General features: G+C 69.3%; 97 protein-coding genes (2 of these 97 cut by a window edge). 54 read left to right on the top strand and 43 right to left on the bottom strand.

Translation table 11 applies throughout. The annotated features are described in order from the left end of the window. Positions 1–75: the 5' portion of a pyridoxal-phosphate-dependent aminotransferase family protein gene (locus ACSFBM_RS26010; protein ID WP_435486986.1), read on the bottom strand. The gene continues 1,167 nt to the left of window position 1, outside the view; 75 of the gene's 1,242 nt are visible here — the first part of the coding sequence; it begins with the start codon at positions 73–75; its stop codon lies off the left edge, out of view. 120 nt (positions 76–195) lie between these two features. On the opposite strand from ACSFBM_RS26010, the gene ACSFBM_RS26005 reads away from it, so the two are divergent. The 5 genes from ACSFBM_RS26005 (at position 196) to ACSFBM_RS25985 (ending at position 6,054) form a co-directional block, all read left to right on the top strand. Then, entirely contained in the window at positions 196–891 is a 696-nt protein-coding gene (locus tag ACSFBM_RS26005; protein WP_435440272.1) for a GntR family transcriptional regulator, read from the top strand. A gap of 95 nt (positions 892–986) precedes the next feature. Continuing rightward, positions 987–1,142, top strand: coding sequence for a hypothetical protein (locus ACSFBM_RS26000; RefSeq protein WP_435486985.1), 156 nt, complete (start codon positions 987–989; stop codon positions 1,140–1,142). 10 nt (positions 1,143–1,152) lie between these two features. Next, on the top strand, positions 1,153–4,230 hold the full coding sequence (locus ACSFBM_RS25995; protein WP_435486984.1) for an FAD-binding and (Fe-S)-binding domain-containing protein: 3,078 nt from the start codon (positions 1,153–1,155) through the stop codon (positions 4,228–4,230). Positions 4,231–4,288: 58 nt separating this feature from the next. Further along, the gene (locus ACSFBM_RS25990) at positions 4,289–5,521 is read left to right on the top strand and encodes a YbfB/YjiJ family MFS transporter (protein ID WP_435486983.1); all 1,233 of its coding nucleotides are present in this window, start codon (positions 4,289–4,291) and stop codon (positions 5,519–5,521) included. Then, complete coding sequence (locus tag ACSFBM_RS25985) at positions 5,518–6,054, top strand: methylated-DNA--[protein]-cysteine S-methyltransferase (RefSeq protein WP_435486982.1); 537 nt, start codon at positions 5,518–5,520, stop codon at positions 6,052–6,054. The genes ACSFBM_RS25990 and ACSFBM_RS25985 overlap by 4 nt, the downstream gene beginning before the upstream one ends. A 50-nt stretch (positions 6,055–6,104) precedes the next feature. Here ACSFBM_RS25985 and ACSFBM_RS25980 read toward each other — a convergent pair whose 3' ends face one another. Genes ACSFBM_RS25980 through ACSFBM_RS25945 form a run of 8 tightly spaced genes read right to left on the bottom strand, consistent with a single transcriptional unit; the run spans position 6,105 to position 14,207 of the window. Next, a complete protein-coding gene (locus tag ACSFBM_RS25980) occupies positions 6,105–7,151 on the bottom strand; it encodes an ABC transporter permease (RefSeq protein ID WP_435486981.1) in 1,047 nt (348 codons plus the stop codon). Then, positions 7,148–8,653, bottom strand: coding sequence for a sugar ABC transporter ATP-binding protein (locus tag ACSFBM_RS25975; protein WP_435486980.1), 1,506 nt, complete (start codon positions 8,651–8,653; stop codon positions 7,148–7,150). The genes ACSFBM_RS25980 and ACSFBM_RS25975 overlap by 4 nt, the downstream gene beginning before the upstream one ends. A 44-nt stretch (positions 8,654–8,697) precedes the next feature. Beyond that, complete coding sequence (gene torT, locus ACSFBM_RS25970; protein WP_435486979.1) at positions 8,698–9,780, bottom strand: TMAO reductase system periplasmic protein TorT; 1,083 nt, start codon at positions 9,778–9,780, stop codon at positions 8,698–8,700. 55 nt (positions 9,781–9,835) lie between these two features. Next, positions 9,836–10,813, bottom strand: a complete 978-nt coding sequence (locus ACSFBM_RS25965) for a 5-oxoprolinase subunit C family protein (protein ID WP_435486978.1) — start codon at positions 10,811–10,813, stop codon at positions 9,836–9,838. Next, on the bottom strand, positions 10,803–11,714 hold the full coding sequence (locus ACSFBM_RS25960; RefSeq protein ID WP_435486977.1) for a 5-oxoprolinase subunit B family protein: 912 nt from the start codon (positions 11,712–11,714) through the stop codon (positions 10,803–10,805). Before ACSFBM_RS25960 ends, ACSFBM_RS25965 begins: the two co-directional genes overlap by 11 nt. Further along, entirely contained in the window at positions 11,711–13,126 is a 1,416-nt protein-coding gene (locus ACSFBM_RS25955) for an acetyl-CoA carboxylase biotin carboxylase subunit (protein ID WP_435486976.1), read from the bottom strand. Before ACSFBM_RS25955 ends, ACSFBM_RS25960 begins: the two co-directional genes overlap by 4 nt. A gap of 4 nt (positions 13,127–13,130) precedes the next feature. Beyond that, the gene (locus ACSFBM_RS25950) at positions 13,131–13,379 is read right to left on the bottom strand and encodes an acetyl-CoA carboxylase (RefSeq protein ID WP_435486975.1); all 249 of its coding nucleotides are present in this window, start codon (positions 13,377–13,379) and stop codon (positions 13,131–13,133) included. Positions 13,380–13,424: 45 nt separating this feature from the next. Further along, entirely contained in the window at positions 13,425–14,207 is a 783-nt protein-coding gene (locus ACSFBM_RS25945) for a 5-oxoprolinase subunit PxpA (RefSeq protein WP_435486974.1), read from the bottom strand. 241 nt (positions 14,208–14,448) lie between these two features. Here ACSFBM_RS25945 and ACSFBM_RS25940 point away from each other — a divergent pair, with 241 nt between their 5' ends. Further along, positions 14,449–15,375: a LysR family transcriptional regulator gene (locus tag ACSFBM_RS25940; RefSeq protein ID WP_435440260.1), complete on the top strand. Its 927-nt coding sequence runs from the start codon at positions 14,449–14,451 to the stop codon at positions 15,373–15,375. 9 nt (positions 15,376–15,384) lie between these two features. On the opposite strand, the gene ACSFBM_RS25935 is transcribed toward ACSFBM_RS25940, so the two are convergent. Both ACSFBM_RS25935 and ACSFBM_RS25930 read right to left on the bottom strand, forming a co-directional pair. After that, the gene (locus ACSFBM_RS25935) at positions 15,385–16,605 is read right to left on the bottom strand and encodes an MFS transporter (RefSeq protein ID WP_435486973.1); all 1,221 of its coding nucleotides are present in this window, start codon (positions 16,603–16,605) and stop codon (positions 15,385–15,387) included. 91 nt (positions 16,606–16,696) lie between these two features. Next, a complete protein-coding gene (locus ACSFBM_RS25930; protein WP_435486972.1) occupies positions 16,697–17,641 on the bottom strand; it encodes a LysR family transcriptional regulator in 945 nt (314 codons plus the stop codon). A gap of 117 nt (positions 17,642–17,758) precedes the next feature. Here ACSFBM_RS25930 and ACSFBM_RS25925 point away from each other — a divergent pair, with 117 nt between their 5' ends. Then, on the top strand, positions 17,759–18,616 hold the full coding sequence (locus ACSFBM_RS25925; RefSeq protein WP_435486971.1) for an NmrA family NAD(P)-binding protein: 858 nt from the start codon (positions 17,759–17,761) through the stop codon (positions 18,614–18,616). A gap of 16 nt (positions 18,617–18,632) precedes the next feature. Here ACSFBM_RS25925 and ACSFBM_RS25920 read toward each other — a convergent pair whose 3' ends face one another. After that, positions 18,633–19,520 (bottom strand): LysR substrate-binding domain-containing protein, encoded by an 888-nt coding sequence (locus tag ACSFBM_RS25920; protein WP_435486970.1) that lies wholly within the window; start codon positions 19,518–19,520, stop codon positions 18,633–18,635. 78 nt (positions 19,521–19,598) lie between these two features. Here ACSFBM_RS25920 and ACSFBM_RS25915 point away from each other — a divergent pair, with 78 nt between their 5' ends. Continuing rightward, positions 19,599–20,801 carry an MFS transporter gene (locus tag ACSFBM_RS25915; RefSeq protein WP_435486969.1) on the top strand — a complete coding sequence of 401 codons (1,203 nt, stop codon included), beginning with the start codon at positions 19,599–19,601 and terminating at the stop codon, positions 20,799–20,801. Beyond that, on the top strand, positions 20,798–21,427 hold the full coding sequence (locus ACSFBM_RS25910) for a pyridoxamine 5'-phosphate oxidase family protein (RefSeq protein ID WP_435486968.1): 630 nt from the start codon (positions 20,798–20,800) through the stop codon (positions 21,425–21,427). Before ACSFBM_RS25915 ends, ACSFBM_RS25910 begins: the two co-directional genes overlap by 4 nt. A gap of 43 nt (positions 21,428–21,470) precedes the next feature. Here the strand turns inward: ACSFBM_RS25910 and ACSFBM_RS25905 are convergent, their stop codons facing one another. From ACSFBM_RS25905 to ACSFBM_RS25895, 3 genes are all read right to left on the bottom strand, one after another. Then, positions 21,471–21,629, bottom strand: a complete 159-nt coding sequence (locus ACSFBM_RS25905) for an HHHH-motif protein (protein ID WP_435486967.1) — start codon at positions 21,627–21,629, stop codon at positions 21,471–21,473. 163 nt (positions 21,630–21,792) lie between these two features. Beyond that, the gene (locus tag ACSFBM_RS25900; protein WP_435486966.1) at positions 21,793–23,091 is read right to left on the bottom strand and encodes an MFS transporter; all 1,299 of its coding nucleotides are present in this window, start codon (positions 23,089–23,091) and stop codon (positions 21,793–21,795) included. 75 nt (positions 23,092–23,166) lie between these two features. Further along, positions 23,167–25,026, bottom strand: a complete 1,860-nt coding sequence (locus tag ACSFBM_RS25895; protein ID WP_435486965.1) for a M48 family metallopeptidase — start codon at positions 25,024–25,026, stop codon at positions 23,167–23,169. A 221-nt stretch (positions 25,027–25,247) separates the two neighbouring features. On the opposite strand from ACSFBM_RS25895, the gene ACSFBM_RS25890 reads away from it, so the two are divergent. The 11 genes from ACSFBM_RS25890 (at position 25,248) to ACSFBM_RS25840 (ending at position 37,983) form a co-directional block, all read left to right on the top strand. After that, on the top strand, positions 25,248–26,045 hold the full coding sequence (locus tag ACSFBM_RS25890; protein ID WP_435486964.1) for an SDR family NAD(P)-dependent oxidoreductase: 798 nt from the start codon (positions 25,248–25,250) through the stop codon (positions 26,043–26,045). A gap of 22 nt (positions 26,046–26,067) precedes the next feature. Further along, positions 26,068–26,925 carry a CmcJ/NvfI family oxidoreductase gene (locus ACSFBM_RS25885; protein ID WP_435486963.1) on the top strand — a complete coding sequence of 286 codons (858 nt, stop codon included), beginning with the start codon at positions 26,068–26,070 and terminating at the stop codon, positions 26,923–26,925. Positions 26,926–26,935: 10 nt separating this feature from the next. Then, positions 26,936–28,267: an LLM class flavin-dependent oxidoreductase gene (locus ACSFBM_RS25880; RefSeq protein WP_435486962.1), complete on the top strand. Its 1,332-nt coding sequence runs from the start codon at positions 26,936–26,938 to the stop codon at positions 28,265–28,267. Positions 28,268–28,326: 59 nt separating this feature from the next. Next, entirely contained in the window at positions 28,327–29,541 is a 1,215-nt protein-coding gene (locus tag ACSFBM_RS25875; protein ID WP_435486961.1) for a multidrug effflux MFS transporter, read from the top strand. Beyond that, positions 29,541–30,998 (top strand): MFS transporter, encoded by a 1,458-nt coding sequence (locus ACSFBM_RS25870; protein ID WP_435486960.1) that lies wholly within the window; start codon positions 29,541–29,543, stop codon positions 30,996–30,998. The genes ACSFBM_RS25875 and ACSFBM_RS25870 overlap by 1 nt, the downstream gene beginning before the upstream one ends. Positions 30,999–31,018: 20 nt before the next feature. Beyond that, entirely contained in the window at positions 31,019–31,696 is a 678-nt protein-coding gene (locus tag ACSFBM_RS25865) for a paraquat-inducible protein A (protein WP_435486959.1), read from the top strand. Beyond that, on the top strand, positions 31,693–32,442 hold the full coding sequence (locus ACSFBM_RS25860; protein ID WP_435486958.1) for a paraquat-inducible protein A: 750 nt from the start codon (positions 31,693–31,695) through the stop codon (positions 32,440–32,442). Before ACSFBM_RS25865 ends, ACSFBM_RS25860 begins: the two co-directional genes overlap by 4 nt. Next, positions 32,439–34,097 carry a PqiB family protein gene (locus ACSFBM_RS25855; protein ID WP_435486957.1) on the top strand — a complete coding sequence of 553 codons (1,659 nt, stop codon included), beginning with the start codon at positions 32,439–32,441 and terminating at the stop codon, positions 34,095–34,097. The genes ACSFBM_RS25860 and ACSFBM_RS25855 overlap by 4 nt, the downstream gene beginning before the upstream one ends. Continuing rightward, a complete protein-coding gene (locus tag ACSFBM_RS25850) occupies positions 34,094–34,720 on the top strand; it encodes a PqiC family protein (protein WP_435486956.1) in 627 nt (208 codons plus the stop codon). The genes ACSFBM_RS25855 and ACSFBM_RS25850 overlap by 4 nt, the downstream gene beginning before the upstream one ends. Positions 34,721–34,875: 155 nt before the next feature. Next, on the top strand, positions 34,876–36,477 hold the full coding sequence (locus ACSFBM_RS25845) for an MFS transporter (protein WP_435486955.1): 1,602 nt from the start codon (positions 34,876–34,878) through the stop codon (positions 36,475–36,477). A 9-nt stretch (positions 36,478–36,486) separates the two neighbouring features. Then, a complete protein-coding gene (locus tag ACSFBM_RS25840) occupies positions 36,487–37,983 on the top strand; it encodes a flavin-containing monooxygenase (protein WP_435486954.1) in 1,497 nt (498 codons plus the stop codon). Here the strand turns inward: ACSFBM_RS25840 and ACSFBM_RS25835 are convergent. Then, the gene (locus ACSFBM_RS25835) at positions 37,968–38,501 is read right to left on the bottom strand and encodes an HD domain-containing protein (RefSeq protein ID WP_435486953.1); all 534 of its coding nucleotides are present in this window, start codon (positions 38,499–38,501) and stop codon (positions 37,968–37,970) included. The two genes, ACSFBM_RS25840 and ACSFBM_RS25835, sit on opposite strands and share 16 nt — an antisense overlap. A gap of 206 nt (positions 38,502–38,707) precedes the next feature. Between ACSFBM_RS25835 and ACSFBM_RS25830 the strand changes: the two genes are divergently transcribed. Next, positions 38,708–39,184, top strand: coding sequence for a VOC family protein (locus tag ACSFBM_RS25830; RefSeq protein WP_435440240.1), 477 nt, complete (start codon positions 38,708–38,710; stop codon positions 39,182–39,184). Between the two features lie 21 nt (positions 39,185–39,205). On the opposite strand, the gene ACSFBM_RS25825 is transcribed toward ACSFBM_RS25830, so the two are convergent. From ACSFBM_RS25825 to ACSFBM_RS25790, 8 genes are all read right to left on the bottom strand, one after another. Next, positions 39,206–40,630 carry an MATE family efflux transporter gene (locus tag ACSFBM_RS25825; RefSeq protein ID WP_435486952.1) on the bottom strand — a complete coding sequence of 475 codons (1,425 nt, stop codon included), beginning with the start codon at positions 40,628–40,630 and terminating at the stop codon, positions 39,206–39,208. After that, positions 40,627–41,220, bottom strand: coding sequence for a DUF2239 family protein (locus tag ACSFBM_RS25820; protein WP_435486951.1), 594 nt, complete (start codon positions 41,218–41,220; stop codon positions 40,627–40,629). The genes ACSFBM_RS25825 and ACSFBM_RS25820 overlap by 4 nt, the downstream gene beginning before the upstream one ends. Positions 41,221–41,282: 62 nt before the next feature. Then, entirely contained in the window at positions 41,283–41,744 is a 462-nt protein-coding gene (locus ACSFBM_RS25815) for a MarR family winged helix-turn-helix transcriptional regulator (RefSeq protein WP_435486950.1), read from the bottom strand. Further along, on the bottom strand, positions 41,741–42,028 hold the full coding sequence (locus tag ACSFBM_RS25810; RefSeq protein WP_435486949.1) for a GIY-YIG nuclease family protein: 288 nt from the start codon (positions 42,026–42,028) through the stop codon (positions 41,741–41,743). The genes ACSFBM_RS25815 and ACSFBM_RS25810 overlap by 4 nt, the downstream gene beginning before the upstream one ends. A 137-nt stretch (positions 42,029–42,165) precedes the next feature. Next, the gene (locus ACSFBM_RS25805; protein ID WP_435486948.1) at positions 42,166–42,672 is read right to left on the bottom strand and encodes a hypothetical protein; all 507 of its coding nucleotides are present in this window, start codon (positions 42,670–42,672) and stop codon (positions 42,166–42,168) included. Positions 42,673–42,730: 58 nt separating this feature from the next. After that, complete coding sequence (locus ACSFBM_RS25800; protein WP_435440234.1) at positions 42,731–43,069, bottom strand: hypothetical protein; 339 nt, start codon at positions 43,067–43,069, stop codon at positions 42,731–42,733. A 16-nt stretch (positions 43,070–43,085) separates the two neighbouring features. Further along, on the bottom strand, positions 43,086–44,033 hold the full coding sequence (locus ACSFBM_RS25795; RefSeq protein ID WP_435486947.1) for a hypothetical protein: 948 nt from the start codon (positions 44,031–44,033) through the stop codon (positions 43,086–43,088). Positions 44,034–44,110: 77 nt separating this feature from the next. Next, positions 44,111–44,800: a hypothetical protein gene (locus ACSFBM_RS25790; RefSeq protein ID WP_435486946.1), complete on the bottom strand. Its 690-nt coding sequence runs from the start codon at positions 44,798–44,800 to the stop codon at positions 44,111–44,113. Between the two features lie 383 nt (positions 44,801–45,183). On the opposite strand from ACSFBM_RS25790, the gene ACSFBM_RS25785 reads away from it, so the two are divergent. From ACSFBM_RS25785 to ACSFBM_RS25765, 5 genes are all read left to right on the top strand, one after another. Next, positions 45,184–45,978: a LuxR C-terminal-related transcriptional regulator gene (locus ACSFBM_RS25785; RefSeq protein ID WP_435440231.1), complete on the top strand. Its 795-nt coding sequence runs from the start codon at positions 45,184–45,186 to the stop codon at positions 45,976–45,978. Between the two features lie 59 nt (positions 45,979–46,037). Continuing rightward, positions 46,038–46,964 (top strand): sensor histidine kinase, encoded by a 927-nt coding sequence (locus ACSFBM_RS25780; protein WP_435486945.1) that lies wholly within the window; start codon positions 46,038–46,040, stop codon positions 46,962–46,964. Between the two features lie 79 nt (positions 46,965–47,043). Continuing rightward, positions 47,044–49,419: a Tex family protein gene (locus ACSFBM_RS25775; RefSeq protein ID WP_435486944.1), complete on the top strand. Its 2,376-nt coding sequence runs from the start codon at positions 47,044–47,046 to the stop codon at positions 49,417–49,419. An 89-nt stretch (positions 49,420–49,508) separates the two neighbouring features. Beyond that, positions 49,509–49,781 carry a type II toxin-antitoxin system Phd/YefM family antitoxin gene (locus ACSFBM_RS25770; RefSeq protein WP_435486943.1) on the top strand — a complete coding sequence of 91 codons (273 nt, stop codon included), beginning with the start codon at positions 49,509–49,511 and terminating at the stop codon, positions 49,779–49,781. Further along, positions 49,778–50,851: a patatin-like phospholipase domain-containing protein gene (locus tag ACSFBM_RS25765; protein WP_435486942.1), complete on the top strand. Its 1,074-nt coding sequence runs from the start codon at positions 49,778–49,780 to the stop codon at positions 50,849–50,851. Before ACSFBM_RS25770 ends, ACSFBM_RS25765 begins: the two co-directional genes overlap by 4 nt. Here ACSFBM_RS25765 and ACSFBM_RS25760 read toward each other — a convergent pair. From ACSFBM_RS25760 to ACSFBM_RS25740, 5 genes are read right to left on the bottom strand one after another with little or no spacing between them, the layout of a single operon-like run. After that, on the bottom strand, positions 50,815–51,180 hold the full coding sequence (locus tag ACSFBM_RS25760) for a hypothetical protein (RefSeq protein ID WP_435486941.1): 366 nt from the start codon (positions 51,178–51,180) through the stop codon (positions 50,815–50,817). The genes ACSFBM_RS25765 and ACSFBM_RS25760 overlap by 37 nt on opposite strands. Continuing rightward, positions 51,177–51,560, bottom strand: a complete 384-nt coding sequence (locus ACSFBM_RS25755; protein ID WP_435486940.1) for a RidA family protein — start codon at positions 51,558–51,560, stop codon at positions 51,177–51,179. The genes ACSFBM_RS25760 and ACSFBM_RS25755 overlap by 4 nt, the downstream gene beginning before the upstream one ends. Continuing rightward, positions 51,557–53,056 (bottom strand): efflux transporter outer membrane subunit, encoded by a 1,500-nt coding sequence (locus ACSFBM_RS25750; RefSeq protein ID WP_435486939.1) that lies wholly within the window; start codon positions 53,054–53,056, stop codon positions 51,557–51,559. The genes ACSFBM_RS25755 and ACSFBM_RS25750 overlap by 4 nt, the downstream gene beginning before the upstream one ends. A 22-nt stretch (positions 53,057–53,078) precedes the next feature. Next, positions 53,079–56,174 (bottom strand): efflux RND transporter permease subunit, encoded by a 3,096-nt coding sequence (locus tag ACSFBM_RS25745; protein ID WP_435486938.1) that lies wholly within the window; start codon positions 56,172–56,174, stop codon positions 53,079–53,081. After that, complete coding sequence (locus ACSFBM_RS25740) at positions 56,167–57,324, bottom strand: efflux RND transporter periplasmic adaptor subunit (RefSeq protein WP_435486937.1); 1,158 nt, start codon at positions 57,322–57,324, stop codon at positions 56,167–56,169. Before ACSFBM_RS25740 ends, ACSFBM_RS25745 begins: the two co-directional genes overlap by 8 nt. 239 nt (positions 57,325–57,563) lie before the next feature. On the opposite strand from ACSFBM_RS25740, the gene ACSFBM_RS25735 reads away from it, so the two are divergent. The 6 genes from ACSFBM_RS25735 to ACSFBM_RS25710 all read left to right on the top strand — a co-directional run bounded on the left by ACSFBM_RS25735 (position 57,564) and on the right by ACSFBM_RS25710 (position 63,501). Beyond that, entirely contained in the window at positions 57,564–58,277 is a 714-nt protein-coding gene (locus ACSFBM_RS25735; protein WP_435486936.1) for a response regulator transcription factor, read from the top strand. After that, complete coding sequence (locus ACSFBM_RS25730) at positions 58,270–59,691, top strand: sensor histidine kinase (RefSeq protein ID WP_435486935.1); 1,422 nt, start codon at positions 58,270–58,272, stop codon at positions 59,689–59,691. The genes ACSFBM_RS25735 and ACSFBM_RS25730 overlap by 8 nt, the downstream gene beginning before the upstream one ends. 424 nt (positions 59,692–60,115) lie before the next feature. Then, positions 60,116–60,385, top strand: coding sequence for a hypothetical protein (locus ACSFBM_RS25725; RefSeq protein WP_435486934.1), 270 nt, complete (start codon positions 60,116–60,118; stop codon positions 60,383–60,385). A gap of 178 nt (positions 60,386–60,563) precedes the next feature. Further along, complete coding sequence (locus ACSFBM_RS25720; protein WP_435486933.1) at positions 60,564–61,544, top strand: tripartite tricarboxylate transporter substrate binding protein; 981 nt, start codon at positions 60,564–60,566, stop codon at positions 61,542–61,544. Positions 61,545–61,593: 49 nt separating this feature from the next. After that, on the top strand, positions 61,594–61,893 hold the full coding sequence (locus tag ACSFBM_RS25715; protein ID WP_435486932.1) for a YciI family protein: 300 nt from the start codon (positions 61,594–61,596) through the stop codon (positions 61,891–61,893). 87 nt (positions 61,894–61,980) lie between these two features. Then, the gene (locus tag ACSFBM_RS25710; RefSeq protein WP_435486931.1) at positions 61,981–63,501 is read left to right on the top strand and encodes a methyl-accepting chemotaxis protein; all 1,521 of its coding nucleotides are present in this window, start codon (positions 61,981–61,983) and stop codon (positions 63,499–63,501) included. A gap of 33 nt (positions 63,502–63,534) precedes the next feature. On the opposite strand, the gene ACSFBM_RS25705 is transcribed toward ACSFBM_RS25710, so the two are convergent. From ACSFBM_RS25705 to ACSFBM_RS25675, 7 genes are all read right to left on the bottom strand, one after another. Then, positions 63,535–63,921 carry a DUF4150 domain-containing protein gene (locus tag ACSFBM_RS25705; protein ID WP_435440216.1) on the bottom strand — a complete coding sequence of 129 codons (387 nt, stop codon included), beginning with the start codon at positions 63,919–63,921 and terminating at the stop codon, positions 63,535–63,537. Positions 63,922–63,945: 24 nt separating this feature from the next. Continuing rightward, positions 63,946–64,575 (bottom strand): DUF3540 domain-containing protein, encoded by a 630-nt coding sequence (locus tag ACSFBM_RS25700; RefSeq protein WP_435486930.1) that lies wholly within the window; start codon positions 64,573–64,575, stop codon positions 63,946–63,948. 128 nt (positions 64,576–64,703) lie between these two features. Then, a complete protein-coding gene (locus tag ACSFBM_RS25695; protein WP_435486929.1) occupies positions 64,704–65,840 on the bottom strand; it encodes a pentapeptide repeat-containing protein in 1,137 nt (378 codons plus the stop codon). Next, entirely contained in the window at positions 65,837–68,476 is a 2,640-nt protein-coding gene (locus ACSFBM_RS25690) for a DUF2169 family type VI secretion system accessory protein (RefSeq protein WP_435486928.1), read from the bottom strand. The genes ACSFBM_RS25695 and ACSFBM_RS25690 overlap by 4 nt, the downstream gene beginning before the upstream one ends. 6 nt (positions 68,477–68,482) lie before the next feature. Beyond that, positions 68,483–68,920 carry a hypothetical protein gene (locus ACSFBM_RS25685; protein WP_435486927.1) on the bottom strand — a complete coding sequence of 146 codons (438 nt, stop codon included), beginning with the start codon at positions 68,918–68,920 and terminating at the stop codon, positions 68,483–68,485. 8 nt (positions 68,921–68,928) lie between these two features. Continuing rightward, positions 68,929–71,271 carry a type VI secretion system Vgr family protein gene (locus ACSFBM_RS25680; protein WP_435486926.1) on the bottom strand — a complete coding sequence of 781 codons (2,343 nt, stop codon included), beginning with the start codon at positions 71,269–71,271 and terminating at the stop codon, positions 68,929–68,931. 130 nt (positions 71,272–71,401) lie between these two features. After that, the gene (locus ACSFBM_RS25675) at positions 71,402–72,538 is read right to left on the bottom strand and encodes an iron-containing alcohol dehydrogenase (protein ID WP_435486925.1); all 1,137 of its coding nucleotides are present in this window, start codon (positions 72,536–72,538) and stop codon (positions 71,402–71,404) included. A 133-nt stretch (positions 72,539–72,671) separates the two neighbouring features. On the opposite strand from ACSFBM_RS25675, the gene ACSFBM_RS25670 reads away from it, so the two are divergent. Both ACSFBM_RS25670 and ACSFBM_RS25665 read left to right on the top strand, forming a co-directional pair. Then, positions 72,672–73,586: an alpha/beta hydrolase gene (locus tag ACSFBM_RS25670; RefSeq protein ID WP_435487094.1), complete on the top strand. Its 915-nt coding sequence runs from the start codon at positions 72,672–72,674 to the stop codon at positions 73,584–73,586. Between the two features lie 67 nt (positions 73,587–73,653). After that, positions 73,654–74,514 carry a YbgC/FadM family acyl-CoA thioesterase gene (locus tag ACSFBM_RS25665; RefSeq protein WP_435486924.1) on the top strand — a complete coding sequence of 287 codons (861 nt, stop codon included), beginning with the start codon at positions 73,654–73,656 and terminating at the stop codon, positions 74,512–74,514. A 3-nt stretch (positions 74,515–74,517) separates the two neighbouring features. Here the strand turns inward: ACSFBM_RS25665 and ACSFBM_RS25660 are convergent, their stop codons facing one another. Both ACSFBM_RS25660 and ygfZ read right to left on the bottom strand, forming a co-directional pair. Further along, the gene (locus ACSFBM_RS25660; protein WP_435486923.1) at positions 74,518–75,420 is read right to left on the bottom strand and encodes a hypothetical protein; all 903 of its coding nucleotides are present in this window, start codon (positions 75,418–75,420) and stop codon (positions 74,518–74,520) included. A 144-nt stretch (positions 75,421–75,564) separates the two neighbouring features. Then, positions 75,565–76,518, bottom strand: coding sequence for a CAF17-like 4Fe-4S cluster assembly/insertion protein YgfZ (ygfZ, locus tag ACSFBM_RS25655; RefSeq protein ID WP_435486922.1), 954 nt, complete (start codon positions 76,516–76,518; stop codon positions 75,565–75,567). Positions 76,519–76,622: 104 nt separating this feature from the next. Here ygfZ and mltG point away from each other — a divergent pair, with 104 nt between their 5' ends. The 6 genes from mltG to ACSFBM_RS25625 all read left to right on the top strand — a co-directional run bounded on the left by mltG (position 76,623) and on the right by ACSFBM_RS25625 (position 81,263). After that, a complete protein-coding gene (mltG, locus tag ACSFBM_RS25650; RefSeq protein WP_435486921.1) occupies positions 76,623–77,645 on the top strand; it encodes an endolytic transglycosylase MltG in 1,023 nt (340 codons plus the stop codon). Further along, positions 77,642–78,310 carry a dTMP kinase gene (gene tmk / locus ACSFBM_RS25645; protein WP_435486920.1) on the top strand — a complete coding sequence of 223 codons (669 nt, stop codon included), beginning with the start codon at positions 77,642–77,644 and terminating at the stop codon, positions 78,308–78,310. The genes mltG and tmk overlap by 4 nt, the downstream gene beginning before the upstream one ends. Continuing rightward, entirely contained in the window at positions 78,307–79,320 is a 1,014-nt protein-coding gene (locus ACSFBM_RS25640; RefSeq protein ID WP_435486919.1) for a DNA polymerase III subunit delta', read from the top strand. The genes tmk and ACSFBM_RS25640 overlap by 4 nt, the downstream gene beginning before the upstream one ends. Further along, a complete protein-coding gene (locus ACSFBM_RS25635) occupies positions 79,317–79,697 on the top strand; it encodes a PilZ domain-containing protein (RefSeq protein ID WP_435486918.1) in 381 nt (126 codons plus the stop codon). Before ACSFBM_RS25640 ends, ACSFBM_RS25635 begins: the two co-directional genes overlap by 4 nt. Positions 79,698–79,779: 82 nt before the next feature. After that, positions 79,780–80,586: a TatD family hydrolase gene (locus ACSFBM_RS25630; protein WP_435486917.1), complete on the top strand. Its 807-nt coding sequence runs from the start codon at positions 79,780–79,782 to the stop codon at positions 80,584–80,586. Next, a complete protein-coding gene (locus ACSFBM_RS25625) occupies positions 80,583–81,263 on the top strand; it encodes an ankyrin repeat domain-containing protein (RefSeq protein WP_435486916.1) in 681 nt (226 codons plus the stop codon). The genes ACSFBM_RS25630 and ACSFBM_RS25625 overlap by 4 nt, the downstream gene beginning before the upstream one ends. Positions 81,264–81,384: 121 nt before the next feature. Here ACSFBM_RS25625 and ACSFBM_RS25620 read toward each other — a convergent pair whose 3' ends face one another. The 5 genes from ACSFBM_RS25620 to ACSFBM_RS25600 all read right to left on the bottom strand — a co-directional run bounded on the left by ACSFBM_RS25620 (position 81,385) and on the right by ACSFBM_RS25600 (position 87,328). After that, positions 81,385–84,015, bottom strand: coding sequence for an AAA family ATPase (locus tag ACSFBM_RS25620; protein ID WP_435486915.1), 2,631 nt, complete (start codon positions 84,013–84,015; stop codon positions 81,385–81,387). After that, a complete protein-coding gene (locus ACSFBM_RS25615; protein ID WP_435486914.1) occupies positions 84,012–85,136 on the bottom strand; it encodes a metallophosphoesterase family protein in 1,125 nt (374 codons plus the stop codon). The genes ACSFBM_RS25620 and ACSFBM_RS25615 overlap by 4 nt, the downstream gene beginning before the upstream one ends. A gap of 107 nt (positions 85,137–85,243) precedes the next feature. Beyond that, positions 85,244–85,426 (bottom strand): hypothetical protein, encoded by a 183-nt coding sequence (locus tag ACSFBM_RS25610; protein ID WP_435486913.1) that lies wholly within the window; start codon positions 85,424–85,426, stop codon positions 85,244–85,246. A 108-nt stretch (positions 85,427–85,534) separates the two neighbouring features. Next, positions 85,535–86,230 carry a peptidoglycan DD-metalloendopeptidase family protein gene (locus ACSFBM_RS25605; RefSeq protein ID WP_435486912.1) on the bottom strand — a complete coding sequence of 232 codons (696 nt, stop codon included), beginning with the start codon at positions 86,228–86,230 and terminating at the stop codon, positions 85,535–85,537. Between the two features lie 201 nt (positions 86,231–86,431). Continuing rightward, positions 86,432–87,328, bottom strand: coding sequence for a class I SAM-dependent methyltransferase (locus ACSFBM_RS25600; protein WP_435486911.1), 897 nt, complete (start codon positions 87,326–87,328; stop codon positions 86,432–86,434). A 555-nt stretch (positions 87,329–87,883) separates the two neighbouring features. Between ACSFBM_RS25600 and ACSFBM_RS25595 the strand changes: the two genes are divergently transcribed. The 14 genes from ACSFBM_RS25595 to ACSFBM_RS25530 all read left to right on the top strand — a co-directional run. Next, positions 87,884–95,281 (top strand): amino acid adenylation domain-containing protein, encoded by a 7,398-nt coding sequence (locus ACSFBM_RS25595; protein ID WP_435486910.1) that lies wholly within the window; start codon positions 87,884–87,886, stop codon positions 95,279–95,281. Further along, a complete protein-coding gene (locus tag ACSFBM_RS25590) occupies positions 95,278–100,284 on the top strand; it encodes an amino acid adenylation domain-containing protein (protein ID WP_435486909.1) in 5,007 nt (1,668 codons plus the stop codon). The genes ACSFBM_RS25595 and ACSFBM_RS25590 overlap by 4 nt, the downstream gene beginning before the upstream one ends. Before the next feature lie 5 nt (positions 100,285–100,289). Continuing rightward, positions 100,290–101,021 (top strand): 4'-phosphopantetheinyl transferase family protein, encoded by a 732-nt coding sequence (locus ACSFBM_RS25585; RefSeq protein WP_435486908.1) that lies wholly within the window; start codon positions 100,290–100,292, stop codon positions 101,019–101,021. Next, complete coding sequence (locus ACSFBM_RS25580) at positions 101,018–101,839, top strand: serine aminopeptidase domain-containing protein (RefSeq protein WP_435486907.1); 822 nt, start codon at positions 101,018–101,020, stop codon at positions 101,837–101,839. Before ACSFBM_RS25585 ends, ACSFBM_RS25580 begins: the two co-directional genes overlap by 4 nt. Then, positions 101,832–102,776, top strand: a complete 945-nt coding sequence (locus ACSFBM_RS25575) for an alpha/beta hydrolase family protein (RefSeq protein WP_435486906.1) — start codon at positions 101,832–101,834, stop codon at positions 102,774–102,776. The genes ACSFBM_RS25580 and ACSFBM_RS25575 overlap by 8 nt, the downstream gene beginning before the upstream one ends. Before the next feature lie 77 nt (positions 102,777–102,853). Beyond that, complete coding sequence (locus tag ACSFBM_RS25570) at positions 102,854–104,077, top strand: polysaccharide biosynthesis/export family protein (RefSeq protein WP_435486905.1); 1,224 nt, start codon at positions 102,854–102,856, stop codon at positions 104,075–104,077. A 34-nt stretch (positions 104,078–104,111) separates the two neighbouring features. Then, positions 104,112–106,439, top strand: coding sequence for a polysaccharide biosynthesis tyrosine autokinase (locus tag ACSFBM_RS25565; protein ID WP_435486904.1), 2,328 nt, complete (start codon positions 104,112–104,114; stop codon positions 106,437–106,439). Continuing rightward, complete coding sequence (locus ACSFBM_RS25560; protein ID WP_435486903.1) at positions 106,436–107,158, top strand: sugar transferase; 723 nt, start codon at positions 106,436–106,438, stop codon at positions 107,156–107,158. The genes ACSFBM_RS25565 and ACSFBM_RS25560 overlap by 4 nt, the downstream gene beginning before the upstream one ends. Before the next feature lie 68 nt (positions 107,159–107,226). Then, a complete protein-coding gene (locus ACSFBM_RS25555) occupies positions 107,227–108,222 on the top strand; it encodes a GDP-L-fucose synthase family protein (RefSeq protein WP_435486902.1) in 996 nt (331 codons plus the stop codon). Between the two features lie 45 nt (positions 108,223–108,267). After that, positions 108,268–109,593, top strand: coding sequence for a hypothetical protein (locus ACSFBM_RS25550; protein ID WP_435486901.1), 1,326 nt, complete (start codon positions 108,268–108,270; stop codon positions 109,591–109,593). Positions 109,594–109,603: 10 nt separating this feature from the next. Further along, positions 109,604–110,704: a glycosyltransferase gene (locus tag ACSFBM_RS25545; protein ID WP_435486900.1), complete on the top strand. Its 1,101-nt coding sequence runs from the start codon at positions 109,604–109,606 to the stop codon at positions 110,702–110,704. Then, entirely contained in the window at positions 110,701–111,720 is a 1,020-nt protein-coding gene (locus ACSFBM_RS25540) for a hypothetical protein (protein ID WP_435486899.1), read from the top strand. Before ACSFBM_RS25545 ends, ACSFBM_RS25540 begins: the two co-directional genes overlap by 4 nt. Before the next feature lie 54 nt (positions 111,721–111,774). Beyond that, complete coding sequence (locus ACSFBM_RS25535; protein WP_435486898.1) at positions 111,775–112,707, top strand: hypothetical protein; 933 nt, start codon at positions 111,775–111,777, stop codon at positions 112,705–112,707. A 17-nt stretch (positions 112,708–112,724) separates the two neighbouring features. Beyond that, a protein-coding gene (locus tag ACSFBM_RS25530; protein ID WP_435486897.1) for a polysaccharide biosynthesis protein crosses the window boundary here: on the top strand, positions 112,725–113,694 show its 5' portion. The gene runs 308 nt beyond the window's last position; 970 of the gene's 1,278 nt are visible here — the first part of the coding sequence; the start codon lies at positions 112,725–112,727; its stop codon lies off the right edge, out of view.

Below are 113,694 nucleotides of genomic sequence, written 5' to 3'. Positions count from 1 at the left end.
GCGGTCGGGCACCGGGCTCGGGCCTGGAATCTGGAGGAAGTGGCGGCCGGTGGGATGGATGTCGAGTTGCAGCATGGACTGTCCTTTCGCTTTTCAGTTTTGCATTCAAAATTCATTTTTGCTTGGTGGTTTACCCTTAATCCGCGAGGTTGTAGCGCTCATTTTTTGCATTCAAAATGCAATCAAGGAAAAACCATGACTGCCGAAATCATCGAAATCTCCAGGCTCGCGCTGCACGACCAGGTGGCCTCGCGCCTGCGCACCATGCTGGTCGAAGGGCGCATCGCGCCCGGCGCCAAGCTCAACGAGCGCGAGCTGTGCCTGCAGCTGGCCGTGTCGCGCACGCCGCTGCGCGAGGCCATCAAGCTGCTCGCGGCCGAAGGGCTGGTCGACTTGCTGCCCAACCGCGGCGCGGTGGCGGTGAAGCTCACCGAGGCCGACGTGCTCAACACCTTCGAGGTGCTGGCCATGCTCGAGGGCATGTCGGGCGAGCTGGCCGCCAGGCGCATCACCGACGAAGAACTGGCCGAGGTGCGCGCGCTGCACTACGAAATGATGGCCTGCTTCTCGCGGCGCGACCTGTCGGGCTACTACCGGCTGAACGCGCGCATCCACACCGCCATCAACGACGCGGCGGCCAACCCGGTGCTGTCGAACACCTACCGCTCCATCAACGCCCGCGTGCAGTCGCTGCGCTTTCGCACCAACCAGAACGAGGCCAAGTGGAAGCACGCGGTGCAGGAGCACGAACAGATGATCGACGCGCTGGCCGCGCGCGACGCCGCCGCCATGCGCAAGGTGCTGGTGGCGCACGTGCTGCGCAAGCGCGACACCGTGCTGGAGCTGCTGCGCGCCGGCGAGATCTATCCCCAGGCCACCCAGGCGAACTGACACCACCACCATGCGCATCGATCCCGCCAGCCACATGCAGCCAGCCGGAACCGTTCTTCCGCCCAACGCAGAACGAGGCCAAGTGGAAGCACGCGGTGCAGGAGCACGAACAGATGATCGACGCGCTGGCCGCGCGCGACGCCGCCGCCATGCGCAAGGTGCTGGTGGCGCACGTGCTGCGCAAGCGCGACACCGTGCTGGAGCTGCTGCGCGCCGGCGAGATCTATCCCCAGGCCACCCAGGCGAACTGACACCACCACCATGCGCATCGATCCCGCCAGCCACATGCAGCCAGCCGGAACCGTTCTTCCGCCCAACGACACCTGCGAGCTGCTCGCGCGCCGCCTGCGCACCGACACGCAAGGCGAGGTGCTGTTCGACGACGCTTCGCGCGGGCGCTACGCCACCGACGCGTCGATCTACCAGATCACGCCGGTCGGCGCCTTCGTGCCGACCAACGAGCGCGACATTGCCACCGCCATCGACATCGCGCGCGACCTGAAGGTGCCGGTGCTCGCGCGCGGCGGCGGTACCAGCCAGTGCGGGCAGACGACGGGCGCGGCGCTGGTCATCGACAACAGCAAGCACTTTCGCCGCGTGCTCGAGGTGAACGTGGAGGAGGGCACCGCCACGGTGGAGCCCGGCCTGGTGCTCGACCACCTGAACGCGCAGCTCAAGCCGCACGGCCTGTGGTATCCGGTGGACGTGTCGACCAGCGCGCAGGCCACGCTGGGCGGCATGGCGGGCAACAACTCGTGCGGGTCGCGCTCCATCGCCTACGGGAACATGGTGCACAACGTGCTGGGCGCGAGCGCGTGGCTGTCGAACGGCGAACTGGTCGACTTCGGGCCGGTCGGTTCGCTCGGCGTGCGCGCCGCGGGCATCGCGCAGTTCGTGCGCGGCCTGGCGCGCCAGCACCGCGAGCAGATCGCCGAGCACTGGCCCAAGGTGATGCGCCGCGTGGCGGGCTACAACCTGGACATCTTCGACAACCAGAGCGAGCGCCCCTACACCGCCGACGGCAGCGTGAACCTGGCGCACCTGCTCATCGGTGCCGAAGGCACGCTGGCCTACACGCGCAGTCTGAAGCTCAAGCTCGCGCCGCTGCCGCGCGCCAAGGTGCTGGGCATCGTCAACTTCCCGACCTTCCATGCGGCCATGGACGCGGCGCAGCACATCGTCAAGCTGGCGCCCACGGCGGTGGAACTGGTCGACCGCACCATGATCGAGCTGAGCCTGGCCAACCCGGCCTTCAAGCCCACGGTGGAAACCGCGCTCATCGGCAAGCCGGCGGCCATCCTGCTGGTGGAGTTCTCGGGGGCGGACAAGGCCGCATTGCTGCCGCAGCTCAGGCAGCTGGTCGAGCTGATGGGCGACCTCGGCCTGCCGGGCAGCGTGGTCGAGATGCCCGACGATGCGCGCCAGAAGAACCTGTGGGAGGTGCGCAAGGCGGGCCTGAACATCATGATGAGTCTGAAGGGCGACGGCAAGCCCGTGAGCTTCATCGAAGACTGCGCCGTGCCGCTCGAACACCTGGCCGAGTACACCGACGCGCTGACCGAAGTGTTCGCCAGGCACGGCAGCCGCGGCACCTGGTATGCGCATGCCTCGGTCGGCACGCTGCACGTGCGGCCGATTCTCGACATGCGGGTGGACGGCGCCACCAAGATGCGCGCCATCGCCGAAGAGGCCAGCGCGCTGGTGCGCAAGTACAAGGGCGCCTTCAGCGGCGAGCACGGCGACGGCCTGTGCCGCGGCGAATGGATCGAGTGGCAGTTCGGCCCGGCCATCAACGAGGCCTTCCGCGCCATCAAGCACAGGCTCGACCCCATCGGCCTGTTCAACCCCGGCAAGATCATCGACCCGCCGCGCATGGACGACGGCGCGCTGTTCCGCTTTGCGCCGCCCACCGCACCCAAGCCGTACCGCCGCATCGAACTCAAGCCCGTGCTCGACTGGTCGGCCTGGAACGTCAATGCCGACCCGGTGACCGAAGCGACCACCGCGCCGGGCACCGGCGGCGACACCACCGGCGGCCTGGCCAAGGCCGTGGAGATGTGCAACAACAACGGCCACTGCCGCAAGTTCGACGCCGGCACCATGTGCCCCAGCTACCGCGTGACGCGCGACGAGCAGCACCTGACGCGCGGTCGCGCCAACACGCTGCGCCTGGCGCTCTCGGGCCAGCTGGGCCCCGACGCCTTCACCAGCGAGGCCATGCACGACACCATGGACCTGTGCGTCGGCTGCAAGGGCTGCAAGCGCGACTGCCCCACGGGCGTGGACATGGCGAAGATGAAGGTCGAGTTTCTCGACCACTACAAGAAGCGCCACGGCCACACGCTGAAAGACAGGCTGGTGGCGAACCTGCCCGACTACGCCCACAAGGCCAGCCGCATGCCCTGGCTGCTGAACCTGCGCAACAGCGTGCCCGGCGCGGCATGGCTCGGCGAAAAGCTGCTGGGCTTTTCGGCGAAGCGCTCGCTGCCCGCGTGGCGCAGCGACACCTTCTGGCGCGCCACGGCCAACGAGCCCGGCCTGTTCGTCGAGCGCGACGTGGCGCTGGCTGTCGCGCGGCGCGGCGGCAAGGCGGCGGTGCTGTTCGTCGACACCTTCAACGGCACTTTCGAGAGCGAGAACGCCTTCGCCGCCGCGCGCGTGCTGCAGGCCGCGGGCTACGTGCTGCACACGGTGGAAAAGCGTGGCGGGCACCACTGCTGCGGGCGCACCTTCCTGGCCAGCGGCATGGTCGAACAGGCCAAGGAAAAGGCCGAGGCGCTGATCGATGCGCTGCTGCCGCTCGCGCGGGCCGGCGTGCCCATCGTCGGGCTGGAGCCGTCGTGCCTGCTCACGCTGCGCGACGAAACACTGGCGATGGGCTTCGGCGAAAAAGCCGAGATCGTGGCCAGGCATGCGCTGCTGTTCGAGGAATTCATCGCGCGCGAGATCAAGCTCGGCCGCTTCGAGCTGGCGCTGAAGCCCGCGACCCAGCCCATCCTGCTGCACGGCCACTGCCACCAGAAGGCTTTCGGCGCGGTGAGCCCGGTGATGGAGGTGCTCCAGCTCATTCCGGGCGCGAAGCCCGAACTGATCGAGAGTTCGTGCTGCGGCATGGCCGGCAGCTTCGGCTACGAGGCCAGCCATTTCGAGGTGTCGATGCAGATGGCCGAGGCCAGCCTGCTGCCGGCCATCCGCAAGCAGCCCGACGCCATCGTGGTGGCCGACGGCACCAGCTGCAGGCACCAGATCGGCGACGGCGCGCAGCGCGAGGCGGTGCATGTGGCGGTGCTGCTGGAGCGGCATCTGCTGCACAGCGACCCGGTGGCCGACGCGGCTTGAACGGGTTGCCCTGCGCGATGGGGCAGGGTGCCGCAGAATAGGCGCCGCCCCTTTCCCGATGTCGACCACGTTCCCTTCCACCGCCCCCGTGCAGCCCACGCTGCGGCTTGCCTTTGCGCTCTCGATGGGCGCGGCCGTGTCGCTGGGCATCACCCGTTTCGCCTACGGCCTGCTGTTGCCGCCGATGCGCGCCGACCTGGGCTGGAGCTACGCGCTGGCAGGCGGCATGAACACGGCGAACGCGGTCGGCTACCTGATAGGCGCGTTGATCACGCCGGCGCTCATGCGGCGCTTCGGCGTCACGCGGCTGCTGGTGGTGGGCGCGGTGCTGGCCAGCGTCTTCATGGCGGGCAGCGGCTTCGTCACGGCCGCGCCGGCCTTGCTGCTGCAGCGCCTGCTGGCCGGCGTGGCCAGCGCCTGGGTGTTCGTGGCGGGCGGGCTGCTGGCCGCGCGGCTCGGCGAGGCCGACGCAAGAAGCGGATCGTCGCGCGGTGGCCTGCTGCTGGGCATCTACTACGGCGGCACCGGCTTCGGCATCCTGCTGTCGGCGCTGCTCGTGCCGCAGGTGTTGAAGGCCGCGTCCGACGTGCCGCATGGCTGGGCCTGGGCGTGGTGGGCGCTGGCCATGGCCAGCGTGGCGGCGACCTGCCTGCTGGCCTGGGCCGGGCGGGCCATGCCGATCAGCCCGTCGCATCCGGCGCGGGCGGCCGCAACGGGCACCGCACCCCCGGTGGCGCTGCGCCGCTTCGGCTGGGCGCTCGCGGGCTATGCGCTGTTCGGCATGGGCTACATCGGCTACATGACCTTCGTGATCGCGCTGCTGCGCGAGCAGGGCGCCAGCGCCTCGTTCGTCACGTTGTTCTATGCCTTGCTGGGCATCGCCTGCGTGGCCTCGTCGCGGCTGTGGGCCGGATTGCTCGACCGCTACCGCGGCGGGCAGCCCCAGGCGCTGCTGAACGGCCTGCTGGGCGTGGCCACGCTGTTGCCGGTGTTGAGTTCGTCCGCCCCCGTGGCGCTGATTTCGGGCGTGCTGTTCGGCGGTGTGTTCCTGTCGGTGGTGGCCTCGACCACCGCGCTGGTGCGCCACAACCTGCCGTCCGAGCGCTGGGCGCAGGGCATCAGCATGTTCACCATCGTCTTCGCGCTCGGGCAGATCGTCGGGCCGACGGTCACGGGCTGGATCTCCGACGGACCGGGCGGCCTGGCGCGCGGCCTGGTGGCTTCGGCCATCGCGCTGTGGCTCGGTGCGGTGCTGGCATCGCGCCAGCATGCGCTGCAGGAGCCGCAATGAGCGGCTTCGCCTTGTTCGAGACATCCATCGGCATGTGCGCGCTGGCGTGGGGACCGCAGGGCCTGGTCGGCGTGCAACTGCCCGCGGACGATGGCGAGCCGGCCACGCGCTCGCGCATGAAGCAGCGCTTTGCGGATCTGGACGAAGGCCCGCCGAACGAGATGGCGCAACGTGCCATCGCGGCCATCCAGGGCCTGCTGCAGGGCGTGCACGACGACCTGATGCACATCGAGCTCGACATGCGCGGCGTGTCGGCCTTTCACCAGCGCGTCTATGCCATTGCGCGGCGCATTCCGCCGGGGCAGACGCGCACCTACGGCGAGATCGCGCAGGAACTCGGCGACAAGACCCTGTCGCGCGCCGTGGGCCAGGCCATGGGCCACAACCCCTTCGCCCCCGTGGTGCCGTGCCACCGCGTGCTGGCCGCGGGCAACAAGCCCGGTGGCTTTTCAGCGGGCGGCGGCGCCCTGACCAAGCTGCGCATGCTCGCCATCGAGGATGCGCGGCCGAACGGCATGGCCTCGCTGTTCTGACGCCGGCGCTGCCTAGTGCCTGCGCGGGCCTTGTATTGGGTGCGCGGCGTTCACTGGCTGGCGCGCGCGCCCATGCGGTGGCGCAGCTGGTCGGCCACCACGGCCACGATCAGCAGCACGCCCAGCACCACCATCTGCAGGTAGGAGCCGACGCTGGCCAGGTTCATGCCGTTCTGCACCAGTCCGATGAAGATGGCGCCCATCACCACGTTGGGCACGCGGCCGATGCCGCCGCGCAGGCTCACGCCCGCGATCACGCAGGCCGCGATGGACTCCAGCGCCACCGTGCCGCCCAGGTTGGCCTCGCCGGTTTCCACGCGCGCCGTGAGCAGCAGGCCGCTCACGGCCGCAAGGCCGGCGCACAGCAGGTAGGCCATCAGCAGCACGCGGCGGGTGTCGATGCCCGAGAGCGCCGCCGCCTTGGCGTTGCCGCCCACTGCCAGGAGGTGCGTGCCGGTGGGCATGCGCGCCATGAGCACGCCCATGCCGGCCACGCACGCGGCAGTGACCGCTATCGGTATCGGAATGCCCAGCAGCGTGCCGAAGCCGAACAGCTCGCTGAACGCGGCGGGCATGCCTGACACCGGCACGCCGCCCGTGAGATACAGCGCAAAGCCGAAGCCGATCGACTGCACGCCCAGCGTCACGATGAAGGGCGACACACCGATGAACGCCACGCCGATGCCGTTGATGAGGCCCACCGCGAGGCCCGCGAGCAGCCCGCAGGCGCACCCGGCAATCACCACCACCCAGGTCGCGTCGGGCAGGGCGGCACCGAAGGCCTGCATGGCGAGTGCCGAGACCACCGAGGTGATGGCCATCACCGTGCCCACCGAGAGGTCGAAGCCGCCCGTGACCAGTGCCAGCATCTGGCCCATCGACACGAGGATCAGGTACACCGACTGGCGCAGCAGGTTCACCAGGTTCTGCACCGTGAGGAACTGGTCCGACAGCGTGCTGAACACCACGAAGGCGATGAGCAGCATGAAGGGCAGCACGCCCAGCCTCAGGAACAGGTCGCGCAGCAGGCCGAGGGCACGCCCCCCCGGGCCGGAAGGGGTCGGCGCCGCGGCGGCAACGGTGGAAGACGGAGTCATGGCTTTCTTTCGCTGGAACCGAAAAACAGATTGAGCACGGCGCTCTCGCGGATGGCATCGCCCTGCAGCTCGCCGGCAATTTCGCCGCGGCACATCACGTAGACGCGGTGGCTCAGGTGCAGCACCTCGGGCAGGTCGGAGGAGATGACGACCACCGCCGCGCCGCTTTCGCAGAGCGTGCGGATCACCTGGTACAGCGCGCTGCGCGTGCCGATGTCCACGCCCACCGTGGGCTCGTCGAACACATAGAGCGCGGCTTCGCGCGTCATGCCCTTGCCGAACAGCACCTTCTGCTGGTTGCCGCCCGATAGCAGGCCCACCGGGCGATCGAGGTTGCGCGGCGCGAGCGCCACGCGCTCGGCCGCCGTGGCCGACAGCCTGCGGCCCAGCCGCCTGCGCAGCCAGCCGCCGCGACCGCGCAGCGGCCCGTGCACCAGCGGCAGCGTGATGTTGGCGCGCGACGTGAAGCCGAGCACCAGCCCTTCGCCCTTGCGGTCGGGCGGCAGATAGAACAGGCCCTCGTCGAGCAGCTGGCGCACCCTGGCGCCCGTGCGCGGCTGGCCCTTGAACAGCACGCGGCCCTCGCTCACCGCGTCGAGCCCGTAGATCGCGCGAAACAGCTCCGACTTGCCGCAGCCCACCAGGCCCGCGAGCCCGACCACTTCGCCGCGCCGCACCGTGAGGCTCGCGCGGCGCACGCCGTTGGGCGAGCTCAGGCCTTCCACCTGCAGCATCACCTCGCCGGGGTTGCTGGCGATGTGCGGGTAGATCTGCGAAATGGCGCGTCCGCTCATCAGCTCGATCAGCCGGTCGGCGCTGGTTTCGCGGGATTGCACCGTCGTCACCTTGCGGCCGTCGCGCAGCACGGTGATGCGGTCGGCGATCTGTGCAATCTCCTGCATGCGGTGCGAGATGTAGACGATGCCCACGCCGCGCGCCTTCAGCCGCGCGACCAGTTCGAACAGCCGCTGTGTCTCGGTGTCGGTGAGCGAGGCGGTGGGCTCGTCGAGGATCAGCACCGACACCTCGCCGCGCAGGCCCTTGGCGATTTCCACCATCTGCTGCTGCGCGCGCGACAGGCCGGAGACGGGCGCGTCCACGTCGATCTCGAAGCCCAGGTCGGCCAGCATCGTTCGGGCGCGCTCGCGCACGGCGGTGCGGTCGAGCAGGCCCGCCTTGCGCGGCTCTTCGCCCAGGCTCAGGTTCTGCGCCACCGAGAGCGTGGGAACGAGCGAGAACTCCTGGAACACCGCGCTGATGCCGTGGCGCCGCGCGTCGTGCACGTTGGAGAACCGCACCGGCGCGCCGTGCATGCGGATCTCGCCGGAAGTCGGCACGTTGGCGCCGGCCAGCAGCGAGATCAGCGTGGACTTGCCGGCCCCGTTCTCGCCGAACAGCACGTGCACTTCGCCGGCGCGCAGCTCGAAGTCCACCCCGTCGAGCGCCAGCACGCCCGGATAGCGCTTGCCCAGCCCGACGGTCTGCACAAGGAGCGGCTGCATGGGCGGCGGAATGACCGGCGGAATGACCGACGACACGGCGAGGCCTACTTGACCTCGAACACCGGCTTGAAGCCCGGCGGCGGCAGGATGTCGTCGAGCTTCACAGACTTGATGTTGCCGCTGTCGACCACGAAGATCTTCGGGCCCACGTGCTTCACCACGTCCTTGTTCTCGAGCAGGCGCACGGCCTGGTCGACCGCGATGCGGCCCTGCACCACCATCGAGTCGGCCGGGGAGGCCACGATCCGGCCCTTCTGGATGCCGTCATACACGCCCGGCGTCATGTAGAAGGACAGCACCTGAACCTTCTTTTCGAGGTTGCGCGAGCGCAGGATGCCGGTGGCGGCCTCGGCCGTCACCGCGGTGCCGGCCACGTAGGCGAGGTCGGGGTTGGCCTGGAGCACGTCCTCGACCAGCTTGCTCTGCGCCTCCTTGCCGGTGTCGCCGTACTTGGGGTCGAGCACCACCACGGCGCTGCCCTTGACCGCGTCCATGAAGCCCTTGTGCGCGGCCTCGACCCAGCCGGCGCCGGCCGGGCCCGGGAACCAGCCGACCTTGACCGCGGCCGAGCCGGCCGGGTGCTTCCTGGCGAGGTACTCGCCGGTCGAGTGGCCCATCGTGTAGAACGACACGAGCGACTTGGCCGACAGGTCGGGCGAGTTGATGCCGTTCACCAGGTCGATCACCGGCACCTTCTTCGCGGCCGTGGCCTTGATGACGTTGTTGAGCCCGTCGCCTGAAATCGCGCCGATGATCACCGCGTTGGCGCCGCGCGCCACGCAGTCCTCGATCTGCGAGACCTGCTTGGCGAGGTTGGTGTAGCCGCCCGCGTCGACCACCTGCAGCTTCACGCCCTGGCGCCGGGCCTCCTCGATCACGCCGTAGTCCACGCCCAGCCAGTAGGCGTCCTTCATGTGCGGGAACGACACGCAGATGTCCCACTTCTTCGAGGCCTTGGCCAGCGGCGTGTAGTCGATGGGCTTCTTGGCGCCCTCGGCCGAGAAGGCGGGCTCGGTGGCCTCGGCCTTGTAGGGAAACCAGTCGGCGGCCGAGGCACCGGTGTGCCACAGCAGGGCGGCGCCGAGCGAAGCGGCGATCAGGGAAACGCGCAGGGGCGAGCTGTTCATGAAGAACTCCTAGGTGGGCAACAGAGAGAAAAGGAAAAGGGAAAGCGGCGGCGGTTCAGGGCGCGAGCGCGGCCCGCAGGCGGGCGATGCGTTGTCGTCGCTCGGCGCGCGCTTCCAGCGCCTGGGCCATGTCGACCTCGACGAAGCGCGCCTTGTGGTTGGGCTGCATCTGGGCGATGAGGTCCATGTCCGCGCTGATCACGGTGCCGACCATGGCGTAGCCGCCGCCCGACACCGCGTCGCGGTGCAGGATGATCGGCTCGCGTCCGCCCGGCACCTGGATCGAGCCGTAGGGGTAGCCCGCATCGACGATGTTCGATGGATCGGCGCCTGCGCCGAAGGGCGGCTTGCGTTCCAGGAACGCCAGCGGCGTGCCGTTCTTGTAGCGGTAGCCGATGCGGTCGGCCTCGGAGCCGACGGTCCAGGTGTCGGCGAAGAAGCTGCGCACCGACACCTCCTGCAGCCGGTGAAAGTAGATGCCGGGCAGCACGCGCAGGGTCACTTCCTTCGCAAGCACCGGCAGCAGCGCAGCGTCGACCTTGCGCCCCGGCTTGGCCGTGGAAGAGGGTGCGCCGACCGGCAGCCGGTCGCCCGCCAGCAGCTTGCGGCCGTTGAAGCCGCCGAAGGCGCCCAGCCCGTAGGTGGAGCGGCTGCCGAGCACCACCGGCACGTCGATGCCGCCGGCCACCGCGATGCACATGCGGGCGCCGAGCTTCATGAAGTCGAAGCCCAGTGTGTCGCCGGCCTGCACCGCGAACGATGCATTGCGCGGCGCTTCGGTGCCGTTGAGCCTGACCTTGGCCTCGGCCCCGGTCACGGCGACGATGGCCGGCGCGTCGAAGCGCAGCTCGGGCCCGAGCAGCGTGCTCTCGATGACCGCCGCGCCCTCGTCGTTGCCCACCAGCAGGTTGGCCAGCACCAGGCTTTGCTGGTCGAGCGCGCCCGACAGCGGAATGCCCAGGTGGTAGTAGCCGGGTCGGCCCGCGTCCTGCACGCTGGTTGCGAGGCCGGGCTTGAGTACTTCAATGGCCATGGAGCACCTTCAGCAGCTGCCGGTTGTAGCCGTCGGGATCGGCCAGGAATTCGTCGAGCGAGAACGACACGGGTTCGATGCGCAGCGTGTACGTGCCGGCGTCCACCTGCGCCACCAGCCGGTCGTACTCGGCGCGGTCGATGGGCTTCCACTTGACGATGTCGCCGGGGCGGAAGAACACCATCAGCTCCTTCAGGTACGACAGGCGCTGCGCCGGGTCGAAGATGGGCGCGGGCGTGACGCCGAACATCTGGTAGCCGCCCGCGCCGCGCACCGAGTAGATGCAGCTGAAGCAGCCGCCGTGGCCCAGCGTGAGCCGGGGCGTGTCGGTGCGCGGGCTCAGGTACTTGGGCACCTGGATCTGCCGCTCGCGCTCGACCATCTGGAACAGGAAGGGCAGGCCGGCCACGAACCCGACCATCGACACGAACCACGGCGCGCCCGAATGCGCGGCGATGAAGGCGTCGACCGAGGCATGGCCGTTGATGCGCGCGGCGTACTCGATGTCGGTGCTCGACGGGTCCTGGTGCCGCTCGCGAAAGCGCATCAGCGTTTCGTGGGTCCACGGGTCGTTGTAGAGCACCGGTACCTCGACGATGCGGGTCTGCATGTGCAGGTCCGCATCGCCCAGGCCGGCCTCGATGTCCTTCAGCGCGGCGAGCAGCACGTCGGGCACGATCAGGTCGGGGTCGAAGCGCACGAGGTAGGCCGCGTTGGCGGGGCAGATCTCGGTGACGCCCGCGATCTCGCCCGCGTCCACGCGGCGGCGCAGTTCGTTGCAGATGGCCATGCCCTTGAAGAAGGCGGGCAGCGACATTTCCTCGCTGATCTCGACGAACAGGTGCTCGTCGCCGCCGAAGCTGTAGCGGGCTTGCGCGGGCAGTGTGGTGTGGGCGGTCATGCGGGCACCTTCGGGCTTGGCTGGACAACGGGCGGGAGAGGCGCAGCATCGGCCAGCGGGTTCTCCGCAAGCCAGGTCTCCAGAAAGCCGGTGTGGAAGGCGGCCCGGGCGACGTCCGCGTCCTCGCACAGCGCGCGGTGCAGCGCCACCGTCGTGTGGATGCCTTCCACCTTGAGCTCGCCGAGCGCGCGCCGCATGCGGGCGAGCGCGCTGGCGCGGTCGGTGTCGTGCACGATCAGCTTGCCCAGCAGCGAGTCGTAGTAGGCCGGCACGGTGTAGCCGGGATACAGCATGGTGTCGAAGCGCACGCCCGGGCCGCCCGGCACCACCAGCTGCGACACCAGCCCCGGGCTGGGCATGAAGTTCTTCGCGGCGTTCTCGGCGTTGATGCGCACCTCGATGGCCGCGCCGTTCAGGCGAATGTCCTCCTGCTTCAGGCGCAGCGGCTGGCCCAGCGCGATGCGCAGCATTTCCTTCACGAGGTCGACGCCGGTGACCATCTCGGTGATCGGGTGCTCTACCTGGATGCGGGTGTTCATCTCGATGAAGAAGAACTCGCGCGTGTCGTCGTCGTACAGGTACTCGAGCGTGCCCGCGCCGCGGTAAGCCACGGCACGGGCCAGGCGCAGCGCCGATTCGCACAGCGCGGCACGGGTGGCTTCGTCGATGGCGGCCGAAGGCGCTTCTTCCCAGACCTTCTGGCGCCGGCGCTGCAGCGAGCATTCGCGCTCGAAGCAGTGCACCACGCGCTGTCCGTCGCCCAGGATCTGCACCTCGATGTGGCGCGCCCGGCGGATGAAGCGCTCCAGGTACACCTCGCCGTTGCCGAAGGCGGCCTGCGCCTCGGCGGTGGCGGTGGCGAACTGCTGGCGCAGCTCGGCCGCGTCGTGCGCCACGCGAATGCCGCGCCCGCCGCCGCCGGCCGAGGCCTTGATCATGATCGGGTAGCCGATGTCCTTGGCCACCTCGACGGCCGTCTCGGGGTCGCTCACCACGCCCGCGCTGCCCGGCACGGTGGGCACGCCGGCCTTCATGGCGGCGGCGCGCGCGGCGGCCTTGTCGCCCATGGTGCGAATGGCGTGCGGCGTGGGGCCGACGAACACCAGGCCCGCGGCCTCGATGCGTTCGGCGAAGGCGGCGTTCTCCGAGAGAAAGCCATAGCCGGGATGCACCGCGCCGGCGCCGCTGTCGGCGGCGGCCTGCAGGATGGCGTCGACGTTCAGGTAGCTTTTGGTGGCGTGCGCGGGGCCGATGCGCACGGCCTCGTCGGCCATTCGCACGGCCAGGCTCTGCGCGTCGGCGTCGCTGTACACGGCGACCGTTTTCAGGCCGAGCTCTTTCGCGGCGCGGATGATGCGCACCGCGATCTCGCCGCGGTTGGCGATCAGCAGTTTGTCGAATGCGGGGGTCATGGGCTCAGGCGGTCTCGATGACGGCCAGCACCTGGCCGGGGTCGACCGGATCGGCGTTCTCGACCGCGAAACGCACCAGCCGCCCGGCCGCGTCGGCCGTGACCTCGCTGAACTGCTTCATCACCTCGACCAGGCCCAGCACGTCGCCGACGGCCACCGTGTCGCCTTCGGCCTTGAACAGCGGCGCGTCGGGCGCCGATCGGCGGTAGAAGGTGCCCGGCAGCGGGCTCAGGACTTCATGGGTAGCGGACATCGATGCACTCCTGGAACAACAAGAACGGGAACGAAAGCAGAAAACTCACGCGGCGGCGGCCAGCCCGGCCAGCCCTGCCACCTGGATGCCGTGGTCGGCCAGCGCGCGCCGCGTGGCCTGCACCAGCGCCAGCGCGCCGGGCGTGTCGCTGTGGATGCAGACCGAATCGAAGCCGATAGCAACATCCTTGCCTTCGACGGTGCGCACCAGGCCTTCGGTGCAGGCGCGCAGCACCTTGGCGGCCACCGCGTCGGGGTCGAGCGCGCCGACGCGGCGGGTGAATACGATGGCGCCGCTCAGGTCGTAGTCGCGGTCGGCATAGAACTCGCGCACCACCGGCTGGCCCATGTCGCGCGCCACCTGGAAGGTGAGCGAGGCTTCCATGCAGAACAGGCGCAGCGTGGGTTCGATCCGCTGCAGGGCCGTGACCAGTGCGCGCGACAGCGCCTCGTCGCGCGCCGCATGCATGTAGAGCGCGCCGTGCGGCTTGATGTGCTGCAGCCGCAAGCCTTCGAGCCGCGCGAATTCACGGAGGGCGCCCAGCTGGTAGACCATGTCGTTGACCAGCTCGTCGGCCGGCGCGTGGATGTGGCGGCGGCCAAAGCCGACCAGGTCGCGAAAGCCCGGGTGCGCGCCGATGGCCACGCCGTGCTCCCGGGCCAGCGCGACCATCCTGCGCATGATGTTCGGGTCGCCGGCATGGAAGCCGGTGGCAATGTTGGCCGAGCTGATCAGCGGCATGAGCTGCTCGTCGACGCCATCGCCGATGGTCCAGGGACCGAAGCCTTCGCCCATGTCGGAGTTCAGATCGATCAGCGTTTTCTTCACGGAGCGCAGCCTTTGGTTCGTGGGCACCGCCGAAAGGGCGGTGCGGGACGAAACGAAGATTAGTGAGCGGCCTTCGTGCTGGAAAGCATTGTTTTCAGGCGGCCCGGTATCTGAAAAACAGATGCTGCAATGTGGCGGATGGGGCGCTACGCTGGAGGGGCGCGATTTCGCGATATCGGGTTTGCGCCTGGCGCCGGCCGCCGGCAGCACCGCCCGCAATACACCCCGGGAAGCCTTCACCATGTCCCTGACCCTGCGCCAGCTCAAGTACTTCTCGGCCGTGGCCGAGGCCGGGCGCATTTCGCATGCGGCCCTGCAGCTCAACATCTCGCAGTCGGCCGTGACCACGGCCATCCGCGAGCTGGAGGACATGATGGGGCGGCAGCTGTTCGAGCGGCATCCCCACGGCGTGGAACTCACCAAGGCGGGACGGCGCTTTCTGAGCCATGCGTATGCGGTGCTGGCTGCGGCCGACGAGGCGCTGCGCATGCCGCACGAGGGCGCGAGCGTCGAGGGCTCCATCACCGTGGCCGCGAGCTACACGGTGCTGGGCTACTTCCTGCCGCACCACCTGCAGCGCTTCGAGCAGCTGCATCCGCAGGTCACGGTGAAGGTGCACGAGGTGGCGCGCGAGGCCATCGAGGAGGGGCTGATCACCCAGCGCTACGACCTGGGCGTGATGCTGACGTCGAACGTGGTGCTGCGCGAGCTGTCGCTCGAAACCTTCTTCGGCTCGCCGCGCCGGCTGTGGGTGCCGGCCAAGCACCCGTTGCTCGACAAGGCCGAGGTGACGCTGGCCGACGTGGCGGCCGAGCCCTACATCATGCTCACGGTGGACGAGGCCGCGGCCACCGCGCTGAAGTACTGGAGCAAGACGCCGCTGCAGCCCAAGGTGCGGCTGCGCACGAGCTCGGTGGAGGCGGTGCGCAGCACGGTGGCCAACGGGCTGGGCGTGACGGTGCTGTCGGACATGGTGTACCGGCCCTGGTCGCTGGAGGGCAAGCGCATCGAGACGATCAACCTGCGCGACACGGTGCCGACGATGAACATCGGGCTGGGCTGGAAGCAGGGCATCGAGTTCTCGCCGGCCATGACGGCGTTTCGCGAGTACTTCCGCCAGCAGTTCCTGGAGCCCGCGTCGGCGCGGCAGGTGCGCAGCCGCGCCTGAGGGCACCGCTCACGCAGCAGCCACCGGCAGCCGGTGCAGCGCCGCGATGCGCGAGGCGAAGATGATCGCGGCCTGCAGCACGAAGCCCGCCAACGCCAGCAGCAGGCAGGCCGGCTCGCCCCACGCGGCACCGACCGCGCCGCCCAGCGCCGCGCCTGCAGGCCGCGCACCGGTGTTGATCGTCAGGAACACGGCCGACACGCGGCCCAGCATGGTCGCCGGCGCGACGCTCTGGCGCAGCGTGGTCGAGGTGATGGTCCACACCATCGGCCCCGCGCCGAACAGGAAGAACGACAGCGCGGCCAGCGCGGCGCTCGGCACCACGAGCGTGGCGGCCATGGTCGCCGCCGCGAGCACGGCGACCGCGGGCCCGACCTGGATCGCGCGGCCGAACGGCAGCCGTGCCACGACACGCGCGGTCAGCAGCGCGCCGGCGACCATGCCCGCGCCGTACATCGCCAGCGTGAAGCCGACCGCCTGCGCGCCCAGCCCCAGCACCCGCACCGCATAGGGCACGTAGCCGGCCTGCAGCACGAACCACGAGACGTTGAAGACGGCACCGGTCATCAGCATGGGGCGCAGCAGCGCGTGCCGCCAGACGAACTGCGCGCCGTCGCGCAACTCCAGCAGCGGATGCCGCCCCGTGGCGGGGGCGCGCGGCGCTTCGGCCAACCGCCACAGCAGCCCCACGGCCGCGACCGACAGCACGGCCGCCAGCACGAACGCGGCCGGCGCGCCCGCCCAGGCCACCAATGCACCCGCGAGCGCCGGGCCGGCCGTGAACGCCGCGCTGCGCGCCAGTTCCAGCCGCCCATTGGCCGCTGCCAGCGACGCCCGGGGCACCAGCGAAGGCACCAGCGCGGGCGCGGCGACGCTGAAGCCGACGGTGCCGACGGCGCCCAGAAAGCCGAGCACCGCCAGCCAGCCGATGCCCAGCTGCGACGCGAGCAGCAGCGCAAGGAGTACCAGCAGCGACACGGCCCGCAAGGCCTCGGCCGCCAGCATCAGCGTGCGGCGCGACATGCGGTCCGCGAGCAGGCCCATCGGCATGGAGACCAGCAGGAAGGGCAGCGTCTGCACGGCCGCCAGGAACCCGATCTCGCCCGGCCCGGCGCCGAGCGCGAGCACCGCGACCAGGGGCACGGCCGCCAGGCTCAGCTGCTCGGCGGACTGGGCCGCGAGGTTGGACCACGCGAGTTGAAGAAAAGGACGGGGCAGGGCGGTGGACATGCGATGAAGGGGCGCTGGGGAAAAAACCCATCTTCAGGTTCCATCCGCATGCGCGCTGGCCGTTTGCGGACCTGCGAGCATCGCGCGCCCGTCAGCGCGGGGGCCTGGCTTTGCGCGCCGGCGACGCCGCCGGCGGTGGTGCGGTGGCCTCGATCACGAAGTCGATGAAGGCGCGCACCTTCGCGGCCGGCAGGTGGCGCGACGGGTACAGGGCGTAGAGCGGAAAGCGCTCGTCGGGCCAGTCGGGAAACAGGTCGACCAACTCACCGCTGTCGAGCTGCGGCTGGATGCCCACGGCCTTGATCTGCGCCACGCAGATGCCCGCCAGCGTGGTCGCGAGCACGGTGCCGGGGTCGGTCAGCAGCAGCCGCCCGGTGGTCGGCACCTTCAGCAGCTTGCGCCCGCGCTGGAACTCCCATGCATAGGGCTGGCCGGTGGCCGGGTTGCGCACCTGCAGGCAGGCGTGGCCGACCAGGTCCATCGGCTTGGCGGGACGGCCGTGGCGCGCCAGGTAGGCGGGCGTCGCGACCGTGACGACGCGCGAGTCCATCAGCTTGCGCGACACCAGCGAGGACGAGGGCGGCTCGCCGAAGCGCACGGCGATGTCGAAGCCTTCGCCCACCAGGTCGCCGAGCTGGTCGCGCGCGACCAGTTCCAGCGACAGCTCGGGGTAGAGCGCGAGAAAGCGCGGCAGGTGGGGCGCCAGCAGCAGGCGCGAGGTGAAGGCGTCGGTGTTCACGCGCAGCCGGCCGCGCACCGTGCCGGATGCGCCCGAGGCGATCGTCACCGCGTCCTCGATGCCCAGCACCAGCGGGTTGATGTTGGCGTAGAGCAGCCGGCCTTCGTCGGTGAGGTTCAGCGAGCGCGTGGTGCGGTCGAACAGGCGCACGCCGATGCGCGCCTCCAGCCGGGCAATGGCGCGGCTCACGCCCGACGGCGTGAGGCCCAGCGCCGTGGCGGCGCTGGCGAAGCTGCCGCCCTCGACCACGGCGGCCAGCACGCTGACGTTGGAGAGGAGTCGTCCGTCGAGAGTCATCGGGTGTCGTGCGGAAATTGGTGATTTGGTGTCATGAATGATATGCCTTGAGGTCGCTTTACTCAAAGGCGAACGGTTTCTAGCATTCCAGCCATCGCAATCGAAAAGGAAGATCTCATGTACGCAATCACCGGAATCACCGGCAAGGTCGGCGGCGCCGCCGCACGCCATCTGCTCTCGCTGGGCCTGCCCGTTCGCGCCGTGGTGCGCGACGCCGCCAAGGGCCGGTTGTGGTCCGACCAGGGCTGCGAAGTCGCGCTGGCCGACATGGAAGACGCCGAGGCCCTGACGCGCGCCTTCACCGGCGTGGCGGGCGCCTTCGTGCTGCCGCCTTCGGAGTTCGACCCGCAGCCCGGTTTTCCGGAGGCGAGGGCGGTCATTGCCGCGGTGCGGCAGGCGCTCGACGCGGCCCGGCCGGCGCGCGTGGTGTGCCTGTCGACCGTCGGCGCCCAGGCCGCGCAGCCGAATCTGCTGAGCCAGCGCACGCTGATGGAAGAGGCGCTGGCCGCGCTGCCGCTGCCGGTGAGCTTCCTGCGGCCCGCGTGGTTCCTGGAGAACCTGGCCTGGGACATTGCGCAGGCGCGAGAGCAGGGGGTGCTTTCGAGCTACCTGCAGCCGCTGGAGCGCGCCGTGCCGATGGTCGCCACGGCCGACGTGGGCCGGGTCGCGGCGCAGTTGCTGGTGCAGGAGGGCAGCGTGCCGCGCTTCGTCGAACTGGAAGGGCCCGAGCGGCTGAGCCAGCACGACATTGCGGCCGCGCTGTCGACGGCGCTGGGCCGGCCCGTGCGCGCCGAGGCGGTGCCGCGCGAGAACTGGGGCGCGATCTTTCGTGCGCAGGGCATGCGCGACCCGGTGCCGCGCATCCAGATGCTCGACGGCTTCAACGAGGGCTGGATCGCTTTCGAGGGCGGCGATGCGACGGTGCGCAAGGGCTCGGTCGGCGTGGCGCAGGTGCTGCGCGCACTGGCGGGCTGACCGGCTGACGGGCTGATCAGGTGGCCGAAGCCTGCATCTGCTCGAACCACTCGGCCACGTACGCCGCTTCCGGCGCGGCGTCGGGCGCCAGGCCGTAGTAGTAGCGGTCCAGCGTCATGCGCAGCGCGGGCAGCGGCGACTGCAGGCGGCCCGAGGCCAGGTCGTGCGCCACCAGCGAGGTCGGCGCCAGCGCGATGCCCAGGCCGTCGACCGCGGCCTGCAGCACGAAGTGCAGGTGGTCGAACTGCAGCCGGCCCGCCGGCCTCGCGCGCGGCGCGCCGAACTGCTTCTTCCAGGCGTCCCAGTCGTCCTTGCGCGTCTTGGCCGACAGCAGCACATGCGAGGCGAGCGAGCGCAGGTCCGCGAGCGGATGCGCACGGAACAACGCCGGTGCGCCGACGACCATGACTTCGTCTTTCAGGAACGGCCGCAGCGCGATGGAGGGCGGCCAGCCATCGCGCCCGCGGCGCACCGCGATGTCGAAGCTGCCCGTGGCCTGCTCGGGCATGACGGTGCTGGTGACCACCTGCGGCTCGATGTCCGGAAAGCGCTCGACGAACGAGGGCAGGCGCGGAATGAGCCACCGCACGGCAAAGGAGGGGCGCACGTTGATGCGCACCGCGCGGGCCACCCCTTGCGCCTGCAGCGCGCGCGCCGCCGCGCCGATCTGCGCCAGCGCGGGGTCGACCTCGGCGAAGAACTGCTGCCCCTCCGCAGTCAGTGCGACCTGCCGGACGCGCCGCTCGAACAGGGCGACACCCAGGAATTCTTCAAGGCTCTTGATCTGCCGGCTGACCGCGCTGTGCGTGACGTGCAGTTCGAGCGCGGCGCGCGTGAAGCTCAGGTGGCGCGCCGCCGCAGCGAAGGCGCGCACGGCGTTGAGGGGAGGCTCGCGGGACGGCATGTGTGCAATTTTCTCACGCATGGCGGGCGTTTATGTCGTTTGTCAGCCGGGCGTGCCGCGGCGCACCATCGGGGCTCGATGTCCAGCACCACACCCGCGTCACCGCCGATCCCCCAGATCCCCCAGATCCCTTCGCCCCCCCCGACATCCACCGACCTGAATTCGCGCCACGCGGCCATGGCGCTGGGCCTCTCGCTGCCGGCCGACGTGGTGCTTTACCTGCTGCTGCCGATGTACGCCAGCCAGTTCGGCGTGACGCTGGCCGAGGCCGGCATGCTGCTTGCGGCCAACCGGCTGGTGCGCATTGCGGGCTACGGCTTCGTGGCGCGGTTCTATGCACGCAACGGCGACCGGCTGACCTGCACCCTCGCCGTCCTGGCGGCCGCGGTCTGCGGGGTGGGCTATGCCACGCTGTCGGGTTTCTGGGCGCTGCTGCCGCTGCGGTTGACCTGGGGCCTGTGCTTCGCGGCGCTGAACCTGTCCACCCAGGCGCTGGCCACGGCCGACCCGGTGGGCGCGGCCCGGCGCAACGGCCGTTCGCGCGCCTTCATCGCCATGGGGCCGGTGCTGGCGCTGCCGCTGGGCGCGCTGCTGGCGCACTGGAGCGGGCCGCGCGCCGTCTTCGGCATCCTCGCGGTGTTCTCGCTGCTCGCGTGGTTCGTCACGCGGCGGCTGCCCGCAGTGCCGCATCCCGTGAGCAAGCCCACCAAGCGATTCAAGTGGCCCAACAGCCTCGACAGCTGGTCGTTCATGGAAGGGCTGGCGCTCGACGGGCTCTTCATCGTCGGCCTGTCGTACCTGGGCAAGGACCTGATGCCGGGCGGCGCGGTGATCGTGGCCGGCTTGCTGATGGCGCTGCGCTACCTCGCGGAGATCTTGCTGAGCCCGGTGGGCGGCCACATGGCGGAACGCTTCGGCGCCGAGCGGCTGCTGGTGTGGCTGTCGCTGGTCACGGCCATTGCGCTGGTCGGCTTCGGGCTGGGCTGGCTGTGGAGCTGCGCGGCGCTGATCGTGGTGCTGCGCGCCCTGCAACTGCCCTTGCTGCCGCCGATCGTGGCCCGCCGCACGCCCGGCCCTGAACGGGTGCAGGCGCTGGCGGCGCGATCGGTGTGGCGTGACATCGGCGCCGGCACCGGCCCGCTGATCGCCGGCCTGCTGTTGCCGGTGGCGTCGCCGCCGTGGATCTACGGCGTGGCCGCGCTGCTGCTGGCGCTGACGGCGCTGGCCTGCGGCTGGAGCGCGTCGCAACCCTCCGTCAACATCCAGGAACGAAGCACATGACCCCGTCGCATGCCTCCCACGCCATCGAAACCATTGCGCAGCTCGAAGCCCTGTTCGGCCAGCCCGGCGAGGCCTCGTTGAAGAAGGAGGTGCCGTACCTGCACCCGGCCTACCAGGCGCTGATTGCCGCATCGCCCTTCGCGGCGCTCGCCACCCTCGGTCCGGGCGGGCTCGACGTGTCGCCCCGCGGCGATCCGCCGGGCTTTGTCGCGGTGCAGGACGAGAAGACGCTGCTCATGCCCGAGCGGCGCGGCAACAACCGCATCGACAGCCTGCGCAACATCGTGGCCGACCCGCGCGTGGCGCTGCTGTTCCTGATTCCAGGCGTGGGCGAGACGCTGCGGGTGAACGGCAGGGCGCAGATCACGGTCGAGCCGGCGCTGCTGGCGCGCTTTGCCATGGAGGGCAAGCCGCCGCAATGCGTGATCCGCATCCGCGTGGACACGGTGTTCTTCCAGTGCGCCCGGGCGATCCAGCGTTCGAAGCTGTGGGCGCCACTGCCGCCGGAAGCCAGGCGCGAGGTGCCCACGCCGGGGGCCATCCTGTCGGCGCTGACCGAGTCGGCCTTCGACGGTGCGGCGTATGACAGGGAGTTGCCGGCGAGGCAACGCTCGACCCTGTATTGAAAAAGCCCGCTGGCGCGGGCTCTTAGTGGGTGCTGCCGGGCGATCAACGCACCCAGTGGCACACGCGGTGGTGATGGCGCGCGTCCCACTTGCACACCTTGTGCGGGCGGTGGTTGGGCGCTGCCGAGGCAATGCTGGGGGCCAGCACGGCCAGGCCGGCGAAAGCGAGGATGCTGGAGAGGATGAGCTGCTTGGTCTTCATGTGGTTCTTTCTAAGCAATGACATCGAGGGATGGGAGGTGCGTCTTTCAACGGGCGCCCCTGTAGAACGAGTCGAGCTCGGGTTCAGATGACGGCCGTTTACAAATTTGTCGCGAAAAATCTCGCGAAACATCTGGCGAAAAATCTCGCGGACAGCGACGCGCTCAGGCCCGACCGGCCGCCACGGCCTGCTCGGTGCGCGCGTCGTGGCCGATGATCAGCACCAGCGCGAACGCCACCACCGACAGCAGCGCCAGGAACACCACCGCATAGACGTCGTTGCCCATGCGGTCCTTCAGCGCGCCGAAGATCGTCGGGCCGATGTAGCCGCCCAGGTTGCCGATGGAGTTGATCCACGCAATGCCGGCCGCCGCCGCGGTGCCGCTCAGGATGGCCGTGGGCAGGGTCCAGAAGGTGGGCAATGCGCTGAAGATGCCGAAGGCGGCCAGCGTCACCGCGGCCATCTTCGGAATGGGCGCGCTGATCTGCGAGGCCAGCACCAGGCCCACGAAGATGCAGGCCAGCGGAATCAGCAGGAACCACTTGCGCTCCTTGCGGGCGTCGGAGGCACGCGTCCAGAACAGCATGGCGATGGCGCCGACCAGGTACGGAAAGGCGTTGATGAAGCCGATCTGCACGTTGCTCAGCCCGCCGAAGCCCTTGATGATCTGCGGCAGGAAGAAGCTCAGCCCGTACAGCGGCACGGTGATGCCCATGTACACGAAGCCCAGCCCGATCACGCGCAGGTTCAGGAGCGACTGCTTCCACGAGATCTTGTTGATCGACTCGCGGTTGCGGCGCTCCGAGTCGAGCGTGGTCTGCAGCCAGCTGCGTTCTTCGTCGGTGAGCCACTTCGCGTCCTTCGGGCCGTCGGGCAGGTAGGCCAGGATGAAGAAGGTCAGGATGAGCGAGGGAATCGCCTCCAGGATGAACAGCCACTGCCAGCCGTGCATGCCGCCGACGCCGTCCATGTTGAGGATGTAGCCCGAGATCGGCGAGCCGATGACCGTCGAGATCGGAATGGCGAACATGAACCAGCCCACGATGCGCGCCCGGTAGGCCGCCGGGAACCACAGCGTGATGTAGAAGATCACGCCCGGGAAGAACCCGGCCTCGGCAATGCCGAGCAGGAAGCGCACGATGTTGAAGCTGGTCGAGCCACCCACCCAGGCCTGCGCCGCGGACAGGATGCCCCAGCTGAACATGATGCGGGCGATCCAGCGGCGCGCGCCGAAGCGTTCCAGCGCCATGTTGCTGGGCACCTCGAACAGGAAGTACGCGAGAAAGAAGATGCCGGCCGCGCTGCCGAACACGGCGGCGGTGAAGCCCAGGTCCTTGGACATGGCCGCGCCGGCAAAGCCGAGGTTCACGCGGTCGAGGTAGGCGATGAAGTAGCTGACCATCAGCAGCGGCAAGAGCCGCCAGCTGATTTTCGAGATGGTTCTTTGTTCGACGGGGTTCACTGCATGTCTCCTGTTATGTAGGGGTTTTGTGGAGCCTGTCCGGTGACAGGTGGGGCGCCTGGGGCGCCGGTTGGATCATGAGGCAGTTTGTTCGTTTTGCTGCGCCCTCATGATCTGGTGCCGCTGCCAGTAGCGGCCGACCGCACCCTTGAAGTTGTCTTTCTGCTTGCCGAGTCCGCCCAGCTTGACCTTGGTGGTGCGCGCGCCCAGCAGCCCCTTGTCGTGGTGGGCCACGACCAGCGTGTCGCCGAAGCTGCTGTCCTTGTAGGTCAGGCCTTTCACCTCGTCCCACGGGATCGACGAGCCGCCGTCGGCGCTCGGGTGCAGGCCCTCGTGATCGATCTCGATGTGCCCGCCGTTCTTCAGCGCGAACGTGACCGGCGGAAAGTGGCGCAGCACCACGGCGCGCTCTTCCTCCGTGGCCGGCTCGTAGCGGTAGGCCAGGCTCAGTTCGTGGTTCTGGACGAAGCGTTGCTCGTACTCGCTCCACAGGCGTTGCTCGATGGCGGCGGCGGTCTCCATGTCGTCGGCCCAGCTGGCCTCGGGCACCGTGGAGACGATGACGCCGTAGGCGCTTTCAGGCACATGGTGGTCGACGTTGCGCATGCGCTCGAGCAGCGGAGGATGGCTGTCGAAGGGGTGGGGCACGTCGGCGGTCTTCATCGTCTCGATGAACGCTTCCGAGCTGGCATAGGGCGGCAGCCCGGAGGCCACGAAGCCCGCGATGCCCAGCGCGCCGTCGTGCTGGCGGTTCTGCGCAAAGAGCTGTCGCTCGACGTCGTTGCGGTAGCTGGCGTAGGCCGAGATCTTGATCAGCGACTGCACGATGGCGCTGGGGGCCGTGAGGCTCGCAGCGACGCGGTCGGCCTTGTACTCGCGCTCGCGGCTGTCGCGCGCCAGCGCGAACTCGAAGATCATCCGGTAGAGGCGCAGCAGGTAGTGCGCCACGATGGTCAGGCCGGCGCTGCGCATGTTCCAGGTGTACAGGTCGAACTGCCGCAGCTTGGGGCCCAGCGCGGCGCTGCTGCGGGTGTCGCCGCCGCCCAGGTGGGCAAGCTCGTGCGCGAGCACCGCGTCGGCTTCGGACTGGTCGAGCACGCGCAAGAGCGGAATGCTCACGAACAGCGTGCGGCCCTGCAGGATGCGTCCGCCGACCTCGCAGCGCGCTTCGGTCACGAAGAAGTTGGTGTCGATGCCCGCCACGATCTGGTCGGGCGGCGCGGTCTTCACGCGGCCGGCGAGCTGGCGGATGCGCTCCCACAGGCGCGGCGCATCGGCCTCGGCGATGAGTTCGCCGTCGATCGCGTTGATGGACGGGAGCTTCTTGAACAGCGTGTAGACCGCATAGAACACGGCCGCCGCGGCGGCGATGCCGGCAATGGCGATCAGCTTGACGTAGTAGCTCTGCCAGAAGTAGGCGGTGAGCCAGAACGAGAGCCACACCAGCATCGAACTCTGCAGCACCACCTCGACCGCGCTGGACACCGTCATGAGCCGCCAGCCCGCGACAAAGCTGGCATAGCGCAGGCCCCGGTTGGCGAAGGCCAGCGCGCCCAGCACCAGGGCTGCCGCCAGCAGCGCCGCGCCGAGCGCCAGCGTCCAGATGGCGGCACGGTCGGCCCAGTGGAACTGCCAGTGCATCGAGTAGGGGCTGCACACCTTGTCATGGAAGTTCCTGTCCTCGGGCGCGGTGGCGTCGCAGGCCTTGGAGAGCTGGTGGCTGCGGTAGAACTCGGTCGTCCGAGCCTTTTCATCGGCGGACAGGCGGGCATCCGAGGCGATGCGCTTTTCGATGGCTTGCAGGAATTCGGTGTCTTGCGAGCGCAGTGCGTATTCGGTGAAGACCAGCGTCGCCGCCGGAATGGCGAAGAGCGACACCAGGGTCAGCAGGAACACGCGAAAAAGATCGGCATGGATCGTTCGGGCGATGGCCATGGGTAACTCCTCCTGGAAAGCGATTGCTTTGGGCTGTTATGGAAGCGGTCCGGCAAGCCGATAGCGTAGCCGCCGTTGGCGCCGAAGCGAAATCGGCGATGCCGTAAGCCGAAGGGCGGGACGCGTCAAGCGGGCCTTCGCGTCGACCAGTCGTCAAATAAGGTTATCGCTTTTGCGTCGTTCCACGCCCCGGGGCGCAGGTATAGCCTTCGCGCTCATCCATGGCTGTCACCTCCGTCACTCCCTCCGCTTCTTCTTCCAGTTCAGCGCCGTCGCCGGTCGCATGGATCGCCGGTGTCGGCGCCAGTGCCGGGCTCGGCGCCGCACTGGCACGGCGCTTCGCGGCCGAAGGCTTCGTTGTCGCGCTGACCGGGCGCACACAGGCGCAACTCGACACCGTGGTCCGCGAGATCGCGGCGGCCGGCGGTCGGGCCCTGGCTTTCGCGGGCGACGTGGCGAGCGAGGCCGAGATCCATGGCATTGCGCAGAAGGTGCGGGCGCTGGGCCCACTCACAGTGGCCATCTTCAACGCCGCGAGCGCGGTGCGCGCGCCGACGCTGGAGCTCTCGGTCGACCAATTCACCCAGGCCTGGCGCACCAGCGCGCTGGGCGGCTTCGTGTTCGGGCGCGAGGCGCTGGACGGCCTGCTGGCCAACAGCTTCGAGCCGGCCTGCGCCGGGCCGCGCGGCACCTTGCTGTTCACCGGCGCCACCGCAGCGCTGCGCGGCAAACCGCCGTTCGCGGCCTTCGCCGCGGCCAAGGCCGCCTTGCGTTCGCTGAGCCAAAGCCTGGCGCGCGAGTTCGGACCGCAGGGCATTCATGTGGCGCACGTGGTGATCGACGGCGGCATCGACGGCGAGAGGCTTCGCGCCGGTGCGCCGCAGCGCGTGGCGCAGGCCGGCGATGACGGGCTGCTGCAGCTCGAGGCCATCGCAGAAAGCTACTGGCAGCTGCACGTGCAGCACCGCAGCGCATGGACGCAGGAACTCGACCTGCGGCCGTTCAAGGAGCCGTTTTGAGAATTCTCAGGAGTCACGCCGCATGAGCGTCGGATCGAATGGCCAGATGCTGGCTGCAACGTTGCCGGGAGTGGAGGCCGAACTCAACTACCTGAAGGCAGGGCAGGGCCGGCCCGTGAGCTACACCTTCGAGCCGCCGCCCGGCACGCCCTGGGTCACCGGCGAACTGGAGCCGCGCCGCGTGACCATTCGCGACGGCCGCCCGATGGTGGCGTTGAACGAACTCTCGCTCGAGCGCAGCGGCTTCACCCAGCTTGCGCACCGCAGCGTGGTGGCCGACTTTTCGCACGACGCGACCATCCGCGACATCTACTACCGCGAGGCCGAGGCGCTGCTGCGCGACGTCACGGGGGCCGAGAAGATCGTGGTGTTCGACCACACGCTGCGCGACAGCGCGCAAGGCGCGCGCGGCACGCCCGACCTGCGCGAACCGGTGCGCCGGGTGCACAACGACCAGACCCCCGCCTCCGCGCTGCGCCGGGTGCGCGACCACCTTCCGGCCGAAGAAGCCGAGGCGCGCCTGAAGCACCGGTTTGCCATCGTCAACCTGTGGCGCCCGCTGGCCACGGTGGAGCGGTTGCCACTGGCGCTGTGCGACGCGCGCACCATCTCGCCGAACGACCTGGTGCCCAGCGACCTGGTCTACCCCGACAAGGTGGGCGAGACTTGTTCGTTCACCTGGAACCCGAACCATCGCTGGTACTGGTTTCCGCGGCTGCGGCCCGACGAGGTGCTGCTGCTGAAGATCTTCGATTCGCGCGAGGACGTCGCGCGCTTCACGGCGCACACCGCGTTCGAGGACCCGAACGGCGCGCGCGAGGCGCCGGCGCGCCGCAGCATCGAGCTGCGTGCGCTGGTGTTCTGGCCCCAAGGCAAATGAGGACCGGGGAATGAGCACGGGCAAACAACTTCGGCTCGGCGCCTTCATGCGCCCCGTGAGCATCCACACCGGCGCCTGGCGCTACCCGGGCGCGTGGCCCGACGCCAACTTCAACTTCGCGCACCTGAAGCAACTGGCACAGACGCTGGAGCGCGGGCGCTTCGACGCCTTCTTCATGGCCGACCACCTCGCGGTGCTGAACATGCCCATCGAGGCGCTGCAGCGCAGCCACACGGTGACCTCCTTCGAGCCGTTCACGCTGCTGTCGGCGCTGGCGCAGCACACGCGGCACATCGGGCTGGTGGCCACGGCGTCGACCACCTTCGACGAGCCGTTTCACATTGCGCGCCGCTTCGCCTCGCTGGACCACCTGAGCGAAGGCCGCGCGGGCTGGAACATCGTGACCACCTCCAACCCCGACGCGGCGCTGAACTTCGGCCGCGACGACCACATGGAACACGACGAGCGCTATGCCCGCGCCCGCGAGTTCTACGACGTGGTCACGGGCCTGTGGGACAGCTGGGCCGACGACGCCTTCGAGCGCGACGTGGACAGCGGCCGCTTCTTCGACCCGGCCAGGCTGCACGTGCTGGACCACAAGGGCAAGTACCTATCGGTGCGCGGGCCGCTGCACATCGCGCGGCCGGTGCAGGGCTGGCCGGTGATCGTGCAGGCCGGCGCCTCGGAAGCCGGGCGCCAGCTCGCGGCCGAGACGGCCGAGGCGGTGTTCGCCGCGCCGGGCACCCTGGCGGCGGCGCGCAGCCTGTATGCGGACATCAAGGGCCGCATGCGCGCGATCGGCCGCGACCCGGACCACCTGAAGATACTGCCGGCCGCCTTCGTCGTGGTCGGCGACACGGTGGACGAAGCACGCGCCATCCGCGCGAAGCTCGACAGCCTGGTGCATTACGACAGTGCCATCGCCTCGCTGTCGATCGCGCTGGGCCACGACGCCTCGAAGTTCGACCCCGACGGCCCGCTGCCCGAGGTGCCCGAGACCAACGCCAGCCAGAGCGGCCGCGCGCGCGTTGTCGAGCTGGCCCGCACCGAAGGGCTCACGGTGCGCCAATTGGCCCAGCGGCTCGGCGGCTACGGCGGCCTGGCCTTCGTCGGCACGGCGCAGACCATTGCCGACCAGATGCAGGAATGGCTGGCCACCGAGGGCTGCGACGGCTTCAACGTGATGTTCCCGTGGCTGCCCGGCGGGCTCGACGCCTTCGTCGACAAGGTGGTGCCCGAGCTGCAGCGCCGCGGCATCTTCCGGCGAGAGTACGAAGGTCGTACGCTGCGCGAGAACCTCGGCTTGCCGCGTCCGGGCAACCGATTCTTCGAACAGAATTAGCCACGCGGGCTGAGCCCCCACGCCTGCACCGATCGGCGCCGTTGGCGACAATCGGGGCAATGCGTTCTTCTCCTTTCTTCAAGATGGCCCTGCTGCTGGGCCTGCTCTCGGCCATCGGGCCTTTCGCCATCGACATGTACCTGCCGGCCTTGCCGGCCATCGGGCAGAGCCTGCATGCCGACATCGGCGCGGTACAGATGAGCCTCACGGCCTTCTTTCTGTCGCTGGGCGCGGGCCAGCTGCTCTACGGTCCGGTTTCCGACATGTTCGGGCGCAAGCCTCCGCTGTACGTGGGGCTGGTGCTGTTCGCGCTCGCGAGCGTGGGCTGCGCCCTGGCCACCGACATCCACACGCTGATCGTGCTGCGCTTCGTCCAGGGCCTGGGCGCCGCCGCCGGCATGGCCATTCCGCGCGCCGTGGTGCGCGACCTGCACACGGGTACCGACGCGGCGCGGCTCATGTCGCTGCTGATGCTGGTGTTCAGCGTGTCGCCGATCCTCGCGCCGCTCGCGGGCAGCGTGGTGATTGCCTTTGCCGGCTGGCGCGGCGTGTTCTGGGCCGTGACCATCGCGGCCGTCGCGGGCCTGGCCATGACGGTCAGGCTGCTCGAAGAAACGCGCCCCGCGTCGCAGCGCGTCGAAAGCAGCCTGGGCAGCGCGCTCTCAGCCTACGGGCTGCTGCTGCGCGACCGGCACTACCTCGGGCTGGTGTTCATCGGCAGCTTCGCGATGGCGGGCTTCTTCACCTACCTGGCCAATTCCTCGTTCGTGATGATCGACCACTACGGCCTGTCGCCCGCGCTGTACAGCGTGGCCTTCGGTGTGAACGCGGCGGCCTTCATCGCGGCCTCGCAGTTCACCGGCGCGCTGGGCGAACGCTTCGGCCTGGTCAAGATCGTCAAGTTCGGCGTGGCGTGCTGCGGGGCGGCCATGGTCGCGATGTTCATCTACTTCGCGGCGGGCGGCGACAGCATCTGGGTGCTGATCGTCCTGTACTTCATCGCCTCGGGCTTCATGGGCCTGGTGATTCCGACCACCGGCGTGCTGGCGCTCGAAATGCACGGCGCCATCGCCGGCACGGCCTCGGCGCTGCTGGGCACGCTGCAGATGCTCACGGGCGCGCTGGCCATGGCGGTGGTGGGCTTCTTCACCGACGGGCGCCCCTTGCCGATGGTGGCCGGCATGGCCGCCGGCGCCCTGATCGCGGGGGTGCTGACCTGGCTCACGCTGGGTGGCGTGCGCTCCGGAACCACACCAAGGACACAGCAAGCCTGATGAACACGGCACGCGCAGGCGCCGCGCTCCCGGCGACCGAAGACAACCCCAAGTCCAGGCACATCGACGGGCTGGCCCAGCCGGAGCGGGCGTGGGCGATGCTGGTCATCATCCTCGGGCTGATCGTCGCGGTGCTCGACGGCACCATCGTCAACCTGGCGCTGCCGGGCATCGCGCGCGAGCTGCAGGCCAGCCCGTCGCAGGCCATCTGGGTGGTCAACGCCTACCAGATCGCCACGCTGGTGATGCTGCTGCCGCTGGCGTCCCTGGGCGACCTGGTGGGCTACCGGCGCGTGTACCTGGTGGGCATGGCGGTGTTCACGCTGTCTTCGCTGGCGGCCACTTTTGCCAACTCGCTGGGCACGCTGATCGCGGCGCGCGCCTTCCAGGGCCTGGGCGCGGCGGGCATCATGAGCGTGAATGCGGCGCTGGTGCGGCTCGTGTATCCGTCGTCGCAGCTGGGCAAGGGCATGGCGGTCAATTCGCTGGTGGTGGCCACCTCGTCCGTGGCGGGGCCCTCGGTGGCGGCGGCCATCCTGTCGGTGGCCTCGTGGCCCTGGCTCTTCGCCATCAACGTGCCGCTGGGCATCATCACCTTCGCGCTGGGCATGCGGGCGCTGCCGTTCAACCGCGTGGCGCCCGCGGCGGGCTTGCGGTTCTCGCCGGTCGACGTGACGCTCAACATCCTGATGTTCTCGCTGGTGTTCCTGGGCGTGGACCGCCTGGGCGTGCGCGAAGGGCCGGTGCAGGGCGCCGCGGGGTCGCAGGCTTCGGCCTGGGGCATCCTGCTGGCGGGCGTGCTGGTCGGCTTCATCTACCTGCAGCGCCAGCGCAAGCAGGCGGTGCCGCTGTTCCCGGTCGACCTGCTGCGCATTCCGGTGTTTGCACTGTCCATGGGCACCTCGGTCGCCGCGTTCTGCGCGCAGATGCTGGCCTACATCGCGCTGCCGTTCCTGCTGCTGGAGGTGTACGGGCGCAGCCACATCGAGGCCGGGCTGCTCATCACGGCCTGGCCGCTGGCCATCGTGGTGATGGCGCCGATTGCGGGCCGGCTCATCGGCCGCTATCCCGACGGGCTGCTGGGCGGCATCGGGCTGGGCCTGCTGGCCGCCGGCCTGGCGCTGCTGGCGGCGCTGCCGGCGCACCCGGGCAATGCCGACATCGCCTGGCGCATGGCGCTGTGCGGGCTGGGTTTCGGGCTGTTCCAGTCGCCCAACAACCACACCATCGTGACCTCGCCGCCGGCGCATCGCAGCGGGGCGGCCAGCGGCATGCTGGGCACGGCCCGGCTGACCGGGCAGACGCTGGGCGCGGTGGTGCTGGCGGCGGTCTTCAGCCTCTGGAGTCCGCATGGCGGCCACGGCCCCGTGGTGGCGCTGGTGCTGGCCGCCAGCTGCGCGGCGGTGGCGGCGGTCTTCAGCACGCTGCGCCTTCGGACGACAAGCCACGGCGGCTGAATGGGTTAGGGTACCCACCCATGAAGGAAGTACCCGACACCGTGGTCTGCCCGGGATGCGACGCGGTCTACAGCCGCGCGCCGCTGCATCCGCGCGACGTCGCACGCTGCCCGCGCTGTGGCACGGAGCTCGACCGGCACCCCGGCCAGCAGGAGCGCCGCATTCTTCCGCTCACGGTGGCGAGCCTGATCATGTTCGCCATTGCGAACCTGTTTCCCATCGTCGAGATCGAACTGCGCGGCCTGACCAGCCAGACCACACTGGCCGGCGCCGTGGTGGCGCTGAGCGCCGAGGGCATGTCCCTGGTGGCGCTGCTGGTGCTGGCCACGACCATTCTTTTTCCCCTGCTGCAGCTGTGCATCCTGGCCTACCTGCTGGTGCCGCTGAGCCGTGAGCGGCGGCCGCTGGGCTTTGCGCTGCTGGTGCGGTCCATGCAGTCGCTGCGGCCCTGGGGAATGATCGAGGTGTTCCTGCTCGGTGTGCTGGTGGCCATCGTCAAGCTCTCCAGCATGGCGACGGTGGTGCCGGGGCCGGCCTTGTGGGCCTTCATGGCGCTGACGGTCCTGCTGACGACGGTGCTGTCGTTCAACCCGGGTGCGTTCTGGGGGATGACGTTTCGCCCGAAGGGGCAGGTAGAGGGCCCGGAAGACGGCCAGGCCGGCGAGCCGCGCACCGAAGACAACGGGGCAGCGTCATGAAGCTGTTCGCTTTCCTGCGCCAGCGGGCATCGCGCGCGCCTGAAGAAACCCAGGACATCGACGACGAAGACGCGCCGGTGCCTACCGCGGCCGCGCTCGGCCTCACGGCCTGCCGGCACTGTGCCGTCGTCTGGCAGGACGCACACGAGGGCGACGCCTGCGGGCGCTGCGGCACCCGGCTGCACACGCGCAAGCCGCAGAGCCTCACGCGCACCTGGGCCTTTCTGATTGCGGCCTGCGTGATGTACATCCCGGCCAACCTGCTGCCGGTGATGATCACGCGCACGCTGTTCGGCGCGCAGTACGACACCATCCTGAGTGGCGTCATCTATTTCTGGGTGTCGGGCGCCTACGGGCTGGCGGCCATCGTCTTCATCGCGAGTTTCCTGGTGCCGCTGTTCAAGCTGGCGGTTCTTTTCCTGCTCGTGGTGACGGCGCAGCGCGGCAGCACCTGGCGCCAGCACGAGCGGGCCAAGCTGTATCACATCATCGAGGTCATCGGCCGCTGGTCGATGCTCGACGTGTTCGTGGTGTCGCTGCTGACCGGGCTGGTGCAGATCCAGGGCTTCGCGGTGATCACCGCGGGCGTGGGCATCGCGGCCTTCGGCGCGGTGGTGGTGCTGACCATGCTGGCCTCGCTGAGCTTCGACCCGAAGCTCACCTGGGACAGCAGGCAGGCGCAGGCCGACTTTCAGGACAGGGACAGTGCGCATGCACATGACAACAAAGACCGGAAACCAGCATGAGTGAAGAAGACCAACCCCAGGACAAACCGGCACCGCAGCCGGCACCTTCGGCGCTGCCCAGGCCCCGCGTGGCGCGACGGCGCGAATGGCTGCCCTCGCTGATCTGGCTCATTCCCATCGTGGCGGCGCTGGTCGGCATCACGCTGGTGGCGCGCATCCTGATGGAGCGCGGCCCCGAGGTCGTGCTCACCTTCAAGACCGCCGAGGGCCTGGAGGCCGGCAAGACCGCCGTCAAGTACAAGGACGTGCAGATCGGCCTGGTCACCCACCTGCGGCTGGCGCGCGACCGTTCGCATGTGCGCGTGCTGGTGCAGTTCAACAAGGACGCCGAGGGCTTCACCGCCGAAGACTCGCGCTTCTGGGTGGTTCGCCCACGCCTGGACACCTCGGGCATCTCGGGCCTGAACACCTTGCTGTCGGGCGCCTACATCGGCGCCGACGCGGGCGTGTCGAAGGAAACTGCGGGCGAGTTCACCGGGCTGGAAACCCCGCCCATCGTCACGCGCGACGACTCTGGCAAGCAGTTTCTGCTGCGCGCCAACGACACCGGCTCGCTCGACGTGGGCTCGCCGGTGTACTACCGGCGCATCAAGGTCGGCCAGGTGGCGGCCTACGAGCTGGACGGCGACGGGCGCGGCGTGACCATGCGTGTGTTCGTCAACGCGCCCTACGACAAGTTCGTGGGCATGAATACCCGCTTCTGGCAGGCCAGCGGCATCGACGCGCAACTGAGCGCCAGCGGCTTCACGCTGCGCACCCAGTCGCTGGCCACCATCCTGCTGGGGGGCATCGCGTTCCAGGCGCCCGAGGGCGTGATGGGCCCGATCGCCACGGAGAACGCGTCCTTCGCGCTGGCGCAGGACGAGGCCACCGCCATGAAGGAGCCCGACGGGCCATCGCAAACCCTGCTGATGTATTTCAACCAGTCGCTGCGCGGCCTGGCGCCCGGCGCGCCGGTCGACTTCCGCGGCGTGGTGATCGGCGAGGTCAAGTCGATCGGCGTGGAGTTCGACCGCGCCGAGCGCGAGTTCCGCATGCCGGTGCTGGTGCAGGTGTACCCCGACCGCCTGCGGCGCCGCGAAGTCCCGGGTGCCGGGCAGCCCGAGTCGCGCGCCACGCAACAGGAGCGGCTGCGCTTCCTGGCCGAGAAGGGCCTGCGCGCCCAGCTGCGCAACGGCAACCTGCTGACCGGCCAGGTCTATGTGGCGCTCGACTTCTTCCCGAAGGCGCCGGCGGTCAAGGTCGACGTGACGAAGAACCCGATCGAGCTGCCCACGGTGGCCAACAGCCTCGACGAGATCCAGTCGCAGGTGCAGGAAATAGCCACCAAGCTGAACAAGGTGCCCTACGAGCAGATTGCCGCCGACCTGCGCACCACGCTCGCCATGCTCAACAAGACGCTCACCAGCGCCGAGCAGACCGTGACCCGCATCAACAACGACGTGACGCCGGAGTTGGCCGCCGCCATGAAGGACGTGCGCAAGACCGTCAACACGGCCGAGCGCACGCTGGCCGACGACTCGCCGCTGCAGCAGGACATGCGCCAGACGCTGCAGGAACTGACGCGCGCCGCGGGCTCGGTGCGCGTGCTGACCGACTACCTGGAGCGCCACCCCGAGTCGCTGCTGCGCGGCAAACCGGACGACAAGAAATGAAGAAGAACCTCGCATTCCTGGCCATTCCCGCGCTGGTGGCCGTGCTGGCCGGCTGCGCCAGCAAGCCCGACAGCTACTACACGCTGGCCAGCCCCGTGGCCGCCGCCGATGCGGCGCCTTCCACGCTCGGCGGCGCCGCGCCGCTCTACATCGAGCTGGCGCCCGTGGCCGTGCCCGAACGCTTCGCGCGTCCGCAGATGGTGGTGCGCCAGCCCAACGGCAGCGTGCAGGTGGAAGTGCTGGAGCAGCACCGCTGGGCCTCGTCGTTCGAGAACGAACTGCGCGATGCGCTGTCGAGCGGCATCTCCGCGCGGCTCGGCGCACTCGACGTGACCAAGGGCGGGCGGCAGACCTCGCAGCCGGTGTGGCGCATCGCGGTGCAGCTGCGCCAGTTCGATGCGGTCGACGGCGCGCGCGTGGATGCGAGCTTCAGCTGGACGCTGCGGCGCTCGGACGAGGCGCGCACGGTGGTCTGCCAGATGAATTTTGGCGAAGCCGTGGGTGGGGGGATGGACGCGGTGGCGCAAGGAGCGCAGCGCGTGACCGCGGCGGCGGCGGCGGCCATGGCGCGCAGCGTGGCTGCGGCGCGGGCGAATCCGTCGGCGAGCGCCTGCGCTTCCTGATTTTTTTCTTTCTCCCTCCCCCTCCGGGGGAGGGCCGGGGTGGGGGCATGCCGGCGCTGGAACAAGAGCGGCGTATCGTTGGAGGGCTGCCCCCATCCCAACCTTCCCCCAAAAGGGGAAGGAGCAAGGCAGGAATCCCCCACCAAGGAGCCCCCATGGCACAGGTCGGCAAGGCGCCGTGCGACGAAACGCTGATCCTGCATGCCTCCAAGGCCGAGGAAACCACATGCCCCGAGGCCGCCAGACCCTGGGTGCTCGCCGCGGCCATCGTCGGCTCCAGCATGGCCTTCATCGACGGCACCGTCGTCAACGTGGCGCTGCCGGCCATCCAGGCCGACCTGCATGCCACGGCCTTCCAGGCGCAATGGGTGGTCGAGTCTTATGCCTTGCTGCTGGCGGCACTGCTGCTGGTGGGTGGCGCGCTCGGCGACCACTACGGGCGCCGGCGCATCTTCGCGATCGGGGGCGGCATCTTCGCCGTGTCGTCCGTGGCCTGCGCGCTCTCGGTCAGCGTGCAGCAACTCATCGCGGCGCGGGCAGTGCAGGGCATCGGCGGGGCGCTGCTGGTGCCGGGCAGCCTGGCGCTCATCAGCGCGTCATTCCCTGAGAAGGAGCGCGGCAAGGCCATCGGCACCTGGTCGGGCTTCAGTGGCATCACCGCGGCGGTGGGTCCGGTGCTGGGCGGTTTCCTGGTCGATCACTTCTCCTGGACCTGGGCCTTTCTCATCAACGTGCCGATGGCGCTGGGCGTGCTGTGGATCGTGTGGCGGCACGTGCCCGAAAGCCGGGGTGCCTCGGCCAGCGGCGGGCTCGACCTGTGGGGCGCACTGCTGGCGACGGCCGGGCTCGGCGGCATCGTGTATGCCTTCATCGAGGCGCCGACGCAGGGCTGGCGGTCGCCGGCGGTGCTCGCCGCGCTGGCCGTCGGCGTGGCGGGCAGCGCGGGCTTCATGGCGGCCGAGCGCAAGGTGCGCGCGCCGATGCTGCCTCTGGCGCTGCTGCGCATCGGCAACTTCGGCGGCGCGAACCTGCTGACGCTGCTGCTGTATGCGGCGCTGGGCGGTGCGCTGTACTTTCTTCCGCTCAACCTGATCCAGGTGCAGGGCTACTCGGCCACGGTGGCCGGCGCAGCGCTGTTGCCGTTCATCTTCATCATGTTCGCGCTCTCGGGCTGGGCCGGGCAACTGGTCGACCGCTTCGGGCCGCGCATGCCGCTGGTTGTGGGGCCGTCCATTGCCGCCGTCGGCTTTGCGCTGTTCGCGGTGCCGGGCGTGGGCGCGAGCTACTGGAGCGGCTTCTTTCCGGCCGTGGTGGTGCTGGGCTTCGGCATGACGGTGACGGTGGCGCCCTTGACGACCACGGTCATGAACGCGGTCGGGCCCGAGCTTGCGGGCGTGGCCTCGGGCGTGAACAACGCCGTGTCGCGCGCGGCAGCGGTCTTGGCGATCGCGGTGTTCGGCGCGATCATGGCCTGGGCGTTCGACATGGCGCTGGCCGGCCACCTGCGCGACATGGGTGCGTCGGCACAGGTGTCGGCGTTCCTCGAAGGCGAGCGCAGCAAGCTGGCGGGCGCCGGGGTGCCGCCGGGCGTGGATGCCGCCACCGCCGCCGCGCTCAAGCGCGCGGTGGCCGAGTCGTTCGTGGCGGGGTTCCGGTGGGTGATGCTGCTGGGCGCCGGGCTGGCCGTGCTGAGCGCAGCCAGCGCGTGGCTGATGATCCGGGGCGGCCCTGCTGCGGGAGGCCCGGGCAAGACATAAGGAGACGACATGCCGGTGCAGGAAGAACAACACGTCGATGTGCTGATCGTCGGCGCGGGCCTCTCGGGCATCGGCGCCGCCTGCCACCTGCAGGAGAAATGTCCGGGGCGCAGCTACCTCATCCTCGAAGGGCGCGAGCGCAGCGGCGGCACCTGGGACCTGTTTCGCTACCCCGGCGTGCGCTCCGATTCCGACATGTACACGCTGGGCTACCGGTTTCGCCCCTGGACGCAGCCGAAATCGATCGCCGACGGGCCGGCCATCCTGAACTACCTGCGCGACACGGCGGCGCAGCATGGTGTCGACCGCAACATCCGTTTCAACCACCGCGTGGTGCGCGCTTCGTGGTCCACGGCCGAGGCCTGCTGGCGCGTCGATGCCGAAATCGGGCCCGAGCGGCTGCCGCTGCGCCTGCGCTGCAACTTCCTGTTCCTGTGCAGCGGCTACTTCCGCTACGACGCGGGCCACACGCCCGAATTCAAAGGCGCCGCCAGCTACGCCGGGCGCATCGTGCACCCGCAGCACTGGCCCGAAGGCCTCGATGCGAGCGGCCAGCGCGTGGTCGTCATCGGCAGCGGTGCCACCGCGATGACGCTGGTGCCCGCGCTGGCGAAGACCGCCGCGCACGTCACGCTGCTGCAGCGCTCGCCGACCTATGTGGTGGCGCGTCCGGCCGAGGACCCGATCGCCAACCGGCTTCGGCGCGTTCTGCCCGCGAGGCTCGCGTACGGCATCACGCGGTGGAAGAACGTGCTGCTGGGCATGTTCTTCTTTCGCCTCGCGCGCAGCCGGCCGCAGCGGGTGAAGCGGCTGATCGTCGGCGGCGTGCGGCACGCGATGGGCCCGGGCTACGACGTCGGCAGGCACTTCACGCCGCGCTACAACCCATGGGACCAGCGCGTGTGCCTCGTGCCCGACGGCGACCTGTTCGCCGCGCTCAAGTCCGGGCGGGCCTCGATGGTGACGGACCGCATCGACACCTTCACGCCGCGTGGCATCCGGCTGGAATCCGGCAAGGAACTGGAGGCCGACCTGGTGGTGACGGCCACGGGTCTCGAACTCGAAGTGCTGGGTGGCGTGCAGCTCGAAGTGGACGGCGTCGCCGTGAACCCCGCCAACACCTTCAACTACAAGGGCATGATGTTCAGCGACGTGCCCAACCTGGCCTCGTCGTTCGGCTACACCAACGCCTCATGGACGCTCAAGAGCGATCTGACCTGCGCGTACGTCTGCCGGCTGCTCAACCACATGGAGAAGCACGGCTGGGCGCAATGCACGGCGCGCAACACAGGCGCCGCGCTGGTGCCGCAACCGTGGCTGGATTTTTCGTCGGGCTATGTGACGCGCGCCGTCGGCAAGTTTCCGAAGCAGGGTTCGCGCACCCCGTGGCGCGTGCACCAGAACTACGTGCGCGACCTGTTGAGCCTGCGCTTCGGTGCGGTGGACGACGGGGTGATGACGTTCTCGAACCCGCGGCGCCCGCGCCCGGCTCAAGCCGGCGCGTGAGCGGGAGAAAGCAGGGTGTCGAGCTCCGCCCACAGCGGATCGCATTGCCCCGCGCGGAACGCCGCCGCCCGGAAGGTGGGGTGCTCGCCCTGGTACGTGTCCCACAGCTTGCGGTGGCCGTCGGCCACGCAGGCCCGCACATTGGCCAGCCGGTCGGCGGCCTTCACCAGCAGCGCCAGTTCCTCGTCGCCGGTCACCTGGGCGAGCGCCGCATAGGTCTTGGCCTTGCGCTCCTTGCGGTTGGCGCCGGGTGCGTCGGTCAGCAGCGACACGCAACGGGCGACGAGGTCGCCGAAGCGCGATTGCACTTCGGACACCGTGGCGTCGGTGTCCTCGACCACGTCGTGCAGGTAGCCGATGACCTGGGCCTTGTCGCCGTAGGGCTGGAGCAGCGCCACCACCGCGTCCAGGTGGTGCGCGTAGGGGTGCGCGCCGTATTTCTGGTCGCCGTGCATCGCGATGGCGTAGGCACGTGCGTCAGCGGGGGGGGGGAACTTGGGCGGGGTTGCTGGAGGCAAGGGTCATGCGGTGTTGTGCTTTTGCTTTTCTCCATTCTGCCTTTGCGCACCGCGCGCCAAGGCGGCCCTGGCGCATCGCCGATGTCGGCTGGCGCGCCGCGTGTGCGGACGGCGCATGAAGACTGCACCGTCGCCGCGGGTTGACAAACGCCATGCGAAACCGTGAGATCGAAGGGACCGGCTCATTTCAAAGCAAAGGAGACCCCATGCAGAAGATCGTTCCCTGTCTCTGGTTCGACGGCAACGGTGAAGACGCGGTGAAGTTCTACAGCGCCATCTTTCCCGATTCGCGCGTGACCGACACGCTGCTCTGGGGCGACGCCAACCCCGCCTTGAAGGGCCGGCTGCTGACCGCGACCTTCGAACTCGACGGGCAGGAGTTCATGGTGCTCAACGGCGGGCCGCAGTACAAGTTCACCCCCGCCATCTCGATGTACGTGAGGTGCGAGACGCAGGCCGAGGTCGACAGCTACTGGGAGAAGCTGCTCGAAGGCGGCGGCCAGCCGGTGCAGTGCGGCTGGCTCACCGATCGCTTCGGTGTGTCGTGGCAGGTGGCGCCCACGCCGGTGATCCGCATGTTCCAGGACAAGGATCCGGCCAAAGCCGCTCGCGCGATGCAGGCGATGATGAAGATGGTCAAGCTCGACATCGCCGAGGTGCGCAAGGCCTTCGACGGAAACTGATCCCGGCCGGTGCCGCGCCGGCTACACCAGCCGTTGGATCGCCTTCTTGCGCCACACCAGCTGGTAGTACCCTGTCTGCAGCAGCAGCATGGCGCCGAAGGTGGCGGGGTAGGCGATCCAGATGCCGTCCAGCCCCATGCGATGGCTCATCACGTAGGCCACCGGCACCTCGACGCACAGGATGCAGAAGATGGAGATCACCGTGGGCACCAGCACCGAGCCGCTGGCCCGCATGATCCCCGACAGGGCCGAGGCCATGCCGAACATCACCAGGCTCCACAGCATGATGTGCAGCAGCGTCTGTGCAATTTCGATGACCGGCGCGCTGGTGATGAAGAAGCCCATCAGGTGGCGCGAGAACAGGTAGCCCAGCAGCACCAGGCCGCCGGTAAGCACCAGGTTCATCAGCAGCGCGGTCTTCGCGATGGCGCCCAGGCGATTGGCGCGGCCCGCGCCGATGGCCTGCGCGCCGAGGATCGACGCGGTGATGGCAATCGAAATGGCCGGGAACTGCACGTACGCCACCACCTGGTTCACCGCACCGTAGGCCGCCGTGGCGTTGGAGCCGTAGCCGTTGACCATCGACAGCAGCACCACCTCGGCCAGTGCCACCACGATCATCTGCACGCCCGTGGGCACGCCGATCCGGAGCACCGCCTTCAGCAACTGCGGCTGGATGCGCAGGTTGCGGAAGAACTCCGCATCGGGTGCGAGCGGGCTCTTGCGCTGGCGCAGCCGAAAGCCCAGCCACAGGGTCGCCATCACGAAGGCCACCACCGTGGCCCAGGCCCCGCTGGCCACGCCGAGCTGCGGCAGGCCGCCCCAGCCGCGAATCAGCGCAGGCGTCACCAACAGGCCGACCAGCGTCGAGATGACCAGCGTGAACAGCGGCGTGATGGTGTCGCCCACGCCGCGCAGCATGGCGGTGGACATCAGGAACACGAACAGGCCCGGCATGGCGATGAGCATGATGCGGGCGTAGCGCGTGGAGTCGGCCAGCACGTCGGGCGGCGTGCCCAGCATGGCCAGCATCGGCGTGGTGAAGACGCCGCCGAACACCGCGATCAGCAGGCCCATCAGGATGCCCACCGACAGCGTGGTGCCGGCCACGGCCTTGACCTTGGCGACGTCGCGCGCGCCCCAGGCCTGGCCGATGAGCACCGAGGCGCCCGCGCCCAGGCCGATGACGAAGGCGATGAAGAAGAACATCACCGGGAAGAAGCTCGACACCGCCGCCAGCGCGCGCACGCCGAGCATCTGCCCCACGTAGATGTTGTTCAGCGTGCCCGACAGCGACTGCAGGATGTTGCTGAGCAGCATCGGCGCCAGGAAGAAAAGAAAGACCTTCCACAGCGGGCGCGACGCATTGACGGGCGACACGGGCGTGCCTTGCAGGCCGCTCTGGCCGGCAGTGCTGCTGCCGGTGGTTTCGGTGGTTGTTCTCATGAAGGGGTGTTCCAGCCGGCGGCCGAGATTTTTTGCAAGTGGACGCGCAGGTCGGCGGGCCAGGGTTCGATCAGGGTATTGAAGCGCTGCGCCTCGCCGGCGAACAGCGCGCGGGTGGCTTCCTCGAAGCCGGGCAGGTTGCCCGCGATGGCGGTCATGAAGCGGTAGGTGGCTTCGCGCGCGGCACGCACGGTGTCGCGCTCGGCGTGCACATGGCGCGCGTCTTCGACCAGCTTGCGCAAGGCGACCGACGCACCGCCGGGCTGGCGGCCCAGCCAGTCCCAGTGGCGCGGCAGCAGCGTGACCTCGCGCGCGACCACGCCGAGCTTGGGCCGGCCGACGCCGCGCGGGGCGTCGTCACGGTGCGCGGCGCGGTGGGGCGGCGCGGCCGAGGGGCCGGACATCGGCCGCTCGTGCAGGTCGTGCAGGTCGAGGTCCAGCTGCTCGCCGGTCTGGTCGTCGAACGCGAGGTACGGGCCGGGGTCGTCGCGGCGGCGCAGCTGCTCGATCACGTCGGTCTTGCTGCCCTGCGCAACGCGCTGGAAGCCGAAGAACACGGTCAGGGTGAGAGGGGGTGTGTCTGGTGACATTCGGGGGTTTTGTCTCCCGGTGTTCGGGCGAAACGAGGTGCGTAATCTACTCGCTGCGGCGCTCAGGCGTGCAGCTCGTTGTCGCCGCACATGGCCGTCAGAACCTGCCGGGCCCCATGCAGGCGCTCGACGGCGATCGGCCGCAAGGCCTCCCTGCAGTGGGCCTCCACGGTGGCGACCGCGCCCTGCGCCAACTGCCGGCCGCCGGGGCGCAAGGCCGCGTGGCGTCGCGGGTCCGCCTCGGGGCCGGCCACGCGTTCGGCCAGCCCGGTCTTCTCGAGCAGCACCATCCGGCGGATGAGCGCGGACATCGGCAGGCCCAGGGTGTGCGCGAGCCGGTCCAGGGGCAGGCGGGCGTCGTGCGCGCGCATCAGCAGGTGTAGGAGGGTGAAGTCGCTGAAGTTCAAGCCGTGGAACGCGCCAAGGTCTTCGTCGAGCCTCCGGTTGAGCTGGGCGTGGGCACGGGCCAGGGTCAGGCAGAAGTCGAGTGCGTCGATGTCATTCATGGCGTTCTGGGCGTTCATGGCGTGTTGTAGCCCTGCGCGCCGAAGCACTGCAATTCTTCCTGCCAGAGCGCCAGGAGCTTTTCGAGCTCGGCGGCGCGGTCGAAGGCCGGGTCTTCCGGGCGCTCCTTGACCCGGTCGATCACTTCGAAGTCGAAGGCACCGGCGCCATGTGCGAGCCAGTCGGCCTGCAAGGCCTTGTTGCGGTGCGAGCGCAGGTTGAGCTCGAACCGCGCGCGGTTCATGGCGCCTTCCACGTCGAGGCTGCCGGACACATAGATGCGGCCATCGGGTCGATGGCGCACGACGAAGACGCCAGCCGGTCGCACGTTGTCCTTGTAATGGCGTGTGAGGGCGCGTCGGGCTTCGGGTGAGAGATTCATCCGTCGAATATTACCCGGGCAAAATTGAATGTGCAATATACCCGGGTAAAATAAGGCGCTCAACTTTCCCGCAGCCGCCGCCAGCCGCGCGAGATGCGCCGGTTGATCGCCCGCACCAACCGCCAAGGGCGGCTCTGGCGAACGAGCGCGAACACGCCGTCCTTCCATGCCTTCCAGCGCGGGTACCAGCGCGCGAACCAGGGAATGCGCATCAGCGGCCCTTCGACCAGCTGGAAGATCCGCGCAACCAGCGCCGTGCCTACCAGCTTGGCCAGCACCAGCACGGTCAGCGCGGTGGCGGCATGCCCGTTGCCGAACAGGAAGAGCGCCAGCACCTTGACCGGCAGCAGCAACACCACCGGCACGAAGAACGCCAGCAGCGCGCCCCAGGGCGGCAGGCGCCGCAGGCGGTCTTCGAGGGCCGCCCAGAAGGGGAGTCGGGACAGCCGCGCCACGAGCGCCGCCAGCGGCTCCCATCCCCATTCCTCGAACAGCAACAGGGGGACGACGAGGGCCGTGGCAATGACGCGAAGAAGACCGCGCAGGACGCGCGCGAGGGAGGTCATGCGCGAAGGGTACGGCAAGGCGCGCCCCGTGGGGCGCGTGCCGTGCGGCCGGTGTGCGCTATTTCTGCTGGGCCGGCACGAAGAACAGGTACTCGCCGCGGCCGAGTTCCGGCGTGACCTCGTAGCCCGCGCACAGGTCGGTCGCGCACTGGATGATGACCACGCGCGGCCAGATCGTCGCCGAGGTCGGGTAGCCCGGCATGTACTGGGGCACGTGCCACACGCCCAGGTCGCCGACCGGCTCGGCGTTGTCGGTGCCTCGTGCGTTCTGCAGGCCGCTGCCCATGGGCATCCGCTCGACGCGCAGCACGTAGGTGGGCGGCGGGGCAGCCGCCGCGGCCGTTGCCAGGGTCGCCAGGCAACAGGCCGCCGTCCACAAGCGCAGGGTCCGGTTCATCTTGGACTCCTGGCGGTCATTGCGGGTAGGCCGTCGACCGCGGCGCGGCCGCCACGTCGCCGACCGGCTCGCCCAGCAGGCGGGCGGCGCGAATGGCGGCAACGTCGGTCGGGTCGATGGCCGTCACGGTGGCGCTGGCGACCGGCATCATGCTCACCTCGGAAACCTGCGTCGCGGGCGCCGCTTCGGCCATGGGCGCAGGCGGCGCGGGCAACGGTGCCGTCGCAGGCACGGGGCCCGGCAAGGCGACCGGTTCGGGTGGCGCGATGGCGGCCACGGGCTGCTGCACCGGCTGTGGTGCCTGCGCCGCCGGGGCTGGCGGAGCGATAGGCGCCACCGGGGCCGGAGCCAGGGGAGCCACCGGCGCCACGGGGGTCACCGCCACCGGTCGCGGCGCCGAGGGGGGCGCACCAGCGGACGAGGCCTGCGGACCGTAGGCGCTCACGCGTTCGTCCGCGCTCATCGACTGCGGGCACTTGGTGCCCGTCATCTCCAGCGCGGCCTGGGCTGCCGCGTCCATGCAGTCCATGGCGAGCGACGCGGCCTTCATGCCCTTGTTCCAGAGCTCGCGGCTCATCTTCAGGCGCTTGCAGTGTTCGTCCGTCCAGGTGGTGCCGAAACTCAATCCGACGCCCGGGCCGTTCGCGCTCGCGCTGGTGCTGCCCATGCAGGTGTCGTTGCTGGTGGTCAGGTTGGGCCCGTTGACCGACGGCACGTTCTTGATCGTGTAGCTGCCCTGGTAGTCGACGGTGCTCGTGGTGGCACCGCTGTTGTTGACGTTCTGCGTGCTGGTCAACGTGGAGTTCACGGTGCCGGGGCTGGTGAACGTCACGGCCTGGTTGTTACCCTGGGCCGACGTGGAGGCCGTGCTGGACGCCCCGTTGTTCGCGCCGCCGTTGTTGGTCGTTTGCGCCATGGTCGCCGCGGACACCGTCAGCAACGCAAAGAGAATCAGCTTCTTCATTTTTCGTCTCCTTTGATGACCGGGGAGGGGCGGGGGCCCCTCCCCATTTCTGCTTCAGCAACCGATGCGCATGCCGCTCAGGGAGCCGATGCGGTTGCGTTGGAAAACGCGATGCCGGTGGTGCCGCCACCATTGCTGAAGGTCGCTGCATTGCCGAAGTGGAAGTTGGCCACGCCGCTGGAGCCGCCGGTCGAGCCCGCGGTGGCGGAAGTCGTGGTGCCGTTGACGATCCCGTTGACGGCGCCGGACGAGGCGTTGTAGCTCGACGTGGTGCCCGAGGTGCGCGTCACCACGGCCAGGCCGCCGCCAGGTCCTGCTGCCGTCGCGGCCGTGTTGTTGGTGAGCGAGCCGGCGCCGCCACCTGCGCTGCCGCTCACGCCGTTGGCTCCGCCCGCGGCGTAGTTGGCGTTGCCGAGCGAGGTTGCATTGGCGGAGGCATTGGCGCCGCCCGCAGCCGCAGCGTTGCCCGTTGTCGCAGCCATGCTGGTCACGCTGCCCGCGGTGGTCGCGGAACCGTGCGCCGTGGCACCGCCGAGCGCAAGGCCCGGAACGGCGAATGCGCCGCCCGTGGCAGCGGCGTTGGCCGCCGAGCTGGAGTTGGCCGCGTTGTAGCTCAATGCACTGCCCGTTCCAGAGCTGGCCGCCGACGAACCGGCCGAGCTGGAGGAGCCGGTCGTCGTGCTGGTGGCCGCGATGGCCGAGCTGCCAGTTGCCGAAGCAACGCCGCCGACCAGAACCACAGCGATGGCGATGAGAGTCTTCTTCATGATGCTGCCTCTATAGGTGTGTTGAAACAAACCTGATCAACCGGACCATCCGGCCATCAGCTACCGGTCAGTGCCGCGGAAAAAGACGCTTCCGTGACGACCGAGGTGCAGTTTCTGCGTCCACCTGGCAATGAAAAATGCCCCAGGCTGGGTAATGCCAGGCTATGGCGAAAGGAGTGCCTGAAGCGGTTGCGGACGGTCACCAGAAACCGCTTCCCCACGCGACCAACACTGTAAAAACTACCACTTTCGTTGGACATTTGAGGTGAGTCGCAACAAAATGCAACCGAAGTAATCAAAAAAGCTGAAAGTAAATATCTGAGTAGAAATGAATTAACTTTTGGTCACGAACACGGTGTTCTCGTTGTTACAAAGGGGCTGGAATGGAAAGCGAAATCGACAATTCGTTGACAGACGTCGGAGCCAGGGGAACTAAATACTCCAATCCTGGACAGTTCGGAGGGCTGCTCTCACCGTCCGCCGACACCCTTCCCTGGCCGGACTTTCTGACCGGCCAGCAGACCAAACCGGTGCGCGTTCTGCTGGTCGACGACGACCCCTTCGTGCGGCGCGTCATCGCCCAGGAATTGCTGGGCGACCTGCGCATCCAGCTCGAAGGGCAGGCCGGTACCCTGCGCGAAGGACGGCGCCTGCTGCTGCAGCACGAATTCGACGTGCTGATGGTGGACATCCGCCTCGGAGACGGCAGCGGATTCGAGCTCATCGAAGAGGCCAAGCGGCACCGCAGCGCGGCCGAGATCATCGTCATCTCGGCGCTCGAGGACGAACCGCAGGTGCTGCATGCCTTCGAGCTCGGCGCCTCGGGCTACCTGGTCAAGAACGCCTGGTTCCAGAGCTATGCGCAGGCCGTGCTGCAGGTGGTCAACGGCGGGGCAGCCATCACGCCGCGGCTGGCGCGACGGCTGCTCGTGCACCTCGACCACAAGCGCTCGAACGTCAACCCGGTGCGCCCGCCCGACAGCAAGGCGACGTTATCGGCGCGGGAGCGCGAAGTGTTGCGACTTGTAGCCACGGGATATGTGACCGAAGAGATCGCACTTCAGCTCACCATCAGTGCACAAACGGTTAACGCACACGTCAAGAACATCTACCGCAAGCTGCACGCCCACACCCGGGCGCAAGCGGTGAGCTTTGCCTCCCACCGCGGTCTTTTGTAGGGCATGACATGTTCGCGCAGCAGGTCCTTTTCCTACCGCACTTTCTGGAAGACCAGTATGTGTGGCTGTCGATCGGAACCTGGGTCGTCTTGCTGACCTGGCTGCGGCACCGCGCTTCGCACCGGCGGGTGCTGATGTGGGCCGGCCTGGCCGGAGCGCTGCACCTGACACCGGTGGCGGCGCAGGTGATCCGGGGCAACGCGGCCATCAACGTCATGGCGCATGACATGCCGTTCGCGTTCTGGGCGCTCCAGGCTGTCAACCTGGTGGTGCTGGGCATGATCGTCAGCATCGGCTATTTCTCGCTGCGCCGCGTCGCGCAGGGGCGGCAGGTGCAGGCGGTGATGGCCGAGCGCCGGCGCATCGCCAACGACCTGCACGACGGCGTCGGCTCGCGGTTGCTGGCCCTGCTGGCCAGCCAGGACCCGAAGGCAGCCCACTCCGACGGGCTCTCGATGGCGCTGCAGGCCTGCCTGCTCGAACTGCAGATGACCGTGGACGACCTGGACGACCAGAGCCAGGCCACCGTCTTCGAGCGGCTGGGGCACCTGCGGTACCGGCTGCGGCCCGCATTCGAACGCATGGGCATCACGCTCGAATGGAACATCGCCTCCGAAAGCCTGGAATGCAGGGTGGGGCCCGACACGGCAACGCAGGTCTGCCGGGTCGCGCAGGAAGCCCTGTCCAACGCGCTGCGCCATTCCCGCGCAACCCGCGTGGAGTTGCGCGTCGGCGCCCAGGACCGTGCGCGCTCGCTGGTGCTCGAGGTGCGCGACAACGGCCGCGGCCTGGGCACTCCCGCCGGCGCGCCGGGGAGCCTGGGCAAGGGCCTGCGAAGCATGCGTTCGCGGGCCGATGCCATCGGCGGCGAACTGGCCATCATGGACATCGAGCCGCACGGCCTGTGCGTGCGGCTGGTGGTGCCGTGCCAGGCCTCGGCCAGCGAGCCGCACAGCGTGCTGCCCGCGACCGAAAGCATGCTGTAACACGCGCGCCGTGCCACCCGGGCGGGGGGCAGGCGCGCCTATGGCAAACTCCCGCGCTTTGCCAGGGACGCGCTCAAGCATGCAGAAAATCATTCGCCAGCTCGCCGCCGAAATCAAGGTCGGCGAGCATCAGGTGAAGGCCGCCGTCGAGCTGCTCGACGGGGGCGCCACGGTTCCATTCATCGCCCGCTACCGCAAGGAAGTCACCGACGGCCTCGACGACGTGCAGCTGCGCGAGCTGGAGGCCCGCCTTTCCTACCTGCGCGAACTCGAAGACCGCCGCGGCGCGGTGATCAAGGCCATCGACGAGCAGGGCAAGCTCACCCCCGAACTGCGCGCCGCGATCGAATTCGCGCCGACCAAGCAGGAACTCGAAGACCTGTACCTGCCGTTCAAGCAGAAGCGCCGCACCAAGGGCCAGATTGCCCGCGAATTCGGCATCGAACCCCTGGCCGACAAGCTGCTGGCCAGCCCCACGCTGGACCCCGCTGCCGAAGCGCAGGCCTTCCTGAAGCCCGCCACCACGCTGGACGACGGCAAGCCGGGCCCCGATTTTTCGACCGTCCCGCTGGTGCTCGACGGTGTGCGCGACATCCTTTCCGAGCGCTGGGCCGAAGACGCCGCGTTGGTGCAGGGCCTGCGCGAGTGGCTCTGGAGCGAAGGCCTGCTCAAGTCGAGCCTGATGTCCGGCAAGGACGAGAACAACGCCGACGTCGCCAAGTTCCGCGACTATTTCGAATACGACGAGCCCATCGGCCGCGTACCGTCGCACCGCGCGCTGGCCGTGTTCCGCGGCCGCGCGCTGGACATCCTCGACGCCAAGCTGGTGCTGCCCGTGGAGCCCGAGCCGGGCAAGCCCAGCATCGCCGAAGGCCGCATCGCGCTGCACCTGGGCTGGAGCCATGCCGGGCGCCCGTCGGACGACCTGCTGCGCAAATGCGTGGCCTGGACCTGGCGCGTGAAGCTGGCCCTGTCGACCGAGCGCGACCTGTTCACCCGCCTGCGCGAAGAGGCCGAAAAAGTCGCCATCAAGGTGTTTGCAGACAACCTGCGCGACCTGCTGCTGGCCGCACCCGCCGGCCCGCGCGTGGTGATGGGCCTGGACCCCGGCATCCGCACCGGCGTGAAGGTGGCCGTGGTGGATGCCACCGGCAAGCTGGTCGAGACCGCCACCGTGTTCCCGCACGAGCCGCGCAAGGACTGGGAAGGCTCCCTGCACACGCTGGGCAAGCTGTGCGCCAAGCACGGCGTGAACCTGATCGCCATCGGCAACGGCACCGCCAGCCGCGAGACCGACAAGCTGGCCGCCGACCTCATCAAGCTGCTCGAAAAAATGGCCGCACAGGCCGGTGCGCCTGAAATGAAGGTCGACAAGGTCGTGGTGAGCGAGGCCGGCGCCTCGGTGTACTCCGCCAGCGAATTCGCCTCGCAGGAAATGCCCGACGTGGACGTGAGCCTGCGCGGCGCCGCCTCCATTGCCCGCCGCCTGCAGGACCCGCTGGCCGAACTCGTGAAGATCGACCCCAAGAGCATCGGCGTGGGCCAGTACCAGCACGACGTGAACCAGAGCGAACTCGCGCGCACCCTGCAGGCCGTGGTCGAAGACTGCGTGAACTCGGTGGGCGTGGACCTGAACACCGCCAGCGTGCCTTTGCTGTCGCGCGTGTCGGGCCTGTCGGCCAGCGTGGCCAAGGCGGTGGTGCGCTGGCGCGAAGCCAACGGCGCGTTCTCCACCCGCAAGCAGCTGCTTGACGTGGGCGGCTTCGGCCCCAAGGCCTTCGAGCAGAGCGCGGGTTTCCTGCGCATCCGCGGCGGCGCCGACCCGCTGGACATCACCGGCGTGCACCCGGAAACCTATCCGCTGGTCGAGCAGATCATCGTGAAGACCGGCAAGCCCATCGCCGAGCTGATGGGCCGCGCCGACATGCTCAAGACCCTGAAGCCCGAGCTGTTCGCCAACGAGAAGTTCGGCGTCATCACGGTCAAGGACATCCTGGGCGAGCTGGAAAAGCCCGGCCGCGACCCGCGCCCCGACTTCAAGGTGGCGCGCTTCAACGACGGCGTGGACGACATCAAGGACCTGGTCGAGGGCATGATCCTCGAGGGCACCGTGAGCAACGTGGCCCAGTTCGGCGCCTTCATCGACCTGGGCGTGCACCAGGACGGCCTGGTCCACGTGAGCCAGCTGAGCCACAAGTTCGTGACCGACGCGCGCGAGGTCGTCAAGACCGGCGACATCGTCAAGGTCAAGGTGATGGAAGTGGACGTGGCGCGCAAGCGCATCGGGCTGTCGATGAAGCTCGATGCGGCCCCGGCACGGCGCGACGGGCCACGCGACAACCGCTTCGAAGGTGTGGGGCGCGGCCAGCAGCAGCAAGGACGGCGCGACAACTCGCCGCAGCCGGCGGGGCAGATGGCCAGCGCGTTTGCCAAGTTGCAGGGGTTGCGCAAGTAGCAGATCGGTTGGCGGCATCAGGGCTCGATGCCGCAGGCAGGCCGTACGAGCGTTGAACCGTCACAAACCAGTCTGATAGAGCGACTGCCATGAAATCCTGGTCAGTGCGAAATGCAAAGGCGCAGTTCAACGAGATTCTGGATACTTGCCGGACCGAAGGCCCGCAGGCCCTGACCGAGCGTGGTGCCGTGGTCGCTGTGCTCGTGCCGGCTGGCGAATGGTTAGAACTTCAGGCAAGTAGCAAGCCATCGCTCAAGGACCTGTTGCTTTCAGCGGGCGCTCGCACCGAATTTCTCGTTCCTTCCAGAGGTGTTGCGTGTGAGCGCCGCGCTTTATGGGCCTTGAAGTCGACCCAGGCATGAAAGCCCTGCGCATCTACGCCGGCCCCGCGGCCCGCAAGCACATCGAACAGCACGGCCTGCGCCCGCAGGACGTGCGCACCGTCCCCGGCGCGGCAGGCGGGCCCAAGGGCCTGATCCTCGGGCCGCTCGACCGGTTCATCTTCGGGCGCTGGCTCGCGCAGGCGAGCCAGCCGGTGCACCTGGTGGGCGCGTCCATCGGCGCGTGGCGGCTTTCGACGGCCTGCCTGTCCGACCCCGAGGCGGCGTTCCGGCGCTTCGAGCACGACTATGTGCACCAGCAGTTCGAAATGCCTTCCGGGCAGAAGCGGCTCAGCCCGCGTCAGCTCAGCGACCAGTTCGCCCAAGGGCTCGAAGACTTCTACGGCGGGCGCATTGCCGAGGTGCTGAACCACCCGCGCTACCGCCTGCACGTGGTGACCTCGCGCGGGCGCCACATCCTCGGGCGCGAGGGCAGGGCGCGCACGCCGGTCGGCTACCTGGGTGCCTTTGCCACCAACAGCCTGCACCGCAAGAGCCTGGGCGTCTGGCTGGAACGCTGCGTGTTCTCCACGCCCGGCGCGGCGCTGCCTTTCGGCACGCGCGACCTGCGCACGCGCCAGCATGCGCTGAGCGAGGCCAACTTCAACATGGTGCTGCAGGCCTCGTGTTCCATTCCGTTCCTGCTGGCGGCCGTGCATGACATTCCGGGCGCGCCGCGCGGCGCCTACTGGGACGGCGGCATCACCGACTACCACCTGCACCTGGACTACCAGCCCGCGGACGAAGGCATCGTGCTCTACCCGCACTTCCAGCAGGCCGTGGTGCCGGGCTGGCTCGACAAGGGCCTGCGCTGGCGCCACAAATCCACCGGCTTCCTCGACCGCATGGTGGTGCTGGCGCCCGACCCCGACTGGGTGCGCTCGCTGCCCAACGGCAAGCTGCCCGACCGCAAGGACTTCATTCACTTCGCCCACGACGCGCAGGCGCGCATCGCGGCCTGGGATCGGGCCACGCGCGAGGCGCAGCGTCTGTCCGACGAGTTCGAGGCCTGGCTTCAGCGCGACGGCGTGCCCGAACTGCTGCCGCTCTGAGCCGCCACCAGCGGCGCTGCGCAATCGAGGATGTTCACATGCACCTCGTCGCCGAGCCTGAGTTCGGCGCCCGCGGGCAGGCGCGCCGTGCCCAGCGAGCGGGTGTGAACGCCGCCGTTGCGGTAGCGCACGACGGCGTAGGGGGCGCTTCCGCCGCCCGGCGCGCCGCAGTCGCGATCGACGGTGCCGGCCAGGTCGGCGGCCCGGCCCACCGCCACGACCTGCGCGGCGCGCCAGCCGGCGGAATGATCGAAGGAATGCGCGTCGAAGGCCGTGCAGCCGCCCAGCGCCAGCGCCCACAGCACGGCGGCCCGGCCGGCGGACCTCACGGCAGAGCTCCAGCCGCCGGCCCGATGGCTGCCGTGGCCTGGATCTCCACGCGGTACTCCGAATCGATGAGCTTCGCGCCCACCGTGGCGCGCGCGGGCGTGTGGCCCTGGGGTACCCATTCGTCCCACACCGAGTTCATGGCCGCGTAGTCGCCCACGGTGCGCAGGTAGATCGTCACGCTCACCAGGTCGTGTTTGGTCGCGCCCTGGGTGGCGAGCATGTGGTCGATCTGGTGCAGGATCTCACGCGTCTGCCCCGTGATGTCCAGCGACGGGTTCTCCGCCACCTGGCCCGACAGGTACAGCAGGCGGGCGTTGCCCAGGTCGACGGTCACCATCTCGCTGAAGCGGGGGCCCATTTCGTGGCGAAGGATGTTCATGGCTGTGCCGGTTCTTGTTGTGTGCGGGATGAATCGGCGAGCTGCGCCGGCGCTGCGTTCCACCAGCCGCCGCCCAGGGCCTGGAAGAGGGCGGCCGCATCCGTCAGCCGCAGCGCGCGTGCCTGCACCAGGTTGAGCTGCGCCTGCTGCTGGGCCTGCTGCGCCACGCGCAGCGACAGCGCGCTGGCGTCGCCCAGCCGCACCTGCGTGCGTGTGCGCGCCAGGCTTTGCGACGCGGTGCGCTCCGCCGTCACGGCGGCCTGCAGCGTGCGCGTGTCGGCGGCGATGGCTTCCAGCGTGTTGGCCACGTCCTGGAACGCGCCCAGCACCGTGGCGCGGTATTGCGCGGCGGCCTGGTCGAACGAGGCGCGCGCGGCGGCCTCCTTGTGCCTGAGCGCGCCGCCGTCGAACACCGGCTGCGTCACGCTGGCCGCCAGGGTCCAGAACAGCGAGGACGACTTGAACAGCTGCGACAGCGTGTACGCCGACGAGCCGTAGTTCACGCCCAGCGTCACGTTGGGCAGCCGGGCCGCCACGGCCACGCCGATGGCGGCGCTCGCGGCCTGCAATTGCGCTTCGGCCGCGCGCACGTCGGGCCGGTGCTCCACCAACGTGGACGGCAGCGTCAGCGGCAGTTCCGCAGGCAGTTGCAAGGCATCGAGCTCGAAATGCGCCGCCACGCCTTCACTGGGGTAGCGGCCCGCCAGCGTGGCGAGCAGGTTGCGCTGCTGCGCCAGTTGCTTGTCCAGCGGCGGCAGCGTGGCCTCGGTGGCGGCCAGCGAGGCCTCCTGCGCATCGACGTCGGCCAGCGCCACCTGGCCCAGCTGCTGCTGCTTGCGGTAGGCCTGCAGCACCTCCTTCTGGTCCGCGACGATGGCCTGCGTGGCGCGCTGCTGGGCGCGCAGCGAAGCCTCGGTGATCGCCGCGGCCACCACGTTGCTGCTCAGCGAGAGCTTCGCGGCCAGGGTCTGAAAGCGCTGCTGCTCGGTCTGCGCCTGCGCGCCCTCGACCTGCCGGCGCGTGGCGCCGAACACGTCGGGCGTGTACGACACGGTCACCTGCGCCGTGTGCAGCGTGTAGAGGTTGGCGTTCGACGACACCGGGCTCGCGACCGCACCCGCCACGCGCTGCCGCGTGGGCGAATAGCCCACCGCCACGCTGGGCCAGAAGGCGGCGCGGTCGGCGGCCTCGTTCTCCTGCGCCACGCGCAGCGCGGCGTCGGCCGCCTCGATGTTCGGGTTGCCCGCCAGGCTCTGCACGATCAGCGCGTTCAGCGGCTCCGAGCGGAAGGCCTGCCACCACTGGGCCGGCACGTCGAGCTCGGGCGACAGGCGCGGCAGGGGCACGCCCTCGGCCTGCGTGGGCTCGGGGGGCGCGGCGGTGTACCCGCTCGGCAGGTTCAGCGGCGGGCGCACATAGTCGGGCCCGACCGCGCAACCGCCCAGCAGCAGCGCCATCGCTGCCGCCATGGGGGTTGCAAGACTTGTTTTCTTCATGGTGTCTGTCTCCCGCGCCTTCTCACCGGTCACGCCGGGAGCGCGCACCCCAGCCCTTGCGCTCGAAGAACCGTTCGAGCGCGAAAAACAGCGTCGGCAAGATGAACAGCGTCAGCAGCGTCGACACCACCAGCCCGCCCACCACCACCGTAGCCAGTCCGCGCTGCACGTCGGTGCCCACGCCGGTGGCCAGCGCGGCCGGCAGCATGCCGACCGAGGCCACCGTGGCCGTCATCAGCACCGGGCGCAGCCGCTCGGCCGCGCCTTCGAGCACCGACGCCTGCAGCGCCAACCCCTCGCCCCGCACGCGGCGGAAGTTCGCGACCATGATGATCCCGTTCTGTATCGACACGCCGAACAGCGCGATGAAGCCCACGGCCGTGGCCACGTTCAGCGTCTCGCCCGCCACGTGCACCGCGATCAGCCCGCCCAGCGTGGCCATCGGCACCACGCCCAGGATCAGCGCCACCTGGCGGATCTTGCCGAACTGGAAGAACAGCAGCACCGCCATGATGCAGACCACGATGGCCAGCGAAATGCCCAGGCGCGACTGCGCGCGCTGCTGGTTCTCGAACTGGCCCGCCCACTGCAGCCGGAACTTCGCCGGGTCGAACTTCACTTCCTTGGCGATCCGGTCCCGGGCTTCGTCGAGGTAGGAGGCCAGGTCGCGGTCGCGGTTGTCCACCCGCACGGTGATCTGCCGCTCGTTCATCTCGTGCGAGATGGTGCTTTCGCCGGTCTGCAGCCGGATGTCGGCCACCTGCGCGAGCGGCACCTTCGCGCCGCTGGAGCTGTTGAGCAGCAGCGCGCCGATGGCCTCGGTGTTGCCCTTGGCGCTCCTGGGCATCTTCACCGACACGTTGTAGGTGCGGTTGCCCGCGTACACCGTGATCACCGGCGCGCCGCCGATGCCGGTCTGGATGAGGTTGGCCACGTCGTTCGCATTCACCCCGAAGCGCGCCGCCGCCTCGCGGTTCAGCGCGATCACCACCTGCGGGATCGGCGGCTCCTGGAACAGCGACGCCGACGCCGTGCCGCGCACCGTGCCCAGCAGCTCGACGATCTGGTTGCCGATGCGGCGGCTTTCCTTGAGGTCGTCGCCGTAGATGCGCAGCACCAGCGGGCTGTGCGCGCCGCCCACGGCGTCGTTCACGCCGTCGATGATCGGCTGGCTGATGCCCACGTCGAAGCCCGGCATGCGCGCGAAGCGCTCGGTGAGCGTGCGCACGAAGGCGGCCTTGTTCACGCCCGCCGGCCACTCGCTGTAGGGCTTCAGGCCCACGGGCACTTCCATGTGCGAAGGCGTCCACGGGTCGGTGCCGTCGTCGTTGCGGCCCAGCTGCGTCACCACGTAGGACACCTCGGGGTACTCGAGCAGCACATGCCGCATCTCGGTCGCCATCTCGCTGGCCTTGTCCAGCGACAGGCCCGAGGGCAACTGCACCTGCAGCCACAGCGCGCCTTCGTCGATGTCGGGCAAGAACTCGCGCCCGGCCGTGGCGCCGAGCACCACCACCGCAGCCAGCGCCACGGCGCTCAGGGCGTAGGCGATGGACGGCGTGTTCAGCAACCGGCCAAGCACGCGGCGGTACGCCCCCGTGAGCCACACCAGCGGCTTGTTGACGAAGGGCTTGCTCGGCTTGCGCAGCGCCACGTAGGCCAGGCTCGGAATGAGCGTGAGCGCGCACAGCAGGGCGCCCACCAGCGCGTAGCCCACGGTGAAGGCCATCGGCTTGAACAGCTTGCCCTCGGCGCGCTCGAAGGCAAAGAGCGGAAAGTACGCCGTGATGATGATCAGCGTGGCGAAGAAGATCGGCCCCGACACATGGCTCACGGTTTCGAGGATGTTGCCCTCGGTGAGCGTGGCGTTGGGCTCTTCCTCGCGCCGCCGAAGAATGGCCTCCATCACCACGATGGCCCCGTCCACGATGATGCCGAAGTCGATCGCGCCCAGCGAGAACAGGTTGGCCGGCATGCGCGTGAAGTGCATCACGATGAACACCGTGACCAGCGACATCGGAATGGCCACCGCCGCCACCACCGCGCTGCGCGGGCTGCCCAGGAAAAGAATGAGCACGAAGCACACCAGCGCCATGCCTTCGAGCACCGTGTGCGTCACCTTGTCGACCGTGAGCTTCACCAGGTCGTCGCGGTCGATGTAGGGCACGATCTTCACGCCCATGGGCGCGAGCTCGGCCTGCAGTTCGTCGATTTTCCTGTGCACGCCTTCGAGCACGCGCGAGGGGTTCTCGTACTTCAACATCAGCACGATGCCTTCGATGGTGTCGGGGTTGGTGTCCTTGCCCAGGATGCCGCCGCGCTCCTGGTGGCCGAACTGCAGCTGCCCCAGGTCGCGCACCAGCACCGGCGAGCCGCCGTTCTGCGCCACCACCACCGTGCCCAGGTCGTCCAGCGTGTGGATCTGCCCGATGCCGCGCACCACGTAGCTCTGGTCGCCGCGCGCAATGCGCCCGCCGCCCGCGTTGGCGCTGTTGTTGTTGATGGCGGTGACCACGTCGTTGAGCACCAGCCCGTATTTCTGCAGCCGCGCCGGGTCCAGCTCCAGCTGGAACTCCTTGGTGAAGCCGCCGAAGTTGTTGATGTCGACCACACCGGCCACCTGCTTGAGCGCGGGAATCACCTTCCAGCGCTGCAGCTCCGACAGCTCCATGAGGTTCTTGGTGTCCGACTCCAGCGTGTAGCGGTAGATCTCGCCCGCCGGCCCCGCGACCGGCCCCAGGCCCGGCTGGGCGCCCGAAGGCAGCGTGACCTGCCCGATGCGCTCGGTCACGCGCTGGCGCGCGAAGTAGTCGTCGGTGCCGTCCTTGAAGCTCAGGTTGATCAGCGACAGCCCGAAGGTGCTGCTCGAGCGTATGGATGCCAGCCCCGGCGTGTTGCTCAGCGCGCGCTCCAGCGGCGTGGTGATCTGCTGCTCGATCTCTTCCGCGGCCAGGCCGTTGACCTGCGTGGTGACCTGCACCGTCACGTCGCCGAGGTCGGGATACGCCTCGACCGTCATCTGCGTCCACGACCAGGCGCCGAACAGCACCAGCGCGATCGACATCGCCCAGGCCAGGTGCCTGCGGCGAAAGAACTGGGTGATGATGAGATTAATCATTCAGCAGCACACCGCCACGCACCACCACGCGCTCGCCCGCGGCCAGGCCGCTGCGGATGCGCACGCTGTCGCCGTCCTCGCGGCCCAGCTCCACCATGCGGCGCACGAAGGTCCAGGGTTCGGCCTCCACGAACACGCTCACGCTGTCGTTGTTCATCAGCAGCGCCGAGGCCGGCACCTGCGCCTGCGCCGCCTGCGGCACGCCGAGCACCGCGGTGGCGTACATGTTGGGCTTGAACAGGCCCTCGGGGTTGGCGAACACGATGCGCGCGCGCGCGCGGCGCGTGTCCGCGTCGAGCACCGCGCTCACGAAGCCCACCTTGCCGCTGAAGCTGCGCCCCGGGTAGGCCGCCAGCGTGACCACCGCGTTCTGCCCGGGCGCCACCGCGCCCACCACGCTCTCGGGCACGTTCACCGTGACCCAGACCGAATCGAGGTTCGAGACGGTCATGAGCGCTGCGTTGGCGTCGTTCAGGTTGGCGCCCGCGGCGGCGTTCAGGGCCGTCACGGTGCCGGCCATGGGCGCGACGATCTTCAGCACCTGGCCAGCGGCACTCCCGGTGCCGTCCGCGCCCAGGCTGCGCAGCCGCGCCTCGCTGCGGCGCAGCTCCGCCGTCTGCTGAGCGACGCTGCTCTGCGCGGCTTCCACATCCTTGGCCGCGTTGGAGCCGGCCTCGTTCACGCCGCGCGCACGCACCAGGGCGCGCTGCGCCAGGTCGAGTGCATCGCGCGCCTTTTGCGCATCGGCCACGGCCTGCGCCAGGTCGGGCGCGCTCATGGTGGCCAGCACCTGCCCGCGCTTCACGCTGTCGCCCAGGCGCACCTTCAGCTCGAGCAGCTTGCCCGTCAGCGGCGGCAGGATGTTGACGGTGTTGGCCGGGTTGGCCTCCACCGTGGCCGGCAGGCTCACGTCGTGCGGCGAGGTCTGCTGGCCCACCGTGGCCACCAGCAGCCGGTCGCGCAGCGGGGAGCCGGCGGGCACGCTCAGGCGGTTGCCCTGGCGCACGAGCATCGGCGCGGGGGCGGCGGCCACCGTAGTGGCGGCATGGGCCGTGTTGTCGAACGAGTCGACGCACAGCGCCGCGCAGGTCAGCACGCCGAAAAAGATGCGGGCGTTGGTGACCTGGTACAGGGATTTTTTCTTCTTCATCATCTCGGGCTCCATCTCAAGCGAGCGGGTCAGTAGCTGGACAGGCGCGCCGCGCACGGAATGCCTTTCCGTGCCCTCGATCCGCTCCCGTCCCCTGCCGGGGAGGGTAGAAAAAAGTGCCTGAAGAAGCGCCCAAGAAATCCTGAAGATTTCTTCAGGATCGGCCGGTGCGGCGGGTGCGCCCTGTGCGGCATGCCGGCAACGGCCTGCAGTCAGGAAGACGCGGCATGATCCGCGCCATGAGAATTCTGCTGATCGAAGACGACCGCAAGGCCGCGCGGCTGCTCGCGCGCGGGCTGCAGGAAGAGGGCTTCGTGGTCGACGTGGTGCACACGGCCGAAGAGGGCGACGAGGAAGCCTTCGTCATCGCCTACGACCTCATCGTGCTCGACTGGATGCTGCCCGGCAAGGACGGCCTGACGCTGTGCCGCGACCTGCGCCAGCGCGGCTGCAAGACGCCCGTGCTGATGCTCACCGCCCGCGACGCGCTGAGCGACCGCGTGGCCGGCCTGAACACCGGCGCCGACGACTACCTGACCAAGCCCTTCGCCTTCGACGAACTGCTGGCGCGCGTGCGCGCCTTGCTGCGGCGCTCGGAGATCATGCGGCCCGTGGTGCTGTCGCTGGCCGACCTGAGCCTGGACCCCCTGAGCCAGCGTGTGCTGCGCGGCGGCACGGTGCTGGAGCTGACGCACAAGGAGTTCGCCATCCTGCAGATATTGCTGCGCCACGTGGGCGAGGTGGTGAGCCGCTCGCGCCTGGCCGAGCAGGTGTGGAAGGACGACCTGATCGCCATCGACAACCTGATCGACGTGCACATCGGCAACCTGCGCCGCAAGGTCGATGCGCCGCCGCACGCGCCGCTGATCCAGACCGTGCGCGGGCGCGGCTTCAGGCTGGCCGTGGCCGACGAGAACAGCGGCGGCCCCGGCGGCATGGCAGTGCATGCTTAGCTTTCGCAAGCGGCTGGCGCTGGCCCACGTCAGCGCGATCGTGGTGGTGATGGCCATCGCCGCCTTCGGCTCGTACCTGGTGTTTGCGCGCAACGTGCACCGCGAGCTCGACGCGGCGCTGCTCGCGCTGGCCGAAACCGAGCTGGGCATGCTGCTGTCGGCCGGCGAGGGCGACACCGTGATCGTGCACGAGGCCCCGCCCGGGCCCGGCGCGCCGTCGTTCGTGCGTCTGGACCGGCTGGTGCAGATCGTCGATGCGCAAGGCGACGTGCTGGCGCGCAGCGCCAACCTGGGCGAGGCGCAGTTGCCCATTCCCCCGGTGCTGCGCGAGCGGCTCGCCGCAGGCGAGACCGTGTTCGAAACGCTCGACGGCTTCGGCGAGGAGCCCACGCGCATGGTGTCGGTGCCGGTGCCGCAAGGCGCATCGGGCAAGGGCACCTTGCTGGCCGTGCAGGTCGCAGGCTCGCTCGACGACGTGAACCGCACCGTGGCCATGGCCAGCGTGCTCTTCGTCATTCTTGGCGGTGCGTTGCTGCTGGCGCTGGGTGCGGCGGGTGCATTGATCACGCGGCGCGCCTTCGGCGCCATCGACGACGTGGTGCTGCAGGCGCACCGCATCGGCGACGCGAACCTCGGAGAGCGGCTGCCGCACCCCGGAACGAACGACGAGATCGGCCGGCTGGTCGACACCCTCAACGACATGCTGGCGCGCATCGAGCACGGCATGGAGGCGCAGCGGCGCTTCACCTCCGATGCGTCGCACGAGCTGCGCTCGCCGCTGTCGCGCCTGCGCACCGAGCTGGAGCTGGCCCTGCGCCGGCCGCGCGAGCCGGCCGCCTATGTGGAGACGCTGCATTCCTCGCTGGAGGAGGTGGAGTCGCTCACGCTGCTGGTCGAAGAACTGCTGGTGCTGGCACGGCTCGATGCGGGTCAGGAGCGCGACGCGGCGGAGACCGTGTCGTTGAACGTGCTCGCGGAAGAGGCCGTTCGGCGGCTGGAGCCGATGGCCAGGGAGCGGCGGCTGGAGCTGCTGCTGGCGCCCGCACCGCCCGTGGCCGCACGGGTGGCACGCGGTGCGGCGAGCCTGGCGCTGGCCAACCTGCTGGACAACGCGCTCAAGTTCTCGCCGGCCGGCACCACGGTGCGCGTGAGCCTGCGCGCGGACGTGGAAGCGAACGAGGCCGTCATCAGCGTGTCGGACCGCGGCCCCGGCATTCGCGGCGACGAACTCCCGCACCTGTTCGAGCGCTTCTACCGCGGCGCCACCGCGCGCTCGGACGAGAAGACGCCGGGCCTCGGCTTGGGCCTGGCGCTGTCGCAGGCCGTGGTGCATGCGCACGGCGGGCGCATCGAGGCGGCGAACGAAAGCGGCGGCGGTGCGCGCTTCGACATGCGCTTGCCGCTGGCGCGGTGAGCGTGCTTCGTTGCCGAGAGCGTTTTTTCAGGGTTCTTGTTCAGCGCGACGCTGACGCCGACGATGCGGGAGCGAATGTGGCCTTGTGTAAACGCTGGCACAGCGCCCAAGACGCCTGCACGCGGCGTATTGCAGAAGCTGTATTTGTTGGCGGTTGCCGAGACTTTCGTGCCCTGCGGAACGGCCAGTCGCTGAGCTCTTCTCTAAAGTGAATGCCCCTGTCACTCAACAACCCAACAAGGGAACACGGAAGGGCGCCACACACACAGCCACTGAAATTCTGGAAGGCTGCTTGCCTCGCGGCAGGTTGTCGGTGCGAAAGCATCGATACGTATGCGAGGTATCAAAGGCGACGGCCGGGGTGCAGGAACACCCCGACCGTCTAACCAAATCGGTGCAACACCCTCTAAAGGACCGCACAAAAATGGCTACCAAGACTATAGCCCGGCCTCGCACGCCGGTAGCTTCCGAAGACAACGCCCAAGACCCGGCCGATCTTCTCGAAAAAACCCTCTCTCAACTCGAAGCGCTCCTGTGGGTCTGCCACGGGGAAGACATCGACTGGTGCGGCGGCAGCGGGCCTCGACAGCTGGACAACCTGCTGTGGCTTGCGGCTGAGCTGGCGCGCAAGGCGGCAGAACTGTTTCAGGCGAGTGAGAAGGCGCGGCGCGCAACGCCTGAGACCGGCAGTTAGCGGCCGGTCTGCGGGCCGCGGATTTCGCGGCCCGTCTGGAGAGCGGCGATTCGCCTGAACAGCAGCGCAAGGAACAACGGCGACAAGAACAGCACGGGCAAACCCTGACCGCCCCCCAACCCCGCACTTCGAGAATGCCCCGATCCATTCCGGAACAACGAAGAGGGGTTCGCACCACATGTCTCACGCCACGCTGTCTCGCCGCAGGTTCACGCTCGCCACCGCCGCCGCAAGCCTTGCCTTGCCTTCTTTCGCGCAGACCGCATGGCCCAGCAAGCCGATTCGCATCGTGGTGCCGTACACGCCGGGCGGGTTCACCGACCAGATGGCGCGGCTGGTGCAGATCGGCCTGCAGACGCGACTGGGCCAGCCCGTGCTGATCGACAACAAGCCCGGCGCCAACAGCCTCATCGGCGTCGATGCCATTGCCAAGGCGCCGCCCGACGGCACCACCTTCGGCGTCGTCATTGCCGCCTACGCGGCCAACACCACGCTGTACCCCAAGCTGCCCTACGACCCGCGCAAGGACCTCGCCGGCGTGTCGCTGATGGGCGTGTCGCCGCTGCTGGCCGCGGTGAACGTCGATGCGCCGTTCAAGACGGCGCGCGAGCTCATCGACTTCGCGCGCGCAAACCCCGGCAAGATCAGCTTCGGTTCCTCGGGCAACGGCTCGGCCGCGCACCTGACCACCGAGCTGTGGAAGTCGCTCACGCAGACCTACATGATCCACATCCCGTACCGCGGCGCCGTGCCCGCGCTCACCGACCTGATGGGCGGGCAGATCCAGCTGTTCTTCGACGCGCCCACCGGGCTCATCAACCAGGCCAAGGCCGGCAAGGTGCGGCTGATCGGCGTGGCGGGCGACAAGCGCCTGGCCGCCGCGCCCGACGTGCCCACCTTCATCGAGCAGGGCTTCGCGGGCTTCACCGGCAGCACCTGGGCGGGCATGCTGGCGCCGGCGGCCACGCCGCGCGACATCGTCAAGCGCATGTCCGAGGAAGTGGCGCGCATCGTCAAGAGCGACGACACCCGCGCCAAGCTCGACGCCATGGGCACCATTCCGGCGGGCAGCACGCCCGAGGAGTTCGACGCCTTCATCACGGCGGAGACGGCCAAGTGGGGCAAAGTCATCCGCACGGCCGGGGTCAAGGCGGAGTAGGGGCCGGCAAGCGCGCGGTGGCTGGCACGGCAGGTGCTTCGCCAAGTGCATGAAGCACTTCATCGTCGAAATCAGTTACCTCGTGCCGCTGGCGCGCATCCAGGAATCGGTGCCGGCGCACCGCGCCTACCTTCAACTCGGCTATGACGCCGGCCTGCTCCTGTGTTCCGGGCCCAAGGTGCCCGCGACCGGTGGCTTTCTGCTGGCCCGCGCCCCTTCGCTGGAGGCGCTGCAGGCCTTCTTCGCCGAAGACCCGTTCAGCACCGGCAGGCTCGCCAGCTTCACGTTCAACGAGTTCAACCCGGTCAAGCGCCAGGGCTGGGCCGAAGCCTGGTTCAGCGAACCCTGACATGTAAAGCCGGCCTCGGCGGCTCAAGATCCGGGCGGCGCTGCCGATAAGCAGAAGTACCTCACTCCCTGTTGTCTGCTGCCCTCCATGAAGCTCCGAACCCGAATCCTCCTTCTGTGCGCCGCCGCATTGCTCGGCATGGTCGTGCTGGCCTCCGTCTCGCTGTCAACGCTGCGGCAATCGATGATGAAGGAGCGCACGGCGCAGCTCTCCACGCTGGTGGTGCTGGCCAATGCCTCCCTCGAACGCCTGTACGAGCAGGAAAAATCGGGCGAACTCACGCGCGACCAGGCGCAGAAGGAAGCCAAGAAGCTCATCGGCAGCCTGCGCAAGGACGAGCTCTACTTCTTCGTGCGCGGCTACACCAACGACGTCAACTACGTGCACCCCAACCCCAAGCGCGTGGGCATCGTGGACGCCAAGGGCGGCAAGGAAGCCGGCGAGCGCTACCGCGCCGCGCTGGCGGGCCACACGGTTGCCACGCTCATCGCCTACGGCACCCGCCCGGGGGCCAAGGAAGAGGTGCAGAAGCTCTACGCCATCGTCAAGTTCGAGCCCTGGGACTGGATCGTCGGCTTCGGCGACTACATCGACGACATCGACACCGCCTTCTGGCGCAACACGGTGATCCTGCTGGGCATCGGCGGCGTGCTCATGGTGATCGTGGGCGGCATGGCCTGGGGCATGGCGCGCAACCTGTACCGCCAGCTCGGCGGCGAGCCCGACTACGCCTCCGAGGTAGTGCGCCGGATCGGCGCGGGCGACCTGGGCATCGAGGTGCGGCTGCGACCGGGCGACACCGCGAGCCTGCTGCACGCCATGCACCAGATGCAGCAAAGCCTGGCCGGCACCGTGTCGGAAATTCGCAGCTCCACCGACACCATCGCCACGGCCAGCGGGCAGATCGCCTCGGGCAACCTCGACCTGTCTTCACGCACCGAGGAACAGGCCAGCTCGCTGGAGCAGACCGCCGCGTCGATGGAAGAGCTCACGAGCACCGTGAAGCAGAACGCCGACAACGCGCGCCAGGCCAACCAGCTCGCGGTGTCGGCCTCCGAGGTCGCGGTGCGCGGTGGCAGCGTGGTCGGGCAGGTGGTGGACACCATGGGCTCGATCAATGCGTCGTCCAAGAAGATCGTGGACATCATCGGCGTGATCGACGGCATCGCGTTCCAGACCAACATCCTGGCGCTGAACGCCGCCGTGGAAGCAGCGCGCGCCGGGGAGCAGGGCCGCGGCTTTGCGGTGGTGGCGTCGGAAGTGCGCAACCTGGCGCAGCGCTCGGCGGGTGCGGCCAAGGAAATCAAGACGCTCATCGACGACTCGGTCGACAAGGTCGGCACGGGCAGCGACCAGGTGGCCGAGGCCGGCAAGACCATGCAGGAGATCGTGGCCAGCGTGCGCCGGGTGACCGACATCATGGGCGAGATCATGGCCGCGAGCCAGGAGCAGACCACCGGCATCGAGCAGATCAACCAGGCCATCAGCCAGATGGACCAGGCCACGCAGCAGAACGCCGCGCTGGTGGAGCAGGCCGCCGCGGCCGCCGGTTCGCTGCAGGAGCAGGCCGGCAGCCTGGTTCACGCGGTGAGCGTGTTCAAGGTCTGACGCGGCGCGCGGTCGACCCGGTTCACCTTGGCTTCAGGGCGCCAGCACCAGCACCTTGAACTGGCTGGGTACGATGCGCATGCCCACGATGTTGCTGCGGTTCTGCACCGTGAGGCTGGTCATGCGCGTGCACGGCGAGCCTTTCAGCAGCACGGTGAAGGCACCGGTGATGTGGCGCGACGGGCCCATCACCGTCTGCGACACCACGCCCATCAGCACGCCTGCGTTGTCGCCGTTGGTGATGGGCGTGGTCGTCGCGAGGTTGTGCGCGGGCGTGCCGCCGTAGAGGATGTTCCAGGCATTGGGAATGGCGGTGGGCCCCAGCGCGAAGTTGGGGTAGGGGATGGGCACGGCCGGCGGTGTCTTGCAGACATCGGGGAACGCGAGGTCCATGCCCATCATCTGGGAATTGGCAAACATGGCGGGGCTTTCTTGCGGGTTGAATCAACCCATGTGGATCTGTTCGGCGTCCACCTTGACCAGTTCCTTGCTGGTCACCAGGGTGTTGTTCGCATGCAGGCGCAGGGTGCCCGAGGCCTGCATGTCGATCTGCCCCGCGCGCACCTGCTCGACGTCTTCGGTCAGCCGGAAGCTGGAGCGGGTGAGCAGGTGCAGCCGGTCGAGCACCACCTCGCAGGCACGGCCCACGAAACGCGACACCAGCACGCTGAAGCGCACCTCCGCGCCCTGGTAGTCCAGCGACGCGACATGGCACTGGCCGCGCTCGGCGTTCAGCTGCCATTCGGGCGCGCGGGTGGCAACGGCCGTGTCCGATTGCAGCTCGAGCGCTCCGGCGCTGCGCACCGCGACGGCGCCGTGCCGCGACGCCAGCGTCAGGTCGCCGTTCACAGCGAGCACCGCCTGCCGTGCGTCGGCCTGGGCCACGACGGCGATGAGGTAGAGCTCGTTTTCGTTTTCGTTTTCGCTGTCGCCGGGGCCCGCGACCATGACCGTGTCCCCCGGCGCGGGCACCAGCAGGCAGCTGGCCGCGCGCAGGCAAGCCAGCGCGCGGCTGTCGCCCGCGACAACCACCTCGTGCCTGTCGTCCGAATGGCTGGCCACGACCTTGGCCATGGAAATGCCGGAGGGGGGCGCACTTTGCCGCTTTGCGGGCGGGGCCTTGCGAAGAAGCGGTGCCAGTTCGCTTTCAGCCACTGGCGCGGCGTGCGGGGCGGCGGAAATCGATCGGCCAGTCTGCATCGTCATGCGGGGTCCTTCGGTTCGGAGGGAAAACGTTCGACCGGTGGCCTGCGGCCCTGCGCATCGCGGTCGAGCCGGGCGGCGCGCGTGGGGCGCTGCGCGGCGATGCGTTCGGCCTCGTGCAGATGCGGGTCGTTGTCGAGCACGCCGAGCCGGTCGCTCCAGCGCGCGCCGGCCTGGTCGGCGCGGTGCAGCTGGGTGCGTTGGAACAGGGCTTTCTCGAAATTGGCACCGCGCAGGTCGGCGTAGGAGAAGTCGGCGTAGTTCAGGCGTGTGCGAGAAAAGTCGGCGTCCTGGCAATGCGCGCGTTGGAACACGCCTTGCACCAGGCTGGCGCCGGAGAAGTCGGCATGGCCCAGCTGTGCGTCGATCCACAGCGTGTGGTCGAGCAGCGCGCCGCGCAGGTCGGCCCGGCGCAGGTCCGCCTCGGGGAACAGCGACTGCGGTGCCTGCGCGCGGGCCATGCGGGCGCCGGCCAGCGTGGCGCCCTTGAAGTTGCATTGCGTGAGCTGCGCGTCTTCGAACACGCAGTCCGACAGGCGCGCATCGGTGAACTGGCACAGCGCGAACGACTGGCCTGCGAACGACTGGCCGCGCAGGTCGGCCTCGGAGAACACGACGTTGTGAAAGTGCGCGCCCTGGAAGCCGACCTCGCGCAAGTCGGAGCGGAAGAACACCGCGCTGGTGAGCGCCGCGTCGCGCAGGTCTGCATCGCCCATGTGGTTGTCGTTGAAGATCGTCTGCTTCAGCGTGGCGCGCTCGAACACGGCGCCCTGCAGCTCGCAGTTCTGGAATGCGGCGTTCGCGAGCAGCGTGTCGGCGCAACGTGCGCCGCGCAGGTCGCACTCCGCGACCACCGCGCCCGTCCAGTGGCTGGCGTCCGCGTCCACCTCGCGCAGGCTGCAGCGCAGGAAGGTCGCGCCGTCGAGCCGGCCCGCGCCCAGCGCCGCACCGTCGAAGGTGCAGCGGTCGAACACCGCGTCGTTCAGTTGGCTGCCCGCAAGGCCCGCGCGCGTGAAACGGCAGTCGCTGAACATGCCGCCCGACAGGTCCAGCCCGTGCAGCGCCATGCCGCTGAAGTCTTCTGCATCCATGCGCTCGCCGTTGCGGACCTTGGCTGCAAGCTCCTGCGGACTCATCGCTTCGGTGCCGCGGCCAAGGCCGGCACGGTCTTGGTCTGCGCGATGTAGGCGCCCCGGGTTTCGGTGATGCCGTCGATGCGGATCTGCGACATGTCGGCGCGAAACAGGTTGGCCTCGCGCAGGTCGGTGCCGGCCAGCAGGGCCTTGTTGAAGTTGGCGGTCATCAGGTTGGCGCCCCGCAGCGAGGCGCGGCTGAGGTCGCTGCGGATGAACAGGCTTTCGGGCGCCTGCACGTCGGCGAGGTCGGCCGCGCTCAGGTCGCAGGAAGACAGGTCGCAGGTGTCGAGCGTGGCCCGGGCCAGGCGCACGCCTTGCATCGGCATGGCGCGCAGGCTGCATTGCACCAGCGTGGCTGCCTCGAAATTGACTTCGCGCAGGCTGGTGCGGCCCGCGAAGCAGGTGGTGTGCAGCAGGGCGCCCGCGAACACGATGCCGTCGTCGCACACGGTGTGGGTCCAGGCGCAGGCTTCGAGCGAGGCGCCTGTGAAATCGAGCCGTGCCACGCTGCAGGAAAGAAACCCCACCTTCACTAGCCGGGCGCGGCGGAAGCTGCATTGCGCCAGCGCGGTGTCCGACAGGAAGCCGGCGTAGGCGATGTCCGCCTCGTCGAAGCTGCAACCGGTGATCTGCGACTGCAGCACATGCACGTGGTGCAGCCGCGCGCCCGTGAAGTTGCACTGCGCGAACTTCACCTGTTCCAGCTTCGTGCCTTCCATCTGCGCGCCCGAGAAGTCGGCGCGCTCGCAGTCGATGCCCGCCAGGTTGGTCTGGTGCAGCACCGCTCCCCGGAGGCTGGCATCGGTCAACTGGGCCCGCACCAGCACCGCGTCGCTGAAGTCGGCACCGTCGCACACGGCATGCCGCAGGTCGGCGCTTTCGAGCAGGGCGCGGCGAAAGCAGGCGCCGCGCAGGTCCATGCCGGCAAGGTCCGCGCCGGTCAGGTCCGTGTCGGTCAAGTCGCGGCTGCCTTGCAGCGTGGCCGAGACCTGGGCGCGCAGCGCGGCCAGGCGTTCCGCCAGCAGCGGGTCGATGCGGGCCTGGTGCTGTGCCGAGCCGCGGTACAGCGCCATCAGCCCGCGCTCGCCGGCCTCGGTCATCTGGCGCATGGCCTCGACCTGCTTCGGTGGCGCCGGCGCGGTGCCCGTGGCGGCGGCGATGCCGGTGAAGCCGCGCAGCACCGACGCACCGTCCACGCGCGGCGGGCCCTTGAGCTCGGTGCGGTCGTGTTCGCGCACCAGCTTGCCGGTGTCGAAGCCGACCTTCATCGACTCCTTGGCATTGGCGTCGGCCTCGCGCTGCAGGCGCTGGCGCTCGACCGCGCCCTGTTCGCGCTGCGCGCGGGCGTAGGCATCGGCCTGTTCCACGAACTCGGGCAGCTCGCGCAGCGTGGGCATGCGCCTGAAGGGCTCCGGCAGCGGGCGTTCCCTGAAATGGCGGGCCTTGTGGCCGGCTTCCAGCGCCATCTGCTTGAGCTCTTCGCGGGCCTGCGTGCCGCGCTCGCGCATGTTGCGCACCAGCGCCGACTCGGCGGTCTCGGGCTGGTCGAGCCAGGGGCCGATGGCATCCTGCGGCACCAGTTCGTCGTCGCGGAACATGTAGAGCGCCCCCTTGTCGGGGTCGCAGCGCTGGCGCAGCACGGTGGCGTAGTGCGCCAGGCCGCGCGGCGCATCGGCGGCTTCGAGCGCGGGCATCACGTGCGTGATGTCCGAGGCATCGTCTTCCTCGATGCGCGTTTCGCCGTGGAAGATCAGCGCCACGCGGTCCAGGTGCGGGAAGAACCAGGCCGTGGTCAGCCGCTGCGCGATTTCTTCCGCCTGCTCAGGCGCATGCCGCCGCACGACGAAGGCGAGGGCGCGCCAGCGCGGCAGCCGGCCCTGCTGAATGGGCTGCGCGGGGTGCATGTTCCAGACCGCATAGGGCGTGCCCGGTGCAATCTCCGCCGAGTCGGCCAGGTGCTGGTCGGTGGGCGCGGCATTGAACAGCCGCCAGTCCATGTCCTCGGCAAACCCGGGAAACAGATGGGCCCGCCAGTGCTCGTCGTACTGCCTGCCGATCAGGCGCATGCGCCGCGGCCAGGCGATGTCGATGGGGCCGAAGCCGGCCGGCTCGGGCTGGTCGCCGGGGCGGTGCACCTGCGCAGCCGGGTTCTCGATGTTGGGCAGGCGCTGCACCGCCTGGCCGTTGACCTGCTCGAGCGCATGGCCGCGGCCCAGCGGGTTGTCGGCGAAGTCGGGGCCGCCATAGGCGCGGGTCCAGTCCATGCGCATCGCCTCGAACGGCTGCGGCTCGGTGGCGCGCCCGCCGAGCCAGTAGCGGTCGCCGAAGACGGCCAGGTCCTTGCACAGGCCGCCCAACTGCACGCGCACGGCGCACCGCGTCTTTTCGGGCTGGTGCGCGGTGTAGGCGAAGCCGGTGGCGAGCACCTCGGCGCGTGCCTTCGGCAGCCCCAGGTCGATGGCGGTGGCGGCGCCCAGCTCGTCGGACAGCGTCTTCCAGAACGCGGGCTCGGGCGTCAGCACCGGCGCGCCGCCCATCGACACCATGCACAGTGTGGTGACGGCCAGGCGCTGTTCGCCCTGGCGCAGGAACGGCCGCGTGGTGATGCTCAGGCGCAGCGGCTTGACGGTCTTCATCGATGCTCAGGGCGCACGCGGAATTTCCAGCGGCGTGCGCTCGCGGTCGATGGCGACCGATGCAGGATCTTGCGGGTCATGGCGCAGTTGAACGCGCTTGCCCGGCGCCTGGAAGCTGGGGACCAGCGCGTCTTCGATGAAGGTACGGATCGACGCGGTGCGGGGCGCGCCGGTGCCGTCCGTGTAGTCGACGTCGAGCACCACGGCGCACACGGTCTGCCCGCGCGAGCCGCCGCGCGTCATGTTGCCCGGGTGCATGCGAAAGTTGCGCACCGTGCCTTCGACGGGCCGGCCCGACTGCGCGAGCACGGCCCACCGCTTTTGTTCGGCGCTGTACAGCCTGTTCTCGCGGCGCATGTGGCCGACCGCGCCGATGCTCGCCACGATGACGCCGGTCATCACGACCGCGAAGAAGATCCACAGAAGCGTTTCCCACTCAGGCATGCCGTCCTTCACATCACGATGTGCATGGCCTGCGCATAGGTTGCCAGGCCATCCATGTAGAAACGCAGCGCCGCCCGCGCCACCGAGGTGGCCTGGGTGGTGATGTCGATGCCCTTGTTCGCGATCTTGAAGGTGATGAAGTCCACCTTCAGCACCGCGTACTGCGAGTTGACGCCGTAGAACTGCTGGCGCACGCCCCAGAAGTCCAGCGACAGGCCCACCGCCCCGAAGCGGAATCCCGCGCCGCCGGCCCGCGCCAGGCGCCAGTCGCTGCTCTTGGCGTAGTTGTTGGTGTAGCTGACGGAGTTGTTGGTGTAGTTGTTCGTCAGGTTGTTGTAGGTGTTCGACGTCGTGTTGTAGACGTTGGTGTTGATGACGTGCTGCGTCGTGTTGTGGATGTGGTTGGTGGTGTTGAAGGTCACGTCCGGCGAGGTGTGCACGGTGGGGCCGGTGACGGTGGTGGTCGAGGGGCCGTTCACCAGCACGGTGTTCGAGGTGTCGATGGTGTCCTCGCGGCCCGCGCTCACGTAGCGTATTTCCTGCCCGTCGATGGTGCCGCGGTAGCCGCCCGTGATGGCGGAGTTGACACCGCCCGTGATGGTGTCCTTCAGCCCGCCGCTGAGCACGCGGGTCTTGCCGCCCGCAATGTTCTGGTTCACCCCGCCGGTCACGGTCTCGGTGAAGCCGCCGGTCACGCTGCGCGTGTCGCCGCCGGTGATGGTTTCCTTGGCGCCGGCGGTGATGTCGCGGGTTTCGCCGCTCTGGTAGGTGGCCGACTCGTGGCCCTTGACGAGGGTGGTGCGGGTGCCGTCGGTGGTGTGCGTCTCGTCTGCCTCGACCTCCACGTCGAGGTTGCGCTCGGCGTGCAGCAGGATCTGCTCGGCGCCCGCGCGGTCCTCGAAGCGCAGCATGTTGGCCTGGTTGGCCGCGCCGCCGCTGCTGGAGCGCGTGAGGATGCCGCTGGCCGTGGCGTTGGCGGGCAGCTCCCAGGGCGGCATCTGGTCGCTGTTGTAGACGCGTCCGGTGATGATGGGGCGGTCGGGCGCGCCGCCGATGAAATCGACGATCACCTCCTGGCCCACGCGCGGCATGTGCATGGTGCCGAAGTTGGCGCCGGCCCAGTTGCTCGACACGCGCACCCAGCACGAGCTGTTCTCGTCCGACTGGCCGTAGCGGTCCCAGCGGAACTGCAGCTTCACACGGCCGAAGCGGTCGGTCCAGATGTCTTGCGGGCCCACCACGGTGGCGGTCTGCGGGCCGTTGGTGCGCGGGCGCGGCGTGGTGCGCGCGGGGCGGTAGGTCACGCTCGAGGGCAGCACGGTGAAGTCGAACGCGCACACCGATTCGCTGCTGCCGCCCGAGGAGTACTCGGGCTCGCGCAGGTCGTAGCGGGTTTCGGTGACCAGGTACTCGCGGTTGTCCGACTCGCGCGGGCAGTGCGTCATCTCGAACAGATAGCCCGGCGCCATGCCGAGCACGTTGGTGTGGCCGGCGGCCAGCTCGTGCGCGCACTGCAGCTCCTGCAGGCGGATGCGTGCGTAGGCGTCGCCCTGCTGGTGCTCGCTGTAGCCGCCCAGCCATTCGTAGACCTCGTAGCTCGAATGCTCGTGCGGCTTCGGGTCTTGCTGCACGCTTTGCAGCGAGGCGCGCGACTTCTTGAAGTCGAAGTCGTCGAGCATCACGCGGCCCGAGGTGATCTGCTCGGTCGCGCGCCATTGGTCGATGCAGGGCTCCAGCGCGTTGAGGACGCGGTCGCGCGGGCGGTACGGAATGCTGGCGTGGCGGGGCAGGGGCGTGTAGCTGCCGGTGTCGTCGGCCAGCACCAGCAGGTGCGTGCCGTCGCCGTGCTCGAAGTGGTAGGCAATGCCTTCCTGCTCCATGAGGCGACTCACGAAGGCGAAGTCGCTCTCCTGGTACTGCACGCAGTATTCGCAGGCGGCGTAGCTGCCGGTGAGGCGCTTCTCGAACTGGAAGCCGTATTTGCCCAGCACCTCGTCGAGCACCTCGGGCACGCTCTTGTTCTGGAAGATGCGGCAGTCGCTGGTGCGCGTGAGGTACCACAGCCACGGCTGCACCAGTGCGCGGTAGATGTAGTGGCGGCCGGTTTCGTTGGCGCGGCCCACCAGTTCGAAGCGCACCACGGTGCCGTTGAGAAAGCGCGGACCGGCTTCGTCGGCCAGCTCCATGGTGAGCGAGGTGCCGAGCAGCTGCTTCAGGTCGAGGCTGAAGCTGGTGCTGACCATGTCCACCTCGAACTCGAAGAGTTGCGAGAGTCCTTCGCGTCCCCGCATGGCGCGGAACTTGAGCTGCTCGGCGCTCAGGACGGTATGGACTTGGACGGTACGCGGCATTCGGAATTTCCCCTGACCCTTTTGGGCTTTCGCGGGAGCGAAGCCTTTCATGTCAGTCTAGAAATCCCTCATGTCATCGGCATGACTCGGCAAGCGTAGAAGAAGCGCTTACATGGCGCCCGCAAGGGCCTCACATCGAGGCTTGGAGCATGGCCGTGTAGTCGTCGCGCGAGGCGAGCCGCGGGTTGGTCTTGTGGCAGTGGTCGGCCATGGCGCCGTCGATGATCTTCTCGAACATCGCGGGCGTCACGCCCACTTCGGCCAGGCCCTTGGGCAGTCCGAGCCGCGCGTTCATGTCGCGGATGGCATCGCCCAGGTCGCCCGCCGAATCGAGGTGCATGGCCTGCGCCATGCGTTGCAGGCGTTGCTCCTTCTGCACCGACTCGGCACCCGCGTTGAAGTGGATCACCGCGGGCAGGAAGAGGGCATTGAGCGTGCCGTGGTGCAGGCGAGGATCGACCCCGCCCAGGCTGTGGCTCAGCGAATGCACGCAGCCCAGGCCCTTCTGGAAGGCCATGGCGCCCTGCATCGAGGCGCTCATGAGGTTCAGGCGCGCCTCGCGGTCGCTGCCGTCCTTCGTCGCGCGTTCGATGTGGCCCCAGGCGCGCTCCAGGCCGTCCAGGCCGATGCCGTCCGCTGGCGGGTTGAATGCAGCCGACATGAAGGTTTCCATGCAGTGCGCAATGGCGTCCATGCCGGTGGCGGCCGTGAGCCTGGGCGGCAGTCCCAGCGTGAGCTCGGGGTCGCAGATGGCGGCCTTGGGCATGAGGAACCAGCTGTGAAAGCCGAGCTTGCGGTGGTCGTCCACGATGACGATGGCGCCGCGCGCCACCTCGCTGCCGGTGCCGCTGGTGGTGGGCACCGCAATGAGCGGCACCGCGCGCTCGGTGATCCTGGGCGAGCCGCCTTCGATGGTGGCGTAGGTCTTGAGCGGGCCTTCGTGCGTGGCCGCGATGGCCACGCCCTTGGCGCAGTCGATGGCCGAGCCGCCGCCCACCGCGATGAGGCCGTCGCAGCGACCGCTGCGGTACAGCTCGACGGCTGCGCGCACGGCGGCTTCGGTCGGGTTGGAGGGCGTCTGGTCGAACACCGACACCTCGAGATCGGCGATGGCGTCCAGCGCCTTCTGCAGCACGCCGGCCGCGCGCACGCCGGCATCGGTCACGATCAGCGGGCGGTTGATGCCGATGCGGGCGCACTCGCTGGACAGCAGCTTGATGGCGCCGAATTCGAACTGGATCTGGGTGAGGTATTGGATGAGGGCCATGGGTGTGGGAATGCTCCGGGCAGTACGATTGCCGACCAGCCAAATCTAACAAGAGCGAACCGTCTTGCACACGAAAGAAACCCTTGCCGCTGTCTCCCCCGGAACACCACAGGCTTCACGACTCACGCCGAAGATGGCGAGCGTGGTCGAGCGCATGGCGCGCGCCGGCCACCCGCCGCTCGACCAGCTGACGCCCGAGGAGGCCAAGGCCTCGTACGAGAAGGGCGCGGGCGTGCTGGAGGTGCCCAAGCCCGAGCTGGCGCGCATCGAGGACTTCCATATTGCGGCGCGCGACGGCTTCGCGATGCCGGCTCGGCTGTATGCACCATCGACCGATGTGCGGCCCGTGCTGGTGTACTTTCATGGCGGCGGCTTCACGGTCGGCAACATCCGCACGCACGACACGCTGTGCCGCGTGCTGAGCCACAAGAGCGGTTGCGCGGTGGTGTCGGTGGACTACCGGCTGGCGCCGGCGCACAAGTTCCCGACCGCGTCGAACGACGCGTGGGACGCCTTCCAGTTCATCGCCAAAGAAGGCGCGAGCCTGGGCCTCGACCCGGCAAGGCTGGCGGTCGGCGGCGACAGCGCGGGTGGCACGCTCGCGGCGGTGTGCGCCATTCTTGCGCGCGACGCCGGCCTGCCGCTGGCGCTGCAGATGCTGATCTACCCGGGCACCACCGCGCACCAGGACACCGCCTCGCACGCGCGCCATGCCGAGGGCCCGCTGCTCACGAAGGCCATGATCGATTTCTTCTTCGCGCAGTACGTTCGCACGCGCGCCGACCGCGACGACTGGCGCTTTGCGCCGCTGCTGGCCGACGACGTCGACGGCGTGGCGCCGGCTTGGATTGCGCTGGCCGAATGCGACCCGGTGGTCGACGAAGGCATTGCCTATGCCGACAAGCTGCGCGCCGCAGGCGTGCCGGTCGACCTGGAGATCTACCGCGGCGTGATCCACGAGTTCATCAAGATGGGCCGGGCGATTCCCGAGGCGCTGCAGGCGCAGGACGATGCGGCCCGGGCGCTGCGCGAGGCCTTGCAGCCTTGAGCGCGGTTGCTGCGCCCGAACCAAGCCCGCCTTTCCACAATATCCAAGACCTTTCCGGAGACAAAGAATGCAACGCAGCGATTTCCGCTTTTTCCACCGCCTGCGCGTGCGCTGGGCCGAAGTCGACATGCAGAAGATCGTGTTCAACGCGCACTACCTCATGTACTTCGACACCGCCATCTCGGACTACTGGCGCGCGCTCGCACTGCCTTACGAAGAGGCGATGCAGTCGCTGGGCGGCGACCTGTACGTGCGCAAGGCGACCATCGACTTCCGTGGCTCTGCGCGCATGGACGACATGCTCGACGTGGGGATGCGCTGCACGCGCATCGGCACGTCGTCGATGGTGTTCGAGGGCGGACTGTTCCGCCAGGACCAGTTCCTGGTCGGCTGCGAGTTGGTCTATGTGTTCGCCGACCCGGCCACGCAGACCTCGAAGCCTGTGCCGCAGGTGCTGCGCGACGTTCTCACCGGCTATGAAGCCGGCGAGCCGATGCGCACCGTGGAAACCGGCGGCTGGGACGCGCTGGGCGAAGGCGCGGGCGCACTGCGCCGCGCCGTGTTCATCGAGGAGCAGAACATTCCCGAGTCGCTGGAGTGGGACGAGAACGACCCCGTGGTGCTGCACGCAGTGGCGCGCAACCGGCTGGGCCAGGTCATTGCCACGGGCCGGCTGCTGCACGCGGAAGACGGCGTGTCGCACATCGGTCGCATGGCGGTGCATCGCAACCTGCGCAGCGGCGGACATGGCGCGGCCGTGGTGCGGGTGCTCGAAGAGGCCGCGCAGGCACGCGGCGACCGCGAGGTGGCGCTGAACGCGCAACGCAGCGCCGAGCGCTTCTATGCGCGGCTCGGCTATGCGGTGCACGGCGAAGGCTTCGAGGAAGCCGGCATACCGCACATCGAGATGCGTCGCGCCTTGCGCTGAGCTTCAGTAGCGCGGCGGCGGGTCGGGCACGTAGCCCGCGTCGGAACCCGGGAACGCCGACGGGCCCGCCGGACGCGGCCAGCGCGGTGGAGGCGGCATCGGGATCACGCCCGCGGCCACGAGGTTCTCGCGGCTGTCGTAGCGGATGCGCACCACCTCGTCGGGCGACGACTGCGCGCGCTCGAAGGTGGTCTTGCCGACGTAGGAGGTTTCTCGGCGGCCGTGCGCGGTGCCCAGGCTCGGGCTGGGCGCTGGCTGGCGGGCCATGCTGCCGGCGGGGGCCTCGGCGGCAGCGGCGCTGTCGGCCGGCGCTGCCTTTGCACGCGCATCGCCCATCGACGACGACTCGCTGCGCCGTTCGAGGTCGCCGTAACCGTCGCGCTGCGGATAGGGCGTGACGACGGGCGGTGCAGGTTCCGGCATGCGCTCGCGGAACATCGCAACGCCGATCACGCCCACGTCGTCGGGGCGGCCGGTGCGGCTGGCGTAGGAGTTGCCGGCCGCGGCGAACTCGAAGGCCGAAATCTGCGAATCGCTCTTGCGCCAGCCGGTGATGTCGCTGCGTTCGCGCGGGCCGTACACGTAGCCGTTTTGCCCGACGCCCGCGGTTTCGCCGGTGACGACGTTCACGCCGTCCACCGACATCACGGCCATGATGCGTTCGCCCATCACATTGCGCGCCCGGATGGCATAGCGCGCGCCGGGGCGCCCGGCCACCCAGTAGTCGCCGCGGTGGCGGTAGATGGGCAGCTCGGCGCCGGTGCCGCGGTCGACCACGCTGATCTGCATGAGCGAGCCGATGCGCCCCGAGGGCTGGCTCTGCGCCCAGGCTGGGAGGCACGAGGCCGCGGCCAGTGCGCCCAAGGTGCCCAGGGCCAGGGCGGTGGAAAAGAATCTGCGCTGCATGGTGTCTTCCTTGCCGGGAGTGGATCGATGCAGGCTTCTACGGCGCAGCATCGGCGGCGGGGTTAAAACGGCACGCAAAAAAATGGCGCTATCAGTTCGATAGCGCCATATGCCCGACTGACGGGCGTGTCCGGGGAGGTGGCCTCAGATGTCTTCGAGCAGGGCGTAGGGCAGCGGCTCGAGCGTGAGCGCCGGGCCGTGCGCCGAGCCGGCATGCAGGCCGCCGGCTTCGAGGGCCGAGATCTGCATCGAGATGAGGGCGGCCCAGCCACCGCCGGGCGCGGAGGCCGCCTGCGCCACGGTGCCCACGGGCTGCTCGGCGTCGCTGGCGGCAAACACGTCCTGGCCGGCGGCCAGGGGCGCATCGGCCTGAACGAGGTAGGTGCGGCGCTTCAGCGTGCCGCGGAACTGGCTGCGCGCCACCACTTCCTGGCCGGGGTAGCAGCCCTTCTTGAAGTTGACGCCGCCCACCGATTCGTAGTTGATCATCTGCGGCACGAAGGCCTCGATGACCGGCGCGGTCAGCGTGACGATGCCGCTGCGCACCTCGCTCCATTGCCACAGCTCGGCGTCGAGCGGAGCGCCCACGGGGGCCGCATGGCCGACCGGCGCGATCCACAGGGCGCGAGGGACGCGGTCGGCCGGGTACAGCGAGACCACGCTCACGTCGTCTCCCACGGCGGTGCGCTTGCCGGGCAGGGCGGCGGCGTCGAGGCCGTTGGCGGTCAGCGCGGTGCCGGCCAGGCCGTAGAGCGAAAACTGCTCGGTGGCGTCGGTCAGCTTGACCTTGGCGCGCAGCACGAACATCGACAGGCGCTTGAGCGTGGCGGCCAGGATGTCGCGGCTGCACACCAGCAGAACCAGTTCAGGTTGCGGCTTGATGCCGATGAAACTTGCGATCACACGGCCCTTGGCGGTGCACAGCGCGGCCAGGCGCGCGTCGGCGCCGCCGAGCAGCGAGAAGTCCTGCGTGAGCTGGCCGTGCAGGAAGCTGGCGGCGTCGGGGCCCTCTGCACGGATCACGCCGAGCTGGCCCGAGGCGGCCGATGGGCTGGACAGGGAGAGGGCGGTGACGCCATTGAGAACGACTGTGGTCATCGCTGAATTATCATGGCCGGGCCTGTTCCTTCCGGACGGCAGGGACTCCCGCTCCGCGGCCCGCCGGGCCACGCTCTTTCTTCCGTCTTCCCCACATCGGATCCGTGCGCAGCTTCTTCCTCACGCTCTTCCTGCTCGCCGCCCTGGTCGCTCTTGCGCTCGGCGGCGCCGGTCTCTGGTGGGTGCACCAGCCGCTCAAGCTGCCGGCGCCCAGCGTCGACCTGTCCGTGGAACCCGGCACCACGCCGCGCGGCATCGCGCAGGCGGTGGCCGACACGGGTGTCGACGTGCAGCCGCAGCTGCTCTACCTGTGGTTCCGTGTGTCGGGCCAGGACCGCCAGATGCGTGCCGGCAGCTACGAGCTGGAGCGCGGCGTCACCCCCAAGCTGCTGCTCAACGTGCTGGTGCGCGGCGAGGAAGCCACGCGCAGCCTGGTGCTGGTCGAGGGCTGGAACTTCCGCCAGGTGCGCGCCGCGCTCGCCAAGGCCGATCAGCTCAAGCCCGAGAGCGTGGGGCTGACCGACGAGGCGCTCATGACCAAGCTCGGCAAGCCGGGCGTGCACCCGGAAGGGCGCTTTTTTCCGGACACCTACACCTACTCGAAGGGCTCGACCGACGTCGCCCTGCTGCAGCGCGCGATGCGCGCCATGGACAAGAAGCTCGAAGCCGCCTGGGCTGCACGCGCCTCCGACCTGCCGCTGAAATCGGCCGATGAGGCGCTGGTTTTGGCCAGCATTGTCGAAAAGGAGACAGGCAAGGCCAATGACCGCGCGCAAATTGCCTCGGTCTTCACCAACCGCCTGCGCATCGGCATGCCGCTGCAGACCGACCCGACGGTGATCTACGGCATGGGCGCCGGCTTCGACGGCAACCTGCGCAAGAAAGACCTGCAGACCGACACGCCCTGGAACACCTACACGCGCGGCGGCCTGCCGCCCACGCCGATCTCGATGCCCGGCAAGGCGGCGCTGCTGGCGGCCGTGCAGCCGGCGCAAGGCAAATCGCTGTATTTCGTTTCCCGCGGCGACGGCACCAGCCAGTTCAGCAGCTCGCTCGACGACCACAACCGCGCGGTCAACCGCTACCAGCGCGGCGGCGGCGATTCCAAACCCAAGGCCACGCAATGAGTGACAACGGTCCCGGCCTTTTCCTGACGCTGGAAGGCATCGACGGCGCGGGCAAGTCCAGCCACCTTGACGCGCTGGAAGCGCTGTTCAGGGCGCAGGGCCGTGCGGTCGTGCGCACGCGCGAACCCGGCGGCACGCCGCTGGCCGAAACGCTGCGCGGCCTGATCCTCGAGCAACCGATGGACCCGCTGACCGAGTCGCTGCTGGTGTTCGCCGCGCGGCGCGACCACGTCGTGCAGGTCATCGAGCCGGCGCTGCTGCGCGGCGATGTGGTGCTGTGCGACCGGTTCACCGATGCCACCTTCGCCTACCAGGGCGCGGGGCGCGGTTTCGACGAGCGCGTGCTGTCGACGCTGGAGCAATGGGTGCAGGCGGGCAGGGCGGGGCAATCAGCCGCGGCGCTGCTGCAGCCGCACATCACGCTGTGGTTCGACCTGGCGCCGCAGATTGCCGCGCAACGGCTGGCCGGCGCGCGCGTGCCCGACAAGTTCGAGGCCCAGCCGGTCGAGTTCTTCAGCCGTGTCGCGCAGGGTTATGCCGATCGCGCGGCGGCCGATGCGCAACGCTTCGTGCGCATCGACGCCAGCCAGGCGCGTGACCAGGTCTGGCAGCAGGTGGAAACGGCGCTGCTGGCGCGCGGCGTGCTGGGAGGGCCTGCCCGATGAGCCCCCCCCCGTTGTCCCCCTGGCTGCGCCGCCCGCTCACCGAATTGCTGCGCCAGCGCGGCCATGCGTGGCTGCTGCAAGGCCCTTCGGGCATCGGACAGTACGAGCTGGCGCTGGCGCTGGCTTCCGCCTGGCTGTGCGAACAACCCACGCCCGAGGGCACCGCCTGCGGCCATTGCGCCAGCTGCCACGCCATCGAGGTGCGCACGCACGCCGACCTGTGCGTGCTGATGCCCGAGGTCGCCATGCAGGAACTCGCATGGCCGCTCGACGAAAAGGCGCAATCCGACATCGACGACAAGAAGCGCAAGGCCAGCCGCGAGATCCGCGTCGAGGCGATGCGCGACGCGGTCGGCTTCGCCCAGCGCACCAGCGCGCGCGGGCGCGGCAAGGTGGTGCTGGTGTATCCGGCCGAGCGCATGAACAACATCACTGCCAACGCGCTGCTGAAGACGCTGGAGGAGCCGGTCGGCGACGTGCGCTTCGTGCTGGCCAGCGAAGCCGCGTGGCAGCTGCTGCCGACCATTCGCAGCCGCTGCCTGGGCTTCACGCTGCCGTGGCCCGAGACCGCCGAGGCCGAGGCGTGGCTCGCCGCGCAGGACGTGCCTGCCGCCGATGCCGCCGCGCTGCTGCGCGCCGCCGGCGGCCGGCCGAGCGATGCGCTGCGGCTCGCGCGGTCGGGCCAGTCGCCCAAGGCGTGGTCCTTGCTTCCGAAAGCCATGACGCGCGGCGACGTGGGGGCACTGTCCGATCACGCACCGGCGCAGGCGGTCGGTGCGCTGCAAAAGCTCTGCCATGACCTGATGGCGGTCGGCAACGGTGCCGAACCCCGGTTTTTCGAGGCGGCCGACCTGCCGGCCGCGCCGTCGCGGCTGGCGCTGGCGCGCTGGTCGAAGTCGCTGGCGGGTGCCGCAAGGACCGCCGAACACCCCTTCAATGCGGGCCTGATGCTGGAAGCGCTTGTGAGCGAAGCGCGAACCACCCTAAACTCTGCCGCTCGCCGCCCATGAACCAACCTGTTGCCCCCGCAGCCCTCGCAGCGTCGCCCGCCCGGCCGAGCGTGATTCAGCTCGCCATCAAGGAAAAGGGCGCGCTCTATGCGGCGTACATCCCTTTGTTCGCGGAGGGCGGCATCTTCATTCCGACCTCGCGCGAATACCGGCTCGGCGACGATGTCTACGTGCTGCTCACGCTGCCCGAAGACCCGCAGCGCTACCCGGTGGCCGGCAAGGTCGCCTGGATCACGCCGCAGCGCGCGGCCGGCAACCGGGCGCCGGGCGTGGGCATCCGCTTTCCGTCGGACGAGAAATCGCGCCAGCTGAAGGCGCGCATCGAGGCCGCGCTCGGCGGCTCGATGGCCTCCGACCGCCCGACACAAACCATTTGAGCGTCCCGCCGTCCTTGGGACGCGGAACTCTGTACACGGCGCCATCTCCCACAGGAGCGAGCGTCGCAGCTCGCCATTTCCGATGTTCACAGACTCCCACTGCCACCTCACGTTTCCCGAGTTCGCGGACCAGATGCCGCAGATCCGCGCTGCCATGGCCGCCGCGCAGGTCGAGCGGGCGCTCTGCATCTGCACCAAGCTCGAGGAATTCGACGACGTGCAGGCGCTGGCCGCCAGCTATGACAACTTCTGGGCCAGCGTGGGCGTGCATCCCGACAACGAGGACATCGCCGAGCCCACCGTCGAAGACCTGGTGCGGCTCGCGGCCCGGCCCCGCGTGGTGGCCATCGGCGAAACCGGCCTCGACTATTACCAGATGGAAGAACGCAAGGGCGGGCGCAGCATTTCCGACATGGAGTGGCAGCGCGACCGGTTCCGCGTGCACATTCGCGCTGCCCAGCAAACGCGCAAGCCGCTGATCATCCACACGCGGGAGGCCTCGGCGGACACGCTGGCGATTTTGAAAGAGGAGGGCGAGGACGCCTCTTCCGGCGCGGCGGGCGGTGTGTTCCATTGCTTCACCGAAACCGCCGAGGTGGCGCGTGCCGCGCTTGACCTGGGTTTCTATATTTCGTTTTCCGGCATCCTGACCTTCAAGAAGGCCCAGGATCTGCGCGACGTGGCCGCTTTCGTGCCGCTGGATCGCATGCTGATCGAGACAGACAGCCCCTACCTGGCGCCCGTGCCGCACCGCGGAAAGACCAACAATCCGTCGTACGTGCCTTTCGTGGCGCAACAGATCGCCGAGCTCAGAAAGATGCCCGTCGAAGCCATAGCCAAGGCCACGAGCGACAACTTCGAAACCTTGTTCAGGGACGTAAAGTCATGAAAAACTACTTTAAGAATTCAATCTATCTTCTTGTTGTTGCTACATCTTTTGCCGCGCATGCAGGTTCGTTCGAAGATTTCTTCCGGGCCGTGCGCGGCGACAACGGCAGCGGTGTGCGCACCCTGCTGCAGCGCGGTTTCGACCCCAACACGCTCGACGAGCATGGCCAGACGGGCCTGATGATCGCGCTGCGCGAGCCGTCGCCCAAGGTCATTCAGGTGTTGGTCGAGTCGCCGCAGACGAACGTGGACCTGCCCAACGCCAAGGGCGAAACGCCACTGATGCTGGCTGCCATCAAGGGCCAGCAGGACCTGGTCACGCAGTTGCTCAAGCGCGATGCGGCCGTCAACAAGACCGGCTGGACGCCGCTGCATTACGCGGCCACCAGCGGGCAACTGACCATCATGAAGGTGCTGCTCGACAACTACGCCTTCATCGACGCGCAGTCGCCCAACGGCACCACGCCGCTGATGATGGCGGCAATGTACGGATCGGGCGAAGCCGTGAAGCTGCTGCTGGCCGAGGGTGCGGACACCACGATGAAGAACCAGTTGGGCATGACGGCGGTCGATTTCGCGAACAAGGCGGGCCGTGCGGAAGCTGCGTCGTTGATCGCGGCGGCGGCCACGGCGAGGGCCAACGCGCCCAAGGCGGTGCCGAAGGATGGGAAATGGTGAGGCCTGCGGGGATCTTCCGAACCGCCATGTAATGCACACAATGTGCATTATGTTAAATAACGGACGAGTAGAGTTGGCGCGATAAGCCAACCAGCCCTCCACCCTGAAAGGCTGTGGATCCCTACGGAATGCTCCTCGCGACCACCCCCAGGTCGCGCCAGGCCTCCGGATGGCAACTGAGGATCAGGATCTGGTGCCGCGTTGCCGCGTCGTACAGCACGCGCTTCATCTGTCCGAGCCGCTCTTCATCGGTGTGCACCAGGGCATCGTCAAGGATCAGCAAGGTCGGCTTGTGCGCCTCCTTCAACAAGTCCGCATAGGCCAGCCGCGCCACGACGCCCATCTGTTCACGCGCACCCACGCTGAGCTCTTCGAACGCGCCGCTTTGCACGCCGCGCACGCCTTGCCGTGTGATGCGACCTGGTGACAGGTCGTCGCCGACTTCGACCTGCGCACCGGGGAAAAGAATCTGCAAGTAGTGGTCGAGGTGCTTCTGCAACGGTGCCCGCAGCCGACGCGCCAGTGCCGAGCGCTTGTCGCGCAACAGCTTCAGCAGGTGGTCCAGCGCCCTGGCGTGGCGCCCGAGCTCGGTGCAGCGCCGCGTGGCGTGCTCGAGTTCGCGCTGCCTTTCGGATGCGATCTCTTCCTGGCCCAGCGCGCCTTTCGTTGCGAGTTCGACTTCGAGCCGCATGATCTCGTTGGCCCTGGCGCTGTGCGCCGCTTCAGCCTGCCTGACGCTGCGCTCCAGCCGTTCCACGTCCTGAGCCAGCACCGGCAGATTGACCGTCTGCAACTGCAGGGCGAGTTCACCGGCCTTCTGCTCGATGGCAGATTGCTGCGCGAGCGCATCGGTCAATGCCTCGCCGGCTTCGCGCTTGCGGCCGGCGCGCATTGGGTCGGCCAGCGTCACTTGCACTGCCGCGAGTTCGTCCTCGGCGGCCTTGACCTGTTCGCGCGCATGGCCCGCCTGCACCTTGGCCGCGTTGAGCGCCGAAGAGGCCGCTTCCAGCGCGGTGCGGGCGGCGCCCTCCTCCGATTCGGCCTGCGCGGCTGACGGCACCGACGCGTCGGGCGCGGGGGCCATCGCGCGCAGAACCTCCTTCGCCTCGGCCAGGCGGGCCTCGCGCAACGCGACATCGGCGGCAAGCGCGCCCAGACCCTGGGGCGCCAGCGCCGACAGCACCGCCTCCGCCGCATGGGCTTCGCCCTTTCGCAAGGCATGCAGCCGCATGCGTTCCTCGATCGCGGCCACGCTGTCCGCTCGCAGGGCCTGCAACTGCGCGGCCAGTTCGTCACGGGCCCGATCACGTTCGACGCCCAGGCTGTCCAGGTCCGTGCCTCCCGGCAGCACCGTGATGCGCCCGATGCCTTCGATGTCGATCTCGGTCCGCGCGATGACGGTCTGGCGCGCCGAACCCGCCATGTCGACGCCGCCCACCCGAACCCGGGCGCCGGGCTGCAGATCAAACGCCAGCGCGGTCGACACCGCATCGAGCCGGGCCTGCGCCGTGCGCAGCAGGTCCGCACTGCGGTGCAGGCGCTTCAACTCGCCGTCGGGCATGGCCAGCGCGTGTGCGTCGGCCTGCAGGCGGGTGACTTTCTCCTGCTCGCCCTTGGCCTTGTCGAGGCTGTTCGCCAGCGCAGCGAGCTGCTCGGCCAGGCTGTCGACCGTCTTTTCCTGTGCGATCCGCGAGGCGGCCTGTCGCGCCAGCCGCAAGGTGTGGCGTGCGCCGGCATCCGCCTGCGCCGCGGCCGCATGGCGCGGCTCCCAGGCCGTCAGCTCGCCAAGTGCCTTCTCCAGGCCTTCCTTCACCGCCTGCAGGTTCTTTTCGCGCTGGCCGACGGTGGCTTCCTCGCGCTCCATCGCCTGCAGCTGCGTGCGCCAAGAGCCCACCTGCGCCACGATCGGCTTGAGCGCCGCGTCCTGCGCGGCCTTGCGCTCGGCCAGGCCCTTGCCGTCGTTCAGCCGCTGCTGTGCCACGGCAAGCTGCTCGCGCAGCGCCACCCAGGGCCGCGCCGCGTCGTCGCGTTGATGCTCGCGGCGCAGGCCCGACAGCCGATCGACACCCGCGCGATAGGCCTCGATCTCGGCATGCAGCCTGGCCAGCTCGGACTCGAGCTCCGTGCGCAGCTTGAGCGCATCCGCGAAGGCGCCGCGCGGCGCGCCGCCGGCGGGCGTGAGCAGCTCGTTCCGCTCGGTCTCCACGGCTTTCAGCACGGCATCGCCGTGGCTGGAGGCCAGTTCGCCCAGCGACTCGCCGAGCGCGTTGCGCAGGTGGTCGCTGGCAAAGCCGACGGCGTTCGAAATGTCGTGCGAAGTGCCCTGCCTGATCCACAGCAGCCCCGGAATGCCCATGTGCTCCGGCGTGCTTGCGCCCTTGCCCGGAAAACGAAAGCCGAGCAGCGCCGCCAGGTGGTCTTCCGCCACGGCGCCATCCATCGCCTTGCCGTCGATGACGAGCTCGCAGCGCTTCTTGCCGAGGAAGGCCTTGGTGAGCCTGCAGGGCTTGCCGTCGAGTTCGAAGTCGAGCGCCACGGTGGGCGTCGCCGAGCTTTCACCCCAGGGCCTCAGGTGCTCCACCGCACTGGACCGGTGGCGCTCGAAGAACGCGGCGCGTATTGCCTCGGCGATGGTCGACTTGCCCGATTCGTTGGGCGCCGTGAACAGGTTGAGCCCGTCCGTGAAACCGTCGATCTCCAGCGGTGCGCGAAACAGCTTGAAGTTCTCGATGCGAAGGCGTTGCAGCTTCATGCGCCCGCCCCCGTGCGTGCACCTTGCGCGTCGAGGATGCGGGCCAGCGTGAGCAAGGCATCGCGGGCCAGCTCCGCGTCGGCGTCGGCTTGTTGGGTGCGCAGTTCCTGCAGCGCTTCACCGACGAAACCGTCGGCGTGCAGCGCCTGGATGTCTTCTTCCGTCGGCTCCAGCCGCAGCGCCTCGCCGTCCCACACCAGCGCGCGGGCGCGGGCGCGCGCCGCATCGAGCGCGGCGCTCAGCTTGGCGTGTCCGCCCAGATCGCAGGTGCCCTGCACACGCAGTTGAAGCACGTCGCCGCTGTCGACCGCGGCCAGCTTTTCCACCAGTTCGTCGATGTCGGACGCCACCGTGAGCCGCGGCTCCAGCTGTTGCCAGTCGAACTGGCCTGTGCGGATGGTTTCCACCTCCGGCACCGCCCCGACGCCCGCAATCGACACCAGCAGCGCCTGCCCCGAATCGTTGGCCCGGAAGCGGTCGGTCTCGGGCGTGCCCGCATACCAGGTGCGCTCGTCGATCTGCCGCGTGCCGTGCCAGTCGCCCAGCGCCAGGTAGTCCAGACCGGCCTCCCCTGCCCGCCCCGCGGCAATCGGGTTGGCCGAATCGATGTCCTCGGACAGGATGCCTTGCACGCAACCGTGCGCCAGCCCGATGCGCGGCAACCCGGCCTCGCTGGGGGCGGCGGCAAACCAGTCGGTGAGGTCGCCGTAGGTGTGGCGCTGCGTGAGCGGCGCGGGCAGCAGAACGAACTTGCCGGCCACCGTGTGCGGCCTCGGCTCGAGGCAGCACACCGCGTTCGGCGGTATCGCGCCCAGGCGCTCTGCACGGCGCCAGACCGATTCGCTGAGCGCCGAGTCGTGGTTGCCCGGAATCAGCAGCCACGGCCCGCTGAAGCCCTGCATGGCATTGAACATGCGGCGGATGGTCTTGTCGGACACGGTCTGCAGGTCGAACACGTCGCCCGCGACCAGCACGGCGTCGACCTTGCGTTCGGCCGCGATGCCGGCCAGCCGCTCGACCACCTTGAAGCGCGCCTCGAACAGCGCCGCGGCGTCGTCGGGCTCGAACTGCGAGAACACGCGGCCGATCTGCCAGTCCGCGGTGTGGAGCAAAGAAATCATGCGTGGCCCTCCCTTTGCCTCTCGCGTCTTCTCAAAACAGCGAGCATCTTAGAGGGCCGCAGGCCATCAACCCGAGGCGCCCGCCGGCATGGCGGGGCGCCGGTCTGTCAGACGCGCGGCGAAGTCCCCGACGCGCACTCCTCCACGAGCGCGGCCGACTGCGTGACCTGCTCGGCGATCTGGTCCCTCATCGGCTGCCAGCTGCGGCTGAAAGGCGCCAGCAAGAACCATTGCGTCGTCACCGCCAGGCCGACGCCGCCAATGACAAACATCCAGTGCGTGAGTTCCATGTAGCCCCCTTCCGACAGATCGAGGGCGAGAGTCTGCGCATTTCGCGGCCCTTGCGATATCACCAATTCGGGGGATACCTTTCGCCAGATGCGCCGGTGCCGCGACGTTCAGCGGGCCGTCAGGTATTGCCGTGGATCGACTGCGTTGCCGCGGTAGCGGATCTCGAAGTGCAGCTTGCTCGTGCCGCCGTCTCCTCCGCCGATGTCCGCGATCTTCTGGCCCCGCTCGACGCGCTGCCCCTGCTTGACCATCACCGTGCGCAGGTTGGTATAGACCGACATGTACGAGCCACCGTGGTCGACCATGACCACGCTGCCGTAGCCGCGCAGCATTTCCGTCACCGCGACCTTGCCCGCTCCGATCGACACCACCGCTTCGCCCGGGCTGGCTGCGATGTCGATGCCTTTGTTGCTCGAGCCGTTGAAGCCCGCGATCACCTGTCCCGGCGCGGGCCAGCCCCAGTCGCTGCGGCGGGATGCAGGCGGCGCGGCGGGCTCGGGCTCCCTGGCTTCCCGGGTCCGGGGCGGCCTGGCGCGGTCGCTGCCGGCGCCTCTTGCAGGCGGGGACGCATCGGACGACGCGCCCGCCGGCGCGCCGCCGGGCGGAACCACGCGCAGCACCTGCCCTGCCTCGAGCTTGTCGGGGTCCTGCAGGTTGCTCCAGCGCGCGATGTCGCCGGCCGAGCGACCGGTTTTCGATGCGATGCGATACAGCGTGTCGCCCGGCTGCACCACGTACTCGCCAGGGCCCGCGACGGGCATCCTGGGCGATGTGGAGCACGCGGCCAGCATCAACGCCGCCATCAGCGCGATGCCTGCACGCCGACGCCCGCCTGTCCCACCTGTTCGTTCCGCACTTGAATTGCCCGTCTCTGGAATGTTTGTCCCTGCTGTCACAACCACTGCTGGAGTCCTTCCTGGATGCCTGGAGAGCGCGCCCCGTTGTCCGGGGGGCGCATTCGAAGAATCCGGGGAGGCTACCAGCAGTCGCGGGCCGTCAGTCCGTCACCCCATGGCGGGGGCATGGGCCGCCTTGTCCGCGGCCCTCTTGCGCGCAATGCACATCAGCGACAGCGCGCTCGCCGACGCGCCCGGATCGCGGCCCGACAGCGCATTGCCCACGCGGTACTTCCAGTGCGCGGGGCCGACCTGGCCCCGGAGCGCATCGGCGCCGATCTGGTGGTTGTGCGGATGCACGCTGACCTGAAAGCCCAGCGGCTCCAGCGTCGACTTGAAGAACTCCCGCGTCACGCCGTCGCCGGGCCGGTGATGCACCTCGGTCTTCAGCCCCCATGACTGCTGGCTGCCGGTCTTGTGAAAGCCGTGCCGCGTCACGCGGTAGATCCACAGCCGCGCGTCCCACATGAATTTGGCCAGTCCCTTGTAGTCCCAGGCGGTCAGTTGCGGGTCGTGGTCGGTGATGAGCAGCCCGCCGGGCTTGACCAGTCGCGCGCCCTCCCGCAACACCGCGTCCATGTCGTCGCAATGATGCAGCGAGGCATTGATGGCCACGATGTCCGCCACCCCCGAGCGAAACGGCGTGTGCGCCGCATCGGCCAGCACCGCCGTGTAGCCCAGGCGCGAGGCCAGTTCGAGCGAACCCGCGGCCACGTCCACCCCGATCAGCAATCCGGGCTTGCCGCCCAGCGTGGCAAATACGTTGCCGGGGCCGCATCCCAGGTCGATCACCGTCTTGTCCGTCCAGTCGCCGCCGGCGGCCTGCCAGCGGCTTCTGAAGTGTTCGTCCCGATGACAGGAGTCCAGGTATTCCTGGGCCCATCCCAAATTGCCGAAATAAGTTGCATTGGCCGCCAATGCTTCTGACTTATTCGAAATATCAGATTCGAAATAGAGATTGCGACGGTTGAGGACTACGTCGGGTAATAGGATGTCGCTGAGCATGGTGAACTTTCAATTGAATTGATTTTTGATCGACACCGCCCTTCCTGAAGTCTTTGCCATTTTCCCGGCTTGTACAGCTGTTTTTTATATGGTTACAGACTCGTCAATTTGATAACAGCCCATTTGAGGGCAATGTTTCATTTTCCTGGCACCACACCCGTGCGTTCTACGCATGACTCCCAGCGAAATGCGCGCACCAATCCCGTTATGTATGCAAACCATCGGGTAAGCCCGGCTTTCACCCTTTTGCCCCGTGCGTCTGCCTATGAGTACCCCGCCTCGGACCGCTCTTTCGGCAGGTCCGAGCGACCGGAGTGACTGCTCTCTTTCTCCAAAACACGCATCAGTTACCTTGTTCGGGACAGTTCGGGTAGTACGTTTCAGAAATAACCTTGTCTGAATGTAACGTAGACCTAAAGACCTCACATCGCCCGCTTCAAAGCTCCTAGGATCGCATCAAGGAAAACGAGCAGACCAATTTCACAAGGCCAATTGAGTGGGCGATGTCTTCGCGCATTTTATTAATTCCATCGTATTTCTTCCGCGGGTAATTACATGGAAATTCAAACTGTTTCGACGGCGCACCGCGCAGCACGCGACCTGCTTCTGGGCGAGTTGTTCGTGCCGCGCGTCCATGCAGGCACAGCCGATGCGCCGGACGCGCGCCACGCCGCCTCGCTCGCGCTCGACCTCCCGCACGCCGCTGACCTGCTGCCCGACACCCACTTCGCCGGCGCCTGGCTGCTGCTGCAGTCGCGCTGGCTCGGAAGCCTCTGGCCCGTGCTGCACGAGGCTGGCAGCGCGCACCGTGGGGCGATCACCGTCGCCTACGACGCCACGCGCGCGGCCGGCGACTGGCTGAGCGAGCTGGACACCGCACGCCGCGCCTCCGCCAGTTCGACCCCGGCTCCCGACCAACCCCACGCGCTCTGGCTGCGCGAAGACCTCGGCACTGCATATACAAGTGCCGATGCGGTGCTGCGTCTGCGCTTCGACGCCGCACGGGCCTGCCTTCACGTCGATGCCGCGGCCAGCCTGATGGACGCCGACGCACTCGCACCCTTGCTCGCCGCCCTGGCCGACACCGCCGCCGACCTGCAGGCGCGCCCCGACGCCGCCCTCGGCGACATCCGCACGCTGCCGCGCGCCGACAGCGCCGACCAGCTGGCCAGGTGGAACACCGCCGTCTCGCCGCTGGACCGCTCGCTCACGGTCACCGGCATGTTCAGCCTGCAGGCCAAGGCCGCGCCGCACGCCGTCGCCCTCGCGGAAGGCGACATGCGGATGAGCTACGCCGAACTGGACACCCGCTCCGACGAGCTCGCCCACCGCCTGCAGCGCCTGGGCGTGCGCAGCGGCGACGCCGTGGGCCTGCTGCTCGACCGTTCGATGGCAGCCATCGTCGCGCTGCTCGGCATCCTCAAAGCGGGCGCCGCCTATGTGCCGGTGCCGACCGATTTCCCGGCCGAACGCATCGCCTACATGCTGGGCGAGGCGCGTGCGCACCACGTGTTGACCACGCAGGCGCACCACCACCTCGTGCCGGCGGAGCGGGGCGAACACGCCGTTCTGCTGCTCGACGAATATGCCAACAAGGCAGAACGCAGTTCTTGGAATTTCCCGGCCATCGACGGCGAGTCGGTGGCCTACGTCATGTACACCTCGGGCTCCACGGGCACGCCCAAGGGCATCGAGATCTGCCACCGCGCCATCCTGCGGCTGGTGGTCGGCGTGGACTACGTCGTGCTCGCGCCGGGCCGCGCCGTGCTGCATGCCGCGCCGCTGGGTTTCGATGCCGCCACGCTCGAGATCTGGGGCCCGCTGCTCAACGGCGGCCGCTGCGTGATTCACGAAGAGCGCGTGCCCACCGGTGCCGGCCTGGCGCGCACCATCGCGCGCCACGACGTGCACACCGCCTGGCTCACGGCGGCGCTCTTCAATGCCGTGGTCGACGACGACCCGGCCCACCTGGCCGGCCTGCGCCACCTGTTCACCGGCGGCGAAGCGCTCTCGGTGGCGCACGTGCGCCGCGCGCAGGCCGCGTTGCCGGCCCTCGCGCTCAGCAACGGCTACGGCCCCACCGAGTGCACCACCTTCGCGGCCACGCACCGCATCCCCTCTCCCCTGCCCGACGACCTGCGCTCCGTGCCGCTCGGCCGGCCCATCAAGGACACCGTGCTGCGCGTGCTCAGCCCGTCGATGGCGCTGCTGCCGACCGGCTTCGTGGGCGAGCTCTGCATCGGCGGGCACGGCCTGGCGCGCGGCTACCTGGGGCAGCCGCGGCTCAGCGCCGAACGCTTCGTGCCCGACCCCTTCGGCGGCCCGGACGAGCGCCTCTACCGCACCGGCGACCTCGCGCGCTGGCTGGCCGACGGCACCCTCGAGTTCATCGGCCGGCGCGACGGCCAGGTCAAGATCCACGGCCACCGCATCGAGACCGGCGAAGTCGAGGCGGCCATCCTGGCGCACCCGGCCGTCCAGTCCTGCGCCGTGGTTGCGCAGCCCGACGCCGGCGGCCAGCTGCGCCTGGTCGCTTACCTCGTCGCCCGCACGCACAAGGCGTCGTGGGACGCCCTGCGCACGCACCTGGCCACGCGCCTGCCCGCGGCGCTCGTGCCGACCGCGCAGGTCTGGCTCGCGCAACTGCCCGTCACGCCCAACGGCAAGCTCGACCGCAAGGCCCTGCCCGAACCGGCCGCCGAACGCCCCGACCTCGCCCAGCCGTTCGAGGAAGCGCACGACGCCGTCGAACAGCAGGTGTGCGACGCCTTCGCGCGGGCGCTTGGCATCGACAAAGTCGGGCGCAACGACAACTTCTTCGACCTCGGCGGCGATTCGCTGCGGGTGCTGCAGGTGCTGGGCGACCTGCAGCGCGACACCGGCCTGGCGCTGTCGACCAATCTTTTCTTCCGCAATCCCACGCCAAAAGCAATGGGTGCGCGGATGCAGCCGGCGGGCGACGAGCCCGCCACGGCCGCTGCGGCGGGGTCTCAAGCACGACCGACCGCAGCGGCCCCTTTTTCGGCAGCGGCGACGCGCCCGGCCACTGGGCTCGATGACGCCGTCGCGCTGATCGGCACCGCCGGCCGCTTCCCCGGCGCGGCCGATGTGGAACAGTTCTGGGCCAACCTGGTCGCCGGCCGCGACACCATCAGCTTCTTCGACGACGCCACGCTCGACGCAGGCATCAGCCAGGCGCTGCGCAGCGACCCTTCGTATGTGCGCGCACGCGGCGTGATCGACGGCATCGAGGACTTCGACGCCGCCTTCTTCGGCATCAGCCCCAAGGAAGCACAGCTGATGGACCCGCAGCAGCGCGTGTTCCTGGAGATCTGCTGGGAATGCATCGAGCGCGCCGGCTACGTGCCCGACGCGGCACCCGGCCCGGTCGGCGTGTACGCCGGCATGTACAACGCCACCTACTTCCAGCGCCACGTGAGCACCCGGCCCGACCTGGTGGAGCCCGTGGGCGAGTTCCAGGTGATGCTGGCCAACGAGAAGGACTACATCACCACGCGCGTGGCCAACCGGCTCAACCTGACCGGCCCGGCCGTCAGCGTGCACACCGCCTGCTCGACCTCGCTGGTGGCCGTGGCCCAGGCCTTCCACGCGCTGCGCACAGGCCAGTGCTACATGGCGCTGGCCGGCGGCGCCTCGGTCACCTGCCCGCCGCGCAGCGGCTACCTCTACAACGAGGGCTCGATGCTCTCGCCCGACGGCCACACGCGCAGCTTCGACGCGCAGGCGCAGGGCACCGTGTTCAGCGACGGCGCGGCGGTGGTGCTGCTCAAGCGCCTGGCCGACGCGCAGGCCGACGGCGACACCATCTACGCCGTGCTGCGCAGCGCCGCGGTGAACAACGACGGCGGCGCCAAGGCCAGCTTCACCGCGCCCAGCGTCGACGGCCAGGCCGCGGTGATCCGCGCCGCGCTGGCCGCGGCCGACATCGACGCGCGCAGCATCTCGTACGTGGAGGCGCACGGCACCGCCACGCCGATGGGTGACCCCATCGAGGTCGAGGCCCTGGCCGTGGCCTACGCCGAGCACACCGACGCGCTCGACTTCTGCACCCTCGGCTCGCTCAAGAGCAATGTCGGCCACATGGTCACGGCAGCCGGTGCGGCCGGGCTCATCAAGACCGCGCTGGCGCTGCACCACGAAGTGCTGCCGCCGACCGCGCACTTCACTGCGCCGAACCCGGTGATCGACTTCGCCCGCACGCCGTTTCGCGTGAGCAACCAGCTGCAGCCCTGGCCGCGCGCCGACCTGCCGCGCCGCGCGGGCGTCAGTTCGTTCGGCGTGGGCGGCACCAACGCCCACGTCATCGTCGAGGAAGCACCGCCGCGCGCGGCCTCCCCCGCAGCCGTCGGCGACCAGCTGCTGTCGCTGTCGGCCCGCTCCGAGGCCGCACTCGCCGTGGCCACGGAGCAGCTCGCCGCGCACCTCGAAGCCGAGGCCGGCCTGCCGCTGGCCGACGTGGCCTACACGCTGGCCGTCGGCCGCAAGGCGCACGCCTTCCGCCGCGTCGTGGTGGCCGGTGACACGGCCGCCGCCGTCGCGGCCCTGCGCACGGCCGATTCACCGTGGCGCGCCAGCGGCCGCACCGCCTCGCGCGCGCCGCAGCTGGTGCTGATGTTCCCCGGCCAGGGCGCGCAGTACGCCGGCATGGGCCGGCACCTGCATGCGGGCGACCCGGTGTTCGCCGCCGCCTTCGACGACTGCATGAACGCCTTCGAAGGCGCGGTCGACTTCGACCTGCGTGCGCGCATGTTCTCGGACGACGTGCAATCGCTGGCACCTACCGCCGCCACGCAGCCCGCCATCTTCGCGCTCGAATACGCGCTGGCCCGTCGCGTGCTGTCGCTGGGCGCACGGCCGCAGGCGCTCATCGGCCACAGCGTGGGCGAGTTCGTCGCGGCGGTGCTGGCCGGCGTGATGCGCCTCGAAGACGCCGCGCAACTCGTGGCCCGGCGCGGTGCACTCATGCAGGCCCAGCCGCCCGGCGCCATGCTGTCGGTGCGCCTGGGCGCGGCCGAACTGCAGGGCCGGCTCGGCCCGCAGCTGTCGCTCGCCGCGGAGAACGGCCCCACCGCCTGCGTGGCCGCCGGCCCCTTCGACGCCATCGCGGCGCTGCAGGCAGCGCTGGAAGCCGACGGCATTGCGTGCCGCGCGCTGCAGACCTCGCACGCCTTCCACTCCGCCATGATGGACGCGGCCGTCGCGCCCTTCGAGGCGCTGGTGAACGGCGTGGCGCTGCATGCGCCGCACACGCCGATCTACTCGACCATGACCGGCCGCCTGCTTGAAGGCGCCGAGGCCACCAGCGCCAGCTACTGGGCGCAGCACCTGCGCGGCACGGTGCATTTCTCGCCGGCGGTGCGCAGCGCCATGGCGCAGCTGGCGAACCCGCTCTTCGTGGAAGCCGGCCCGCGCAACATGCTCGGCACGCTGGTGCGCCAGCACGGCGCCAGCGGCGTCGTGTCGTTGCTGCACGGCGAGCCGGCTGACGAGGTCCGCACCCTGCACCTGGCCCTTGGGCGCCTGTGGACCTGCGGCGCCGACGTCGCGCTGTCGCGCCTGTGCGCACGCGCCGGCGCACAACGCCTTTGCTTGCCCACCACGCCATTCGAGCGCAAGCGCTTCTGGGTCGACATCGCTGCCGTCCCGGCCACCGGGACGCTTTTTACCGCGAGCGCGCCCGCCGCCGTCGCGCCTCCCGTTCCTGCTTTTTCCATTCAAACCATTCCATCGGAGCCGATCGTGACTGCTACGCCTTCGCCACTTTCTTCTGCCGCCTCGTCCCTGGATGCGCGCCTGCGCACGCTGTTCGAAGACATCTCCGGCCTCGACATGGCGCAGGCCGAAGGGCATGCGCCCTTCGGCGAGCTGGGACTGGATTCGCTCACGCTGACCCAGGCCGCCACGCAGATCAAGAAGCACTTCAAGGTCAACCTCAGCTTTCGCCAGTTGATGGAGACCTACCGCAGCTTCGACACGCTCGCGGCCTTCCTGCGCGCAAGCCTGCCGCCTGAAGCGCCGATGCCAGCCGCTGCGGTGGCAGCACCGGTCGCCGCGCCTTCGGCCGTCCAGGTGCAGCAGGCAGCCCCGCCGCAACCGATGGCCCTGCCGGTCTACATGCCGATGCAAGCCGGCATTTCCGCGGGCGGTCCATTGAACCAGTTGATTTCGCAGCAAATGGAATTGATGCGCCAGCAGCTCGCACTGTTGTCCGGTGCGCCGCAAGCCGCGCCCGTGATGACGCTGCAGCCCGCGCTGCCCGAGCCCGCAGCCCAGCCGTCGGCATCCGGGCCCGTGGCCGACGCCGGCACGCTCGCCGCTCCGGTTCCCGCCGATGACGACGGGCAGTCCAGGGAGCCGGTGCGCTACGACGTGAAGAAAGCCTTCGGCGCCATCGCCCGCATCCACACGCAGCGCACCAGCGAGCCCAGCGGCCGCCAGAAGGCGCGCCTGGCGGCCTTCATGCGCCGCTATGTGGAGCGCACACAAAAGAGCAAGCAGTTCACGGAAACCCATCGTGCGCACATGGCCGACCCGCGCGTGGTCAACGGCTTCAGGCCGGTGACCAAGGAGATCACCTACCAGATCGTCGTCGACCGCTCCAAGGGTTCGAAGATGTGGGACATCGACGGCAACGAGTACGTCGACGTGCTCAACGGCTTCGGCATGAACATGTTCGGCTGGCAGCCCGACTTCGTGCAGGAGGCCGTGCGCAAGCAGCTCGACGCCGGCTACGAGATCGGCCCGCAGCACCCGCTGGCGGCCGAAGTCACGGCGCTGATCTGCGAGCTCACCGGCAGCGAGCGCGCCGGCCTGTGCAACACCGGCTCCGAAGCCGTGATGGCCGCGCTGCGCATCGCGCGCACCGTCACCGGCCGCAGCACGGTGGTGGTGTTCACCGGCTCCTACCACGGCACCTTCGACGAGGTGCTGGTGCGCGCCGGCAAGGCCGGCAAGGGCCTGTCGGCCGCGCCGGGGGTGATGAGCGGCATGTTCGGCGACATCCGCGTGCTCGATTACGGCACGCCCGAGGCACTGGCCTTCATCCGCGAGAACGCCGACGACCTGGCCGCCGTGCTGGCCGAGCCGGTGCAGAGCCGCCGGCCCGACTTCCAGCCGCGCGAGTTTCTGCACGAGGTGCGCGCCATCACCGAACAGCACGGCTGCGCGCTCATCTTCGACGAGGTCATCACAGGCTTTCGCGTGAGCCTGGGCGGCGCACAGGAGCTGTTCGGCGTTCGCGCCGACCTGGCCACCTACGGCAAGGTCATCGGCGGCGGCTTTCCGGTCGGCGTGATCGCCGGCAAGCGCGAGTTCATGGACGCGCTCGACGGCGGCGCCTGGCAATACGGCGACGACTCCATTCCCGGCGTGGGCGTGACGTACTTCGCCGGCACCTTCGTGCGCCACCCGCTGGCGCTGGCCGCGGCCAGGGCCTCGCTCACGCACCTGAAGGAGGCCGGCCCGGCGCTGCAGGCCGGACTGAACACCACCACCGCGGCCATGGCCGCGGAGCTCTCGGGCTGGTGCAAGGAGGTGGGCGCACCCATCGAGATCCGCCACTTCGCGTCGCTGTGGCGCGTGAGCTGGCTCGAGGACCACCCGCTGCAGGACCTGCTGTTCGCCATGATGCGCAGCCGCGGCGTGCACATCCTGGACAACTTTCCGTGCTTCCTTACGAGCGCGCACACCGCACAGGACATCGTCTTCATCCAGCGCGCCTTCAAGGAGTCGGTGGACGAAATGCAGGAGTCGGGCTTCCTGCCGCGCCGCGCCGCCGTGCTCACCGGCTTCGACAGCCGCAAGCCCGCCGAAGAAGGCTCCGTGCTGGGCCGCGACGTCGACGGCCAGCCCTTCTGGTACGTGCCCGACACCGTTCCTTCCTCCTCGTCCTCCCCCAGTCACCACTTCCTCAACGGAAAGGCCGCAGCATGAACGCCGTCCTCAAACCCACCGCTGCAGGCGGCGCCATCGAATGCATCGTTGCGACGACCGAGTCGCAGCGCGAGGTGTGGCTGGGCGCCACGCTGAGCACCGAGGCGTCGATGGCCTACAACGAATCGGTGCTGCTGCGCCTGCGCGGCCCGCTGGAGCGCGCAGCGTTGTCGCGCGCCATGACGCTGCTGGTCGCGCGCCACCAGTCGCTGCGCGCCACCATCTCGCCGGACGGCGCCTTCATGCTGGTGAGCCAGCCCGGCGACGAGCCGCTGCTGCATGAAGACCTGAGCGGGCTCGAACCCGAAGCCCGCGAGCGCGCCCTGCGCGCGGCCCACGCCGAGGCGGTGTGCACGCCCTTCTCGCTGGAACACGGCCCGCTGTTTCGCGCCGTGCTGTTCCAGCTGGGCGACACCGAGCATGAGCTGGTCATGTCGGCGCACCACGTGGTGTGCGACGGCTGGTCGTGGTCGGTCATCACCGAGCAGCTGGGCCACCTGTATGCGCAGGAGACCGGCGTCGGCCTGAAGCTCAAGGCCGCACCGCTGTTCGCCGATTTCGCGGCCGAGGAAAGCACCGAAGCCGCGCAGCCCGCCATGCAGGCGCATGTCGACTACTGGCTGGAGCGCTTCTCGGGCAGTTCGCTGCCGGTGCTGGAGCTGCCGCTGGACCATCCGCGCCCGGCCACGCGCACCTTCAATTCACGCCGCGCCGAGCGCCTGCTCGACCGCCGCCTGGTCGCCAGCCTGCGCACCACCAGCACCCGGGCCGGCGTCAGCCTGTTCACCGGCCTGCTCAGCGGCTTCGTGGCCACGCTGCACCGCCTCACGGGGCAGGACGACATCGTGGTCGGCATTCCGGCTTCGGGCCAGCTCGCACATGACATGCCCGGCCTGGTCGGCCATTGCGTGAACCTGCTGCCGCTGCGCCTGGCCGCACCGGCCGACCTGCGCTTCGACGCGCTGATGGAGGAATGCAGCACCGCCGTGCTCGACGCCTTCGACCACCAGGCGCTCACCTACGGTGCGCTGCTGGGCGAGCTGTCGCTGCAGCGCGACGCGAGCCGGCTGCCGCTGGTGAGCGTGGCCTTCAATGTCGACCCCGACGTGGCCGCCAGCGCGCAGTCGTTCCCGGGCCTGAGTGTCACGCAGGACACCATTGCGCGCCAGTACGAGAACTTCGAGATCTTCCTGAATCTGCGCCCGCTGAACGGCGGCCTGCAGATCGAGGCGCAGTACAACACCGACCTGTTCGACGACGTCAGCGTGCAGCGCTGGATGGACATGTTCGAGTGCGTGCTGCAGTCCGCCGCACACAACCCGGGCGAGACCATCGGCCGGCTGGAGGTGCTGTCCGCCGAAGGCGCGCGTGCGCTGGTTGCGCTGCAACCCGCGCGCGTGCCGCTGGAAGGCGCGCCGCTGGCGCACGCCGGCTTCATGGCGCGCGTGCTGTTGCAGCCCGACCACCCGGCGGTGCGCGACGGCGCGCGAAGCTGCAGCTACCGCGAGCTCGACGTGCTGTCCAACCGCCTGGCGCACGCCCTGCGCGCACGCGGCGTGCGCCGCGGCCAGCACGTGGGCCTGTGCCTGGAGCGCAGCCTGGAGATGGTCGTCGCGATGATGGGCATCCTGAAAGCCGGGGCCTCCTATGTGCCGCTGGACCCCGCCTTTCCGCAGGCGCGGCTGGACTACTACGCCGGCGACGCCAAGCTCGCCCTGCTGCTCACCTCCTCCGACATTGCCGCCGCGCCGCGCGACTGGCGTGCCGATGCGGGCGAGCGCATCTTCGAGATCGACCGCGACACCGCCTGGCGCCAGGCCAGCCCCGAGGCCCTGGCACCGAGCGCCGACGACGCGGGACCCGAAGACGCCTCGTACGTCATCTACACCTCCGGCTCCACCGGCCTGCCCAAGGGCGTCATCGCCCACCACCGGGGCGTGGCTCACCTGTTGCAGTGGATGCAGCGGCAATCGGGCATCGGCCCCGACGACCGCATTGCCGCGGTGACCACCCTGTCCTTCGACATGGCCGTTCCCGACCTGCTGCTGCCGCTGGCCGCCGGCGCCGAGCTGGTGGTGGTGCAGCGCGAGGTCGCCATGGACGGCAACCGCCTGTCGAAGATGCTCGACGACGAGAAGATCACCCTGCTGCAAGCCACCCCCGGCATGTGGCAACTGCTGATGGATGCGCAGTGGCGCGGCGCCCCCGGCTTTCGCGGCTGGACCGGCGGCGAGGCGTTGCGCCCCAGCCTGGCGCTGGCGCTGTGCGAGCGCATGGAAGGCCTGTGGAACGGCTACGGCCCGACCGAGACCACCGTGTACTCCACGGCCTGGCGCGTGCGCCCGGAAGACATCGCGTCGCGCGGCGTGTCGATCGGCCAGCCGGTGGACAACACCGAGATCTGGATCCTCGACGCCAACCTGCAGCCCTGCCCGGTGGGCGTGCCCGGCGAAATCTGCATCGCCGGCGAAGGCGTGTCGCTGGGCTACCTCGACCGCCCCGAGCTCACCGCGGAGCGCTTCGTCACGGTGCGCGTGCTGGGCACCGCCAAGAAGATCTACCGCTCCGGCGACCGCGGCCGCTGGCGCAACGACGGGCTGCTCGACCACCTCGGGCGGCTCGACTTCCAGGTCAAGGTGCGCGGCTACCGCATCGAGCCCGGCGAGATCGAGGTGCGCTGCACCGAGGTGCCGGGCGTCTCGCGCAGCGTGGTCGTGGCCCGCGAAGACAACCCCGGCGACGTGCGCCTGGTGGCCTACCTGGCGCTGACGCCGGGCGCCAGCTTCGACCTCGACGCGCTCATGGTGCACCTGCGCAAGCACCTGCCGGCCTTCATGCTGCCGCAGCACGTGGTGACCCTCGCCGCCCTGCCCTGCCTGGCCAACGGCAAGGTGGACCGCGTCGCGCTGCCGCCGCCGCAGGCCGTGTCGCGCGACGAGGTGCGCCGTGGCGCCGCCCCGCGCAACGACCACGAGCGCCGCGTGCTCGCCGCCATGGAGAAGGTGCTGAGCCTGCCCGGGCTGGACATGCACGACGACTTCTTCACCATGGGCGGCCACTCGTTGCTGGCCGCGCGCCTCACCACGCTGCTGAGCCGCGAGTTCCAGGTCACGCTGCCGCTGCGCTCGCTGTTCGAGGCCCCCACGGCGCAGAAGCTGGCGCTGGCAATCCAGGCCCTGCAGGGCGCGGGCGTCGGGCTGGAGGCCCCCATCGGCCTGGCCGCCGGGCGCGACAGCGCACCGATCACGCTGCAGCAGGAGCGCATCCGCTTCATGGAAGAGCTGCATCCGGGCCGCTCGGTCTACAACGCACCGTCGGCGCAGCGCCTGGTCGGCGCGCTCGACGCGCCGCGCTTCGAGGCCGCGCTGCGCGAAATGATCCAGCGCCAGCCTTCGCTGCGCACCCGCATGGGCGTCGACGCGCAGACCGGCAAGCCGCTGCAACTGATTTCGCAGTCCGTGGAATTTTCCCTGCCGCTGGTCGACCTGCGCGGCCTGCCGGCCGACCAGCGCGAGGCCGAGCTGGCCGAGCGCATGCAGGAGCTGGCCGACCGCCCCATCGACATCCACCAGGCGCCGATGGCCCACGCCACCCTGTTCCAGGTGGACGACAACGAGCACGTGTTCATGTTCGTGCCGCACCACCTGGTGTGGGATGGCTGGTCTTTCGACCTGCTGCAGAACGAGCTGTCGACTCTGTACGACGCGGCCGAGCGCGGCCGTCCGCACAACCTGCCGGCGCTCGCCACCACCTACGGCGACTACGCCGAATGGCTCGCGACGTGGATGGACAGCCCCGCCTGCGAGGCGCAGGTCGAGTTCTGGCGCCGCCGGCTCGACGGTGCCAAGGCCGCGCGCATGCCGCGCACCGACATGCCGCGCCGCGCGGGCAAGAGCGGCCAGGGCGGCGCGCACTGGATCACCATCGACCTGCAGACCACGCAGCGCCTGCGCGACATTGCGCGCGGCATGGACGTGACGCTCAGCATGCTGACCTTCGGCGTGTACGCACTGACCATGGCGCAGGTGATCGGCACCGACAGCATCGTCATCGCCAACCCGGTGCGCGGCCGCCAGCAGGCCGAGACCGAAGACGTGATGGGCTTCTTCAACAACGTGCTGCCGGTGTCGCTCGCCGTCGACCTGACGCGCCCGCTGCCCGAGTTCATGCGCTACGTGAAGCAGGAGCTGCTGTCGATGATGAACAACCAGCAGGTGCCCTTCGAGCGCCTGATGGCCGAGCCCGGCTACGCCAACCAGATCAAGACCTCGGGCCCCTACCAGGCGATGTTCTCGTTCCAGGACGCCCGCGAGCGCGCCCGCTCCATCGGCAGCCTGCAGACCCGCCAGGTGCACGTGCTGCAGCACGGCGCCACCGACGACATCGGCGTGTGGCTGATGGACAAGCCCTTCGGCCTGGAAGGCTCGCTGATCTACAACGCCGACGTGTACCTGCGCGAGACCGGCGCGCAGCTGCGCGAGCGCTACCTCGAGGTGCTGCGCCGCGTGGTGGAAGACCCGCAGGCCACGCTGGCCGACATTGCCAGCACCGAGGGATCGACCAGCGCGGCCTACCTGCGCAAGATGGCCGCCGTCGAGCCCGACAGGACAGACCAGAGCCCGCAGGCGCCCGCGGCCCAAGGCGCGCAGCGCAAGGCCGGCATGAGCCTGCTGAGCCCCGAGCACGCGCCGCTCGCGCAGATCTGGGCCGGCGTGATCGGCATCGACGTGGACGACATCCGCGCCAGCGACAACTTCTTCGACCTGGGCGGCGACTCGCTGCTGGTGCTGCGCGCGGTGCAGCAGGGCGCGCAGACGCTGGGCTACCGCGTGGAGCCGCGGCGCTACCTGTTCGAGAACCTCGGGCAGATCGCCTCGTCGGCGCGCAGCGCGCCCGAAGGCGTGCCGTCCGACCTCGCCGAGCTGGCATCGGGCACGGCCGCCAACGCGCAGCGCGGCGGGCTGCTCGCCCGCACCTTCGGCGGCTGGCTGCGCAAGGGCTGAACATCATGAACAGCTCCGCCTACGCCCTGTCCATCGACGCACCGGTCTGCCGGTACGTGGACCTGGACGGCTTCACCGATCTCCTGCCCGCGCAACTGCTGTCGGCGGAAGAGTGCACGCGCGCCGCAAGCTTTCGCTTCCCGGCCGACCGGCAGCGCTTCGTGGCCGCGCACATCGCCCTGCGCCAGGCGCTGGCCGAGTACACCGGCCTGCACCACGCGGCGCTGCACCTGGCGACGGGCTCCTTCGGCAAGCCCTCGCTGTCGGGCCACACGCGCACCCAGTTCTCGCTGAGCCACAGCCGCGGCCTGGCGCTGATTGCCATCGGCGGGCGAGGCCCGCTGGGCGCCGACGTGGAGTTGCTGCGCCCGGTGCCGGACATGGCGGCGCTCGCGGCCGAGCACTTCACGCTGCGCGAACAGGAGGCGCTGGCTGCGCTGCCCGCGCATGAGCGCGAGCGCGCGTTCCTGACCTGCTGGACGCGCAAGGAAGCGTGCCTGAAGGCCATCGGCGTGGGCCTGCTGCTGTCGCCGCAGAGCTTCGAGGTGGGCGTGACGCCCGACTGCCGCAGCGTGGAGCTGTCGGTGGCCGGGCGCATCCTGTGGCTGGTGCTCGGGCCCGCGCCCGAGCGGATGGACTGCGTGGGCTCGCTCGCCGAGTGGCGCCAGACCGAAGCCCGCGCGGGCGCAGCGGGTTCTGCCGGTTCCACGGCCCGTGTGGCGGAGGCCCACGCATGAGCACCGCCACGCCACTGATGTTCGGACCGGCCTCGCGCCAGGTCTTCGGCGTGTTCCATCCCGCGGAGGACAACCGCGCCGAGAACACCGCGGTGCTCTTCTGCCCGCCGTTCGGCCAGGAAGGGCTGCGCACGCACCGCTTCTTCAAGGTGCTGGCCGAGCGCTTCGCGCGCTCGGGCGTCGCCGTGCTGCGCTTCGACTTCTACGGCTCGGGCGATTCGCCGGGCGACGAGAGCGAAGGCGAGCTCGACGGCTGGCGGCGCGACCTGTGCGCCGCGCACGAAGAGCTGCGCCGGCGCGCGCCGAATGCCTCCATCGTCTGGATCGGTGCGCGCCTGGGCGCCACCCTGGCCGTGCTGGCCGCGCGCAGCGGGCGCTGCGACCCGGTGCGCCTGGTGCTGTGGGAGCCGGTGATCGACGGCAAGCGCTACGGGCGCCTGCTGCGCGAAGAGCACGTGGCTGCCATCGACACCACCTTCTGCATCCCCGACCTGGCCTGGCGCCGCAGCCTGGTGAACGAACCCGATGCCTTGCCCGAGGAAGCCCTGGGCACCTCGCTCTCGCCCGCCTTGCGCGCACAGCTGGCGGCACTGGTGCCCGAATCGCTGCCGCTCACGGCGCTGCACGACACGCTGGTGCTGGCCGAGCCCGACGACACACACACCGCGCAGTGGGCCGCCGACCAGCAGTCGCGCCACATGCCGGTGCGCCTTGCGTACTTCAGCCACCCGCTGGACTGGACGTCCGACCCCTACCCCAACAGCGCGATGGTTCCGGCCGAAGCGCTCAACCGCCTCCAGGGAGCCTTGCATGAATGACATGACACAGACGCCGGCGCGCTTCGGTCCCGGCGATGCGCTGGTGGGCATGCTCACCGCCCCCACGAACCAGGCGCCTGCCGACGTGGCCTGCCTGATGTTCAACATGGGGGCCAACCACCGCGTGGGCCCGCGCCGCATCAACGTGAAGCTGGCGCACATGCTGGCCGCGCGCGGCGTGAGCAGCCTGCGCTTCGACCTGGGCGGCATCGGCGACAGCGACGCGCTGGACACCGCACCCGACGTGCAGGCCCGCGCCGTGCACAGCCTGGAGGCCGCCATGGACCTGGGCGAACGCATGCTGGGCGCGCGGCAGTTCGCCATCGTGGCCATGTGCTCGGGCGTCGAGCAGGCCATGGCGGTGGCCGCCGCCGATGCGCGCGTGGTCGGCGTCTCGCTGTTCGACGGATTCGCCTTTCCGGAACGGCGCTCGCGCTGGGAGCGCACCCTGCGCCGCGCGCTGGCCGCACCCGCGCACCCGGCGTTTCCGGGCAAGGCCAAGCGCTGGCTGCAGCGCCACTTCCTCAAGGCCCATTCGACCAAGCCGATGCCCGGCTACTTTGCGCAGGAGCGCTCGGCCGCGGACAACGCCGCCTGGTTCGGCACGACCCTGCAGCGCCTGGTCGAACGCAAGGTGGCGGTGCAGATGCTGTATTCGGGCTCGCTGCATGTGAACGACCGCAGCCGCGACCAGCTCGGCAACTTCGCCCGCGAGCCCTACACCCAGGCGCTGCAGTACGAGTTCATGCGCGAGGTCGACCACACCGTGTGCACGGAGCGTGGACAGCAGCTGTTCCTGCAATGCGTGGGCGACTGGGTGACCGAGCGCTGTTTCGGCACCTCCTCCGACGCCGCCGAGGCCTCCGGGCGCCGCACCCCGAGCCGCGCCACGGCGAGCGCCGAACGCGCCATGCCCACCACCTGGGCCGCGCCATGAACCACGCCCCGCGCCTGCCACTGCCCTTTTTCAGCAACCCACCCCCCCACCGTCAACCGGCCGTCAAGGAGATCACCATGGAACGCCCCGATCGAACGACGCAGTCACGAGACATGCGCCCCCTCTGCACCAGCGCACAAACCCCGGCGCATGCCCGGGCAGAAAACAAGTTGCGATGGCTGGGGCTGGCCATGCTGCTGTCCCTGGGCCTGGTCGCGCTGTCCGGCTGCGCGCCGGGCTTCGGCACACCGGCCGCGCTGGGCTTCACCCCCACCACCGGCGACAGCACCGCCTCGGCGGAGAGCAGCAAGATCATCCCGATCACGCCCGACCTGGTGCGCGCACAGATGGCGCAGAAGCCCAAGGACCTGCCCGCCGCCGTGAAGCGCCTGTTCGCCACGTCGCCGATCTACACCATCGGGCCGGGCGACGTGCTCGGCATCATCGTCTACAACCGGCCGGAGCTGCTGCCCAACGCCGGCGCGGTGATCGCGCAGCAGTCGGACCCGACCGGCGTGAGCGTGGCGCCCGGCTTCATCGTCGGCGCCAACGGCGAGATCAGCTTTCCCTACATCGGCCGCACCAAGCTGCAGGGGCTGACCGAGAGCGGCGCCTCCGAGCTGATCGAGCGCCGCATCAAGGACTTCATCAAGGACCCGCAGGTCACGGTGCGCATCCAGTCGTTCCGCAGCCAGCGCGCCTACGTGCAGGGCGAGGTGCGCACCCCCGGCCTGCAGATCTTCACCGACATCCCGATGACGCTGTCGGAGGCCATCAGCCGCTCGGGCAGCTTCACCACGGCGGGCGACCGCTCGCGCGTCTCGCTGACCCGCGGCGGCGTGACCACGGTGGTCGACCTGCCGCTGCTCGAGTCGCTGGGCTTCGACGGCAACGGCATCGCGCTGCGCAACGGCGACATCGTGAACGTCGGCACCCGCGAGGACAGCCGGGTCTACGTGATGGGCGAAATCAGGGCCCCCTCAGCGCTGCAGATGCGCATCAACGGCCGCCTGAGCCTGAACGAGGCGCTGGGCGACGCCGGCGGGCCCGACCTGCTGGCGTCCGACCCCGGCCAGATCTACGTGGTGCGCAACGCGCCCGGCAACCCGGACGTGCAGCAGATCTTCAACCTCAACGCGAAGAACCCGGTGGCGCTCGCGCTGGCCGACCGCTTCGAGCTGATGCCGCGCGACGTGGTCTACGTCGACCACGTGCCGCTGGTCACCTGGAACCGCGTCATCAGCCTGATCCTGCCGGCCGCGCAGGTTGCCAACCTCAGCCGCGACACCGCACGCCGGTGAGTGCTCCTCCCTCCCATACGAAAAGGTGAACCTCATGAACGCGCGCTGGCAAGCTTCGCTCCCCGGTCCCGCTCCCGTGTCCACGCCCGTGGCCGCGATCGAGGCCGGCTGGGTCCGGGAATCCCGCTTCCAGGAGTACCTGGACATCCTCATCGACAGCCGCTGGCTGATCGCCTCCATCACCGCGCTGGCGCTGCTGCTGGGCGTCGGCTATGCCCTGTTCGGCCCCCGGGTGTACGAAGCCAACATCCTGATCCAGGTGGAAGACCCGGACCGCTCGGGCGGCAACTTCCCGGGCGACTCGACCGCGGCCGCGGGCATCGGCAACAAGACGCCGGTGTCCGGAGAGACGGAAATCCTGAAGTCGCGCATGGTGCTGGGCCAGGCGATGGAGGACACCCAGCTGTTCATCAGCGCGCGGCCCCGCTACGTCCCGCTGGTGGGAGAGTTCCTGGCGCGCCATTCGAGCCAGCTCTCCAGCCCCGGCATCCTGGGCATGGGCAATTTCGTGTCGGGCACCGAGCGCATCGCCGTCGCGCAGATGGACGTGCCGCCGGCCTTCGAAGGCAAGAAGTTCACCCTCGTCGCGGGCGACGGCGGCACCTACACGCTGACCCACCCGGATCTTGAAGCGCCGCTGAAGGGCACGGTCGGCGTGCCGCTGGATGCGGCCGTGCCCGGCGGCGTGCTGCACCTGCTGGTGGGCTCCTTCGAGGCCCGGCCCGGCGCCGCCTTCGAGCTGGTGCGCCAGTCGAAGCAGCTCACGCTGCTGGGCCTGCAGAAGGACCTGCGCGTGGTCGAGAAAGGCAAGCAGTCGGGCGTGATGGACATCAGCCTGCAGGCCGAGAACCGCAACAAGCTGGCCGACGTGCTCAACGAGATCTCGCGCCTGTACGTGCGCCAGAACATCGACCAGAAGACCGTGCAGGCCGAGCGCGCACTGGCCTTCCTGGGCACCGAACTGCCGAAGTTCAAGGCGCAGCTGGAGCAGTCGGAAGACAGCTACAACCAGTACCGCAACCAGAACGGCACCATCAGCCTGGACGACGAGGCCCGCAATGCGCTGGCCCAGAGCGTCGACCTGCAGGCCAAGCTGCTCGACGCCAAGCAGAAGCGGCTCGACCTCATGGGCAACTTCACGGCCAAGCACCCCGCCGTGGTGACGCTGGACACGCAGATCGCCTCGCTGAAGAAGGAGCTCGGCGGCGTGGAGGGCCGCATCCGCCGCATGCCCATGATGCAGCAGAACTCGCTGCGCATGCAGCGCGACATCAAGGTCAACACCGACCTGTACGCCACGCTCCTGAACAGCTCGCTGCAGATGCGCCTGGCCAAGGAAGGCAAGGTCGCCAACGTGCGCGTGCTCGACCAGGCGCTGGTGGCGGAGAAGCCGGTGCGCCCCAAGCCGCTGATCGTGGTTGCGCTGGCGCTGGCGGCGGGGCTGTTCTTCGGCGGCGCCGCGGCCATGGCGCGCAAGAACCTGCGCCGCTCCATCGCCAGCCCCGAGGACATCGAGGCCGTCACGGGCCTGAGCGTGTACAGCACCATCGCGCTGAGCAGCCAGCAGCGCGTGCTCGACCGCGCCATCCGCGCCGGCAAGCCGGGCGTGAAGGTGCTGGCCGCGCTGCACGTGCAAGACCCGGCGCTCGACGGCCTGCGCCGGCTGCGCACCGCGCTGAAGTACGTGATGCATGGCGCGCCGAACAACCGCATCCTGATCGCCAGCGCCACGGCCGGCGCGGGCAAGACCTTCGTGTCGTCGAACTTCGCCACCCTGCTGGCCGCCTCCGGCAAGCGCGTGCTGCTGATCGACGCCGACATGCACCGCGGCAGCCTGAGCGAAGAGTTCGGCCTGCTGCGCAAGGACGGCCTGGCCGACGTCATTGCCGGCGGCGTGCCGCTGGAGCAGGCCATTCACCACCATGTGCTGCCGCACCTGGACGTGATGACCTCCGGCAAGCCGCATGCGGACCCGGCCGGCCTGCTGGCCAGCGAGGTGTTCACGCACACGCTGCAGACCCTGTCGGCGCGCTACGACGTGGTGATCGTCGACGCGCCGCCCACGCTGGTGGCCACCGAGACCGCCGAGATGGCGCCCATCATGGGCACCTTGCTGCTGGTGGCGCGCGCCGACGCCAGCGAAATGGGCGAGCTGGTGGAAAGCGCCAAGCGGCTGGCCCATGTGGGCGCCGTATTCCACGGGGTGGTGTTCAACGCGGTGGACACCTCGCAACGCCAGCACCGCAGCTACAGCTACGGCTACTACGGCTATGCGCCGGCGCGCCGCGAGCCGTCGTATGCCATCGACACGGCCGACACCGTGATGCCCAAGCGCATCGAGCCGGAGCACGCCACGTCATGAACACGCTTCGATCGACCTCCTCCACGCGGCAGGGCGCCGACGGCGCGGCCGGGGGCGCCACGGCCGCGGCCAACACACCCGCGTACGGCCCGCTCGGCGGCACGGCCTGGCTGCGCCATGCCAAGCGCGCGGCCGACATCCTGATGGCCGGCTCGTTCTTCCTGTTCTTCGGCTGGGCCTATGCGCTCATCTGGCTCGGCGTGCTGCTCACCTCGGGCGGGCCGGCCATCTACATGCAGCCGCGCTACGGCAAGGACGGCAAGGTCTTCAAGTTCTACAAGTTCCGCTCGATGGTGGCGGAGTCGGACGCGGTGCTGGCGCGCCACCTGCGCGAGAACGAGGCCGCCCGGCGCGAGTGGGCGGTCTACCAGAAGCTGCAGAACGACCCGCGCATCACCCGCTTCGGCGCCATCCTGCGCAAGTACAGCATCGACGAGTTCCCGCAGTTCTGGAACGTGCTCAAGGGCGACATGAGCATGGTCGGCCCGCGCCCCTGCATGTTCACGCAGAAGGACCTGTACGGCGACTACTGGGTGCACTACTGCGCCGTGCGCCCGGGCATCACCGGCCTGTGGCAGATCAGCGGACGCAACGAGATCAGCTACCGCCGCCGCGCCGCCATGGACGCGGAGTACGTGGCGCGGCTGTCGCTGTGGCGCGACCTCTCGATCCTGCTGAAGACCTTCGGCGTGGTGACCGGCGCGCGCGGGTCGCGCTAGGCCGCCCTCCTTCGATTTCGTCTCCCTCGTTTCTTCAACCCCCTTCAACCTCTTCACCGAAAGCTCCTATGCGTATCTTTGTTGCAGGTCATCGCGGCATGGTGGGTCAGGCCGCCACACGCCGCCTGAGCGAGCTGGGCCACGACGTGGTCACGCGAACGCACACCGAACTCGACCTTCTCGACCAGGCAGGCGTGGCGCGTTTCTTCGCCACGGAGCAGATCGACCAGGTCTACCTGGCGGCGGCCAAGGTGGGCGGCATCCACGCCAACATGACCTACCCCGCGCAGTTCATCTACGAGAACCTGGTCATTGCCACCAACGTCACGCACCAGGCCTTCGTGGCGGGCGTGAAGCGGCTGCTGTTCCTCGGCTCCAGCTGCATCTACCCGCGCCTGGCCGAGCAGCCGATCCGCGAGGAGTACCTGCTCAACGGCCGGCTGGAGCCCACCAACGAGCCCTATGCGATCGCCAAGATCGCCGGGCTCAAGCTGTGCGAAAGCTACAACCGCCAGTACGGCGCCACGCACGGCATCGACTACCGCAGCGTGATGCCGACCAACCTGTACGGCCCCGGCGACAACTACCACCTGGAAAACAGCCACGTGGTGCCGGCGCTGGTGCAGCGCTTCCACCTGGCGAAGATCAGCAATGCACCCAGCGTGCTGATCTGGGGCAGCGGCCGCGCGCGGCGCGAGTTCCTCTACGTGGACGACATGGTCGAGGGCTGCCTCGAGGTGATGAACCTCTCGCGCGCCGAGTACGAGCAGCAGACCGACGCCATGCGCGGCCACATCAACCTGGGCACCGGCATCGACGTGTCCATTGCCGAGCTCACCGAGCTGATCCGCGAGGTGGTGGGCTACACCGGCAGCATCCGCTACGACCTCGCGCAACCCGACGGCGCGCCGAGAAAGCTGCTGGACGTGTCGCGCGCGGCCACCCTCGGCTGGCGCGCGAAGGTGACGCTGGCCGAGGGGCTGCGCCGCACCTATGCGGACTACCAGAAGGCCATCCGGCCGATCGAGGAGCCCGAGCACCTGCAGGCCCCCGCGCACGCCTGATCAGCCTGCACACCCGTCCCTTCCCCACTACCCGACAGGCCCACCATGCGAACCCTTTCCTTCTGGTCCGGCATCGTTTGCGCGCTGCTGTGCGGCCTGGTCGACCCGGTGTGGGGCTACGCGGCGGTGGCCGCGCTGTCGCTGGTGCAGCTGTCGATGCTGGGCGCCCCGGGTGCCAGCCTGTTCCTGCTGATCCACTACGCGGCGATCCTCACGTACTTCTCGATCGCACCGGCGATGCAGATCGCGAGCGACGTCGGGTTCTGGGAGGCGGGCGTGCTGGGCACCGCGGCGCACACGCAGGCGCTGATGCTGCTGCTGCTGTACATGGCCGGTGTGGAGGCCGCGCGGCTGGGCGTGCCCGATGTGCCGGTGCGGGTGCACCGGTACATCGGCGCGCATCCCGCGGGCGCGGCGCACCCGGTGCTGCTGCTGGTGAGCTGCTCGCTGTCCGCCTTCGCGGTGCTGTTGGTGCGGCCCGACCTGAACTTCGTGGCGCGCGGCGTCGTGGGCGACGACGAGAGCGTGCCGGTCGACCTCATCTTCTATTCCACGCTGCCCAAGCTGATCGTGCTGGTGTGCTTCGTGGCACTGGCGATTCACGCGGTGCGCAGCCGCACGCTGTGGGCCTGGTGCGCGGCGGGCCTGGCGGGCGGCCTGGCGCTGATTGCGGCCAACCCGGTGAACACTGCGCGGCAGGTGCTGCTGATCGGGCTGCTGCCGCTGCTGATCCACGCCTTCGGGCGCGGACGGCGCTGGCTGCTGGCCGGGGTGGTGTTCGGCGCCATCGCGGGCCTGGGCCCGGTGCTGAACCTGATCTCGCGCGGCAGCCTGTGGGGCGAAGAGCTCACGACCTTTCCGTTCAGCCAGGATTTCGACGCCCAGTACGTGGTGGCCGGCATCCTGGAGCGCGCGCCCATTCCCGACCTGGGCTGGGGCCGCTACCTGCTCTCGGCCGTGTCCTTCTTCCTGCCGCGCGACCTGAAGATGTTTCCCGACTTCGACCCGCTCGGCTGGTCGGCCATCCTGGGCAACTTCTCGCAGAGCAACCTGTCGCTGCCGCCGTTCACCACGGCCTACTTCGACTTCGGCCTGGCCGGGCCCGCGCTGTTGGGCCTGGCGATTTCCGCGGGCTTTCGCTGGGCCGACCGGGCCGTCGATCCGAACGGTCCGCTGTCGGGCTCCTACCTGGCGGCCCTGGTGCTGCTGGCGGCCTATGTGCCATTCATGCGCGGCCCGATCCTCGGCTGGGGGCCCTTCGCGGCCTCGGGCCTGATCGCGGCGCTGATCGCCGGGGTGCTGAGTTCGCGCGGCCGACAGCAGCGTCGCATCAAGTTGCGCGCAGTGCGGCGCGATGTTCCGAACGTCTGAGGGCGCACCCATGGCCACTTACCTGTACTACGACACCATCCGCCTGAACAAGGCGGCCGGCGGTGTGCTGAACGTGTCCGAGGTGCTGCTGCGCAACATGCGGCTGTCGCGCGACGACCGGGTCGAGGCGGTCAGCGAACGCCACCCGCGCATCTATGCAGCGGCGCAGCGCCTGAAGCTCAGCCGCTTCGTGCTGGACACGCTGCTCTACAACTTTCACCGGCTGCGCGCGCTGCTCGCGGGCGAGCGCGTGGTCTCGGTGTTTCCGAACTACTTCCTGCCGTTCACGCTGCTGGGGCGCCATCGCGATTCGGTCACCATCGTGCACGACCTGCAGTACAAGGCCTATCCGCAGTACTTCGGGCGCGCCAAGCGCCTGTTCCTGGACTGGAACCTGTCGCGCGCAGCGTGCAGCGAAGCGGACGTGGTGTTCATCAGCAAGAGCAGCCAGCAGGACTTCGAACGGCACTTCGGGCGCTGTGCGCATCCGGCGGTGATCTTCAATCCGGTGGACGTGCTGCGCGCCGCTGCGGTGCCTCCTGCCGCACCGGCTGAGTCACCGGCTGCGGCGCCCCACGAGCGCTACCTGATCGCGGCCTACCACTACTACCCGCACAAGAACTTCGGCGGCATCCTGGCGCTGTTCGAACGCATGAAGCGCGCCGGCCTGGTCGACTACCTGGACATCACCGGCAACGGCGCGGCCGACGTCGAGCGCATGGTGGCCGCGCTGGCGCCCGAGGTGCGCGGCTCCGTGCGGCATCGGGGGCTGGTGTCGCGCGAAGAGCTGATGCGGCTGTACCTGGGCGCCACGGCGTTCATCTCGTTGTCGACCTTCGAGGGCTTCAACCTTTCGGCGGCCGAGGCGGCCACGCTGGGCGTGCCGCTGCTGCTGTCGGACATTCCCGTGCACCGCGAGCTCTTCGCGGGCTACGGCTTCTTCGTGGGCAGCGCGTCCAGCGACGCCTACCAGCTCGCGAAGTACCTGGCGCGCCATGAACGCACCCGCCCGGCCTGGCCGCATGCCGCCACCTGCGCACCGGCGGCGGTGGCCGGGCGCTACCTCACGCTCAAGCGCGGCGCGCTGTCTTTCACCAGGGCGCTGCCATGAAGACCTTTCCCGCCGTGATGGTTCGCGTGGTCGCGGCGCTGCTCTTCGGGGCGGCGCTGGTGGCGGTGATCGCGCAGCCGAAAACGCCAGAGGCCTCCCAGACCCAGCCGAAGGGAACGACTGCAGCGCAGCAGCAGCCCATGCAGGCCCAGCCGGCCGGCGTGCCGGTGCCCGGGCTCGGCGTGATGGTGCACTACCTGCCCGACAAGCAAAGCATCCGCGAGGTGATGCGCTTCGACGTCGAGTCGTTCGCGAACCAGCTCGCGGAGATGCGGGTGTCGCACCTCATCCTGACGCTCGGGCAGAACAATGGCCAGTACATCGCGCCCAACTCCGCGCTCGAGGTGCTGTGCCCCGCCAGCGCGAAGAACCGCTCGCCGCGCGACCTGCCGCTGGAGATCGGCCAGGCGCTGCGCAGCCGCGGCATCGCGATGATCCTGTACCTGCCGTTTCGCGCCCCGCAGTCCGACCGCTACCTGATGGACTGCCTGGGCGACGTGAACGAGCAGCAGCCGCCGCCGGCCAGGTTCATCGCCGCCTGGTCCAGCGTGATCCGCGACTGGTCGGAGCACTACGGCCCGCTGGCCGCCGGCTGGTGGTTCGACGGCACCTACAACACCACGGGCGTGACGACGGCCGGCTGGGAGCAGCTCTGTGGCGCCGCGCGCAGCGGCGCGGCCAACCGCCTGCTGGCCTTCAACGCCGGCGAAGGCGCGCAGCGCTTCAGCCTGAAGTCGGTGCCCTGCCAGAACCTGATGGCCGGCGAATACATGGAGCCGCCGGCGCACCCCGAGGCGCCGCCCTCGGAGCTGATGTTCCACGTGCTCACGCCGCTCACCGCCTCCTGGGGCCGCGAGGCGCCGGCGCGCTTCACGGCCGGGCAGCTGCGCAACTGGATCTCCGAGGCCGCCGCCGCGCGCGGGCTCCTCACGCTGGACATGCCCGTGGACGCCACCGGCCGCTTCATGCCCGCGCACATCGCGCTGCTGAAGAGCGTGACCTCGCGCAAGCCCTGAACACCCAAGAAATCCTGTCACACGTCCATTTCAAGAACCAACCCCTCAAACGCCATGAAACCCTCCCTGCCCTTCATCGTCGTGGAAGACCGCCAGAACAAGACGCTCGCGCTGTGCCGTGAATCGGCGGTGCTGGCCGAGGAACAGCTGCTCGTGCTGTCGCAGACCGACGCCGGCGCGAGCTACGAACGCTTCTGCAAGTCGTACGTGCACCTGTCGAGCAACTCCGCCGAGTTCGAAAAGATCTGCTTTCGGCGCTACTTTCTCCTAGCGCAGTTTCTGGAATCCAGCCCGGATGTGCGCGAATTCGTGCTGATCGACAGCGATGTGCTGCTTTTCCAGGGCGCCGCCGCGCACATTGCGAGCCTGGTGGGCAAGGCCGACTTCTCGGGCTCTTCCATGCAGTCGGCCGACGGCTGGAACCCCTGCCAGATCTCGCCGCACGTGAGCTACTGGACCGCCAACGGCCTGCGCCGCTTCGTGGCCTATGTGCTCGACAGCTACGCCACGCCGTCGGGCCGGCGCAAGCTGCGCGAGATTGCAGCGCGCTTCGCGGCGCGCGGCGTGCGCGGTGGTGTGTCCGACATGACGCTGCTCTACCTGTGGGCGCGCACCACGGGCAACGATGCGCCCGTCAACCGCGTGCTGGGCGGCACCGTCATCGACCACAACATCAACGGCATGCAGAACCTGCTGCCGCGGGAGTTCAGGGTTCGCGGCGGCGCCAAGCGCATCACCTACAGCGACGGCAAGGCCTGGTTGACCACCGAAGCCGGCGAGATGACGCGCGTGGTCGCGCTGCACTTCCAGGGCAGCGCCAAGATGGCCATGCCCTATGCGCTGCGCGGCCACATGCACACCGTGGCGGCCGTGACCTACGCGCTGCAGATGGCGCGCCGCGGCAAGAACTACGCGTTCAGGGCTGCTGCGTTCGCGCGCCGGCTGTTCGACACGCGCCGCGTGGTCCACGCATCGACCGGCAAGTGAGCCGCCGCAGCGACGCCATGAAACCCTTCAGCCCCTCCCTCGCCCTGCCCGGCGCCCGCATGGCCTGGCTCTCGGGCCTGGGCGCGCTGGCTTCGCGGCTGTATGTGTACCTGTCGGGCTTCGTGGCCGTGTTCCTGATGGCGGCGACCATTCCGCCCGCGCGCTTCGGCGAGTACTCGGTGTACCAGTCGGTCATCGAGGTGGCGCTGGTGCTGGGCACGCTGGGCAGCTCGCTGCTGTTCTCGCGCCACGCGGCCGGCGGGCCGGCCGGTGCGCACGGTACGCCGGGTGTGACGCGCGGCGACGTGGTGCGCACGCTGGCCATCGGCCTGCCGCTGGCTGCCGTGCTGGTCACGGTGATCCTGGCGGTGCAGCGCCTGCCGGTGGGCGACGCGCCCTTCGCGCTGGTGGTCGCCACGCTGGCGATCTTCTCGTTCAACAGCCTGCGGCTGTCGTTCAGCCGCGGCCTCGGGCATGCGGGCCTGCTGAACCTGGAGGCCGGCATCCGCTCGACCATCCTGGTGGCGGGCGTGGGCCTGTGCGCGGCGCTGAAGTTCGACCTGGGCGTGGCGCACCTGCTGCTCATCAACCTGTTCGCGCTGGTGGTCGTGTGCACGGCCATCGGCCTGCCGGGCAACGGCGCGGCGCCGCCCGCCGGGCGGGCTGCCATCGGCCTGGCGTCGCAGGGCAGCGCCACGGTGTACTCGCTGCTTATGTTCCTGCTGCGCAAGTCGGACCTGCTGGTGGTGGCGTACTTCATGCCGCTGGGCTATGTGGGCGCCTTCAAGATCGCCTTCCTGCTGGCCGAGGCGCCTTCGCAGTTCGTGCAGGCCTTCCTGTTCACCAAGACCCGAGCCATGCTGGAGGCCGACCCCAGGCACTTCGGCGACGCCCAGCTGGCGCTGGCCCGCCATTCGTTCCTGCTCGGCTGCGGCCTGTTCGTCGGGCTCGGGTGCGTCATGGCGGTGGCAGCGCCGCTGCTCAAGC

This window comes from Variovorax pasteuri (genome assembly GCF_051216435.1).
Taxonomy (GTDB): Bacteria; Pseudomonadota; Gammaproteobacteria; order Burkholderiales; family Burkholderiaceae_C; genus Variovorax.
Note: the sequence above shows the minus strand (reverse complement) of the source record. Positions and strands in the feature narration are given on the sequence as shown.

Excerpts from the sequence above, each read along its gene's own strand:
- ACSFBM_RS25905 (WP_435486967.1), bottom strand. The coding sequence starts at position 21,629 with ATGAAGACCAAGCAGCTCATCCTCTCCAGCATCCTCGCTTTCGCCGGC.
- ACSFBM_RS25770 (WP_435486943.1), top strand. The coding sequence starts at position 49,509 with ATGAAATCCTGGTCAGTGCGAAATGCAAAGGCGCAGTTCAACGAGATT.
- ACSFBM_RS25570 (WP_435486905.1), top strand. The coding sequence starts at position 102,854 with ATGGAACGCCCCGATCGAACGACGCAGTCACGAGACATGCGCCCCCTC.
- ACSFBM_RS25620 (WP_435486915.1), bottom strand. The coding sequence starts at position 84,015 with ATGAAGCTGCAACGCCTTCGCATCGAGAACTTCAAGCTGTTTCGCGCA.
- ACSFBM_RS25990 (WP_435486983.1), top strand. The coding sequence starts at position 4,289 with ATGTCGACCACGTTCCCTTCCACCGCCCCCGTGCAGCCCACGCTGCGG.
- ACSFBM_RS25615 (WP_435486914.1), bottom strand. The coding sequence starts at position 85,136 with ATGATTTCTTTGCTCCACACCGCGGACTGGCAGATCGGCCGCGTGTTC.
- ACSFBM_RS25820 (WP_435486951.1), bottom strand. The coding sequence starts at position 41,220 with ATGTCACCAGACACACCCCCTCTCACCCTGACCGTGTTCTTCGGCTTC.
- ACSFBM_RS25895 (WP_435486965.1), bottom strand. The coding sequence starts at position 25,026 with ATGGCCATCGCCCGAACGATCCATGCCGATCTTTTTCGCGTGTTCCTG.
- ACSFBM_RS25995 (WP_435486984.1), top strand. The coding sequence starts at position 1,153 with ATGCGCATCGATCCCGCCAGCCACATGCAGCCAGCCGGAACCGTTCTT.
- ACSFBM_RS25880 (WP_435486962.1), top strand. The coding sequence starts at position 26,936 with ATGAGCACGGGCAAACAACTTCGGCTCGGCGCCTTCATGCGCCCCGTG.
- ACSFBM_RS25795 (WP_435486947.1), bottom strand. The coding sequence starts at position 44,033 with ATGAAGAAGCTGATTCTCTTTGCGTTGCTGACGGTGTCCGCGGCGACC.
- ACSFBM_RS25925 (WP_435486971.1), top strand. The coding sequence starts at position 17,759 with ATGTACGCAATCACCGGAATCACCGGCAAGGTCGGCGGCGCCGCCGCA.
- ACSFBM_RS25785 (WP_435440231.1), top strand. The coding sequence starts at position 45,184 with ATGGAAAGCGAAATCGACAATTCGTTGACAGACGTCGGAGCCAGGGGA.
- ACSFBM_RS25830 (WP_435440240.1), top strand. The coding sequence starts at position 38,708 with ATGCAGAAGATCGTTCCCTGTCTCTGGTTCGACGGCAACGGTGAAGAC.
- ACSFBM_RS25865 (WP_435486959.1), top strand. The coding sequence starts at position 31,019 with ATGAAGGAAGTACCCGACACCGTGGTCTGCCCGGGATGCGACGCGGTC.
- ACSFBM_RS25555 (WP_435486902.1), top strand. The coding sequence starts at position 107,227 with ATGCGTATCTTTGTTGCAGGTCATCGCGGCATGGTGGGTCAGGCCGCC.
- ACSFBM_RS25845 (WP_435486955.1), top strand. The coding sequence starts at position 34,876 with ATGGCACAGGTCGGCAAGGCGCCGTGCGACGAAACGCTGATCCTGCAT.
- ACSFBM_RS25675 (WP_435486925.1), bottom strand. The coding sequence starts at position 72,538 with ATGGCCCTCATCCAATACCTCACCCAGATCCAGTTCGAATTCGGCGCC.
- ACSFBM_RS25805 (WP_435486948.1), bottom strand. The coding sequence starts at position 42,672 with ATGACCTCCCTCGCGCGCGTCCTGCGCGGTCTTCTTCGCGTCATTGCC.
- ACSFBM_RS25630 (WP_435486917.1), top strand. The coding sequence starts at position 79,780 with ATGTTCACAGACTCCCACTGCCACCTCACGTTTCCCGAGTTCGCGGAC.
- torT (WP_435486979.1), bottom strand. The coding sequence starts at position 9,780 with ATGAACAGCTCGCCCCTGCGCGTTTCCCTGATCGCCGCTTCGCTCGGC.
- ACSFBM_RS25800 (WP_435440234.1), bottom strand. The coding sequence starts at position 43,069 with ATGAACCGGACCCTGCGCTTGTGGACGGCGGCCTGTTGCCTGGCGACC.
- ACSFBM_RS25680 (WP_435486926.1), bottom strand. The coding sequence starts at position 71,271 with ATGCCGCGTACCGTCCAAGTCCATACCGTCCTGAGCGCCGAGCAGCTC.
- ACSFBM_RS25890 (WP_435486964.1), top strand. The coding sequence starts at position 25,248 with ATGGCTGTCACCTCCGTCACTCCCTCCGCTTCTTCTTCCAGTTCAGCG.
- ACSFBM_RS25885 (WP_435486963.1), top strand. The coding sequence starts at position 26,068 with ATGAGCGTCGGATCGAATGGCCAGATGCTGGCTGCAACGTTGCCGGGA.
- ACSFBM_RS25720 (WP_435486933.1), top strand. The coding sequence starts at position 60,564 with ATGTCTCACGCCACGCTGTCTCGCCGCAGGTTCACGCTCGCCACCGCC.
- ACSFBM_RS25745 (WP_435486938.1), bottom strand. The coding sequence starts at position 56,174 with ATGATTAATCTCATCATCACCCAGTTCTTTCGCCGCAGGCACCTGGCC.
- ACSFBM_RS25715 (WP_435486932.1), top strand. The coding sequence starts at position 61,594 with ATGAAGCACTTCATCGTCGAAATCAGTTACCTCGTGCCGCTGGCGCGC.
- ACSFBM_RS25685 (WP_435486927.1), bottom strand. The coding sequence starts at position 68,920 with ATGCCTGAGTGGGAAACGCTTCTGTGGATCTTCTTCGCGGTCGTGATG.
- ACSFBM_RS25565 (WP_435486904.1), top strand. The coding sequence starts at position 104,112 with ATGAACGCGCGCTGGCAAGCTTCGCTCCCCGGTCCCGCTCCCGTGTCC.
- ACSFBM_RS25705 (WP_435440216.1), bottom strand. The coding sequence starts at position 63,921 with ATGTTTGCCAATTCCCAGATGATGGGCATGGACCTCGCGTTCCCCGAT.
- ACSFBM_RS26005 (WP_435440272.1), top strand. The coding sequence starts at position 196 with ATGACTGCCGAAATCATCGAAATCTCCAGGCTCGCGCTGCACGACCAG.
- ACSFBM_RS25955 (WP_435486976.1), bottom strand. The coding sequence starts at position 13,126 with ATGACCCCCGCATTCGACAAACTGCTGATCGCCAACCGCGGCGAGATC.
- ACSFBM_RS25545 (WP_435486900.1), top strand. The coding sequence starts at position 109,604 with ATGGCCACTTACCTGTACTACGACACCATCCGCCTGAACAAGGCGGCC.
- ACSFBM_RS25560 (WP_435486903.1), top strand. The coding sequence starts at position 106,436 with ATGAACACGCTTCGATCGACCTCCTCCACGCGGCAGGGCGCCGACGGC.
- ACSFBM_RS25840 (WP_435486954.1), top strand. The coding sequence starts at position 36,487 with ATGCCGGTGCAGGAAGAACAACACGTCGATGTGCTGATCGTCGGCGCG.
- ACSFBM_RS25695 (WP_435486929.1), bottom strand. The coding sequence starts at position 65,840 with ATGAGTCCGCAGGAGCTTGCAGCCAAGGTCCGCAACGGCGAGCGCATG.
- ACSFBM_RS25590 (WP_435486909.1), top strand. The coding sequence starts at position 95,278 with ATGAACGCCGTCCTCAAACCCACCGCTGCAGGCGGCGCCATCGAATGC.
- ACSFBM_RS25915 (WP_435486969.1), top strand. The coding sequence starts at position 19,599 with ATGTCCAGCACCACACCCGCGTCACCGCCGATCCCCCAGATCCCCCAG.
- ACSFBM_RS25670 (WP_435487094.1), top strand. The coding sequence starts at position 72,672 with ATGGCGAGCGTGGTCGAGCGCATGGCGCGCGCCGGCCACCCGCCGCTC.
- ACSFBM_RS25640 (WP_435486919.1), top strand. The coding sequence starts at position 78,307 with ATGAGCCCCCCCCCGTTGTCCCCCTGGCTGCGCCGCCCGCTCACCGAA.
- ACSFBM_RS25910 (WP_435486968.1), top strand. The coding sequence starts at position 20,798 with ATGACCCCGTCGCATGCCTCCCACGCCATCGAAACCATTGCGCAGCTC.
- ACSFBM_RS25595 (WP_435486910.1), top strand. The coding sequence starts at position 87,884 with ATGGAAATTCAAACTGTTTCGACGGCGCACCGCGCAGCACGCGACCTG.
- ACSFBM_RS25610 (WP_435486913.1), bottom strand. The coding sequence starts at position 85,426 with ATGGAACTCACGCACTGGATGTTTGTCATTGGCGGCGTCGGCCTGGCG.
- ACSFBM_RS25730 (WP_435486935.1), top strand. The coding sequence starts at position 58,270 with ATGCTTAGCTTTCGCAAGCGGCTGGCGCTGGCCCACGTCAGCGCGATC.
- ACSFBM_RS25790 (WP_435486946.1), bottom strand. The coding sequence starts at position 44,800 with ATGAAGAAGACTCTCATCGCCATCGCTGTGGTTCTGGTCGGCGGCGTT.
- ygfZ (WP_435486922.1), bottom strand. The coding sequence starts at position 76,518 with ATGACCACAGTCGTTCTCAATGGCGTCACCGCCCTCTCCCTGTCCAGC.
- ACSFBM_RS25935 (WP_435486973.1), bottom strand. The coding sequence starts at position 16,605 with ATGTCCACCGCCCTGCCCCGTCCTTTTCTTCAACTCGCGTGGTCCAAC.
- ACSFBM_RS25575 (WP_435486906.1), top strand. The coding sequence starts at position 101,832 with ATGAATGACATGACACAGACGCCGGCGCGCTTCGGTCCCGGCGATGCG.
- ACSFBM_RS25665 (WP_435486924.1), top strand. The coding sequence starts at position 73,654 with ATGCAACGCAGCGATTTCCGCTTTTTCCACCGCCTGCGCGTGCGCTGG.
- ACSFBM_RS25775 (WP_435486944.1), top strand. The coding sequence starts at position 47,044 with ATGCAGAAAATCATTCGCCAGCTCGCCGCCGAAATCAAGGTCGGCGAG.
- ACSFBM_RS25825 (WP_435486952.1), bottom strand. The coding sequence starts at position 40,630 with ATGAGAACAACCACCGAAACCACCGGCAGCAGCACTGCCGGCCAGAGC.
- ACSFBM_RS25975 (WP_435486980.1), bottom strand. The coding sequence starts at position 8,653 with ATGCAGCCGCTCCTTGTGCAGACCGTCGGGCTGGGCAAGCGCTATCCG.
- ACSFBM_RS25585 (WP_435486908.1), top strand. The coding sequence starts at position 100,290 with ATGAACAGCTCCGCCTACGCCCTGTCCATCGACGCACCGGTCTGCCGG.
- ACSFBM_RS25735 (WP_435486936.1), top strand. The coding sequence starts at position 57,564 with ATGAGAATTCTGCTGATCGAAGACGACCGCAAGGCCGCGCGGCTGCTC.
- tmk (WP_435486920.1), top strand. The coding sequence starts at position 77,642 with ATGAGTGACAACGGTCCCGGCCTTTTCCTGACGCTGGAAGGCATCGAC.
- ACSFBM_RS25850 (WP_435486956.1), top strand. The coding sequence starts at position 34,094 with ATGAAGAAGAACCTCGCATTCCTGGCCATTCCCGCGCTGGTGGCCGTG.
- ACSFBM_RS25860 (WP_435486958.1), top strand. The coding sequence starts at position 31,693 with ATGAAGCTGTTCGCTTTCCTGCGCCAGCGGGCATCGCGCGCGCCTGAA.
- ACSFBM_RS25980 (WP_435486981.1), bottom strand. The coding sequence starts at position 7,151 with ATGACTCCGTCTTCCACCGTTGCCGCCGCGGCGCCGACCCCTTCCGGC.
- ACSFBM_RS25920 (WP_435486970.1), bottom strand. The coding sequence starts at position 19,520 with ATGCCGTCCCGCGAGCCTCCCCTCAACGCCGTGCGCGCCTTCGCTGCG.
- ACSFBM_RS25855 (WP_435486957.1), top strand. The coding sequence starts at position 32,439 with ATGAGTGAAGAAGACCAACCCCAGGACAAACCGGCACCGCAGCCGGCA.
- ACSFBM_RS25580 (WP_435486907.1), top strand. The coding sequence starts at position 101,018 with ATGAGCACCGCCACGCCACTGATGTTCGGACCGGCCTCGCGCCAGGTC.
- ACSFBM_RS25740 (WP_435486937.1), bottom strand. The coding sequence starts at position 57,324 with ATGAAGAAGAAAAAATCCCTGTACCAGGTCACCAACGCCCGCATCTTT.
- ACSFBM_RS25550 (WP_435486901.1), top strand. The coding sequence starts at position 108,268 with ATGCGAACCCTTTCCTTCTGGTCCGGCATCGTTTGCGCGCTGCTGTGC.
- ACSFBM_RS25940 (WP_435440260.1), top strand. The coding sequence starts at position 14,449 with ATGTCCCTGACCCTGCGCCAGCTCAAGTACTTCTCGGCCGTGGCCGAG.
- ACSFBM_RS25535 (WP_435486898.1), top strand. The coding sequence starts at position 111,775 with ATGAAACCCTCCCTGCCCTTCATCGTCGTGGAAGACCGCCAGAACAAG.
- ACSFBM_RS25930 (WP_435486972.1), bottom strand. The coding sequence starts at position 17,641 with ATGACTCTCGACGGACGACTCCTCTCCAACGTCAGCGTGCTGGCCGCC.
- ACSFBM_RS25870 (WP_435486960.1), top strand. The coding sequence starts at position 29,541 with ATGAACACGGCACGCGCAGGCGCCGCGCTCCCGGCGACCGAAGACAAC.
- ACSFBM_RS25600 (WP_435486911.1), bottom strand. The coding sequence starts at position 87,328 with ATGCTCAGCGACATCCTATTACCCGACGTAGTCCTCAACCGTCGCAAT.
- ACSFBM_RS25765 (WP_435486942.1), top strand. The coding sequence starts at position 49,778 with ATGAAAGCCCTGCGCATCTACGCCGGCCCCGCGGCCCGCAAGCACATC.
- ACSFBM_RS25965 (WP_435486978.1), bottom strand. The coding sequence starts at position 10,813 with ATGGCCATTGAAGTACTCAAGCCCGGCCTCGCAACCAGCGTGCAGGAC.
- ACSFBM_RS25625 (WP_435486916.1), top strand. The coding sequence starts at position 80,583 with ATGAAAAACTACTTTAAGAATTCAATCTATCTTCTTGTTGTTGCTACA.
- ACSFBM_RS25960 (WP_435486977.1), bottom strand. The coding sequence starts at position 11,714 with ATGACCGCCCACACCACACTGCCCGCGCAAGCCCGCTACAGCTTCGGC.
- ACSFBM_RS25710 (WP_435486931.1), top strand. The coding sequence starts at position 61,981 with ATGAAGCTCCGAACCCGAATCCTCCTTCTGTGCGCCGCCGCATTGCTC.
- ACSFBM_RS25660 (WP_435486923.1), bottom strand. The coding sequence starts at position 75,420 with ATGCAGCGCAGATTCTTTTCCACCGCCCTGGCCCTGGGCACCTTGGGC.
- ACSFBM_RS25755 (WP_435486940.1), bottom strand. The coding sequence starts at position 51,560 with ATGAACATCCTTCGCCACGAAATGGGCCCCCGCTTCAGCGAGATGGTG.
- ACSFBM_RS25700 (WP_435486930.1), bottom strand. The coding sequence starts at position 64,575 with ATGGCCAAGGTCGTGGCCAGCCATTCGGACGACAGGCACGAGGTGGTT.
- ACSFBM_RS25690 (WP_435486928.1), bottom strand. The coding sequence starts at position 68,476 with ATGAAGACCGTCAAGCCGCTGCGCCTGAGCATCACCACGCGGCCGTTC.
- ACSFBM_RS25985 (WP_435486982.1), top strand. The coding sequence starts at position 5,518 with ATGAGCGGCTTCGCCTTGTTCGAGACATCCATCGGCATGTGCGCGCTG.
- ACSFBM_RS25815 (WP_435486950.1), bottom strand. The coding sequence starts at position 41,744 with ATGAACGCCCAGAACGCCATGAATGACATCGACGCACTCGACTTCTGC.
- ACSFBM_RS25635 (WP_435486918.1), top strand. The coding sequence starts at position 79,317 with ATGAACCAACCTGTTGCCCCCGCAGCCCTCGCAGCGTCGCCCGCCCGG.
- ACSFBM_RS25540 (WP_435486899.1), top strand. The coding sequence starts at position 110,701 with ATGAAGACCTTTCCCGCCGTGATGGTTCGCGTGGTCGCGGCGCTGCTC.
- ACSFBM_RS25725 (WP_435486934.1), top strand. The coding sequence starts at position 60,116 with ATGGCTACCAAGACTATAGCCCGGCCTCGCACGCCGGTAGCTTCCGAA.
- ACSFBM_RS25605 (WP_435486912.1), bottom strand. The coding sequence starts at position 86,230 with ATGGCGGCGTTGATGCTGGCCGCGTGCTCCACATCGCCCAGGATGCCC.
- ACSFBM_RS25750 (WP_435486939.1), bottom strand. The coding sequence starts at position 53,056 with ATGAAGAAAACAAGTCTTGCAACCCCCATGGCGGCAGCGATGGCGCTG.
- ACSFBM_RS25875 (WP_435486961.1), top strand. The coding sequence starts at position 28,327 with ATGCGTTCTTCTCCTTTCTTCAAGATGGCCCTGCTGCTGGGCCTGCTC.
- ACSFBM_RS25950 (WP_435486975.1), bottom strand. The coding sequence starts at position 13,379 with ATGTCCGCTACCCATGAAGTCCTGAGCCCGCTGCCGGGCACCTTCTAC.